The sequence below is a fragment of the Cellulosilyticum sp. genome (assembly GCF_982396655.1).
On record NZ_CEVXFV010000001.1, the window covers coordinates 57,672 to 173,014 of the forward strand.

General features: G+C 34.8%; 92 protein-coding genes, 1 riboswitch and 1 other annotated feature (2 of these 94 cut by a window edge). Of the genes, 18 read left to right on the forward strand and 74 right to left on the reverse strand.

The window, feature by feature from the left end; all coding sequences use genetic code 11:
- The 4 genes from AC1VAQ_RS00280 to AC1VAQ_RS00295 form a co-directional block, all read right to left on the reverse strand.
- A protein-coding gene (locus AC1VAQ_RS00280; RefSeq protein ID WP_302596415.1) for a S8 family serine peptidase crosses the window boundary here: on the reverse strand, nucleotides 1-524 show its 5' end (the start). It extends 1,240 nt beyond the left edge of the window; only the first 524 of its 1,764 coding nucleotides appear in the window; it begins with the start codon at nucleotides 522-524; its stop codon lies beyond the left edge, outside the window.
- 13 nt (nucleotides 525-537) lie between these two features.
- Nucleotides 538-2,895 carry a S8/S53 family peptidase gene (locus AC1VAQ_RS00285; protein ID WP_479903354.1) on the reverse strand — a complete coding sequence of 786 codons (2,358 nt, stop codon included), beginning with the start codon at nucleotides 2,893-2,895 and terminating at the stop codon, nucleotides 538-540.
- Nucleotides 2,896-2,905: 10 nt separating this feature from the next.
- Nucleotides 2,906-4,594, reverse strand: coding sequence for a S8 family peptidase (locus AC1VAQ_RS00290; RefSeq protein ID WP_302596412.1), 1,689 nt, complete (start codon nucleotides 4,592-4,594; stop codon nucleotides 2,906-2,908).
- A gap of 107 nt (nucleotides 4,595-4,701) precedes the next feature.
- Nucleotides 4,702-5,406: a 3'-5' exonuclease gene (locus tag AC1VAQ_RS00295; RefSeq protein WP_302596411.1), complete on the reverse strand. Its 705-nt coding sequence runs from the start codon at nucleotides 5,404-5,406 to the stop codon at nucleotides 4,702-4,704.
- A gap of 266 nt (nucleotides 5,407-5,672) precedes the next feature.
- Here AC1VAQ_RS00295 and nrdD point away from each other — a divergent pair, with 266 nt between their 5' ends.
- Nucleotides 5,673-7,790: an anaerobic ribonucleoside-triphosphate reductase gene (gene nrdD, locus AC1VAQ_RS00300; RefSeq protein WP_302596410.1), complete on the forward strand. Its 2,118-nt coding sequence runs from the start codon at nucleotides 5,673-5,675 to the stop codon at nucleotides 7,788-7,790.
- Nucleotides 7,787-8,305 carry an anaerobic ribonucleoside-triphosphate reductase activating protein gene (gene nrdG / locus AC1VAQ_RS00305; protein ID WP_302596409.1) on the forward strand — a complete coding sequence of 173 codons (519 nt, stop codon included), beginning with the start codon at nucleotides 7,787-7,789 and terminating at the stop codon, nucleotides 8,303-8,305. The genes nrdD and nrdG overlap by 4 nt, the downstream gene beginning before the upstream one ends.
- Nucleotides 8,306-8,406: 101 nt before the next feature.
- Here the strand turns inward: nrdG and AC1VAQ_RS00310 are convergent, their stop codons facing one another.
- The 9 genes from AC1VAQ_RS00310 to AC1VAQ_RS00350 all read right to left on the reverse strand — a co-directional run bounded on the left by AC1VAQ_RS00310 (nucleotide 8,407) and on the right by AC1VAQ_RS00350 (nucleotide 17,699).
- Nucleotides 8,407-9,357, reverse strand: coding sequence for an L-lactate dehydrogenase (locus AC1VAQ_RS00310; protein ID WP_479903355.1), 951 nt, complete (start codon nucleotides 9,355-9,357; stop codon nucleotides 8,407-8,409).
- Nucleotides 9,358-9,370: 13 nt separating this feature from the next.
- On the reverse strand, nucleotides 9,371-9,805 hold the full coding sequence (locus AC1VAQ_RS00315; RefSeq protein WP_302596404.1) for a DMT family transporter: 435 nt from the start codon (nucleotides 9,803-9,805) through the stop codon (nucleotides 9,371-9,373).
- A 73-nt stretch (nucleotides 9,806-9,878) separates the two neighbouring features.
- Complete coding sequence (locus AC1VAQ_RS00320) at nucleotides 9,879-10,979, reverse strand: alpha/beta fold hydrolase (protein WP_479903356.1); 1,101 nt, start codon at nucleotides 10,977-10,979, stop codon at nucleotides 9,879-9,881.
- Between the two features lie 423 nt (nucleotides 10,980-11,402).
- Nucleotides 11,403-12,410 carry an aspartate--ammonia ligase gene (gene asnA, locus AC1VAQ_RS00325; RefSeq protein WP_302596402.1) on the reverse strand — a complete coding sequence of 336 codons (1,008 nt, stop codon included), beginning with the start codon at nucleotides 12,408-12,410 and terminating at the stop codon, nucleotides 11,403-11,405.
- A 53-nt stretch (nucleotides 12,411-12,463) separates the two neighbouring features.
- Nucleotides 12,464-12,712: a binding site (T-box leader), on the reverse strand.
- A 70-nt stretch (nucleotides 12,713-12,782) separates the two neighbouring features.
- Nucleotides 12,783-13,457, reverse strand: coding sequence for a uracil-DNA glycosylase (locus AC1VAQ_RS00330; RefSeq protein ID WP_302596401.1), 675 nt, complete (start codon nucleotides 13,455-13,457; stop codon nucleotides 12,783-12,785).
- A gap of 229 nt (nucleotides 13,458-13,686) precedes the next feature.
- The gene (cysK, locus tag AC1VAQ_RS00335) at nucleotides 13,687-14,616 is read right to left on the reverse strand and encodes a cysteine synthase A (RefSeq protein WP_302596400.1); all 930 of its coding nucleotides are present in this window, start codon (nucleotides 14,614-14,616) and stop codon (nucleotides 13,687-13,689) included.
- Nucleotides 14,617-14,645: 29 nt separating this feature from the next.
- Nucleotides 14,646-15,098, reverse strand: a complete 453-nt coding sequence (locus tag AC1VAQ_RS00340) for an RrF2 family transcriptional regulator (protein ID WP_479903357.1) — start codon at nucleotides 15,096-15,098, stop codon at nucleotides 14,646-14,648.
- Between the two features lie 97 nt (nucleotides 15,099-15,195).
- Nucleotides 15,196-16,047, reverse strand: a complete 852-nt coding sequence (locus AC1VAQ_RS00345) for a YitT family protein (protein WP_303243742.1) — start codon at nucleotides 16,045-16,047, stop codon at nucleotides 15,196-15,198.
- Nucleotides 16,048-16,178: 131 nt separating this feature from the next.
- Entirely contained in the window at nucleotides 16,179-17,699 is a 1,521-nt protein-coding gene (locus tag AC1VAQ_RS00350) for a DUF4340 domain-containing protein (protein ID WP_479903358.1), read from the reverse strand.
- Nucleotides 17,700-17,960: 261 nt separating this feature from the next.
- Between AC1VAQ_RS00350 and AC1VAQ_RS00355 the strand changes: the two genes are divergently transcribed.
- The gene (locus AC1VAQ_RS00355) at nucleotides 17,961-18,986 is read left to right on the forward strand and encodes an HD-GYP domain-containing protein (RefSeq protein ID WP_302596395.1); all 1,026 of its coding nucleotides are present in this window, start codon (nucleotides 17,961-17,963) and stop codon (nucleotides 18,984-18,986) included.
- A gap of 246 nt (nucleotides 18,987-19,232) precedes the next feature.
- Nucleotides 19,233-20,294: a hypothetical protein gene (locus AC1VAQ_RS00360; RefSeq protein WP_479903359.1), complete on the forward strand. Its 1,062-nt coding sequence runs from the start codon at nucleotides 19,233-19,235 to the stop codon at nucleotides 20,292-20,294.
- A gap of 161 nt (nucleotides 20,295-20,455) precedes the next feature.
- On the opposite strand, the gene murI is transcribed toward AC1VAQ_RS00360, so the two are convergent.
- Together murI and AC1VAQ_RS00370 are read right to left on the reverse strand one after the other, a co-directional pair.
- Entirely contained in the window at nucleotides 20,456-21,220 is a 765-nt protein-coding gene (murI, locus tag AC1VAQ_RS00365) for a glutamate racemase (protein WP_302596392.1), read from the reverse strand.
- A 69-nt stretch (nucleotides 21,221-21,289) separates the two neighbouring features.
- Nucleotides 21,290-21,985: a 4'-phosphopantetheinyl transferase family protein gene (locus tag AC1VAQ_RS00370; protein ID WP_302596390.1), complete on the reverse strand. Its 696-nt coding sequence runs from the start codon at nucleotides 21,983-21,985 to the stop codon at nucleotides 21,290-21,292.
- A gap of 225 nt (nucleotides 21,986-22,210) precedes the next feature.
- On the opposite strand from AC1VAQ_RS00370, the gene AC1VAQ_RS00375 reads away from it, so the two are divergent.
- Together AC1VAQ_RS00375 and AC1VAQ_RS00380 are read left to right on the forward strand one after the other, a co-directional pair.
- Nucleotides 22,211-22,777, forward strand: coding sequence for an NfeD family protein (locus AC1VAQ_RS00375; RefSeq protein WP_302596388.1), 567 nt, complete (start codon nucleotides 22,211-22,213; stop codon nucleotides 22,775-22,777).
- Nucleotides 22,778-22,858: 81 nt separating this feature from the next.
- On the forward strand, nucleotides 22,859-24,424 hold the full coding sequence (locus AC1VAQ_RS00380) for a flotillin family protein (protein ID WP_303243744.1): 1,566 nt from the start codon (nucleotides 22,859-22,861) through the stop codon (nucleotides 24,422-24,424).
- 59 nt (nucleotides 24,425-24,483) lie between these two features.
- On the opposite strand, the gene AC1VAQ_RS00385 is transcribed toward AC1VAQ_RS00380, so the two are convergent.
- The 8 genes from AC1VAQ_RS00385 to AC1VAQ_RS00420 all read right to left on the reverse strand — a co-directional run bounded on the left by AC1VAQ_RS00385 (nucleotide 24,484) and on the right by AC1VAQ_RS00420 (nucleotide 34,153).
- On the reverse strand, nucleotides 24,484-25,503 hold the full coding sequence (locus AC1VAQ_RS00385) for a peptidyl-prolyl cis-trans isomerase (RefSeq protein WP_479903360.1): 1,020 nt from the start codon (nucleotides 25,501-25,503) through the stop codon (nucleotides 24,484-24,486).
- Nucleotides 25,504-25,646: 143 nt separating this feature from the next.
- The gene (locus AC1VAQ_RS00390; RefSeq protein WP_479903361.1) at nucleotides 25,647-27,110 is read right to left on the reverse strand and encodes a HAMP domain-containing sensor histidine kinase; all 1,464 of its coding nucleotides are present in this window, start codon (nucleotides 27,108-27,110) and stop codon (nucleotides 25,647-25,649) included.
- Nucleotides 27,097-27,777 carry a response regulator transcription factor gene (locus AC1VAQ_RS00395; protein ID WP_302596382.1) on the reverse strand — a complete coding sequence of 227 codons (681 nt, stop codon included), beginning with the start codon at nucleotides 27,775-27,777 and terminating at the stop codon, nucleotides 27,097-27,099. The genes AC1VAQ_RS00390 and AC1VAQ_RS00395 overlap by 14 nt, the downstream gene beginning before the upstream one ends.
- 165 nt (nucleotides 27,778-27,942) lie before the next feature.
- Nucleotides 27,943-29,187 (reverse strand): S1C family serine protease, encoded by a 1,245-nt coding sequence (locus AC1VAQ_RS00400; protein WP_303243747.1) that lies wholly within the window; start codon nucleotides 29,185-29,187, stop codon nucleotides 27,943-27,945.
- 108 nt (nucleotides 29,188-29,295) lie between these two features.
- Entirely contained in the window at nucleotides 29,296-29,952 is a 657-nt protein-coding gene (locus AC1VAQ_RS00405; protein ID WP_302596380.1) for an SGNH/GDSL hydrolase family protein, read from the reverse strand.
- Nucleotides 29,953-30,130: 178 nt separating this feature from the next.
- Complete coding sequence (locus tag AC1VAQ_RS00410; protein ID WP_303243748.1) at nucleotides 30,131-31,753, reverse strand: sodium/proline symporter; 1,623 nt, start codon at nucleotides 31,751-31,753, stop codon at nucleotides 30,131-30,133.
- 285 nt (nucleotides 31,754-32,038) lie between these two features.
- The gene (locus tag AC1VAQ_RS00415) at nucleotides 32,039-32,563 is read right to left on the reverse strand and encodes a hypothetical protein (protein WP_303243749.1); all 525 of its coding nucleotides are present in this window, start codon (nucleotides 32,561-32,563) and stop codon (nucleotides 32,039-32,041) included.
- A 231-nt stretch (nucleotides 32,564-32,794) separates the two neighbouring features.
- The gene (locus AC1VAQ_RS00420; RefSeq protein WP_302596377.1) at nucleotides 32,795-34,153 is read right to left on the reverse strand and encodes an NCS2 family permease; all 1,359 of its coding nucleotides are present in this window, start codon (nucleotides 34,151-34,153) and stop codon (nucleotides 32,795-32,797) included.
- A 275-nt stretch (nucleotides 34,154-34,428) separates the two neighbouring features.
- Between AC1VAQ_RS00420 and truA the strand changes: the two genes are divergently transcribed.
- The 3 genes from truA (at nucleotide 34,429) to htpG (ending at nucleotide 37,884) form a co-directional block, all read left to right on the forward strand.
- Complete coding sequence (truA, locus tag AC1VAQ_RS00425) at nucleotides 34,429-35,172, forward strand: tRNA pseudouridine(38-40) synthase TruA (protein ID WP_302596376.1); 744 nt, start codon at nucleotides 34,429-34,431, stop codon at nucleotides 35,170-35,172.
- Nucleotides 35,173-35,191: 19 nt separating this feature from the next.
- Nucleotides 35,192-35,644 (forward strand): DUF5721 family protein, encoded by a 453-nt coding sequence (locus AC1VAQ_RS00430; protein WP_303243750.1) that lies wholly within the window; start codon nucleotides 35,192-35,194, stop codon nucleotides 35,642-35,644.
- 338 nt (nucleotides 35,645-35,982) lie between these two features.
- A complete protein-coding gene (htpG, locus tag AC1VAQ_RS00435; RefSeq protein WP_302596911.1) occupies nucleotides 35,983-37,884 on the forward strand; it encodes a molecular chaperone HtpG in 1,902 nt (633 codons plus the stop codon).
- A gap of 138 nt (nucleotides 37,885-38,022) precedes the next feature.
- On the opposite strand, the gene AC1VAQ_RS00440 is transcribed toward htpG, so the two are convergent.
- On the reverse strand, nucleotides 38,023-38,220 hold the full coding sequence (locus tag AC1VAQ_RS00440; RefSeq protein WP_479903362.1) for a hypothetical protein: 198 nt from the start codon (nucleotides 38,218-38,220) through the stop codon (nucleotides 38,023-38,025).
- Between the two features lie 151 nt (nucleotides 38,221-38,371).
- Here AC1VAQ_RS00440 and AC1VAQ_RS00445 point away from each other — a divergent pair, with 151 nt between their 5' ends.
- Nucleotides 38,372-39,937: a glycosyl hydrolase family 18 protein gene (locus AC1VAQ_RS00445; RefSeq protein WP_302596913.1), complete on the forward strand. Its 1,566-nt coding sequence runs from the start codon at nucleotides 38,372-38,374 to the stop codon at nucleotides 39,935-39,937.
- 77 nt (nucleotides 39,938-40,014) lie between these two features.
- On the opposite strand, the gene addA is transcribed toward AC1VAQ_RS00445, so the two are convergent.
- On the reverse strand, nucleotides 40,015-43,833 hold the full coding sequence (gene addA, locus AC1VAQ_RS00450) for a helicase-exonuclease AddAB subunit AddA (protein ID WP_479903363.1): 3,819 nt from the start codon (nucleotides 43,831-43,833) through the stop codon (nucleotides 40,015-40,017).
- Nucleotides 43,834-47,247: a helicase-exonuclease AddAB subunit AddB gene (addB, locus tag AC1VAQ_RS00455; protein ID WP_479903364.1), complete on the reverse strand. Its 3,414-nt coding sequence runs from the start codon at nucleotides 47,245-47,247 to the stop codon at nucleotides 43,834-43,836.
- A 449-nt stretch (nucleotides 47,248-47,696) separates the two neighbouring features.
- Between addB and AC1VAQ_RS00460 the strand changes: the two genes are divergently transcribed.
- Nucleotides 47,697-48,914, forward strand: coding sequence for a cation:proton antiporter (locus AC1VAQ_RS00460; RefSeq protein ID WP_479903365.1), 1,218 nt, complete (start codon nucleotides 47,697-47,699; stop codon nucleotides 48,912-48,914).
- A 56-nt stretch (nucleotides 48,915-48,970) separates the two neighbouring features.
- On the opposite strand, the gene AC1VAQ_RS00465 is transcribed toward AC1VAQ_RS00460, so the two are convergent.
- Nucleotides 48,971-49,399 (reverse strand): hypothetical protein, encoded by a 429-nt coding sequence (locus AC1VAQ_RS00465; protein ID WP_302596917.1) that lies wholly within the window; start codon nucleotides 49,397-49,399, stop codon nucleotides 48,971-48,973.
- A 239-nt stretch (nucleotides 49,400-49,638) separates the two neighbouring features.
- On the opposite strand from AC1VAQ_RS00465, the gene AC1VAQ_RS00470 reads away from it, so the two are divergent.
- Nucleotides 49,639-50,478 carry a DegV family protein gene (locus AC1VAQ_RS00470; protein WP_302596918.1) on the forward strand — a complete coding sequence of 280 codons (840 nt, stop codon included), beginning with the start codon at nucleotides 49,639-49,641 and terminating at the stop codon, nucleotides 50,476-50,478.
- 70 nt (nucleotides 50,479-50,548) lie between these two features.
- Here AC1VAQ_RS00470 and AC1VAQ_RS00475 read toward each other — a convergent pair whose 3' ends face one another.
- From AC1VAQ_RS00475 to uvrC, 11 genes are all read right to left on the reverse strand, one after another.
- Complete coding sequence (locus AC1VAQ_RS00475) at nucleotides 50,549-50,869, reverse strand: hypothetical protein (RefSeq protein ID WP_302596919.1); 321 nt, start codon at nucleotides 50,867-50,869, stop codon at nucleotides 50,549-50,551.
- 60 nt (nucleotides 50,870-50,929) lie between these two features.
- The gene (locus AC1VAQ_RS00480) at nucleotides 50,930-51,568 is read right to left on the reverse strand and encodes an ABC-2 transporter permease (RefSeq protein WP_302596920.1); all 639 of its coding nucleotides are present in this window, start codon (nucleotides 51,566-51,568) and stop codon (nucleotides 50,930-50,932) included.
- Nucleotides 51,569-51,570: 2 nt separating this feature from the next.
- Nucleotides 51,571-52,434, reverse strand: a complete 864-nt coding sequence (locus AC1VAQ_RS00485) for an ABC transporter ATP-binding protein (protein ID WP_302596921.1) — start codon at nucleotides 52,432-52,434, stop codon at nucleotides 51,571-51,573.
- A 2-nt stretch (nucleotides 52,435-52,436) separates the two neighbouring features.
- Nucleotides 52,437-52,811, reverse strand: a complete 375-nt coding sequence (locus AC1VAQ_RS00490; protein ID WP_302596922.1) for a GntR family transcriptional regulator — start codon at nucleotides 52,809-52,811, stop codon at nucleotides 52,437-52,439.
- Nucleotides 52,812-52,985: 174 nt separating this feature from the next.
- Nucleotides 52,986-53,480: a GNAT family N-acetyltransferase gene (locus AC1VAQ_RS00495; protein ID WP_302596923.1), complete on the reverse strand. Its 495-nt coding sequence runs from the start codon at nucleotides 53,478-53,480 to the stop codon at nucleotides 52,986-52,988.
- Between the two features lie 295 nt (nucleotides 53,481-53,775).
- Complete coding sequence (locus AC1VAQ_RS00500) at nucleotides 53,776-54,744, reverse strand: C40 family peptidase (protein WP_302596924.1); 969 nt, start codon at nucleotides 54,742-54,744, stop codon at nucleotides 53,776-53,778.
- Nucleotides 54,745-55,459: 715 nt separating this feature from the next.
- Nucleotides 55,460-56,437 carry an apurinic/apyrimidinic endonuclease family protein gene (locus tag AC1VAQ_RS00505; RefSeq protein ID WP_302596925.1) on the reverse strand — a complete coding sequence of 326 codons (978 nt, stop codon included), beginning with the start codon at nucleotides 56,435-56,437 and terminating at the stop codon, nucleotides 55,460-55,462.
- 19 nt (nucleotides 56,438-56,456) lie between these two features.
- Complete coding sequence (locus AC1VAQ_RS00510; RefSeq protein WP_302596926.1) at nucleotides 56,457-56,993, reverse strand: YcxB family protein; 537 nt, start codon at nucleotides 56,991-56,993, stop codon at nucleotides 56,457-56,459.
- A 181-nt stretch (nucleotides 56,994-57,174) separates the two neighbouring features.
- The gene (locus tag AC1VAQ_RS00515; RefSeq protein WP_302596927.1) at nucleotides 57,175-58,131 is read right to left on the reverse strand and encodes an ROK family protein; all 957 of its coding nucleotides are present in this window, start codon (nucleotides 58,129-58,131) and stop codon (nucleotides 57,175-57,177) included.
- A gap of 28 nt (nucleotides 58,132-58,159) precedes the next feature.
- Nucleotides 58,160-59,101, reverse strand: a complete 942-nt coding sequence (gene hprK, locus AC1VAQ_RS00520; protein ID WP_302596928.1) for an HPr(Ser) kinase/phosphatase — start codon at nucleotides 59,099-59,101, stop codon at nucleotides 58,160-58,162.
- Nucleotides 59,102-59,177: 76 nt separating this feature from the next.
- Complete coding sequence (uvrC, locus tag AC1VAQ_RS00525) at nucleotides 59,178-61,016, reverse strand: excinuclease ABC subunit UvrC (RefSeq protein ID WP_302596929.1); 1,839 nt, start codon at nucleotides 61,014-61,016, stop codon at nucleotides 59,178-59,180.
- A gap of 246 nt (nucleotides 61,017-61,262) precedes the next feature.
- Here uvrC and AC1VAQ_RS00530 point away from each other — a divergent pair, with 246 nt between their 5' ends.
- A complete protein-coding gene (locus AC1VAQ_RS00530) occupies nucleotides 61,263-62,378 on the forward strand; it encodes a copper amine oxidase N-terminal domain-containing protein (protein ID WP_302596930.1) in 1,116 nt (371 codons plus the stop codon).
- Nucleotides 62,379-62,402: 24 nt separating this feature from the next.
- Here the strand turns inward: AC1VAQ_RS00530 and uvrA are convergent, their stop codons facing one another.
- Both uvrA and udk read right to left on the reverse strand, forming a co-directional pair.
- Nucleotides 62,403-65,237 (reverse strand): excinuclease ABC subunit UvrA, encoded by a 2,835-nt coding sequence (uvrA, locus tag AC1VAQ_RS00535; protein ID WP_302596931.1) that lies wholly within the window; start codon nucleotides 65,235-65,237, stop codon nucleotides 62,403-62,405.
- Nucleotides 65,238-65,529: 292 nt separating this feature from the next.
- A complete protein-coding gene (gene udk / locus AC1VAQ_RS00540) occupies nucleotides 65,530-66,147 on the reverse strand; it encodes a uridine kinase (protein WP_302596932.1) in 618 nt (205 codons plus the stop codon).
- Between the two features lie 249 nt (nucleotides 66,148-66,396).
- On the opposite strand from udk, the gene AC1VAQ_RS00545 reads away from it, so the two are divergent.
- Nucleotides 66,397-67,242 (forward strand): DegV family protein, encoded by an 846-nt coding sequence (locus AC1VAQ_RS00545; RefSeq protein ID WP_330697522.1) that lies wholly within the window; start codon nucleotides 66,397-66,399, stop codon nucleotides 67,240-67,242.
- A 120-nt stretch (nucleotides 67,243-67,362) separates the two neighbouring features.
- Here AC1VAQ_RS00545 and uvrB read toward each other — a convergent pair whose 3' ends face one another.
- The 23 genes from uvrB to AC1VAQ_RS00660 form a co-directional block, all read right to left on the reverse strand.
- A complete protein-coding gene (gene uvrB, locus AC1VAQ_RS00550) occupies nucleotides 67,363-69,348 on the reverse strand; it encodes an excinuclease ABC subunit UvrB (RefSeq protein WP_479903366.1) in 1,986 nt (661 codons plus the stop codon).
- Between the two features lie 244 nt (nucleotides 69,349-69,592).
- Nucleotides 69,593-69,910, reverse strand: a complete 318-nt coding sequence (locus tag AC1VAQ_RS00555) for a DUF1540 domain-containing protein (protein ID WP_302596934.1) — start codon at nucleotides 69,908-69,910, stop codon at nucleotides 69,593-69,595.
- Nucleotides 69,911-69,991: 81 nt separating this feature from the next.
- Nucleotides 69,992-70,738 (reverse strand): ZIP family metal transporter, encoded by a 747-nt coding sequence (locus tag AC1VAQ_RS00560; RefSeq protein WP_302596935.1) that lies wholly within the window; start codon nucleotides 70,736-70,738, stop codon nucleotides 69,992-69,994.
- A 638-nt stretch (nucleotides 70,739-71,376) separates the two neighbouring features.
- Nucleotides 71,377-72,450, reverse strand: a complete 1,074-nt coding sequence (gene prfA, locus AC1VAQ_RS00565; protein ID WP_302596936.1) for a peptide chain release factor 1 — start codon at nucleotides 72,448-72,450, stop codon at nucleotides 71,377-71,379.
- 39 nt (nucleotides 72,451-72,489) lie between these two features.
- Nucleotides 72,490-73,371: a peptide chain release factor N(5)-glutamine methyltransferase gene (prmC, locus tag AC1VAQ_RS00570; protein WP_302596937.1), complete on the reverse strand. Its 882-nt coding sequence runs from the start codon at nucleotides 73,369-73,371 to the stop codon at nucleotides 72,490-72,492.
- The gene (locus AC1VAQ_RS00575) at nucleotides 73,355-74,278 is read right to left on the reverse strand and encodes a DUF1385 domain-containing protein (RefSeq protein WP_302596938.1); all 924 of its coding nucleotides are present in this window, start codon (nucleotides 74,276-74,278) and stop codon (nucleotides 73,355-73,357) included. Before AC1VAQ_RS00575 ends, prmC begins: the two co-directional genes overlap by 17 nt.
- 175 nt (nucleotides 74,279-74,453) lie before the next feature.
- The gene (gene rpmE, locus AC1VAQ_RS00580; protein WP_054743502.1) at nucleotides 74,454-74,654 is read right to left on the reverse strand and encodes a 50S ribosomal protein L31; all 201 of its coding nucleotides are present in this window, start codon (nucleotides 74,652-74,654) and stop codon (nucleotides 74,454-74,456) included.
- Nucleotides 74,655-74,766: 112 nt separating this feature from the next.
- Nucleotides 74,767-76,179: a transcription termination factor Rho gene (gene rho, locus AC1VAQ_RS00585; protein WP_302596939.1), complete on the reverse strand. Its 1,413-nt coding sequence runs from the start codon at nucleotides 76,177-76,179 to the stop codon at nucleotides 74,767-74,769.
- Nucleotides 76,180-76,358: 179 nt separating this feature from the next.
- A complete protein-coding gene (locus tag AC1VAQ_RS00590; protein ID WP_479903367.1) occupies nucleotides 76,359-78,059 on the reverse strand; it encodes a putative bifunctional diguanylate cyclase/phosphodiesterase in 1,701 nt (566 codons plus the stop codon).
- Nucleotides 78,060-78,287: 228 nt separating this feature from the next.
- A complete protein-coding gene (locus AC1VAQ_RS00595; RefSeq protein WP_479903368.1) occupies nucleotides 78,288-80,624 on the reverse strand; it encodes an AAA family ATPase in 2,337 nt (778 codons plus the stop codon).
- A 140-nt stretch (nucleotides 80,625-80,764) separates the two neighbouring features.
- Complete coding sequence (locus tag AC1VAQ_RS00600) at nucleotides 80,765-83,011, reverse strand: copper amine oxidase N-terminal domain-containing protein (RefSeq protein WP_479903369.1); 2,247 nt, start codon at nucleotides 83,009-83,011, stop codon at nucleotides 80,765-80,767.
- A 230-nt stretch (nucleotides 83,012-83,241) separates the two neighbouring features.
- Nucleotides 83,242-83,682, reverse strand: coding sequence for a ribosomal protein S18-alanine N-acetyltransferase (rimI, locus tag AC1VAQ_RS00605; RefSeq protein ID WP_302596943.1), 441 nt, complete (start codon nucleotides 83,680-83,682; stop codon nucleotides 83,242-83,244).
- On the reverse strand, nucleotides 83,669-84,394 hold the full coding sequence (tsaB, locus tag AC1VAQ_RS00610; RefSeq protein WP_302596944.1) for a tRNA (adenosine(37)-N6)-threonylcarbamoyltransferase complex dimerization subunit type 1 TsaB: 726 nt from the start codon (nucleotides 84,392-84,394) through the stop codon (nucleotides 83,669-83,671). Before tsaB ends, rimI begins: the two co-directional genes overlap by 14 nt.
- 8 nt (nucleotides 84,395-84,402) lie before the next feature.
- Nucleotides 84,403-84,822 (reverse strand): tRNA (adenosine(37)-N6)-threonylcarbamoyltransferase complex ATPase subunit type 1 TsaE, encoded by a 420-nt coding sequence (gene tsaE / locus AC1VAQ_RS00615; protein ID WP_302596945.1) that lies wholly within the window; start codon nucleotides 84,820-84,822, stop codon nucleotides 84,403-84,405.
- Nucleotides 84,823-85,019: 197 nt separating this feature from the next.
- Complete coding sequence (locus AC1VAQ_RS00620) at nucleotides 85,020-85,616, reverse strand: ECF transporter S component (RefSeq protein WP_479903370.1); 597 nt, start codon at nucleotides 85,614-85,616, stop codon at nucleotides 85,020-85,022.
- Nucleotides 85,617-85,793: 177 nt separating this feature from the next.
- Nucleotides 85,794-85,920: riboswitch (FMN riboswitch) on the reverse strand.
- A gap of 94 nt (nucleotides 85,921-86,014) precedes the next feature.
- The gene (locus AC1VAQ_RS00625; RefSeq protein ID WP_479903371.1) at nucleotides 86,015-88,156 is read right to left on the reverse strand and encodes a Tex family protein; all 2,142 of its coding nucleotides are present in this window, start codon (nucleotides 88,154-88,156) and stop codon (nucleotides 86,015-86,017) included.
- A 300-nt stretch (nucleotides 88,157-88,456) separates the two neighbouring features.
- Nucleotides 88,457-89,977: a sensor histidine kinase gene (locus tag AC1VAQ_RS00630; RefSeq protein WP_479903372.1), complete on the reverse strand. Its 1,521-nt coding sequence runs from the start codon at nucleotides 89,975-89,977 to the stop codon at nucleotides 88,457-88,459.
- Nucleotides 89,978-89,990: 13 nt separating this feature from the next.
- On the reverse strand, nucleotides 89,991-91,547 hold the full coding sequence (locus AC1VAQ_RS00635) for an ATP-binding protein (RefSeq protein WP_302596949.1): 1,557 nt from the start codon (nucleotides 91,545-91,547) through the stop codon (nucleotides 89,991-89,993).
- Between the two features lie 134 nt (nucleotides 91,548-91,681).
- Complete coding sequence (gene thrB, locus AC1VAQ_RS00640; protein WP_302596950.1) at nucleotides 91,682-92,590, reverse strand: homoserine kinase; 909 nt, start codon at nucleotides 92,588-92,590, stop codon at nucleotides 91,682-91,684.
- Nucleotides 92,591-92,748: 158 nt separating this feature from the next.
- Nucleotides 92,749-93,957: an aspartate kinase gene (locus AC1VAQ_RS00645; protein WP_302596952.1), complete on the reverse strand. Its 1,209-nt coding sequence runs from the start codon at nucleotides 93,955-93,957 to the stop codon at nucleotides 92,749-92,751.
- A 224-nt stretch (nucleotides 93,958-94,181) separates the two neighbouring features.
- Nucleotides 94,182-95,393, reverse strand: a complete 1,212-nt coding sequence (locus tag AC1VAQ_RS00650) for a homoserine dehydrogenase (RefSeq protein ID WP_302597746.1) — start codon at nucleotides 95,391-95,393, stop codon at nucleotides 94,182-94,184.
- Between the two features lie 38 nt (nucleotides 95,394-95,431).
- Complete coding sequence (locus AC1VAQ_RS00655; RefSeq protein ID WP_302597744.1) at nucleotides 95,432-95,875, reverse strand: ACT domain-containing protein; 444 nt, start codon at nucleotides 95,873-95,875, stop codon at nucleotides 95,432-95,434.
- Nucleotides 95,876-96,142: 267 nt separating this feature from the next.
- Complete coding sequence (locus AC1VAQ_RS00660; RefSeq protein WP_479903373.1) at nucleotides 96,143-97,636, reverse strand: N-acetylmuramoyl-L-alanine amidase; 1,494 nt, start codon at nucleotides 97,634-97,636, stop codon at nucleotides 96,143-96,145.
- 522 nt (nucleotides 97,637-98,158) lie between these two features.
- Here AC1VAQ_RS00660 and AC1VAQ_RS00665 point away from each other — a divergent pair.
- The 4 genes from AC1VAQ_RS00665 to AC1VAQ_RS00680 all read left to right on the forward strand — a co-directional run bounded on the left by AC1VAQ_RS00665 (nucleotide 98,159) and on the right by AC1VAQ_RS00680 (nucleotide 103,128).
- Nucleotides 98,159-99,286: a BMP family lipoprotein gene (locus AC1VAQ_RS00665; RefSeq protein ID WP_302597742.1), complete on the forward strand. Its 1,128-nt coding sequence runs from the start codon at nucleotides 98,159-98,161 to the stop codon at nucleotides 99,284-99,286.
- Between the two features lie 176 nt (nucleotides 99,287-99,462).
- Entirely contained in the window at nucleotides 99,463-100,989 is a 1,527-nt protein-coding gene (locus AC1VAQ_RS00670; RefSeq protein ID WP_479903374.1) for an ABC transporter ATP-binding protein, read from the forward strand.
- Nucleotides 100,982-102,172, forward strand: coding sequence for an ABC transporter permease (locus AC1VAQ_RS00675; RefSeq protein WP_302597739.1), 1,191 nt, complete (start codon nucleotides 100,982-100,984; stop codon nucleotides 102,170-102,172). Before AC1VAQ_RS00670 ends, AC1VAQ_RS00675 begins: the two co-directional genes overlap by 8 nt.
- Before the next feature lie 2 nt (nucleotides 102,173-102,174).
- Nucleotides 102,175-103,128: an ABC transporter permease gene (locus AC1VAQ_RS00680; protein ID WP_302597738.1), complete on the forward strand. Its 954-nt coding sequence runs from the start codon at nucleotides 102,175-102,177 to the stop codon at nucleotides 103,126-103,128.
- Nucleotides 103,129-103,171: 43 nt separating this feature from the next.
- On the opposite strand, the gene AC1VAQ_RS00685 is transcribed toward AC1VAQ_RS00680, so the two are convergent.
- The 11 genes from AC1VAQ_RS00685 to AC1VAQ_RS00735 form a co-directional block, all read right to left on the reverse strand.
- Entirely contained in the window at nucleotides 103,172-104,224 is a 1,053-nt protein-coding gene (locus AC1VAQ_RS00685; protein WP_303243854.1) for an HD-GYP domain-containing protein, read from the reverse strand.
- A gap of 172 nt (nucleotides 104,225-104,396) precedes the next feature.
- Nucleotides 104,397-106,406: a YgiQ family radical SAM protein gene (locus tag AC1VAQ_RS00690; RefSeq protein WP_334306954.1), complete on the reverse strand. Its 2,010-nt coding sequence runs from the start codon at nucleotides 106,404-106,406 to the stop codon at nucleotides 104,397-104,399.
- A 427-nt stretch (nucleotides 106,407-106,833) separates the two neighbouring features.
- Complete coding sequence (locus AC1VAQ_RS00695) at nucleotides 106,834-107,547, reverse strand: ABC transporter ATP-binding protein (RefSeq protein ID WP_302597732.1); 714 nt, start codon at nucleotides 107,545-107,547, stop codon at nucleotides 106,834-106,836.
- A gap of 11 nt (nucleotides 107,548-107,558) precedes the next feature.
- Entirely contained in the window at nucleotides 107,559-108,320 is a 762-nt protein-coding gene (locus AC1VAQ_RS00700; RefSeq protein ID WP_302597730.1) for an ABC transporter ATP-binding protein, read from the reverse strand.
- Nucleotides 108,304-109,323 (reverse strand): branched-chain amino acid ABC transporter permease, encoded by a 1,020-nt coding sequence (locus AC1VAQ_RS00705; protein ID WP_302597729.1) that lies wholly within the window; start codon nucleotides 109,321-109,323, stop codon nucleotides 108,304-108,306. Before AC1VAQ_RS00705 ends, AC1VAQ_RS00700 begins: the two co-directional genes overlap by 17 nt.
- A gap of 9 nt (nucleotides 109,324-109,332) precedes the next feature.
- Complete coding sequence (locus AC1VAQ_RS00710) at nucleotides 109,333-110,214, reverse strand: branched-chain amino acid ABC transporter permease (protein ID WP_302597728.1); 882 nt, start codon at nucleotides 110,212-110,214, stop codon at nucleotides 109,333-109,335.
- Nucleotides 110,215-110,243: 29 nt separating this feature from the next.
- Nucleotides 110,244-111,395, reverse strand: coding sequence for an ABC transporter substrate-binding protein (locus AC1VAQ_RS00715; protein ID WP_302597726.1), 1,152 nt, complete (start codon nucleotides 111,393-111,395; stop codon nucleotides 110,244-110,246).
- Between the two features lie 131 nt (nucleotides 111,396-111,526).
- The gene (locus AC1VAQ_RS00720) at nucleotides 111,527-112,135 is read right to left on the reverse strand and encodes an NUDIX hydrolase (RefSeq protein ID WP_302597723.1); all 609 of its coding nucleotides are present in this window, start codon (nucleotides 112,133-112,135) and stop codon (nucleotides 111,527-111,529) included.
- A 12-nt stretch (nucleotides 112,136-112,147) separates the two neighbouring features.
- Entirely contained in the window at nucleotides 112,148-113,221 is a 1,074-nt protein-coding gene (locus tag AC1VAQ_RS00725) for a peptidyl-prolyl cis-trans isomerase (RefSeq protein WP_302597722.1), read from the reverse strand.
- Between the two features lie 208 nt (nucleotides 113,222-113,429).
- Nucleotides 113,430-114,290: a carboxylating nicotinate-nucleotide diphosphorylase gene (gene nadC, locus AC1VAQ_RS00730; RefSeq protein WP_302597720.1), complete on the reverse strand. Its 861-nt coding sequence runs from the start codon at nucleotides 114,288-114,290 to the stop codon at nucleotides 113,430-113,432.
- Nucleotides 114,253-115,343, reverse strand: partial view of an L-aspartate oxidase gene (locus AC1VAQ_RS00735; protein ID WP_302597718.1) — the 3' portion only. It continues 229 nt past the right edge of the window; only the last 1,091 of its 1,320 coding nucleotides appear in the window; the start codon falls outside the window, past its right edge — the gene reads right to left on this strand; its stop codon occupies nucleotides 114,253-114,255. The genes nadC and AC1VAQ_RS00735 overlap by 38 nt, the downstream gene beginning before the upstream one ends.

Consider the following 115,343-nt stretch of genomic DNA (forward strand, 5'->3'; position numbering starts at 1 on the left):
TTTATCTGTTCCTGAGTATATTCAGCACCTCGCCTAAATCCTACTGGTATCTTTCCTTCAATAGTTTGGTCCCATATATATCTAATACGTGTTGTATTGTCTTCATTTAAAAAGTCTACATAGCTATAATTAATACCCGTATCAATAATTGCTACAAGTACACCTTTTCCTGTCACATTAAATTGACTTGTGGGTAAGCCAATATTACTTGCACATACACTCCCTAAGCCAATATCAATATAGCTTTGTTCTACTGGTAAACTCAGCCCAATAATCTGTTCAGATGTCGAAAGCGTTCCAATGTTCTCCTTGGGAATAATCGCCATTAAATACTTACTTCCTACTTTAATAACATCCATATTTAGTTCTTCAATAGCTTGTGTTAAATCTCCTGCATAAGTTACAATAATTTGCCATCTATTGGGGTCATTTGGCATCTGAAACAATACTTTAGCCTCTCTTGATAGTAGATCTTCATATCTTAATGCCAACTGTAATTGTGGACTAATTTTATTAATATCCATAATCTCCTCCTATTTATGCATTAAAAGGGGTTAATAAAATCTTACTTAGTGTATCTTCTTCAAAAACACCATAACCTTGATTAGGATTAGGAAATGAAATATTGGTAAACTGCGAACTAAATTCTAAAAGTATACTATTTAGTAAATGACTATTTAAGAGGGGCCTACCACTCTCCGCCCGCCACTTCTCAAAAATTGTAGCTGCTGCACCTAAAATGACACTTGCACTCACTTCCACGCCTTCTACAACAACGGCCTCTCCATTTGTATCAATTGTTTGAATAATGCCATCTGCTGCTAATGTTGGTTTGACACGATTATCCATAGTATATCCTCTACCAGAGTTTCTAAGTGTCGTTAATTCATCTAAGTTATATCCTGCCACACAAGTTACTGCGCCAATATTACCCACGGACCCTATGGTAACATATGGATTTTGAGAAAATAACGTAACATATGGATTAGACTGTTTACCAGAAATCCATAAATCTACGCGATTAGTCGTTTGATTTTGAATTTGAATTTGCATCGTCCATTTTCCCTTACTCATATTGCTAATCCGAAACATAATATCTTTGCTGCTACTGTAGTAATTCAGCTTCTCCCCCTGACTATAAACTGTTGCCGAATCCACTGCATACTCCCCTCGCTGCTTAATTTGCACCTTCTGTCCTTTTGGGCTTATGACTTCTACTTCCCAATCATTTAAATACCGCTGAGTTACAAGCCCTATAATATTTTGCCCATCTTCACTGCATTGTAGCTGAACTACAGGTTCTTCAATACCTTTATCATATAAAGTTTGATGATGCTTTTGGTCTCCCTCTCCTCCTGTAGGGACTATAACGGCATTGCCTCTTTCACTCCCGACTAAAGTAATTAATATATTATAAAAATTAGCCCCATCATGTGTATCTATGTTCGTATAATAAGGCACATAGAAAATCACAGCCTTATTTTGGGATTTTGCCAAATTTTGAAACTTCCATATGGCAATCATTAATTCGGGCATCAGTATATTTTTAGCATTAAACATACCACCATAAATTTTCTGCAAGTTTTCTGGTGCTGTATTTACCTTAGCCACTAAAATTTCTGCTTCTGTTGCGATTCCTTCATAATTTTTATCTTTCCCTGCTGCAATATTTATTAACATGGTATCTTGATTGCTATCTAGAGGAATGGGAACGATTTGCTCAGGATTTTCACTTTGAAGTGCTGTATTAATTTGTTCTTTTGTATAAAAAGTACCTTGTTCCCCCTCTGTCTGATACCATATGCCTGCAATTCGAGTCGTCCCATCTGCATTCCTAAGCGTCGCAAGCCGATAATCTACACCGCTATTACTTATAAGTGCTATATAAACGCCCTTACCACGATATGGTAACTTTCCTTGTAAAACTTTATAACTCTCACTTACTCCTTGAGATGATGTCCGTATAACTTCTTCTCTTTCTAAAACAGGACACTCATATCTGGGAACCACATAGGGCCTAATTTCATTTGCATAACGATTAATTTTATCTTTTCGGTCATAAATCAAACCATAAGCTCCTGTTCCCTTAATCGCTTCAAGCCCAAGGCTTGTTAAATATGCAGCTACACCTGTGCCATCCTCACTAAACGGGACATAGATTTTTTCTTCATCTGGTATCATCTCATAAAACAAATCATCAAAAAGACTTTCATTACGTAGCGGTGTACGATATACCTGTCTTAAATCACCTGTCGGGTCTTTTTCTAAGCAATTTACAACACGCCGCATCATCTCTTCATAGTTACAGCTTAAATAAATTCCTTTTTCTATATAAAACTCAAAAGCCTTTTGGCTAGGCATATAATACAAAGCAATTTCATCTTTTTTACTATGTTTTAAAAGTGCCCCCTGTACTTCTTCAAGCAATTTATTAACTATCTTTCCTGTTAAGCTGCGGTAACGATAGTACTTTTCCTGTGGTGTCACTTGACTATAAATGATAAGGGGTTTTTTATACAACTTAGCCCATTTTACAAGCTGCTTAATACACTTGATATATTCTGAAGCCGTTATGCACGCTTCTGTTTGATAGCAGCTTACCCAATAGGTTTCCTTAAGTGAACGACCTGTCGTTCTTACCTCTAACTTTTCTGCTTTCATATCATAAAAAGCATCCACCCTATCCGCTAGCTGTTTTACCCCTACTGTGGCTAATAACATACTTTGACTTTTCAATAAATCAAGGGCAGGTAACTGCTCCTTATTTTCTATCTCCATCTTAAAATCTAATTCTATATATCTTTCTATTTCACTTAATCGGGTTAATGCTTGTGCTTCTACATCTTTTACCTCAAAAGGATTTCCTCCTTTACTATGCTCTATAATAACCCTCATTTTACGCCCCCTATATATTGGCTATACTCGCTCTTAAATCTAACTTGCCATAACCTTCAATATTATTGGGATATGTGACACCCCGCTGCCGCATAGCGCCCCTCATAAAAATAACTCTTGCAATTCGTGTATTCATTTGTGGCAAATTTTCTCTTATAACCGCCCATTGCATTAGGATAGCAGCTGCACCTGCCGTTACTGCTGCTGCCGTACTCGTACCCACATAAGTTGTCATACCACCACTAATACTGGGTCCTTCTACATTCACACCTGGTGCAATAAAATCAGGTTTTAAAATGGCTGCTGTTGTAGGGCCTCTCCCCGAACCAATATAAATACTTCCATCTACATAATCGTATGCCCCTATTGCAATGGTGTATTCAGCCGTAGCTGGTATTTGAATTGTAGTATCTGGTGCTGCCTTTAAAAACCTTGTTGCTTCTCTAATAAAATCCTTTCTTGGTAACCACATATGAAATATCCCATTTACTACGTCTTCACCAATCATGTTTATAGTCCACAGCCCAGGAGTAGGTGCCTTTAAACGAATCTCAATTTTTTCACCACCTGTTTCTGGATCAGGATATATATACGTAATTGTTAACTCTGTTTGCTCTAGATTAAAGCGATAAACTTGAGATTGATTGGGTAAAATAGGCACCTTTTCTACCACCTGACCTAAGGGACTCTTCACAGATACTGTTAACTTATCGGGCAGTGTCGTCCATAAATAAATGGGAAATCCTGTACTATTTTCCGCCACATTAATTTCTAGTTCTTGTATCTCTCCTGTGGTAATGGTGCCTTCATAATGATGTCCTAAATTACTTTCATTACCTGCCGCAATAATAATGATGATATTTTGTGCTAAGCTCAAAGTTTCTAAGTAACGTTCTAAAATATTTGTTCCATTATGGGCACCATAATTACTTCCTAAACCCAAGCATATTACTAATGGCTTTTGTTGCCTCACTGATTCTTCCACTAAAAAGCTAATTCCTGCTATCACATCATTTTCTGCATATGCCACCACATTAGGTTCTACAAGATAATGCTCCTTTAAACTTACTGTTGCTTCTCGCAGCTTAACAACAAGGATATCCGCATCAGGTGCCCCGCCTACATAGCCTCCTTCTGTCATTTGATCATTTCCTGCTGCTACACCTGCTAAATACGTACCATGCCCATTTTCATCTCGAGAAGGTACTACCGTATAAGGATCTTCTGCTGCTAATGCTTCATTAATTCGATTTTCATTATAATACGTGCCATAATTATACTTTTGAGGTGGTGCCCCACTTGTAATGGTTTGATCCCAAATGCCAACAATTCGCGTTGTATTATTAGCATTTTTAAACAACTCATTTGTGTACTGAATCCCTGTATCTACAAACCCTATAATGATTCCTCTTCCCCGCAATTCACCAAATGCACTGCTATGAAATAATGTAATATTAGAAGCTTCTAGTGCTTGATTTGCATTTAAACCATATAGTATGGGGAGACTTACAAATTCCAGTTTCGCCCGAAATGCATTAAATTCACTTTCAAATTGTGGCTGCACTGTTACCGTATAAAGATTTGACCCTATTTCATTAAATATCAAATTAGGATATTGCGCTTTTATCTGATTCAATAAGATAACTCTTTGTATTTGCATGTTATTAATCAAATAAGTTTGTGCCTCATCTTGCCTCATGCTAATTCTCCCTTTCAAAATAAAATGCTCAAAATCTAACTTACGACTTTGAGCATTTGTTATCTACTATTATGTTTATGCAAAACACCATCCAAATATTATTATTATCATTTGCCATACTGTGAAATAATACGATCAATAAGGCGGCTTGCTTCTGATTTACTCAATTTATTGGTGTCTTCTTCTAATATAATTTGATGACGATTACATAAAGCTTCTAAATAAGATTTTTGCCTTTTTGTCATAGGCACATATTTAGGAACTTCCCACTTTAATACTTCGGGTTTGAAAAGCTTAGGTTCTTTGAATTTAAAATCCCTCTCTAAGTTTCTAAAAAGTTCATAAGTCGCATGCGCATCATCATATGCACGGTGCGCATTTTCAAGTGATATACCATAATATATGCATAAATCCCCTAACTTACGACTTGGCAATTCTTGAAGCATCTTTCTAGAAATAATTAACGTATCCACACATTTTTTTTCGAAAGGCAAATTTAGTAAAGTTGCCTTAGCCTTCAGCATACGATAATCAAATAGGTTAATATTATGACCTATAAGAGGTACATCCCTACAAAATTCAATAAACTGTGGCATAACCACTTCAATAGGTGGTGCATCCACTACCATTTCATTCGTAATACCAGTAATGCCGATAATATAATCTGAAATTTGTTCATTGGGACGTACAAGTTGATTAAAACTTTCTTTTACTTCTCCGTTTTCCACATAAACTGCACCAATCTCTATAATCTCATTGTTTATAGGATGGCCACCTGTGGTTTCAATATCCACTACAACATAGGCATCCATTTTTCTTCTCCTACTAACTTTTAAATTATTACATCCGTATATTTATTTTACAACACCTTTCATATATTGCAAACTTATTATTTATATTTTTTACAATTTACTATTGACAAAATAGTTTTAAAATACTTGCTTGAAAAAAGTCCTTTATCAACTTAGTATGGAAGAGGGCTTTATACGCCATATACAATATATGCATCTTTTTATTTTAATAGCATACACATATTGTATACTTTCAAAAGATGAATAAATATAAAGGGGGGTGTATCATGAATTATTCTGTGATTAAACGTGATGGACGAAAGGTACCATTTGATCTTACAAAAATTTTTAATGCTATTACCCGTTCAGCTAAAAATCTTAATCTTACGGTTAATCCAGCTGAACTCACAGAAGAAGTCAATTCACGACTACACGATCAATATAGTCAAGAAATGACTGTTGAACAAATTCAAGACACCATTGAAGAAACTTTACTAAATCTTGGTCTTATGGAGCTTAAAAACTCTTATTCCAATTATCGTAAAGAACGTACGCGAATTCGCGATTTAAAATCCGAACTTATGGATACTGTGCATAATATAGGTATTGAAACAGACCGCGATAATGCCAATGTCGGCAATAATTTTTCTTCAAAATTACTACGTATCGCCAGTGAAACCAACAAATGGCATAATCTTTCTAAAATGCCTAAAAATCTAGCAAAACTTCATGAACAAGGCGACTTATATTACCACGATTTAGATAGCTATAACCTAACGACAAACTGCTTACATATAGATACAGGTAAAATGTTCGAACACGGTTTTAATACTGGTTATGGTACCATTCGTAAACCAAAACGTATTGAATCTGCCGCAGAACTTAGTTGTATTTTACTCCAATCTTCTCAAAATGATATGTTTGGTGGACAATCTCATGTAAACTTCGATAACGATATGGCACCTTATGTAGAAGCCACACGCCAAGAAATTATTACAGATTATGGTGCGTTAAAAACACTTAAGGGTGAGGAAGGTTTTAAAGAATTTGTAGAAAACAAACTCCTAGAACGTGTTCATCAAGCCATGCAAGGCATTGTCTATAACCTCAATACCATGCATTCAAGAGCCGGTTCACAAGTTCCATTTAGTAGTTTAAACATCGGTTTACCTACATCTCAGGATGCTGCTCTTGTCTGTCAGGTTTTCTTAGAAGAATATGAAAAGGGATTAGGAAAGCATGAACAACCTATTTTCCCAAATATTATTTTCAGACTCAAAAAAGGCGTGAACCGCCTACCTGATGATCCTTATTATTATTTATTTAAAATCGCTTGCCGTGTAGCTGCTTCACGTATGAATCCTACTTTTATGAATATCGATGCCGATTTTAATCTTGCTTATTATAAACGTGGTATTTTACCTGCAACTATGGGTTGTCGTACGTATATCTGTTCTAATGTTAATGGCCCAGAAGGCCCGAATCGACGTGGTAACAATGCACCAACTACAATTAACTTACCACGTATTGGCATTGATGCCCACAAAGACATTAAAACATTTTGGGCACTCTTAGATGAAAAATTAGAAGCTGCTAAAGAATCACTCCTCCACCGCTACTCTATCTTGCAGAAGCTTAAAGTAAAAGATTTACCTTTTGTAGCAGGTGAAGGGTTAATGCTAGGTTCGGAAGGTCTAGGTCCTAATGATAGTATTGATCCTATTTTAAAAAATGGTTCTTGGTGTATTGGCTTTATTGGTCTTGCTGAAACTTTAGTGGCACTTACTGGAAAACATCACGGGGAGTCTGAGGAATCCCGTCAGTTAGGTTATGATATCATTGCGCACATTCGCGATTTCACAGACCGTACTACGTTGGAAACCCATATGAATTGGAGCTGCTATGCCACACCTGCAGAAGGTTTAAGTGGCAAATTTGTTGTACAGGATCGTCAAAAATATGGCCTCATTCCTGGTATTACAGACAAGGATTATTACACTAATAGCTTCCATGTACCTGTCGGTTATAATATTTCCATCCCAGATAAAATTCAAATTGAGGCACCATTCCATAAGATGTGTAATGGTGGACATATTAGCTATATTGAAGTAGATGGATACCCTACACCTCAAACGGTAGAAAAGATTATTACTTATGCTTATGATTATTCTAATATTAGCTATATAGGTATTAATTTCCATTTACGCTACTGTAAAGACTGTGGCACAAGTATTAATGAACAAAGCCTTACTTGTCCTAAATGTGGTAGCATGAATATTCAAGGGATTAGCCGCGTAACAGGTTACCTTAGCTTAGATGAGCGCTTTGGTGCTGGTAAAGCTGCCGAAAGACATGATCGCCTCGCTCATAATGGCAGCCATACAAATACGTATAGCAACCTATGACAAATACTTTACAAGTCGCTGGCTTTCTAGAACACTCTACAGTTAATGGCGAAGGCTTTAGAAGTGTTTTATTCTTATCAGGCTGCCCACATCATTGCCCAGAATGTCACAATCAAGAGATGCAAAGCATAACTTATGGGGAAGAAGTTCCTTACTGGCAACTCCTGAAACGCATTGAAAAAGTCCTACCACTTATTGATGGCTTAACGCTTTCAGGCGGCGAACCTTTCATGCAAGCGGCAGCACTTATTCCCTTTGTCAAATGCGTCAAAGAAAAGTTTAATTTATCTATTTGGTGTTATACAGGCTATACATATGAAGAACTCTGTAAAGATACATTACATCAGCAACTTCTTAAATACATTGATGTACTCGTGGATGGGCCCTTTATTGCAGCTTTAAAAGATACAAATTTAAAATATCGTGGTTCTTCTAATCAACGTATTTTAAAAATTTCACCTGATATGCCACCCACTTTATTAAACTATGATGACGATCTTGAAATAAGGGAATAGCAAAATAAACAATCCAAAAATATAAAGGACGTATTTGAAACAGATTATCTTGATTTCAAATACGTCCTTTTCATTATACGCTTTAATGCATTGATAATGCTTTACACGATTTCAAAGTCTTCCATCGTTCTTCTTAGGCTTGAGGCACTGGATTCTAAGGCCTTTTGCTCTTCACAAGTAAGTGGAATGTCTAATATACTTTCAATACCATGCTGGCCTATAATACAAGGCACACTTAAGGCAACATTATGAATATGATATTCCCCTTGTAATGTTGTCGAAACAGGTAAAACGCTTAGTTCATTTAAAGTAATCGCCTTAACAAGTCTTGCTACCGTTTCTGCTATACCATAATTCGTATATCCCTTTTTCATTAAAATCTCTATGCCTGCTTGAACCACTTCCCTTAATACGTCTTCTTGATTAAGAGGCTCTTTATGAAACTTTTCATTACAATCTTTTAATGGAATACCGCCAATATTACACAAGCTCCAAGTGGCCATTGCCGTACTTCCATGCTCTCCTAATATATAACCATGCACATTTTTAGTATCTACCAGAAAATGTTCTCCTATAATACGGCGCATTCTTGCTGTGTCTAAGAGGGTTCCTGTTCCGATAATCTTGTGCTTTGGATAATCAAACTCATTTTGTGCCACAAAAGTTACAATATCGACTGGATTAGAGACAAAAATAATGATTGCTTCTTTCGTATAAGCCGTAATTTTCTCCATGACACTTCTTGTCACCTTGGCATTTATTTTAGTAAGTGCTCTCCTATCCGTTTTTTCTCCTGGTTTAATACTAGGTCCTGCTGTCATTACAATAATCTGAGCATCCTTACAATCAGCATACGTTCCTTTACGAATACGTACATTAGGCATATATGTAAAAGAGGGGGTATGAAAAGCATCCATCGCCTCTCCTTCTGCCTTCTTTTCATTTTTATCAATCATTACAATTTCAGCCACTAAACCTGTGTTTAAAATTGCAATCATTGTCGCTGAGCCCACCATTCCCGCACCAATAATACATACTTTATTTTTAATCACATGTATCACCTCTTTATTTCTTCCACTGGAATATAACAATACCTATAATCATCACACCAACCCCCACTAGCTTTGACCATATAAAAGGTGTTCTTTCCGTGTGAAATAGTCCAAATAGCTCAATCAAATAAGCAGATACCATCTGTGAAATCAAAATTAACATTACTGCATAGGCAGGACCTAAGTTTCCCATAGCTACAATAACTGTATAAGTAATACATGCACCTATGACACCACCTAATAAATATAATTTATTCACATGCTTAAGGCCGGCTACATCAGAATCTCTTACAAAGAATAAAATAGCAAGACAAAATAAAAAACCTGTAAAGTTCACAATACTATTTGTAAACCATACCCCAGCCTTTTCGGTTACCCTTGTATTAAAAACCCCCTGTACACTCATTAATATTCCTGAAATTAGTGCAGTAATCATACTTTTAAACATTATCTTTCATCCTTTCTCCGAATCTCACCTCCTTATTTTGCATATTTTCCCTATTTTTATACCTATTATCTCTTTACTTTCCTACACTTAAGCTATTGTTTCCCTGCAAAACATCTGTCGCGATAATCTTATCAAAAGCTTCTGCTTCCTCAAAAATAGGGCTATGCGCTGAGTGTTTAAAGAGATAAAAGCCCTTAACAGGTGCCGCTAAATCTCTCAAATAATCCCTTGCCATCATATAGTTCACCGTATAATCATAACCTCCTGAGAAAAAATACGTAGGCACCTCCAACCTTGTAATATACCTTCTTAAATCAGTGGTATGCGCTTCCTGACTTAATCCTGTTTTAGATGAAAAAATCTTACCACGCCATAGATTAATTTTTTCTCCTACTGTATATTCTTTACAGCCTAATGACCTCATGAATATATCTTTTACCACAGACTTCATCTCATGCATCGTTCCAATTCCTGCTTGATGCATGGCACTGTCTCTCATCTTACCATAGCCTTCTGATAAATAATCCCACTTCTTTAACTTAGCTACCATCTTAGTATTACCTTGCTTTGCATAATAGTCTTTCATATATACATAAGCTAAACGTTCTGATTCCTCCTGGTCCGTTATCTGTGCTACTGCCATATAAGCTGCATAGAGCTGTGGCGCTCTGTATGCCGCTTGAATGCCAATAAATGTTCCCCATGAATGTGCCAATAAATAAATCTTATCTTGCTTAAAACGCTCCCTTAAATAATTTGTGACACCTATGGTATCCTCAACAAACTGTGTCACATTCATTTCTGCCTTATCTATGTCCGAGTCAAAAGATAAACCAGCTCCGCGTTGATCCCACCACACTACCGTAAAATAGTCTTCTAAGTTTGTAGGATAATCTTGTGTCAAAAAATATTCCGGCATTCCCGGACCACCATGAATAAATAACAGGACTGGCAATGAAATATCTTTACTTTTAATAATCATCCCCATCTGTCTACCATTTATTTCAGTAAACACCTTTTCAGATAAGCTATTTGCTATAACTTGCCCTTTCTCATCTGTAAATGGTACCATCTTGCCTGGACTTAAAATTACTAAAACGATTGCGCCTATTGCTATACAACTTACAATAATACTTAATATGAATCCCATTACTTTTCTCCCCTTCCTTAACATCTCTATCCCCCTTATTCAAGCTACTTTATAAAATCTTCTATTTTTTCTTCCCATCTTTGGTTATATGAAACATTTTTCATTGTTGCAATCCCTACTAAGCCATGTACCATAATCCACTGCTTAATAATCACAATAAGATCATCTAAATCTTCTGCTTCCTGAATTGCTTTCTCCCTCTCCTTAAAAACTGCTTATATCACATAGCTTCCAACAATGCTTCCTTAAGCTTACCACTGTCAGGATTATAGACCTTAATCTTTACACCGTCAATATATCGTTCAGAATATTTACACACAAAAAAGGAACTGTTTAGAAAAACAATTCCTTTTTTGTGTGTATGCCATTTATTAACTTATTTTTTAGGTCTTATAGATTTCACATTTATAAGGTTTAGTTGTTTTCTCTATAAATCCTTGATTTCTACTAGAGTAAAATTACACCTTGTTTTTCACAGGCATCATGCATTTCATCTGGCCAAATAGATGCTTGCACTTCTCCAATATGCACTTTATGTAAGAAGTACATACAAATACGAGATTGACCGATTCCACCACCAATTGTGTATGGTAATTGTTTGTTTAAGATTTTTTTATGGAAGTCTAATTCACTGCGTTCTGTGCAGCCTGCTTTTTCAAGTTGTGCTTTAAGGCTTTCTTCACTTACACGAATTCCCATAGAAGAAAGTTCGAAAGCACATTCTAAGATTGGATGCCAGAAAAGAATATCGCCATTTAAACTCCAATCATCATAGTCTGGTGCACGCCCATCATGTTTTTCACCATTTGTAAGAAGGTCACCAATTTTCATAATGAACACAGCTTTTTTCTCTTTACAGATTGCATTTTCTCTTTCTTTAGCTGTAAGGTCTGGATATTTATCTAATAACTCTTGTGTTGTAATAAAATAAATATCTTCAGGTAACCATCTTTCAAGTGATGGATATTCTGTTGTAATATACTTTTCTGTTTTTAAGAAAGCATTATAAATCTTTTTAACAGTTGCTTTAAGTGTTTCTTCACTACGCATTTCTTTTGTAATGACTTTTTCCCAATCCCATTGATCTACATAGATTGAATGTAAGTTATCAAGCTCTTCGTCTCTTCTGATAGCATTCATATCTGTGTATAACCCTTCGTCTACACCAAATTTATATCTCCCAAGTGCCATACGTTTCCATTTTGCAAGAGAATGTACAATTTCTACTACCGCACCATTATCATCTAATACATCAAAGCTTACTGGTCTTTCTACCCCATTTAAATTATCATTAAGACCTGTTTCTGGTTTGACAAATAAAGGTGCTGATACACGTGTTAAATAAAGCTCATAAGCTAAAGCATTTTCAAAATAATCTTTAAGCTTTTTAATTGCCACCTCTGTTTCTCTTAAATCTATTCTTGATTCATAGTTTTCTGGTAAAAATAATTTCATGTTTAATCCTCCTTTTAATACTTGAAAAATATAAAAAACCTCCGTCCCCCAAACAAAGGGACGAAGGTTACTCGCGTTGCCACCCTAATTGATTCTTTTTACAAGAATCCTCTTAGCTACGTACAGAAATAAATCGATACGCTCTAGATATAACGGTCTACCCCGTCTAAGTCTACTCAGCCTATGCCTTTCGGTTAGAAACTCCGAGATGTTCTTCAAAACCTGCTTTACTACCGATTTTCAGCTTCCTCGGCTCTCTGAAAGTAAAATCAAATTCCTACTCTTCTCTTCACTGTTTTTGAACTATACTAAAAATATATTTGCTATTATAAATAATTTAAAACTCTTTGTCAACACCTATTTAATGAGTTTTTATATGTTTTCAATCTGAAAATCAATAGGTGTTTTTCCCATAGCCACTAAAAGTTCATTCGCCTTTCTAAAGTGATCGCAGCCAAAGAATCCATTATAAGCTGAAAGTGGACTTGGGTGTGCTGCCTCTAAAATTTTATGCTGAGGATTTGTTATAAGAGCAGCTTTCTTACGTGCTGGTGCACCCCATAAAAGAAAAATAACAGGGTCCTTACGGTCATTTAAGGCCTTAATCACATCATCCGTAAACGTCTCCCATCCTTTACCTTTATGAGATTGAGGCTTGCTAGCGCGTACGCTTAAAACAGTATTTAGAAGAAGTACTCCTTGCTGTGCCCACTTCATCAAATACCCATTATTAGGAATATAGCATCCCATTGTGGCATTTAACTCTTTATATATATTTTTCAAGGAAGGTGGTGTTGGCACGCCTGGTTGCACGGAAAATGCCATGCCATGTGCTTGACCTGCGCCATGGTAAGGGTCTTGCCCTAAAATTACGATTTTTGTATCTTCATAGCTTGTTACACGCATTGCACTAAATAAATCTTGTGCGGGTGGGTAAATAACCTGCGTATTATATTCTTCCTTCAAAAAATCATGTAATGCCTGATAATAAGGTTTATCAAATTCTCCGCGTAGTACCTCATCCCAGCTATTATTAAATTTTACCATTTGTACATTCCTTTCTTAAGCCTAATCGCTTTAAGCACTCTATAACATTATAAAATAAGGCTATATCGTTAATCACTACAGCGAAACAATTTCACATCGTTAAAGTATCATACATAACGACTTTATAAATATGAAACCTATACTATAGCAACCTCTTTCAGATATAACCTTATTATTTTATATATTATTTATTAAAAAATTCAAGTTTGTAAGTTATTTCTCTGTACGCTTATTGAAAAAGTGTCGTTGATAAATAACGTTCTCCTGTGTCTGGTAATAACACAACGATTAATTTTCCTCTATTTTCTTCTTTTTTTGCAAGCTCCGTAGCTGCACTTAGTGCTGCCCCTGATGAAATACCTACTAAAATCCCTTCTGTCTTGGCAAGTTTACGTGCCGCCTCAAAAGACGCTTCATTCGTAACCCTCTTTATTTCATCTACAACATCTTTATCAAAAGTATCTGGTACAAATCCTGCACCTATACCTTGGATTTTATGTGGGCCTGGTTTACCACCTGATAAAACTGGTGAATCTGATGGTTCAATGGCAATAATTTTTACTTCTGGTTTTTTAGCTTTTAAAACTTCACCTACACCAGAAACTGTTCCACCAGTTCCAACACCTGCTAGGAAATAATCCACTTCACCATCTGTATCCTCCCAAATTTCTAAAGCAGTTGTCTCACGATGTGCTTTAGGATTGGCTGGATTACTAAATTGTTGTGGAATGAAGCTATTTTCAATAGAGGCATGGAGTTCTTCTGCCTTCTCTATAGCTCCTTTCATCCCTCTAATGCCTTCTGTAAGTACAACCTCTGCACCTAATGCCTTTAAAATATTGCGACGTTCAATACTCATTGTATCTGGCATTGTTAAAATAAGGCGATAGCCACGTGCTGCACAAATATAAGCAAGTGCAATACCTGTATTGCCACTTGTAGGTTCAATAATCGTTGTACCTTCTTTCACAAGTCCTGCTTTTTCTGCTTCAGTAATCATATAATAACCAATACGGTCTTTCGCACTGCTACCTGGATTAAATGATTCTAACTTCACTACTAATCTCGCAACTGCCCCTTCAGCTTTACTATAATTTGATATTTCTACTAAAGGTGTTTTTCCTATAAGATCTGTAATACTTTTTGCTATTTTTGCCATATGCCTTGCCCTCCTATACCAACCTATTTTTATATATAATACATTCCTGCATTTTCTTGTCCAAGTATCTGATAGTCTCTTACAAGTTGTTCTAGTGTAATGTGATCAATAACCTCACATATACTTTGATTTATAGGTTCCCACACGCGTTCCTTAAGGCACTGCTGAAGATTATCATATAATAAACTATTCCCTATTGGTAAGTCATCTTCAACAATTGAAATTTCTCCTTCTATAGCACGAATGACTTGCCCTACTGTAATCTCGTCAGGTCTTTTTACAAGTATATAGCCGCCCTGAGAACCCTTGACGCTTCGGACAATACCTGCCTTCTTTAAAAGCGAAAAAACTTGTTCTAGATAATTCACTGACAACTCTTGCCTAGCTGCAATATATGCTAATGGTACTTGCTCACCAGTAGTGTGTACGGCTAAATCTATCAATGCCCTTAGTCCATAACGTGCTTTCGTAGATATTTTCATATATGCCCCCTTTCTTATTCCTACTATTTCTATATGCTTTATAGTATATTATTTCTTTAGCTTTTGTCAATAGTTTTAGAAAATTATATGTTTGACTTTATTTTTCAAAACCTTCCCCCACTACTTCATGAAGATTTTGAACTGTCATAAATGCTCTGCTATCAATAGAACCTACATATCTTTTTAGCTCAATAAACTCTTTACGGTCCACTACTGTTGTAAGCACAAGTTTTTGATTTTTACTATAAGCACCTTCTGCATGGTAAACCGTGGCACCTCGTTGCAATGTATGAAGTATATAGGCTCTGATGGCTTCACCAAATTCTTCTGTACTTGGTAAAATCATGACATACTTTTGTATTGTAAAACCTGCAATAATATAATCAATAAGTGAACTTGTAAGCAACACGCCTAAAGCAGCATACAAGCCTTTCTCAATGCCAAAAATAGTGGTAGCTAGTAAAACAACAACTAAGTCTGCAATCATTAAAGAAGCACCGATATTAAGATGAAAATACTTATTGATAATTTTAGCAACAATATCTGTCCCACCTGAAGATGCTTCTAGATTAAATACAATAGCCTGTCCAAAGGCAATAAATAAGGCGCCAAATAAAAGCATAATCAATGTGTCCTCACTAATAATGCCAACGTTAGGCCAAAAATACTCTAAGACGAGCATTAAAAAAGAAACGGTCAGACTACATGTTATGCTTCTTATCCCAAAGCTTTTTCCTAAAACAATAAATCCAATAAAAAACATTAGTATATCTAGGCAAAATATAATAATCCCTATAGGTACACTTGGAATGAGCGCTTTAATCACTATAGATAAGCCACTAATCCCACCTGCTGCCAAATCTGAAGGCATCCAAAAAAAGTAAAGTCCGATTGCAATAAAAAGTGCCCCAAAAATAATTCCTACATATGATATGGCTGTCTTTTTCATAATATTCACCTCATCCATTCTATCTTTATATTATTTTCCTGTTTTATCCTAACTATTCTTAATTGACATTAAAAAACATATAATAAAAGAGACACAAATCTGCCTAAGGCACCTTTGTATCTCTAATTTTACTATTTTGTACTTTTAAGTATTTTTCCAAGCTCACTAAATAAAGTCGTTACTTTTTCCTTATTAGCTGCAAACTCAATATTACCATCTATACGTAAAATATAATAGTTTGTATCATAAGAAATAAGCTCTATATTCTTCTGTGAACCATCTTTCATATAATAAACAATACTAATTTCTGCCTTACGCTCTGTTTTTTGCTCAATCTGTGGGTTCTGAAGAATGGTTTCAATGCATACACTATCTTCAATCAAATTGAGAAGACTCTCTGTCTTAGCTGGATCTAGTACCTTATCATTAAGCACGCCTACTAAATTGCTTGCTAATACATCATTCAGTACATCTGTCTCTTTATTTTCTATTGCTTCTGCTTTATTTTCTTCTTGAATTTGTTCCTGAATTTGTTCCTGAATTTGTTCTTGAGTACTTTCTTTTGATGCTTCTTTAACCTCTTCTGCCGCTAAATTTTCGTCTACTACGTCTTCTTTTTCTTCTTGCGTTTCTTCAGCATCAACTTCTTGTAATTTTAACTTATAAACATTTTGTGGATTCGTCATCACAATGCTTTCAATTTCTTCTGCTTCAGGGCGATAAACACTGCGGTGAATCATTTGTAACGGTTTTAGCTGCTCAAAGCTTTTTAAAAGCTTGTCTTTTACTGTATAGACATAAGGTCCATCATTTTCACTAAAATAATACTCACCATCTTGTTTGCTGCCAAAGTTTAAAGTATATTTTTCATCTAAAGTAATACTTAAGCTTGGTGTATCCATACCATAAGACATTTCTGGTTCAACTTTGCCTACTAATCTCACCTTTTCAAGGCCATTTAAAGCTTCAAGTAATCCTACCATTACTTCTGCTTTTACCTCATATGCATCATTGAAATAATCTTTTAAGAACCACTTATCTTTTTCCTTTTGTAAATTTAAAGTTGTTCCTTGTTGATTAATGACCATGCTGTTTACCTTTTCTAAATTTGGCATCTCGATGTTTTCATCAATCAGCATGTCTGACTCAACTAGTAAAACCTCTGATTTTGTAGGACTTACGCTATATACAAGTTCTGTCTCATCACTATATATATAACGAATTGTCTGCTCCTCATTAATGCTTCCTAAACGAAATGTTTGGCTGTTCCCCTTTTCACTATAGATTACAACCTTCGGCGTTGTTTCATCAATGCCATAAACACTTAAATCCTCTACGTGACGAATGACATTAATGCTTTCTTCGCTTTGGAAATATTTCACCCATTCATTAACTAACTCATTATTATATGTAAGTTCTGGCTCTAAAGGATTTTGCCATACTGTATCTTTCTTTTCTAATGTTAAACTATTTTTGTCTTGTATTTCTATCTTCTCAATTTCTTCTTCTGTTAACAAGCTTAACGGAAGTGCTATTTCTTCAACAAGCACCTCAGTACTCATCGCTTCAATTTGTACTTTATACTGTGCATAAAATACACCACCTACCACGACTGCAAGTGCCGCTAAAATAACACCAAATTTCTTTTTCATTTTCTTTTCCTCCTGCTCCTAATAACCCTACAGTAAAGAAGTTCTCAAAACATATTTCAACATAGTTTAGCACTAAAATGAGATTTTTGCAATTTATAATTTTCTTATTGCTATTGTTCATTGCTTTTTTATAAGCTATCTATTAAAATTAACGTATATTGTTAAACTTTTCAGTATATTATCTTTTAACAGAATATATGTATTATTGTTTTAAGCCGATATATAAAATATACTATTTTATCGTGTAACGGAGGGGTTTTCATGCAAAAAATTATATTACCAATTACCAAATGTATCCCTGGAATGATTACAGCCCAACCCATTGTGGATTTAAAAACAGGTACCACCATTATCGGGCAAAATCAAATACTTACAGAGGACTTTTTAAATAATCTGCCAAATTTCATTTACAATGATATTTGGGTCTATTTAGATTCCTTTACAAAAGTGTGGAATCTTCCTGAAGAAACCATTGAAAACTATAAGAAATACAGTAAGGTGCTAAGTTTAGTCTTAGGCAATTTAGATCATTCTAATGCAACACATTCAGTACTTAATCTAGATGATTTTGAGCAGCTTTGTACACAGCTTACTCTTGATTTCAAACAAAATTATAGCCTGCTTGGATGCACAAATCTCATTGCTCAACTAGATTATACAACTTATACACATAGTCTAAATGTAGCCTTTTTAGGTGTGTTAATTTGCAGATGGTGCAACCTAGGTACGAATATGGAGGACTTAGTCATCAAAACAGGGCTACTTCATGATATTGGTATGATTAATCTCCCTACAAATTCTTATAAGGGCGAGATGACTGCCGATGAAATCAGCGAATATGAAAAGCATCCTATTTATGGCTATAACATTACAAGCAAAATTAAAGAATTAAGTCCCGAAGTGAGTAAGGCCATTCTTGCACATCATGAAAATTGTAATGGTACAGGCTTTCCACTTCGTCTTTCTTCTCCTTATATTTCTAAGCTTGCTAAAGTCATTGCTTTAGCTGATGCGTATGACCGCTTGCATAGTGAACATCATATTTTTGAAACGTTACGTATTCTTTTAGAAGACCAACTTACAGACTTTGACCCTGAACTTTTATTTACCTTCTGCAATACCATTGCGAATTACTATATTGGTGTATTTGTGAAGTTAAATAATGGTGAAATAGGTGAAGTCGTATTTATTAATCCAAAATGTATCTATAAACCTATCATTAAAATTAATAAGCGTTACATTGATTTATATATGGAACATGGATTCTATATTACAGATATTGAATAATTGCTATATTACAAAAAGCCGTATCTTCTTTATAGAACGGCTTTTTTATTGTGCATTTTGACCATTTATTTTTTTATGCGCTCATAAGTTGTAGCATAATCTAAAAAAACACGCTACTTAAAACGATTATGTATTAGAATCAAGGGAAGTCTCATATTTTATAATGTTAACATGTTCAAACTTCTAGCTTAAACCTTTTATTTCATTAAGAAGGTGGAAGGAAACAATGCAATGTTTCTGCAGAATATGAAAAAAAAATATGCTCAATTCAATACATTATCCCATATATTTTTTCTCTGTTGCCTTATAACTACAGCACTCTTCCTACTCTACATTTATGCCACTTCCAAGCATACTCTTGTTGCGCTTAACGACCACATACTCTATCCCTTAAATACAGGTTGGCAATATGCAGATACTTCAACGCCCTTTACAACAGACTCATCCTCTCATATTCTTCTTCAAGCGACCCCTTATACACTTACACTCGAAAGGTCCTTGACAGAAGCTTCTCCTCATGCAAATCACTTACTTTTGCGTAGTTTTGAGCAGTCTATTGATGTGTGGGTTGACAAGCAACTTGTTTATAGTTATCATATTTCATCCCCCACAAACTTTGAAAATTACACAGCTAATGCCTGGCACTTTATTACCCTTCCTTACAACTATAATTATAATACACCTCATACGCTCACACTTAAGCTTTCTTCTTCATTTCCTTCTAATACACGTATCCTAAATAATATCTATCTTGGCTCTCAAATTGCTTGCTTATACAGGCTTTTCCAAACCTATGCCTTAGCTTGGATTTCTAGTTTGTTACTCTTTCTATTAGCCCTTGTGCTTCTAGCTTATAGCTTATTTTCATTTTTAAAGAATCAGCCACATACACAGCTCTTTTACTTAGGTACTTTTATAATGTGTGTAGCAATTTGTTCAGCTAGCGAAGGGCAACTTCTGCAATTTATCATTAGCAACAGGCAATTTGAATATTACCTTAATTATTGCTTATTATTTTTACTTCCTATGCCATTTTTATTTTATCTTAAATTAAGCTACACCTCTCATGTACCTTGGGTTTATGATTTACTCATTTGGCTCTTTAGCCTTAATTTTATGGTATGCATGACACTCGTAATCTTTAATATAAGTGGCTTTATCCACCTAGTCTTTATTTTTCAGATTTTACTTATCGCCGCCTTAATCCTATGCAGCGTTACCTTCTTTCCGCTTATTAGATTTCGAGTGATTAAATTTCAATTGAAGCACAAGCACTTTATAATACAAGAATGCAAAAAACTAAGCTAATTTTCTTATTTAATGGCTCTAACTTTCAATAATAAAAGAGCTATAAAACTATGTTTTCCACACTAGTTTTATAACTCTTTCACTATTTCATCAAGTTAATATTCAGTTTCATATGGAGTTTATGTATCTCACACTACTCCTACTATTAATCTATACGTAATCTATACGACAGCTAAGTAACGCTTTAATAAATCTTGATGCACATTTTTTTCTCCTGAATAATAAAAATCTATCTTAGTTTCATGATGTGCATCTATGACAGCAGCATTTATATTCAGTATTTCTCTTAAGTGTCTAATTGTTCCTTCATTTCCATCATATACTTCTATATGAGATGGTAAAATATCTTTTAATATATTTTTGAAATAAACAAAGTGTGTACACCCTAACACAATGCCACTATACTTTGTTAAATCATAATTCTTTAATTTGCTTTCAAAATATGCCTTCAACTCTTCCCTCTCTCCAAATTGGAAGTTTTCAGCATAATGCACGAGTTCTGGCAAAGCTAAAGAATCTACACGTTCATGTTCATCTATTTTATTAACTAAACGTCTATACTTTTCTTCTTGCAACGTAAGAGGTGTTGCTGTTACTAATACTCTCCCTGTTTGCGTTTGATCTAAAGCTAATTTTACAGCTGGCTCCATGCCAATAATAGGAATGGTCTTATATTTTTCTCTTAATTCCTTTACGGCAATACTTGTCGCTGTATTACATGCTATAACAATGGCATCTACCTGTTCCTGAAGTAAAATTTCTACAACTTCACTCACATAGCCTAATACTTGTTCTTTTGTTTTTGTACCATAAGGTACATGTAGATTATCTGCATAATAAACATAATCAACGTGTGGAAGCTGTTTGAGGGCTTCCTTTAAAACAGTAATGCCACCTACACCTGAATCAAATACTCCAATTTTCATGTCATCACTCTTTCATCTGTTGTAGTCTCTTTTCATTTTAATCTCTTTTTATAGGATTGTCAAAAATAACTATTCCTCTTGTAGCATATTATACAATGTTTCTATCTGAACCTGACAATAGGCACTATGGCAGACTTTTTCCTCATGGCATACAACTAAACTATACCTGTCTTGCTGTAAAGGATAAACGGTAAAATAAGCTTTTTTCTCCTTATAAGCGTCTATTAGCTCTATTTTATGCTGATTATACGCTAATGAAAAGGCCTCTAACGGAATGGTTAATCCTTTCCCAATCATCTTAATGTAGCTTTCTTTACCACTCCATAACATATAAAAAGCTTCATTCTGCGCCTTCTCACATGCAATCTGCATTAAAGCATCATACTCTAATGGTGCAAAAAAGCGTTTTGCAATCCCTAAATCAGCCTTTTTTATTTGTTCCACATCTATTCCTACTAAATAATCACTAATTGCACCTACTACCCATTCGCCTGAATGTGAAATGTTGAAATAAAGTGGATTACCTTCTAAATAAGGTTTCCCATATTCATTCTTCTTAAATACAATTTCTTTTGCACTTAACTTTAAGTGTTTTGCTAGCATTACTTTTACTAAAATTTCTCCCACTAACGTCCGCTGTCCATCCATTTCTTTCCTATACCTTACTATCTTATCTCTTTTTTCTTCTGATACTTGGCTTAAAAACAATTCTTTATATGCTGCTGGTATGGGATGCGCTATATTTAAAGCATATACTTCTAACATAATTTCTCCTTACTTATTTTATCCTTTGATATTCCTATAGATTTCACATTTATAAAGTTTAGTTATTCATAATCTTTAGCAATGTGAAATCTATGTATAAGTTTAAATTTTATAGTTTGTTTTTTGTGGATTATATACTTTATCTATATTATAATTATTTTTAATCAAATAAACTATACTTTATTTTTAAGAATATAGTTTTAAAATTTATAAGGAGGGCGCCCTATGTACAAACTTTATTTATTTACTTTTATCATTAGTCTTTTATTACTCACCATTAGTGTGGTGATTTCTGGTATCTCCGACTTATTTCAAGGGTTAAGCGCACTTGATTTTCATGTTGGCGATGTAGGAAGCGATGCCTTATCTAGTTTTCTACCTTTCAGTCCTCTTGAAATCTGTGGTTTTTGTATTGGTTTCGGCGGTATTGGACTGCTCACTTATAAGGTCACTCATTTACATTTACTTTTTGCCATCATTGCTGGTTTTGTGATTTCCCTACCCATCAAATGGCTTTTACAGGCGCTAAGAAAGGTAGATAGTTCTACACTATCAGATATTGATTTAATTGGACTTACTGGCACTGTCGTAGTGACTATCTTTAAAGATAGTGTTGGGAGTATCTCTTTAAATACCAAAGTTGGCAAAATCACCTACTCTGCTAAAAGTAACAAAGATATTCCTCAAGGTACACCTATTAAAGTGATTGATATTGTTAATCATACACTTATTGTTTCTGATGATATGGATGCACCCCTCCTCACAAAAGACAGTACTTTAAAAATAGATTAATATTTTACATAAATTTATATGCTTTTTATATTATATAATTTGTTGTATAATTAACTTATCTCAAATATAAGGAGTGATTAAATGTTAGAAACTTATCTTGTACCAATCCTTGTTGCTGTAGGTATTATTCTCATCATCGCTATTATTTTAGGCATGTGGAAGAAAATACCTCAAGATAAGGCAGCTGTTATTACAGGTCTTAAAAAACGTGTTATTACAGGTGGCGGTGGACTTGTTGTACCACTTCTAGAGCGTGTAGATACCATTTCTCTTGAAAGTATGAAGCTTGATGTCAAAACAAATGGCGCGATGACAAGTCAAGGTGTCCCTATTAATACAGATGGTGTCGCTGTCATCAAAGTACGTAATGACCGTAATTCTATTCTGGCAGCTATTGAACAATTCAATGCCCCTAAGGAAGCTCAAACAATCCAAACAATCAGTGATGTTTCTCGTGAAGTACTTGAAGGTAAACTTCGTGAAATTATTTCAAAACTTACTGTTGAGGAAATTTATAATGATCGTGAAAGTTTTGGTGCAAAAGTTCATGAAGTAGCTGGAACAGATCTTGCTGAAATGGGACTTGAGCTTAAAACACTTACAATCAAAGACATTTCTGATAATAATGGCTATTTAAAAGCTTTAGGTGAAGCTCGTATTGCAGAAGTTAAGAAAAATGCACAAATTGCTGTCGCTGAAGCTAACAAAGAAACAAAAATCAAAACTTCTGAAGCAACTCGCATAGGAGAAACAGCTGAAATCGAAGCTAAAACAGCTATTTCAGAAGCTAATAAAATCCAAAAGATTAAACAATTAAGTTTCGAACAAGAACAATCTACTGCTAAAGCGGAATCTGATGCAGCATACGATATTCAAAAGAATATTACGCTTAAACGTATTACTGATACAGAAATGGATGCTGAGGTTCTTAAACAACAACGTTTACGTGATGTAGAAGCTGAAAAAATCCAAATTTCTATCGTTGCCGAGCAGAAAAATATTGAACTTGCTCAGAGAAAAGCTGAAAGAAAAGAAAAAGAACTTCAAGAAACAATCATTAAACCTGCTGAAGCACAAAAACAAAAAGAACAACTTAGTGCGGATGCCCTCAAATACAAAGAAATTGCCGATGCTGAAGCTAAAGCTGAAGCCATTCGCTTAAATGCCAGTGTAGAAGCTGAAAAAATCAAACTTCAAGGTCTCGCTGAAGCTGAAGTTATTCGTCAAAAAGGTATCGCTGAAGCTGAAGCTATTCGTCTTCAAGGTCTTGCTGAAGCTGAAGCCATGGAAAAGAAAGCCGAAGCTTATGCGAAATACTCAGATGCTGGTAAACTTGAAATGCTTGTTGGCGTACTTCCTGAAATTGCTAAAAATGTGGCAGAACCTATGTCTCGCATTGAGAAAATCATTGTTATGGATGGTAGTGGAGATGGCGGCGGTGCTACTGCTGTAGCAAAAACTGTTTCTAGTACTATGGCTACTGTTATGGAATCTGTAAAGGAAATGACAGGCTTTGATCTTACTGAAACAATGCGCGCACATACATATGATGCAAAAGTTAATAAGAATGTTAACTTAAACAGCACACCACTTGTAGCAGTCACACAAGAGGATACTTCAAATGCTACAGTAACTTCTGAAGAATAAAATAAAAAGTGGGTATCGCCAAATTGGCGATACCCACTTTTTATTTGTATATTTTAGAATTATAAACGATTCTCAAATGTTTCAATCTTCATTTCTGATTTCCATTTATCTAAGTTATCATTAAATACTTGATAGCTCTTTTCTTCTTTTACTTGTTCTAAAACTTCATCTTTCACTTCTTCAAACGATTTTGTTACTGAATCCTTTTGAACATCTGTTACTTTAATGAGGTGCCATCCAAACTGTGTTTTAACTGGATCTGAAACTTCACCTTCTGCTAATCCTTTTGCACCTGCTAAGAAGTCTGCATCATAATTTGGACTATCATATTCGATGAAACCTAAAGCACCACCTTTATCTTTAGTGTCATCTGTACCATATTGTGCTGCAAGATCTTCAAAGCTTGTACCTGCATCATATTCTGCTTTTACTTTCTTTGCTTCATCTTCTGTTTCTACTAGGATATGTGCCATATTTGCACCAGCACCTGTTGTATAACTATTAATATTTTCATCATAGTAAGCTTTTGCTTCATCTTCTGTAGCTGTTACATCTTTTGTACCTTCTGTTACCATCTTACTAATGATTAGACGTTCTTCAGCTTGTTTTTTCAGTTCATCTAATGTTAAACCACTTTGCTCTAAAGCTTCATTGAATTTATCTTCTGATTCAAATTGTGCTTTAACTGTGTTAATCTCTTCTTCTATTTCTTCATCAGTTGCTTTAATATCAAGCGATTTTGCTTTTTCTAAAAGGACTTGAGACTCAATAAGGTATTGAAGAATATCTTGTTTTTGCTGATTATATGCAGCCATTGCTTCTTCATTGTCTTTGTAATCTTCCCCATATTGGTAAGTCATCATATACTCTACATATGCCATTTCTTCATCAAATGCACTTTTATAGATTGGTGTGCCTTCTACTGTCGCAATAACAGTTGTATCCTTTTCTGAATTTGCTGTTGTACCAGTACTTTCAGTTGTTTGAGCTGTTGTATCTGTATTACTTCCACATGCCACTACGCTTAAACTGATTGCGCTAATCGCTAATACTGCAATTAATTTTTTTACTATTTTCATTTATTTTTCCTCAGTTTCTTTATTTATTAAATGCTAGCTTACTCCAACATTTTCTCTAAAAACTGCCTAACGCCTTAGGCATATCTATATTATTATTATACACGTCTTTGTGATGGTTTTGTGATTTTTTTTCATTTTTTTGCTTAAGATGTAGTATTTTTGTACATTTCGAACCAAAACATACTTCCCTTACCACTTTCACTTTCTACCCCATACGTTGCACCGTGACTATCAAGTATCGATCTTACAATCGACAAACCTAGTCCTGTTCCTATTGCTGCACGTTTATGGGTTTTGTCTACCTTATAATAGCGGTCCCATATATAGGGAATATTTTCCTTTGCAATCCCCTCCCCTGTATCAATCACTTCAATTCTCACTTTATGTTCTGTTACAATTTGTTTTACAACAACCTTCTTATCTTCTCCTGTATAGTTGATTGCATTATTAATGAGATTGTATAAAACTTGTGAAATACGTAATTCATCTGCCTTAACCTCAACTTCTTCTTCACATAGAAAATCAATCTGATATCCTTCCTGCTCAGTTAAGGCATTATATCGTTTTAACATCTGACGAATACTTTCTGTAAGATTAAATGTCGTATAAGTCAATTTAGAAGTACCTGATTGCAGTCTTGATAAATCTAGCATATCATTAACAAGCTGTGATAACCTTTTAGATTCATCAATGATAATCTGATTATTTTCAGGCGTATTCTCACCTGGTAGATCGCGCATCATCTCTGCATAACCTGTAATCAATGTAAGTGGTGTTCTTAAATCATGAGAAACATTTGCTATAAGTTCTTTTCTTAGATTTTCCGTCTTTGTAAGTTCTCTTGCAGCATAATTAAGCGTTGCCGAAAGTTCTGCGATTTCTTTATAACCCTTTCCATTAAAAGCTACTTCCTCTGGATGCGTTGCCAATGATTTTGCCACATTGTTGACATGACTAATTGGTGTTGTCATTTTTTTTGCAATAAAAAATGCAAGGAAGCATGCCATTACAAGCATAATCAATGTCACATACATCAGTTGTTCACGAATAGTCTGTACCGTTGCATCAATAGGTGAAATAAGCCCATTAATAAAAATAGCAATATTGCCCATCTTTTGGTCTTCAAATACCTTTGTGTAAACTACACTCTTTAGCGACTGCACTTTTGAATACAATCTGACATCATGGCGATTATAGCTTCGCTCTACATTAATTGCTTTATAAGGTCTTTTTTCTATAGCCGTACTATTTTTATCTTCCTTTGCCTTATAAATAAGACGCTTATATTCTTCGCGGCTTACATTAGGGTAGATACTACTGGTTCCTAGACTATTTTCCACATAAATGATATAACCTTGCTCATCTGTAATAACGATACAAAGTTCTTTATCTTCTGCCACTTGACTAATAAGCCTTACAATCTGGCTATTATTAATATTGTTACCGATTTGATTTCCAATCTTCTTAATCTCTTTTACCTTAATATTTTCATAAAAATCATTTAAAAAAATAACTTGAAATAACCACAAAATAATAAGTAATGCACCTACAAAAGCTGCCAAATAACTTAGGAGCTGCCATTTCATACTCCATTTATTTTTCTTCAAAGCGATATCCCACCCCTCTTAGGGTTACAATTAAGTCCGCATATTTACCAAGTGTCTTACGAAGCAACTTAATATGCGTATCTAACGTACGGTCATCACCATAATAATCATACCCCCATACGTTGCTGATAAGCATTTCTCTTGTTAATGCAATGCCTCTATTTTTTACCATATAAAAGAAAAGTTCATACTCTTTAGGCGTCATATCTACTATCTTGCCATCTATAGTCACCATACGTCCATCAAAGTCTACTACAATCCCTTGTATCTTCACTTCATTTTTAGATGCCACCTCTGCTTCTTGCGGCTTACTTCTTTTAATAATGGCAGATATACGCATCATAAGCTCCTTTGGTGAAAAAGGTTTCACCACGTAATCATCTACGCCAATCTCAAAGCCATGAATGCGGTCATATTCTTCACCTCTTGCAGAAAGCATAATAACAGGTGTCTGACAAAACTTCTTAATCTCCTTGCAAGCTGAAAATCCATCTAGCTCTGGCATCATAACATCCATAATAATAATGTCAAACTTTTCTTTCTTACAAATTTCTATAGCACTCATACCATCTGCAGCTTCTGTTACTGTGTGTCCTTCAAAAACAGCATACTTTTTAATGATTTCACGAATCATCTGTTCATCATCTACAATTAATATATTATACATTCCTTAGCTCCTTACATCATCATTCAGTAGGTCACCTCTCCCTACTCTATTTAGTTTTATTGTAGCATATTTTTATTTTTTTGGACAACACAGCTACTTTTCTAGTTTATAAATAAAGCACTACAATGCCAGCTTATAGCAGGAATCATAGTGCCTGACTTTGTCCTAATTTGATTGTGGCTTACTTTCTGATAATACAAGATCCTTAGTTAACATTTGACCCTCTCTAGATACTGTTACTTTTACGGTATCCCCTACTTTTTTATCCTGTAAAATTGAGCTGATATCAGATGTCGTTGCAACTTCTTGATCATCAATAGCTACAATACAGTCTCCCACTTGAAGTCCAGATTTTTCAGAGTTTGTACCTGGTGTGAGTTCTTGAATGTACACACCCATGCGATTTAAACGATACTGCATAGCTGTTTGAATAGAATCTACTGCTAAAACTGATACGCCTAGAACAGGTCTGCCTGTTACATAACCATTACTCATTAGTTCATTTGTGATTGTTTTTACTTCATTTACTGGAATAGCAAATCCTAAGCCTTCCACATCACTACCTGCTGATTTTGCTACAACAAGCCCTACGAGTTGCCCTTGGTCATTAAATAAACCGCCTCCAGAATTTCCTGGGTTAATAGCTGCATTTGTTTGAAGTAAATTCATGGTTTGCCCATCTAATGTAATTTCACGATCTAAGGCACTAATAATACCATTTGTTACAGTGCCACCTAATTGTCCTAATGGATTACCAATAGCTACTGCAAGTTCACCTACTTGTAACTTATCAGAATCACCAAGTGTAGCTGGTGTAAGTGTTACACCTTCTACCTTAATTAATGCAATATCTGTTTTAGAATCTGTTCCAACAAGTGTTGCTTCATAGCTCTCACCATTTCTAAGACGTACAGTAATTTTACTTGCGCCATCTATAACATGATTGTTTGTAACGATATAACCGTCTTTAGAGATAGCTACACCACTTCCTGCACCTTCGGCGATATATTGCTGCATTCTTACACCTGTTGTCATAACTTCAGTTGTAATCTCTACTACGGAATCAGCTGCTACACTGGCTACTTCCGCTACAGATAAACTCCCACCTACACTGTTGTTAGTTGCTGTTGTCTGCACCATATTATTATTACTTGCTACGCTCGCTACGGTCTCACTTGTTGTAACATCCTGTCCCCCAAATTGGCTAAGCGCATACCCACCAAGTCCAAATGAACCTACTGTCAGTGTACAAATTCCAATAACAGATGCCACTTTTTTACGTGTATTTTTAGCTTTTTCTTTTTTAAGTAGTTCTTTCTCTGCTTCTAATTTAGCCTTTTCTTCTTCTTGTTCTGCTTTCATTCTATTTTCAATTAAATTTCTCATTGCTTCATCATCTTCATAATACATAATTGATTCCTCCCTTAAGAACCTTGGTTGTCTTTTATGTATTTAGAATAATCGTATTATGTGATGACTTTTTGAACATCATCTGAAAATGAATTGAAAGTACTGTTTTTATTCTTCTTCCTCATAAATTTCGTCTCTATCTTTTAAGACACCCTGGTAATTTATAAGTTTCGTCATCTCTACAAATACTAAATCATATAATAAGTCTTGCCCATTTTGATTAAGTCCTAAACCTTTTTCACTTAAGTATTCTTTACAATTTACTTTCTTATTTAAATGCTCAAACAAATCAATCAGTATACCATTCCAGTCTAAAACAACATCACAAATAGCATCTCGATAAGCTAAAAGTATCTTATTATTAAGCACTTCATTTTCCATTTCTTCTCTCATAGGGGGTGGCGTAATCACAATAGGAATAGGCTTACAGCCATTTAAACCTGTGCGATTATTATGATGACAAATTTTCTCTAGCAAACTACTTAATACTTCTTTGTACTGTGTTATTGCCATATTATGTATGTCTTCTAGTTTCATATCGTTGGATGAAAGGTTTATAAAAACAATATTCGGATGGTGTACTAACACTTTCTCTTCTACCTGTTCTAAAAGTAGCTTAACTGTTGCCCCTTTTACGTTTTCATGAACTACACTCCAAAAGATGCCAGGATAATACCCATCTAAATGTGAATCTAAACGTTCTATGTAGGTCATTAAATTTTTACTATGTAATTCTCCATACCCTACAAGCGTTGTTTTAATCATATGACTTCCTCCATTTTCGATTTTATTCCCCCTAGAATAAGCCATTCCCTTCAAATGGTTATCCATTTCAAAACATATAATTCATTATAATATATTTATTCTAAATTATCCAATATTTAAAACAAAAAAAGAATTACTAAACAAAACAATTTTTAGTTTAGTAATTCTTTTTTATTGATTACATATTCATACTCTCTAATTTTTTAAGCATCGCTTTCTGCCCTTGCGTATCAAGATTGCTTACTAAGTAAATAACACTTAAAGCAAGCAAGAACCCTGGTATAATTTCATATAAGCCAAATATTGCAATGTTTGCAAATTTTCCCGCTAACATCTTCCAAATAATAGTGGTTACTCCCCCTGTTACCATGCCACAGAAAGCTGCCTTCCCCGTTGTTTTACGATAAAATAGCGACATGAGTACAACAGGTCCAAATGTTGCACCAAAACCAGCCCAGGCATAGGCTACAAGCGCAAGTACCGAAGAATTATTAGGGTCCATTGCAATAAAATAGGCACATACAGCCACTGCCACAATCGTCAAACGACTTACCCATACTAATTCTTTTTCTGAAGCTTTTTTACGGAAAATTCCACGATAAAGGTCTTCTGAAATAGAAGATGCTGTAACAAGAAGCTGCGAATCTGCAGTGCTCATAACAGCTGCCAAAATAGCTGATAAAAGCACACCGGAGATAAATAATGGTGCATAACGCATTACAAGTTCCATAAATACATATTCTCCATCTAGATTTTGAATATAACTCATTTGATTTGCTATATTTATGGCTTCTGCAGAACCAGCTTCAATACCTTGAAGTGTATTTTGCAAGTTCGCCATGGTACCATCTAATACTGATCTTCCTAATATACCAATGCATACAGCACCTGCTAAAGAAATAACAACCCAAATCATAGCGATAAGACGTGAACGCTTGATTTCTTCAGGATCTTTGACAGCCATAAATCTTACTAAAATATGTGGTTGCCCAAAATAGCCAAGTCCCCATGCTAATGAAGAGATAATACTAATAATAGCGGCACTCATGCTCCCACCATGACCAGCTAATGCATCTATACTCCACAAACTTAAAAATCCTGTATCTGCAATCACTTCACGACTACTATTAATAATAGGTAAATCAAAACTTAAACTCCCTAATTCTTGAACACCACCTACAATCACCATTATAGGTAAGGCTATAATAGCAAAGAACATTAAAATACCTTGAATAAGGTCCGTCCAACAAACTGCTAAAAATCCACCTAAGAATGTATATGTAATGATAATGACCGTTCCTATAAGAACGGCTATACGATACTCAATATTAAATACACTGTTTAAAAGTTTACCCCCTGCTACAAAACTAGATGCTGTGTAAAACAAGAAGAAAATTAAAATAAACACTGAAGATGCTACCCTTAAAATACGGCTATGGTCTTCAAAGCGATTTTCAAAATAGCTTGAGAGTGTAATTGAATCATTGAATTTTTCTGTATACGTACGAAGCTTTTTAGCAACAATTTTCCAGTTAAAGTATGTGCCTACAGCAAGTCCTATAGCAATCCAGGCTGCATTACTTACACCACCTAAAAAAGCTGCTCCAGGAAGCCCCATAAGAAGCCATCCACTCATATCTGATGCCTGTGCACTAAGTGAGGTCACCCACTTTCCAAGTCCTCTTCCGCCCAGAATATAATCTGATAAATTCTTAGTTTTAAAATAGAAATAAGCTCCTATTCCCAACATCATCAATAAATACAAACAAAACGTGACAAGAATAACAATATTTTTATCCATTTTTCCTCCTTTTTGATTTCTTCAAATATTATTTATATTCTTAGTATATTATATTTTATTTTCTTATAACAATCAAATTTTATTTAATTCTTAATGTTTTATATTTTTAGTTTTATAGGTGGTTAGTGTCGTGTTATCACCCAAATTCTGAATTTGAAGCCGTCAAGTTAAAACCCAAAATTTTCTACTCAAAAAAAAAAGACTGCCCTACTGTTGAAGTATGGCAGTCCTCACTTTATATTAAGTTACTTTGAAGTTTTCCTTCATTTTATATTAAACACCCTATTAGTCTAATAGTATACGGCTTACTGTTTTTAAAATCTGATCTTTATCCGTTGCTACATCATAAAAACCCTTAGATGGATATAAACGCTGAATATCTACTGTACGCATATCCCCTATCTGAAGTCTTGTAATAAAATGATTTGAGAAATCCTTAACTTCAATATCCATTTGAAATTCCTTATCTGGCGGTAAAGAATCTGGTTTTACAGATGTTGTTGGAATGATGACAAACTTAGTTTTAAAATATTTAAATACATAGCACCAATGTCCACCATAGAGCTCTTTTGGAAAACCTCTTGTTAAGTTAAAATATGCAATCTGATGAACCTTAGGTAGCTGCTTTGGTCTATAAAATGTTGTAGACGGGTCCCCAGTTTGATTAGGCGTTAGCTCATCATAGAAATATTTAATTTGCCCTACTTGATAGTTAAGGTCTTCTAGAAAACCTCTTTTCTGCTCGTAATTCTTAATATTCCTAAAGTCTTGCATAATCTTCTGCATAAACTCCTCGTTATCCACATACATCCCCCTTCTCTTTTACTATTTAATAAAATAAAATACCTATTTATATTTGGACTTATGTATATAATAGTTTCATTTATTTTACCATATTTTTCTTTAAAAACAAAGTATTTTCATAAATTTATACCACCTGTCCTTTTAATAGGCATTCATTTTTATAAAAAAAGTGATACGACTAATATATATTTATATCGTATCACTTCTAATTTTTATTTAGGGTTTTATCATATAATATTACATTAGTGATGAAAGTATAAGCTTAATCGTAAATAATACAGCTAAAACATACATCATCACACTGATTTCTTTACGTTTGCCTGAAAACAGTTTTACAAGTACATAAGTAATCCCACCAAAAATAATACCTTCTGAAATACTTGCTGTAAATGTCATCATTGCAACTGTTAAAAAGGCAGGAAGTGCTTCTGTCATATCTGAGAAATCTACTTTTACAATACTATCAAGCATCAGTACACCTACTACAATAAGTGCTGGTGCTGTAGCAAATGATGGAATTGCCATGAAAATCGGTGCAAAGAATAATGCAAGTAAGAAACATGCACCTGTTGAAATTGCTGTCAGCCCTGTACGTCCACCTTCCATAACACCTGCTGAACTTTCTACGAATGTTGTAACCGTTGAAGTTCCAAGAAGTGCACCTGCTGTCGTCCCGATAGCATCTGCAAAGAACGCTTGTTTAATACGAGGAAGTTGTCCTTTTTCATCAAGGTAACCTGCTTTTTCTGCTACCCCCATAAGTGTTCCTAATGTATCAAATAAATCTACAAATAAGAATGAGAAGATTACTATTATAAATGTAAAGATACTTTCTGCACTACCAAAAATTTCTGATGCCTCTGGGAATTTGAAAGCAACTTCTTTAAATCCGTCAAATAAAGAGGTATGACTTCCAAAGTTCGGTAATAGTGAATATACTCCTGCTGCTACATCTACTTGGTACCATCCTATAAGCTGTGCACCTATTCCTAAAAGCCAAGTTGCTAAAATACCCACTAAAATTGCACCTTTAAACCCACGTTTCATCAGTACTACAGTAAGTACTACACCTACCATACAGAGGACTGCTTGTGGTGTAAGCATATTTCCTAAACCAACTAAGTTGCTTTGATTATCTACTACGATGCCTGCTCCTTTAAAACCAATAAATGCGATAAATAAGCCAATACCTGCGCTTACTGAAGCTTTCATACAGCCTGGAATGGCATTGAATAATGCTTCACGTATATTACATGCTGTTAATAAAATAAAGATTAAACCTTCTACAAATACTGCTGCTAATGCAAATTTCCAAGAATAGCCCCAGTTTAAAACAACTGTATAGGTAAAGAACGCATTAAGCCCCATACCTGGTGCCAAAGCAAATGGATAGTTTGCGCAAAGTCCCATAACAACACATCCTACGATTGCTGATAGAACTGTGGCAACGAATACCCCATGTTGATTCATGCCTGCTTCACTTAAAATATTAGGATTAACTGCTAAAATATATGCCATTGTCATAAACGTTGTAATACCTGCAGCAATCTCTTGTTTTACTGTTGTGTGATTTTCTTTTAGTTTAAAAAAGTTCATCTTACCCTCCATAAAATTTAAACGACCTTAACTACTTTTTTATGATAACCTAATGCATTTTCTAGGTCAAGTATTTTTCCGAACTTTTTTATTCACTTCCTTTAAAATGTTCGTTTTTACACCTTCTGTATACTTTTCCAACTTTATGTTTATGCTTTTACTAATACTTATTTTAAGGTCTCGTGCTTATTTAGGTAAATTATGCTATACTAAATATGTATTAATATTTTATTTTAAGCAATTAATTCTTAGTAATTAAATAGAAAGGTTTACACATGATTAATTATAAATTAGTACTTGCCTATGACGGCTCTAAATATAATGGCTTTCAACGCCAAAGTAAACATCCCGAAAAAACAATTCAAGGTAAGGTTGAAGCGGTTCTTTCAAGGCTTTTTGAAGAAGATATTCAAATCATCGGTTCAGGACGTACTGATGCTGGCGTCCATTCACACGGACAAACTTGTAATTTTTTTAGCGAACGTTCTATTTCTCTAGAAGAGATATCAGATTATTTAGCTACTTACTTACCTAATGATATTGCTATTACAGGACTTAGCATTGCTTCACCACGTTTCCACTCTCGTTATAATGTGGTAAAAAAGTGTTATGTCTACACCATTGATAATAATAAATTTGCAGATCCTTTTACACTCAAATATGCTTATCATGTAAAAACTCCCCTCAATATTGAGGCGATGAAAACTGCCAGTACGTATCTTTTAGGAAAACATGACTTTAAAAGTTTTACTTCTCTTAAATCTAAAACTAAATCTACAGTGCGTACAATCTACAGTATAGACTTTCATGTAGTGGATTCTAAAATTAAAATCACTTATGAAGGGGATGGCTTCTTACAACATATGGTACGTATTTTAACAGGTACACTTATAGAAGTTGGCCTTGGTGAAAAGTCACCAGAGGAAATACCACATATACTAAATGCCTTAGAACGTGCAAAAGCAGGGGCTACTGCGCCTGCCAATGGCCTTTGTATGGAAAAAGTATACTACGATTAATTAAAAGAAGGAGGAATCTATGCAAACTTATCCTATTTCTAACCGTAAAGAATTTATGGCAAAGCTTTTGAAATCTGATTTATTTGATACATTTGAAGTTAAAGAAGTCATCATTCATGCTGCCTTTAAACTTGTGATTGATGGCGGACGTAATATGGATTACTTTGATACCTTAAATGGTGAAACTTATTCAAAGCTGCTCACTTGGGGAGAACTTCGCAAAAATGTATACGAGCTGATGCAAGGTAGTAAAATGCCAACTTACTTTAAAATCGTATTAGGTACGAATGCAGCTAAAACTGCTACTTTAGCCCCAGAAGCCTCTGCCTTCTACCTTAATATTCACTTTAAAGATAATCAAATCAGTTGCAGCACTGGTACTTCTTATAAAACCTTTACATTAGACCAAAGTGCTGATAAACTATGGGATGAAAAAATGAAACAATTCTTGTTTAAATATAATTTTATGTAACATATAAGTGACCTATAGCATGGCCTACCCTTATGCAGTAGGTCACTTTCATTTTATTTATTTAAGGAGAGATGTATTATGAATTACGAAAAGCTTCATACTAGTTTTATCTGCCTCATAATCATGACAATCATTCAATTTTTAACAGGATGTTTTTTACTCCATCACCTGCTTATTACTATTCTTTCTATCTTAGCCTTTCTTTTATGTTTAGGGGGTCTTATTTATACTAATAAAAAATTAGAATCAAAAAAATAGTTTAATATTCATTATATTTTCTTCAAATTTGTATTTTATACTTGTTGCATTAAAAGATAAATATCTAAGGAGGTACCTTTATGTCTAAACAAGGTAATTTATCAATTAATAGTGAAAATATTTTCCCTATTATCAAAAAATGGCTCTACTCAGACCATGATATTTTTACACGTGAAGTAATTTCAAATGCCTGTGATGCCATTTTAAAATTTAAGAAACTCTGTGATATGGGTGAAGCTACAGATACCCTCGGCGAAGATTTTAAGGTTGTTGTTACTTTAGATAAAGAAGCTAAGACACTTACTTTTGCTGACAATGGTATCGGTATGACAGAAGCAGAAATCGAAAAATATATTACGCAGATTGCTTTTTCTGGTGCTGAAGATTTCTTGGCTAAATACAAAGATAAAATGAACGAAGACCAAATCATTGGACATTTCGGACTTGGTTTCTATTCTGTCTTTATGGTAGCTGATACAGTGGATATCGATACAGTTTCTTATCAAACGGGAACTGCTGTAAAATGGACATGTGATGGCGGGACAACTTATGAACTTTCTGAAGGTAGCCGTACATCTCGTGGTACAACCATTACGCTCCATATCAATGAAGAAAGTGAAATGTTCTTAGATTACTATACACTTTCTGAAACAATTGAAAAATACTGTTCTTTCATGCCAGTACCTATTTATGTCATTGACGCGCAAAAAGAAGCTGAAAGAAAAGCTGAAGCAGAGAAAAAGGCTCAAGAACCTGTTGATGTAGATGAAAACGGTGAAGTGAAAGAAGCACCTATTTCTGATGAACCTAAACCAATCAATGATTCACACCCTTTATATGTAAAACAACCTTCAGAATGTACAGATGAAGAGTATAAAGATTTTTATCGTAAAACATTCTCAGATTTCAACGAACCACTCTTTTGGATTCATTTAAATATGGATTATCCTTTTAGATTAAAAGGTATCCTTTACTTCCCTAAACTTTCACATGAACTCGAAACTGTTGAAGGACGTATTAAACTTTATAACAATCAAGTCTTCGTAGCTGAGAATATTAAAGAAGTTATTCCTGAATTCTTACTTTTATTAAAAGGTGTTATTGATTGCCCTGATTTACCACTTAACGTTTCAAGAAGCTTACTTCAAAATGATGGCTTCGTTACTAAAATTGCAGACTACATTACTAAAAAAGTGGCTGATAAACTTATTTCACTTTCTAAGAAAGAAAATGAAACTTATAAAAAATTCTGGGATGATATTGCACCATTTATCAAATATGGCTGCCTAAAAGAAAGCAAGTTCTTTGATAAAATGAAAGACTATATCTTATTTAAAACAACCAATGAAGACTATGTCACACTTAATGAATATCTTGAAAAAGTAAAAGATACAAATGAAAATACTGTCTTCTATATTTCAAATAAGGAACAACAATCTCAGTACATCAAGATGTTTAAAGATAATGAACTCTTAGCAGTTTATCTTGAACATTCTATTGATGCACCATTTATCTCTCATCTTGAGTACAGCAATCATGAAGTAAAATTCAAACGTATTGACTCTAACATTTCAGATGCTTTAAAAGGTGAAGCAGCAGATAAAACTTATGAAGAAAATCTCACAACACTTTTCAAAGAAAAAGTTGGTAATGACAAACTTAAAGTGAGCGTAGAAAACTTAAAATCAAATCATGTAGCTTCTATGATTTTAATCTCAGAAGAAAGCAGACGTATGCAAGAAATGATGAAAATGTACAATATGATGGGTATGGGTGCTCCAGAAACAGAAATGACACTTGTCCTTAATCAAAATCATCCACTTGTAGACGCCCTTGCTCATAAAGATTTAAATGATGAAACTAAAACTTTAGTTTGCAAACAGCTTTATGACCTTGCGCTTCTTGCTAATCAAAGCTTAAGTGCAGAAGCTATGTATGATTTCGTAGAACGTAGCAATAAACTACTTGGTATGATTTTATAAAACTTTTTTATACCGATAATACCAAAAAGGAACTGTATGAATTTCATACAGTTCCTTTTTGCTTATAGCCCAGATACCTAGTGGGCCTATATTCACGCTCTTCTCTTTCTCCTATATATAACTACTTAATATAAGTATTTAGCAAAGTCCACCTGCTGTGACTAACATTTGACCAATTGTAAGCACAATATTTCCCACATCTTCCAATCCTTCTTTATCGAGTACATCAACTAGCAAAAGCCCTATAATGACTGAAAATATAATGGCACCTTGTGGCGAGTTAAGGCAACTGCATCCCCCACAAAAACGACTAAAACCTGGTTGAAAACAGCTCATCATATCACCTATTTCTTTAAAGCTATTTTTATCATATGTTTTTTCTCTTTATTTGGTGCTAGGACCTTCTTTATTATAAATCGCCTATCATAGGACAACTTTTACTTGAATAGTATAAGATTGAATACTTATGCTTTTAAGGAGTGATTAGATGGGTTTATTACAAGTTGGCTCTAAAGTCCCCTCTTTTACCGCCTCTAGCACACAAGGCCTTGTGGATCTTAATAGCTATAAAGGACAATGGGTACTATTGGTTTGTAGTCCTACTGCATTCAATACTGCACGTAAAAACGAAATTATTACACTGATGAAACATGCATCTACCTTAAAAAAGCTTTCACTTCAAGTCTTACCTGTATGTATGGACCAAAATGCTGCGCATTTATCTTGGTTTTATTCTACTGTACATTTAGGAAATTACAAGATGCCATTTCCTATTGTAGATGACCGTGAAGGTAGAATTGGTAAAATCATCGGTCTTGCACATACCAATATGCGACAAGCAAATACAGAAGTTTTACTCATTTCACCAGAGCAAACTTTAGTCGAACAATTCTCTGTTCCTGTACTTAATAATGTAGAACTTCAAAATATCGTTAGTACTTTCGAAGGGGTAAAGAATTCTTATAGACCACAGCCTATTCAAAGTACAGAAAACCAACCCATTGGTACAAACCCATACTGTCAAGTTACATCCCCTATCGTTGGTGAGTATGTTTTAGGTAATCCCAGTAACGTGGATGCCAATCTCTTGGACTTTGCCATCTATGCTTTTGCCCTCATTAATCCAGATGGTACATTTACCGTCTATTCCACCCGCTACTTAGAAGAACTCGTTAACTTAAAATCAGAAAATCCTAGCATTAAAATTATACTTGCCATTGGTGGCTGGGGTGCAGATGGTTTCTCAGATGCTGCGCTTACGCCTACTTCCCGCTATGCTTTTGCTAGAGAAGCCAAACGCTGGGTAGATGAATATGGTCTTGATGGTATTGATATTGACTGGGAATATCCTGGTTCTAGTGCTGCTGGTATTAAATCTAGACCACAAGATACAGAAAACTTCACCTTGCTCCTTACAGCTCTGCGTGATGTTTTAGGCGCAGATGCTTGGATTAGTGTGGCGGGTACTGGTGAAACCTCCTATATCAATAGCGTAGAGATTGCTAACATCGCACCTATTATTAATTACTTTAACCTAATGGCCTATGACTTTACTGCTGGTGAAACAGGTCCAGGTGCCGCTAAACATCAAGCAAACCTCTATCCTTCTGAGCTTGCCCTTAATAATACAAGTATTGATGGTCAGGTTAATAATTTAATTGCTGCTGGCATGCCATCTTATCAGATTTTATTAGGTATCCCATTCTATGGCCGCTATGGTGCGACAGATACAAAAACTTTTGATGATTTACGTAAAAACTTCTTAAATCAAGATGGCTATCAAATCCGATGGGACAATACAGCTAAGGCAGCTTATGTCGTTGATTCCCGTGGTAACTTCGTTTACTCCTACGACAATCTTCTTTCTATCTATTTCAAAGGGCTTTATGTTGTTGAGAAATGCTTAGGCGGTATGTTTTCTTGGCAATCTAGCATGGATAAGGCCAATATCCTTACAAGTGGTATGTCTCAGGCTATCAGAAACATGGCTGGACTTGAAAAGCTTTTAGCCGAAGCCTATTATACTTCTATCGGTGGATCAAATAACCAGTAAGGCCTACCATTATAAAACTATAAAAATAGGTTGGCATTCAACTTGAATGTCAACCTATTTTTATAGCTTTCATCAGCCTAACAATTAATCCACTGATTAATATTATACAAATAAATAACTTTTTCTTTAACCGGTATTCCGGTAATCTGATGTAGTGCTTCTTCATATAAATCAAGTTGCTTTGTATAGCGCGCTTTAATACGCTTGATACTTTCTTCTTGGTTTTCTGGTGCTACATAATCTGTTTTATAATCAATAATTACAAGACCATCTTCCTCTAAGAAAAATGTATCGACAATCCCTTGAATCAAAATCTCTTCATCTTCTGGATAGTTTTCAGATACTTCATTTGCTTTAGCCAAATAAATAAATTGTTTTTCTTTCCATACATGTTTGGCAGTCTTCATACGCTGCACCATCTTAGAATTTGCCATTTCTACAAGACGTTTTATTGAAACCACTTGTAGCACTTCTTCTTGCAGCTGCTTTTCACCAATCAACCTTATAAGCTCTTCTTTAATGGCTTCATAGGTATTGAATTTCAAGAAATCTAAGTGTTCAAAAATACTGTGAATAAGCGTTCCGCGTTTTGCACCTGCAATAACTTCTTCATTTTTAATAAAATGTGGGACAGGCATTTCATCTGCCACTTTAAGAGGTGCTATAAGACTTTCTTCTACTTGACCTATTTCACTAACTTGCTTTTGTGCTTCTCTTTTTATTTCTGAAACAGATAACTTAGTAGGCAGATATATGGCTGCTTCATGTGGATAGGTGAAACTCAACCTTCTATCAATTTCCTCTTTATAGTCCCCATATACCTTTTCAGCATCCCAATTTTCTAGCAGCTCTCTTTCATCTTTTTGATGCAACTCCTGCATCTTATTTTCCATGCCAAGACTTGCTTTATCCCAAACAGTCAACTGCCATTTGGATTTTCCTTTAAAACAAATACTATTTTCATCACCTATCAAACTTCTTACAGCACTTATTTCACTATGGGCGTATAAACTCATTCCAATCCAGTTTAAATAGGAACCTGCTTTTTTAACCCCCAGTGGTAAAATGCTATTATTTTCACGGCGTGCAAACATGCTCCATTTTTTTGCTGCCTTTTCCATATCTGAAACTGTTCCTGTAATGAAAAGCTTCTCTTTAGGCCTTGTTAAAGCCACATATAAAACACGCATTTCTTCTGAAATATTCTCAGAAATAATTTTGTTTTTAATTGCAATCTTAGGTATTGTTGGGTATCTTACATACATCTCTGTATCCATATAGTCTGGTGCAATCCCTAAATCATTGTGTAATAATACATTTTTCATAATGTCACTATGGTTAAACTTTTTACCCGTGTCACATAAGAAAACGACACTAAACTCTAACCCTTTACTTTTATGAATACTCATAATGCGCACAAGATTTTCACTTTCTCCTACTAACTTGGCTTCTTGTAAGCCATCTGTTGTTTGCTGCAATTTAGTCACATATTGAAGGAACCCGAAGAGCTTTCCGTTATTCATGTTTTCATATTGAGCTGCATACTTTTTAAGGAGACTTAAGTTTGCCTTTTTCTTAGCACCTGTTGGCAACATAGAAACATAGCGATAGTAGCCTGTTTCTACATATAACTTAGCAATTAATTCTTCTATCGGTAAATCGGCGCTTGCTTCGCGATATAGTTCTAACTGCTTGCGGAAAACTCTCACACTTTCCTTAGCATCTTCTCTTTGTAAGTAAGCTTCTAAAGCTTCAAAGAAGCAGCCTTCTTCTTGCGTCTTGCGGATATGAACAAGATCATCTAACTTAAGTCCTACAATAGGTGAACGCAGTACGGTTAAAAGTGGAATATCTTGAAGCGGATTATCGATAATCTGTAAGTAACTAATAATAGTTTGAATCTCTATGGCTTCAAAGAAATTATCACTTACATCTGCATAAGCACCTATTCCTCTATTAATCAGTGCCGTTTCAAAAATAGAAGCTTTTTCTTTCGTTGCACGTAATAAGATAACAATGTCTCTTGGCTCCACCTTGCGATAATCACCAATTTCCTTATCAAATATATGCGTTGGATTACCTTCTCCTTTTAAGAGTTTATCAATTAGGCCTGCTACCATTAGAGCTTCACATTCCACTTTTTTAAGGTCCTCAAGACTATTTTCTTCCCCTTCAGTGCTTACCTCTGGCTCTTTCGTCTCTAAAACATGTACTTCTATACTTTCAGCTAAACTATGAGGACTTAAACCTTCACTATTCCCTTCATTATAAAGATTTCCTACATATAACTTTGCATAATCATCATATTCTAGCTCGCCTACTTCTGTACTCATTACCTGTTCAAAAATATCATTAACACCTTGTAAAATGTTATCTCGGCTTCTAAAGTTCTGAGATAAGTCGATACAAATATCTTGAATAGGACTTTTTCCCTCTGAGGTAGCTTCTTGCATGCATTGTGCTTCACTCTCCTCTAACTGATGCTTATCAAACTTCTGATACTTCTCAGCAAAGATTAATGGATTTGCAAGACGGAAACGATAAATACTCTGTTTCATATCTCCTACCATAAACCTTGTCGTATGTGCTTCCTTATTGGCATTTGCCACAGCACCTAAAATCGTTTCCTGCACTGTATTACTGTCTTGGTATTCATCAATATATACTTCCTTATAAAAGGCACCTAACTCTTTTGCCACATCTGTATAATGAAGTGTATACTCTCCTTTTTCGTCAAACTCAGGTTCTACCAAAAGTTTCATACACAAATGCTCAAGGTCACTATAATCTACTACACCTGCTTTTTGCTTGGCTTCACTATAACGCTGTTCAAATTCTTTAATAAGCGCTACCAACTTTTCCATCAGTTCACCTACTTTAGGAAGCTGTGCGCTCAATTTAGGGTCTTCTACAAATGCTAAATCACTTTGTATATCTTTTACAACTTCTTTTGCTAAATCACGATAAGCTTTAACCTTTTCCTTGAGCGCTTCATCACATTCTTGTTTTTTACGTGGAAGTGCTGCAAAACTTATCTGCTTTACAGCTTCCATTAATGTATCTAAATCAGTATGTGCGTCAATGTTTTCTAAAGGTTTAACATCATTTTCTAAAGTTGGTCCATAAAGCATAGGGCCATTTGGCAAATTACAAAGGGCTAAGGCATCTTTATAAATGATTTTAATATCTTTTATCTGATCATAAATCATTTGTTTAATTGCATCCGCCCAAGGCATCTCTGACACTGTCTGATAGGGTGTCTTTAAATGTCTTACTTGTAATTTAAGCCACTCCTCTGGAAAAGGTGTACTTTTTGAAAAGGTATACACATCCAAAATAAGCCTTATTAACGTAGCCATTCCCTGCACATTGCCATATACATCAGCAAGTGCTAAAAAGTCTTCATCTTCTTCCTCAAAACATTCTTCTAGAAGCTCTTCTAATATTTCCATCTTCATAATCTCAAGTTCTGCTTGATTACCTACTTTAATATTAGGGTCAATATCTAAACGGTTAAAGTACGCTTTGATAGTCTTTAGACAAAAAGAGTGAATCGTTGAAATAGAGGCTTTGTGTACCAGTGCCATCTGACGCTCTAAATAATTTACTTTTACCATTACCTTAGGGTCTTCCATATTTTCTTCAAGCTGAAGCTTTTGCATCTGTTCACCTAGTTTGGCTGTAATACGCTCTTTCATTTCCCCCGCTGCTGCACTTGTAAAGGTTACAATGAGGAAGCGGTCTATTTCAATGGGTGCTTCTGTGTCACTCCCCATAATACGCTTTAATACACGCTCTGTTAAAACGGCAGTTTTTCCTGAACCTGCTGCAGCTGAAACTAAAATATTGGCCCCACGTTTATCAATGGCGGCTTGTTGCGCTGGTGTCCATGCCATTTAAAATCCCTCCTCTTTGCTCTCAATACGTCGCCATATTTCTTCTTTACTTAAGTTTTCCAGCTTATCAAAGCAGTTATCTGGCTGACTTTCGTTAAATTGACAAATTGTGCTGTAAATACAGTATACACAAGGATTTTTATCTCCTAACTTAAATGGTTTAGCACTTACTTTACCCTCTAGTATTTGTGTTCCCAAGTCTCTTACTGCATCTATAATATGTTCTTCTAAAAGTTCAAACTGCTCTGTTGTTGCTGTAGAAGAACCTTTTCTGACACTTTCATCTTTATTAAGTGTGACTGGAATAGTTGAACCTGTTCCAGTTTTATCTAATGCCTTAATAACTTCCATCTGCTCTAATACAAGACCTGAAAGTTTAAACTGTTTCATATGATTTGCTTCAATCTCATCCTCTTCCATCCCTACTTTGTAGGTGACATACGGATTATTAATATGGAAGTAGAATACCCCTCCTGGTTCATAGGCATGATTAAGTTTTAAATAGGCATCTAAATATAACAGGAGCTGTAATTGTAGTCCATAATAAACTTCTAATAAATTAAAGTTTTTGTTACCTGTTTTATAATCTAATATTTTCACATAGCTTGTTTCAGGATCTTTGTAATATATATCTACACGGTCAATTTGCCCCGTAATATAAACCTTGCGGCTTTCATCAATATCAATTTGAATTGGCGGGAAACCTTGGCCTTCCCCAAAATTAATTTCATAACCTACAGGCCTAAATTCTCCATTTTTAAGATGTGTAGTTAAAGCCTTAATAGCACGTCTTGCCATTTTCTCCACTTTAGAAGCCGTATATTTAAAGCGACCTGAATCCCTTTGTAGACGTTTAAGCTGCTCCATGGCCGAATCCGTAGCTTTTTTAACAGCTACCTGCATTTCCTGTGGCTGTGCCTCCGTCCAGGTAGTCCCCATGAGAGCTAGTTCCTTAGGATATTGCTCTAATGTCGCATGGAAAAGCGTTCCCACTTCTGCACTATTCCACTCAAAGACCTTACGCTCTTCTGCTTTAATACCATATTTCATAAAGTAACAACATGCACAGTTTCTAAAGTTCTCAAGACGTGAAATACTTGTTTTTAAAACGGGCTCATTATAAAGTAACTTTGTTGTTTCAGGATTTAAATAATGTTGCTGATTGCTATAGAATAAATAGTCGCCTAAACCTTTTAATCGCTCCTTCCAAGCAGGTGAAGTAGCATACCAGCTCACCACATCCTTCCAGTCCTCTCCCTGCTCACGGCCTTCAATATATTCTCTAAGACGGCTACCTATATAACCAAATGTAGGCAATGGGCGATACACCTCATCTAATAAACTCATATGTTTATCCTCAGCTGGCTGTCTAAACATTTTCCCTAAGCGATAAAAAATTAAAGAAGGTCTTAATGGCTTACCATTTTCATCACTTAAAGCCGCACTTAAATAAAGCTTCTTAGTGGCACGTGTCAAGGTAGTATAAACCATAAAGGCCGCACCATATAGGGGCTGATTAATAATCAAATCACTGAAGCGCCCTTTTGCTTCACTACCTGTTTCACAGAGCTGGCCTAATGTAACCTTATCCATATCTGAAAAAATAGGGGTTGCTTCATCTGTCTTTGGAATCAGCCCTTCATTGGTTCCTAATATAAAGAGTGCCTTAAGACGTGGCAACCTTGTACGCTCAATTTCTCCAATTAATACCTCATCACTAGCAGGCGGAATAACACCCATCTTGAGATAAGAAAAGCTGGTTTCCAAAATACGCTTATACGTATTGACATCTAATCGTTCATCACCTAAAAGGTCTACAAGACGCTCAAATACTTCTATAATCTGCCCCCAAATTTGCGTATTTTCAAGTTCAAGTAAGCGGTTATCTTCTTCTTTATTCTTGGCAATCATTTTTTGCAGTGTTTCATAAGCACCTATTTCCTGCAAGAAATAAAATAGTGCACTTGTAAGATCTACTACTTTGATTTGCCCCTCTACCTTTCCTTCTTTAATACGTTTTTCAAATGCCATAATAGGTTCTAATATTTGAAGGCGTACTGCGTTAATATGTGCTTGCAGTTCACTTTCTTCCGTATCATATTGCCATTCTTGTTGCCATTTTTTCTTTCCTTTGATGCCATAAGCTAAAATATAGTTCTCTAAAATATCAATATCTTCTCTTGAAATAGGCAGCATATACGTTCTTAAAAATGCCATCATGCTTTTATAGCTGTAGCTTCCTGTCACCACATCCAGTACACCTTCTATGGCAGCCACTAAACTATTTGTGTGAATATTACGCTTAATATCCAGGAAATATGGAATCTCATATTCTTTAAAGCTACTTTGAATAAGTGATTTGTATTCCGCTACATCACCTACAATAAGGGCAATATCATGATAACGATAACCTTCGTCACGCACTAAACTCACAATACGCTTTGCCACTGCTTCTACTTCTTCCATACGGCAGCTATAGGTATTTAGACGAATGGCATTGCTTTCTTCTTTAAAAGGTTGCTGATAAGGCTTTAAGTAATTTTCTTCTAAATGAATAAACTCTGGTGCCAATAAACCTTCTTCATATACTGGTGTTAAAAATTTGGTTTTATAAGTAAGCTTCTCTCCTTCACATATTCCCATTAACCGTTGATACATTTGAATACTCTCATAAAATGGATGGCTTGTGCGTACCTTTTCCGTCAAACCATACACACGATCCATAGGTAAGGTAATGCTGACCTTCTTTGCCTTCTTCATCAATTCCCTAATGATATTTAACTGCGTCATTGTAAAGCCATAAAAGCCATCAATCCATATTTGTGCCTGACTGAGTGTCTTACTCTTATGAATAGATTGTGCCAAAAGGCTCATGTTCTTTTCAATCGTTAAAAATTGTGTGCTGATATATTCTTCAAAATAACCATAAATCTTTTGAAGGTCTACAAGTTTACTTTGAAATAAGGACGTTACAGCCTCACTTCCTATCATTTCTTCTAACTCTGCTTGTCCTAAACCGGATTGTTCAAACATCGTAATAAGACGATTAACAGATTCTATAAATCCTGTATTATTGATATTCTTTTTATAAAATACTAATTCTTTTTTATGTTCTTCAATGACCTTTTTTAAAATAATCATACGTTCCAAGTCTTCGATAACAGGGATATTTTCTTTACCGACTTCCTGAAAAACGCTACGTGCTAGCGTATTAAAACTTAAGACTTCTGCACGCAATAGCCCTGGATAAAGCTTCTTCGCTAAGTCCTTCTGTGTCTGTAGGTTGAACTGCTCTGGTACTAAGACAATCAGACTCCCATATGCCTCTTCTTCAAGTTCCTTAGCAACTGCTTCATAGCAATAGTTAGTTTTACCTGCTCCAGATCTCCCTAGTATAAATTCGATTGGTTGCATAACTTCACCGCCCTCTCTTTAGTTCTCTGTTTCTATTTTAACATATTTTATGCATGGCATATAGTTTATGGATTTCTCTTTTAATAATGCCCTGTATATTATTTATTAAACATTTATGCACGATGTCATTTTTATCTTTCTATCCCTTTATTTCTTTGATTTTATTGAATATTTGAAATTTAAATACTATAATTATAGAGAAACCAACTAAAACCTTGAAATATACATGTAGGTAAATTGGTTTCTCCCAATGCTTTCACATTGCTAAAGATTATGAATAACTAAATTTTATAAATGTGAAATCTATATAGAGAAACCAACTAAAAACTTAAAATATACATGTGCGTAAGTTGTTTTCTCTCAATGATTTCACATTGCTAAAGATCATGAATAACTAAAATTTATAAATGTGAAATCTATAGTTATATCAAAATATATCTTATAATAGAATGGGTGATAAAATGCTTTCTTATGAATGTTTTCTAGACCTCGCGGTAATTCTTATTGCAGCCAAATTATTCGGAATCCTATTTAGGAAACTGCACTTACCACAAGTTGTAGGGGTTCTTGTGGCTGGTCTTATAATCGGCCCGAATGTTTTAGGCATTGTAAGTGAAAGTGATTTCTTGGTAACTATGGCTGAACTCGGCGTTATTATGCTTATGTTTACTGCTGGTCTTGAAACAGATTTAAAAGAATTGATGCATACCGGTCCTGCTGCTTTATGTATTGCCAGTTTTGGTGTTTTAGTACCACTAATCGGTGGCTATTTATTACATGCTACCATCTACGGCTTTGCACCAATTGGCTCTGAAGCTTTCTTTCAGTCACTTTTTATCGGTGTTATTATTACTGCTACATCTGTTAGCATTACGGTCGAAACACTCCGTGAAATGGGTAAATTAAAAGGCAAAGTTGGGACAACCATCTTAAGTGCCGCCATCATTGATGATGTCATCGGTATTGTTATCTTAACTTTTGTTATTGGTCTTAAAAAACCAAATAGCGCGCCCTTTACTGTTATCTTTAATACGATTTCATTCTTTATTGTCTCTGGTCTTCTTGGTTTCCTTATTAATGCACTCTTTAGAAGATTTGATGCTAAATATGGCAAAAAGCGCAGAATTCCTATTTATGGCTTTGCACTTTGCTTACTCTTCGCTTATATTGCAGAGGAATATTTCGGTATTGCAGATATTACAGGCGCCTATGTGGCTGGTATTGTACTTTGTAATATTCGTTCATCTGAATATATCGTTCAAAAAATTGATACGAATTCCTACATGATTTTTAGCCCAATTTTCTTTACTAGCATTGGCATTAAAACGAAAATAGCCGGTGTCACACCTACAGTACTCCTTTTTGTTATTAGCTTTATATTAGTTGCACTTCTTTCTAAAGCACTTGGCTGTTTCTTAGGTGCTAAACTCTTTAAATTTCAAACAAAAGATGCACTACGTATCGGTGCCGGCATGATGGCTAGAGGAGAAGTTGCCTTAATTATTGCGCAAAAAGGACTAGCTGCCAATCTTCTTGATCCTGTTCTTTTCACCGCCGTTATTTTCTTAGTCCTTGCTTCCTCCATTACAACACCAATTGTTCTTAAACTACTTTACAAAGGTAACACCGATGAAACCATTAATCACATATCCCCCACACACGTTTAAACGCTAAAAACTGCCACGAAGCTTCATGGCAGTTTTTTTCATAGTAATAAATTCATTTATAAACTATTAAAAAGTAATTTAACATAATTCTTTTTTGTCTGTTTAACCTTTTTTATATCAATATACGGTGCTACACTTTCTTCACCGTCTAATAAATTCAGTGCCTCATCAATATACGCAATACTCATCTTCAAGTCTTGCGTTACCTCTAGATTAAGTGCCGCCAATCTTTCTAAAAACTCAACCTTATCTTCTACATAGTCTTCATAAAGCCCATAAGCCCCTTTATCATATTTAAATAAATCCTTTTCATAAACTTCTTTTAGGATGCTAAAGGCCTCTTCCTTTTTGCCTAGATGTACTAGCTGTTTTGCAATGTATAAACTTACATACAAATCTTCCACAGATTCTATCATGCAGCTTGGAAGACTTTGACCACACTCTTCTAGATAAGTCCTTATATCTTTTAGACTTTCTCCTAGCATATGAAGTCCTCCTCTATATTTTATAATTACTAGCATAGTATGTAACATCATCTTAAGATGTGACTATTTTCTTTTATAAAAATACGCTTAAATGGACAAAATACAGTTAACTACTTTAATTATCAAAATATATATTGACTTTTTTCCTTCTAACGGTTATATTTTATAATATATATAACATACTATGTAGTCTTAAAAACTACTTATCATAATAACAACAAAACATAACGGAGGTTCTTATGAATTGGAGAATCGTTGCAGATAGTTCATGTGATTTACCAGAATCACTTTTTAAATCAAAAGCCGCTAGCTTTTCAAATATTCCTTTAAGTTTCATGATTGGCGGTAAAGAATATATTGATAATGAAGACTTAAATGTGAACGAAATGTTAGATGCCATGAGTAACTGTAAAGAATCATCATCTAGTGCTTGTCCTTCACCAGATGCCTTTGCTGCGGCTTATAAGGAAGCAGATAATGTCATCGTTTTTACTATTTCTCATAACTTAAGTGGTTGCTATAACAGCGCCGTTCTGGCTAAAGATATGGTCCTTGAACAGCATCCAGAGAAAAACATTCATGTCATAGATACATTAGCTACAGCAGGATCTATGGTCCTTTGTATTCAAAAAGCAAATGAGCTTATTGAAGCCGGCAAAAGCTTCGAAGAAGTAACCACAGCTCTTGATACTTACGTAAAAAACATTTACTTACTTTTCACTTTAAGCTCTTATGAAAATCTTGTTAAAGCCGGTCGTGTTTCTAAATTCTCTGGTTACCTTGCCACCCAATTAGGTATACGTACACTTGCAGGCGCAAGTCCTGAAGGCACTATTCAAATCTTACAAAAGATTCGTGGTGAGAAAAAGGTTTATAAAGCCATTGTTGAAAAAATGACCGAAAAGGTTAACCTATCAGAACGTACTGTTTATATTCACCACTGCAATAATCTAGAAGGGGCAACTAAAATCAAAGAACTTTTATTAGAACTTTGTCCAAGTTGTGAAATTCATATTTTACCAACTAGAGGCCTTACTTCTTATTACGCTGAACGTGGTGGTTTAATTATTTCCTATTAATAAATTAAAAGTCTAGGTTATTTCTCACCTAGACTTTTTTATGTTTTATAATATATTGTTCGCATATGCATTAACCACAAATGTAATGTGCAACTACTCGTGTTTCATAAGAATCACCTTCGCTACCAATAATAACAAATTCAAACTCACGGCTTACATTTGTCAGGCCGCCATTACACCCTCTCCCTGAAGTAACAGATTGAGAACTTGTAGCATAAGTTCTTCCATTTTGGAGTAATACAACCCCTATTGCAATCGTTCGATTGGGCTCTACGCCACGGATTGTTACCTTAACGCGTAAAAAGCCATCATCATTGCTTAAGGTTGTTTCTATATTTTCACTACGTATTGTATTATTAGAACGTACAACCATGCGATTTATTTCACTCATCCTAGGAATCTCCATCAATGCCTCTATTACAATATATGATAAAAACTTCCTATGTTTCCATTATTTAAAATCTTTATTTTGGAAAATCTTTAGACTTATAAAATAAGAAATAACGCCAATAAGTAATGCAATAAGAAGAATAATACTACCATTTATACCGCTTCCTATTCTTTGAAGATATAAGGTCAGGTTACTTTTTTCAGCCATATTGAATGCTGTTGCACCTCCAAATGTCACACCATAAGTAATCATTAAAATATATCTTGATTTAGCTGTCCCAAAATAAAATACGCAAGGCAAAATAATACTGACATAGATTATCCCAAAGCTAAACATAACACTTATGCTAGCTAATACCGATAAATCCACATTATCTATTAAACGCTTAATCCCTAGACCTATACTACTACAAATAATACCCGCTATAATATAAATGAATATTTCTACGTATTGTGCATTGCACATAGCTTCTCTAGTCACTGGTAATGCACTTGTTAATAAGCTCCCCTTATTTTTCTCTTCATAGCTCATCATGCTATAAAAAGCTAAATAAGCCCCTAATGCTGGCATAGCTAATGCAACCCCTAAATTAACTAATGGTAACAATGTACATAACACTAACCAACTTAAAATTAAACTTTTAAGCGAATAGCCTAAATGCATAAAATCTTTTTTAACTAACTTCATTGTCATTCTCATCACTAAAACCTTCTTTCCTCTGCTAAAAACACCATAATCTCTTCAATAGTCGGCTTACTGTATTTCACTTCGTCGCCAAAAAGTTCTTCTGCAATCTTACGATTTTTAACAAGTGCTTCTCCGCCTAAACTTGTTTGTCTCACCCCTAAGAGTTCTTTTTTTATTTCCTCATCATTAAAAAGCTCCTTAGCACCTCTCACAATACAATACTGGCTTAGCAATTCATCTTTTTCTACATTCATTATAATCTTTCCCTTTTGAATATACACAAGATAATCACAAGCTTTTTCTAAATCAGACGTAATATGTGTTGAATAAAAAATAGTTACCTTTTCATCTTGCATATGCAGCATCAATAACTCTAGAATTTCATTTCTTACAACAGGGTCTAACCCAGCTGTTGGTTCATCTAGTAAAATAAGCTCCGGTTTGTGGCTTAATGCCATGACCAAATCAAACTGCTTCTTTTGCCCTGTAGAAAGCTCGCCATATTTCTTATCTAAATTAAGACTAAAATATGCAATGTATTTTTTAAACAAATTCTCATCCCATGCCTCATAAAAAGGTGCGACCATCTTTTTAATATGTTTCAATCTACTTTCTTCAGGATACCCTGTAGGCTCTCCCACATAGCCAATCTTTGCCTTAATCTTTTCTGGTGCTACCTTTATATTTAATCCTTCTATTTCAATATCCCCTGTATCCATGCGAATCATATCTAACATTAACTTCATAGTCGTTGTCTTCCCTGCACCATTTTGACCAATAAATCCTGTAATATAACCTTTTTGAATACCTAATGAAGGAATATTTAACTCAAAATCTCCCAGCTGTTTTTTTACATTATTAAATTTTACTGCTAACATATTTAGACCTCCTCATAAATCAGTTCAACACGTTCTTTAATTTCTTCTAAGCTCATATTGATGCCTTTAGCTACAATAATGGCTTGCTCCAGTTGCTCCTCAATTTGACTGATTTGTATTTCCTTTAAACGTTCCTTATTGGCTAAGGACACATAGGTTCCCTTTCCAGGTGTAGTTTGTACAAATCCCTCTTTCTCTAATTCCTCATAAGCACGCTTCACTGTAATAATGCTTACCCTAAGTTCTTTTGCCATCATCCGAATAGATGGTAAAAGCTCACCTTGTGCCAGTTCTCCTTTTAGAATCAATGCCTTAATTTGGCTTGTCATCTGCTCATATAAGGGGGTGGCACTATCATTTACAATAATAATATCCATAGTTCTACTCCTTTTAATGCCTAGACTTTTTGTTGTCTTACTGTCTATCTATCCGTTATAACTGTGTATATCTTATATACACAGTTATAACCTATCTACGCCTTAATGTCAATATAAAAAAATAAAGATGCACATCTGCATTAATCATACATGATGCCCATCTTCATATCATCCTTAATATATTTTACTGCTACGACGTTCCATTAAAATCATATTACGCCATATCCCATCCTTGTCCTTAGCAATCTTTTCACGGTAACCAATTTCTCGGAATCCCCATTTTTTATGAAGCGCAATACTCGCTTTATTTTCTGCAATAATTGCAGCATACAATGTCCAAAAGCCTGCCTCTTCCGATTCCTCACATAGACGTGACATCAACCTACTGCCTATACCCTTTCCTCGGTAGGCCTCATCAACATAAATGCTTAACTCCACAACGCCCTTATAAACCGCGCGCTTAGATGTTGGACTAATCGCAACAAATCCTACGACTTTCTCACCCTCTAACGCCACATAACGGCACTGTACTAGGTGATTTGCATCCCATTCTTCATAGCTAGGACATTCTCTTTGAAATGTAGCTTGTCCTGATGCAATACCTTGCCTATAGATACAGCTTACCTCCTCCCAATGTTCTTCCTTCATGTTTTCAATTCGTATTGTCATACTTGCTCCTCCTTCTATTAAGCCTATTACTAAAGTAATTTTATGAAACGCCATTTTTAGTTGTAATATAGATTTCACATTTATAAGATTTAATTATTCATCGTTTGAGTCATGTGAAATCATTGAGAGAAAACTATTTATGTACATGTATATTTCAAGGGTTTAGTTGGTTTCTCTATATTATCTGTATTTTATCATAATATTGTTTATATTTTAATGTTTTTTTAATTTCTATCCGTACAAAATAAAAAGACGTTATATTAATAGTTAAAGCCATTAATATAACGTCTTTTTATTAAATTACACGTTTAATACCAATTACAGGTTTTCCTGTATTTGAAAAGGCACTACTAATGCAAATACCTGTTCGCTCGTCATTTGCATGAATAATTTGTCCGCCGCCGATATAGATTGCTACGTGAGAAACATTACCATTATAACCATAGAAAATTAAGTCACCTGGTTGTTCATTACCACGTTCAACACTATAACCATTATTTGAGAATTGTGCACTTGAGCTTCTTTGTAAGCTAATACCAAAGTTTTTCATAACTTGTGAAGTAAAGCCTGAACAGTCTACTCCATTTGTTAAACTATTCCCACCATAAGCATATGGGTTCCCTAAGAATTGTTTTGCATAGCTTACGATTGCTTCACCTGTTACATTTGTGTTTACTGTTACACTACTTGAAGTTGTTGATGTACTTGTACTAGGCTTTGTTGTAGATGTATTTGCATTTTCTACTTGTGCTTGTGTAAGTTTTACACGTTCTACTTGTGAAAGTGTTCGAGTTGGTAGGTATTTTAAGAAATCTGCTGTTACATAATCTTTATGTACAAAACCTTCAAATCCTTCTTGATTAATTTTATACCAATCGCCTACTGCGTATTGTACTGAAATCTCATCACCTGATGCTAATTTACCGATTACTTTACCTGTAGATGTTGATGGATAATCTCTTACATTTAAACCACCATTTACTTCAACAGTTGCTACTGCACGGTGTACTGTAATATATTCGCCTTTTACATAAGCTCTTTCGTCATCTTCTAAAATAATTTTAAACCAGTCACCTTGCTCCGCAATAATCTCTACCACATCGCCTAATTGAACTTGTTCTACAATTCTTGCTGTTGTTTTTGCCCCTTCTCTTACATTAAGTGTTGATGTTGCTACTGTTCCGTATGCTTGTCCATATGCTAAGCTAGGCATTATTGCTGCTACTGCAATAAGTGCACCCATAATCGCTTTCTTTAATTGCATATACAAGTCCTCCCTTTATCTTTTGATATTTTATATTTCATCCTTAATGTTCTAAGCACCTAATAGATAGCGCCTTTAGCAAAAAGTTTTTTATCTACCACATGCTTAAAACATTAATATACTCTTCATCATTTAGTTGTTAAGTAATTATTACAAATTTATTATATAAAAAATCAAGCTTTCTGTCAAGTTTATGGTAATTTTTTTACCAAAATATGTCTTTTTATATTTAACTTTTGTTACATTTTATTTTCACTTTTATTTTTCACAGCACTATGAACGACTATTACCCAAAATCAACTACTATTTTTTCCACCTTTACATAAAAAGAGCCCCCTTCCAGATTAATAAGCTTTGATCACTTATCCATCCAAAAGAGAGCACATATCCTTCTCAAAGTAACTCATTCTCTTTTTAAAATAACTCATTAACTTTTTCTTTTCCCAGACTTATGTGAGCAAAAAGATAGCTAGGCACTTGAGTACTGCGGATTGCCTTCGGAGTACTCTGTTCTTGTACCATAAATGTAGATACTTAATCTCATTTGTTAAGTACTTAGCAAAGATAATAAAAGGGGTTTTAGGTGTGTGTTTGAACGCAGCGTAGCATAATGAGTTCACACCATTTCTTTTATTATCGAGCTTAGCGCATCACAGATTACAGAGAGTGTAGCGCCTCAAGTGCCCAAGTACCCAGCGGCCATTTTTACGCCCCCCTATAACCCCAGCGCTTTATTTTGCTTATTAATAAAATGGGCCAATTCATATCTCGATTCTGGTGCCGTTTCATAAACACAGTAATCTGGCTTTATAAGGTTCACAATTTTTTGAGCGACCTCATGATCAAACGGCTTATGTCCATCTAACATATTAATATGTTGTTTCAAAATATTACGTTTTCGTACAGGATCTTTCTCACGTTGATATTTTTCTAAGAGATACTGATGATCTCTTTGCATATAAAACTTTGGCAATGCTTTATTTAAGTGCATCCCCTTAATCCATTTTGCTGTATCCCCTAGATTTGTAATCACTTCTTTTATATAATTGTAGGCTTGTTCTTCTCTTCCTATTTTACTGTTTGTCAAAGTTAGATGAGATACATCTACAAGATATCCTTTATTCTTATACTTTACCCTTTCAATAAAACTTTTAGTTAGCTCTGAATCTAAATAAGTAAGGCCTGGCCACCATAAATTTTCAAATAATAATAGTGGTCCTTCTTCATTTTCTTCAAAAACTGCGTTAACTAATTCTAATGTTGCTTCAAGTATTTCCTCATCACTATAATCAAATTGCCATGTAAATGAATCCTCAGGTAAAATGTGACTTACGTGAAATACCATATATTCAGCTTCCAGCTCTTTAGCACGAGCATATTGCTTTTTATAATTTTCAATAAGTATATCGGGTGTCAAACCACCATAATACTTTTTAATTTCTTCTTCATTCTTAAAAAGCTTCTTTAGTTTTTCCTGGTCCTGACGCCAGAAATCTAACCACATCGGATAAAAGGATAAATGTACACCTGTAATGATTTCTTTAGGAATTTGTGCTAAATCATAATCCATTGTAAGACCTAGCTCTACTCCTTCAATATTATTTTTTTTGACAAACTCATCAATATTTGTCCAGTCATTTTGAAACCACTCTAACTGTCTCAAAGTGGTGGATAAATGAAATAATCGCTTCATATTAGCCTACTTTCTAAGTTTACTGTTTTAATTGGTATGTTCCTGACGCCTTTGCTGCTTTGATAATTTCACGGAATGCTTGTATTTGATCACTAGTCAAATTATGTTTTGGAATGATTTGTGCACTTACTGCATTCATATAAAGTCTAAAATCATGCTTTGTCTCTACAATCTTTACAAACACATCCCAACTTACTGTATCTTGATCTTCACCAAGATCTAAATGGACGCTATCCTTTGTAAACTCATAAGTAACACCATAAGCAAACTGCTTCATTTGCATCTGAGAAAGCGTTACCTGCCATACACGCCATGGAATAAGTGCAAAAATTAATATAGGCACTAATAAAATAATAATGTGCTGTGAAAGGTATACATCCCATCCCACATTTGTTGTACACATCTGATAGATAAAGTAAATAGTTACAAGTACTCCTATAATCATAAGAATCTTATTTAATAAATTTTTCCAAGCTACTGACATATTATATCGCAGTACATCTTTGACCTTAAACTTCACATCAAGCTTTAGCCCTTGTGCTTCACTATTACTCATTATTTGTTTCCTCCTCTTATGTCTCTCTTCTCTTGTCCTCGTTACAAGATGCTTTGCTTTTGTATTATAGCATAGGCATTCTTACCAATCAAAAGATTTAACTTAAATAAAGCCAACTAGGTTTTTAAATTTTTCCCTAGTTGGCTTTATTGTATACGAGTGATATAAAGTTATTAAGTAATTATTTAAGCGTTGTCCCTAAAAGTGCAGCACCGATAATACCCGCAGCATTACCAAGCTCTGCAGCTCTAATTTTAGTTTTTAATGATAAGCCACCATACATTTCTTCTTGTACAAACTCTTTAATTGGTCTTACTAAATAATCTTTTTGTGCACTCATACCACCACCTAATACAATCATATTAGGTTCTAATATATTAATTATATTTGTAATTCCCATAGCAACATATTTAAAGTACTGTCCTAAGACCTCAGCTGCTATTGGGTCCCCAGCTTGGGCTGCATCAAATACATTTTTCGCTGTAATATTAGTGATTTGTCCGCCTTTAGCAAATGATACCATTTTACTATTGATATGTTCTTTAGCAGCTTCCTGTGCTTCACGGATCAGTGCCGTAGCTGATGCATATTGTTCAAAACAACCTTTTCTGCCACACCCACATTGAATACCATCTTTCACAATGACTTGATGACCTACTTCACCTGCACCACAGAAACCACCACGATAAATTTTACCTTCTGTAATAATTCCACCACCTACACCTGTACCCAAGGTAACAACAACTACATTTTTTTCCCCTTTTGCTGCACCGGCTACAGCTTCTCCAAGTGCTGCACAGTTCGCATCATTTTCTACATAAACGTCACAATTTAAATACTTTTGCATTTCTGTACGTACATCGACATGGTTGAAATTCAAGTTACTAGATGATAAAATCACACCTTCTTCTGGTGAAGCGATTCCTGGGCTTCCAATACCAATAGAATGAATATCCTTTTCTGTAAGGTTTGCTTCATTAAGTACATCTTTGCACAAAATTGCCATATCTTTTAAAACCGCTGCTGCTGGTCTTTCTCTTAGTGTTGGCACACTCTTTGTTGCAATAATCTCATACTTTTCATTTACTAAACCTGCTTTGATTGACATACCGCCTAAATCTACACCTAAATAATACATTTGAATCCCCCTTTTGGTCATTACAATTCTAATCTAAATTATTTTTTTGTAAATTGTTCATTACACGGTTATTAAGCGCTTCTGCTGCATTATAACCCATCTTCTTCTGTCTAAAGTTAATTGCTGCTGTTTCACAAATAATTGCTACATTTCTACCTGGTCTAATAGGAATTGCATTTGTGACAACTTTAATGCCCATGATATCAGTATATTCATTAGTTAAACCTAAGCGGTCATATTGTTTTGTTTGGTCCCATCCCTCTAAGCGAATAATGAGGTCGATATTTTTCATTTCTTTAACTGCACCTACACCGAAGATTTGCTTGATATCCACAATACCGATACCTCTCACTTCAATAAAGTGTCTAATCACTTCTGGTGCTGTCCCTAAAAGTGTTGTAGCGGATACTTTCTTAATTTCTACTGCATCATCTGCTACAAGTCTGTGTCCACGTTTTACAAGTTCTAGTGCGGTCTCACTTTTACCAATCCCACTTTCACCTGTAATTAAAACACCTTCCCCGAAAATATCTACAAGTACACCATGCATTGATAAACGTGGTGCTAATTCTACATGAAGCCAGCGATTGGCTTCTGCAATAAAGCTTGAGGTTGGTAAGTCTGTTTTAAAGATTGGAATGCCATTTTGTTCTGCACATTGTAATAAGTATGGAAATGGTTCAATTTCTTCGCGACAAATAACGATACAAGGAATATCTGCAAAGTCCATGAGTTTCTTAATCTTACGATTACGTTCTGCTTCATCATCAATCTTTTCAAGGTAAGTATGTTCTACTTTCCCAATGACTTGAAGTCTTGTTGGATCAAAGTAATCAAAGAATCCTGCAAGTTGTAATGCTGGTCGATTCACGTCACATTGTGTAATTTTTCTATCTTTATAGTCTATATTTGGTGTTAAAATATCTAACTTAAAATGTTCTCTTAGCTGTGCTACGGTTACAAAATACATTTTTTTCCTCCTTGTCCTCTTATCAGACAAAATTATTATAACATTTATTTCCTATATTTAGTAGAAGTCATATTTACTAATTCTTGTGAAAATAATTATATATATTATATGCCACAGATTCAGGAATGCCTTCAACTTCACTAATTTCTGCTTGGCTTGCTTGGCGTAATTGCTCAATACCTTTAAAGTGCATAATGAGTTTCTTCTTTCTTTCCTTTCCAACGCCTGGAATATCATCTAAAACAGATTGCACCTGTGCTTTGCTACGTAGTTTCTTATGATATTCAATGGAAAATCTATGCACTTCATCTTGCACTCTTGTAATCAGCTTAAAACCTTCAGAATTACTTGGTAAAAGTACTTCTTCTCCCTTATAAAGTAGTCCCCTTGTTCGGTGATAATCATCTTTTACCATGCCACATACTTCTAGATTTAAATTAAATCTTGCAAGCACTTTTTCAGCAATATGCACTTGGCCTTTTCCACCATCCATCAGTAATAAATCTGGTAGTTTAGTAAAACTATTTTCTGCTTGTTCATTTTTATAGCGCTCAAAGCGTCTTGTTAAAACTTCTTCTAAGCTGCCATAATCATTAGGTCCTTCAATACTTTTTATTTTAAACTTACGGTAATCACTTTTTTTGGGCTTCCCACCCTCAAAAACAACCATCCCTCCTACAGATTGTATGCCTTGTGTATTGGAAATATCATAAGCTTCCATACGCTGTGGTATTTTACTAAGGCCTAATGCATTTTGAATTTCTTCAAGAGCCCCATAAGTACGTTGTTGTTCCTTTTTGATTTGATCTCCAAATTGCCCTAATGTCACCTCGGCGTTTTTACTTGCCAGCTGCATCAGCCCCTGTTTATTACCCTTTTGAGGTGTAATGAGCTGTACCTTACTTCCCCTCTTTGTAGTAAGATAACTTTCTAGTACATCAAGCTCTGCTGGAACGCGCTCAATCATAATTTCCTTAGGTACAAAAGTAGCATCTGCATAAAACTGTACTACGAAATCCCTAAATATATTTTCTATTGTTTCATCTTCAGTCCCTTGTAAAAAGAAGTGTTCACGTCCTACTAGCTTGCCTTGTCTTACAAAATAAACTTGAATAAGGGTATCCTCTGGACTTTTGGCAAAGGCAATAACATCTTGATCGGCCATACTACTTGCTACAGCATTTTGTTTTTGTTCAACCTTTTGAATAGCGCCTATTTGATCTCTAAACATAGCAGCTTTTTCAAATTGCAATTCTTCTGCTGCAGCCTCCATCTTTTCCCTTAGCTTTTTAATAACTTCTGTATATTTGCCCATTAAGAAATTTTGTACTTCTTGAATCATTTTGTTATATTCTTCCTGACTCATGCCTGCGCTGATGCAAGGGGCACCACATTTGCCAATATGATAATTTAAACATGCACGTTCTTTATCAATATCTTTAGGCAAATTTCTTGTACATGTTCGTAATTTCCATGTTTGCTTTACAACATCTGCTATCTCCCACATTGCCTTAGCATCTGTATAAGGGCCAAAATATTTAGCACCATCTTTCTTCATCTGCCTTACAATAAGCATACGTGGAAAAGGTTCTTGCACAGTAAGCTTAATATATGGATATTGCTTATCATCTTTTAAGCGAATATTATATTTGGGGTTATATTTTTTAATAAGATTACATTCTAGAACAAGTGCTTCTACTTCTGAACGGGTAATAATATATTCAAAGCTTACAATATGCTGTACCATTTTTATAACTTTAATAGAATGATTTTTGGAGGCTCTAAAGTATTGGCTCACACGATTCTTCAAATTGATTGCTTTGCCTACATAAATGATCTGTCCATTTACATCTTTCATTAAATAGACACCTGGCTGCTCAGGTAACCTTTTTAGTTCTTCTTTGATATCAAACATACTTGCCTCCTTCTTTCCCTATTATTCTCTACCTGTCCACATATTATTATAGCATACTCCTTAGTATTACCATATTATTTCATTTTAATTAAAATAACATTTTTAGACTACCATTTATGAGTTTTTTAAGTTATAGTTATATACAGGTTACATCTATAAGCCTTACAAATGTAAGATTTATATTACATATAACCTATTAAATTATTTGCAACCTATTTATAACAATATCTTAAGGGGGAAATTAAAATGAAAATGAGCAAAAAATATAAACGCCTTTGCCTTGCATTCGGACTTGGTACTGCACTTTGTGCAACTGTAGTTAATGCAGCAAACTATACAAAAACATTAAATGCAACTTATAGAAATATTGGTGTTACATATAATGGTGTATCTAAAACATTAAGTGCAGAGCCTTTCCTTGTAGATGGTTCTACTTATGTACCACTTCGTGCTGTAAGTGAAGTTATGGGTGCTGATGTAAGCTGGAATGGTTCAACAAACACAGTAACAATTACAAATAATAGTGCCGATACAACAAGCTTACAACAACAACTTGCTTCTGCAAATTATCAAGTAACAACACTTCAACGCGAACTTGAAACAGTAAAAGCAGAACTTGAAACTTATAAGAACTCAAATAATTCAAATTCATCAGGTGCAACAAGTGGTACTGATATCACAAGTGCAGAACTTACAGCTACAGAAAAATATTTATCAGACACTTACTCAACTCACTTTGATGATATTTACTTTGACTTTGACCTTGTTAAAAAAGGCTCACGTCTTCAACTTACAATTTCTTACTCAGATCGTGAAGATGAAAAAGCTTTCAATAACTTAAGAGAATCTAAAGTAACAGATATGTTACAAGATATCTGTGATGATATTTCTGCACGTCATGCAGACATCGATATCCAAGGTACAATCACTTATACAAAATCTAGCACAGATAAAGCTTCTTTCACTTATGCAAATAAAACTAGCCGTCTTAAAGTAAGCTATGGGCTTGATGAAGATGATATTAAAGAAATCGTAGAAAATACACGTACAAAACTTTCTGTACAAGGTTTCAGCGATCTTTCAATTAAAAATGTTGAGGTAAGTGTTAATAATTCTAACTCTACAGTGACTTTCATGCTTTATATTGATGCAAGTGACTCTAACTTCAATGATACATGGGATGCTAACCTCGACACAAATAAAAGCTATATTAAAAACCAATTAAAGAAAATTGCTGATAATATTTACGAAGAAACAGATTACACAATCACTGGTGAAGTATATAAATACAACTCATCAACTCTTCTTGCAAACTATGACTACAAATATGATGACATTTCTTTAATTAAACTTTCAAAATAAAAAATAAGGGCTGGAATCCAGCCCTTATTTTTTTTCTAATACTTTCTTTAAGAATTGTCCTGTATAAGAACTTTCATTTTTAGCCACTTGCTCTGGTGTGCCTTGTGCAATGATTGTCCCACCGCGTGTACCGCCTTCTGGGCCTAAATCTACAATATGATCTGCTACTTTAATCACATCTAAATTATGTTCAATCACGACCACTGTATTGCCACCTTCAACAAGCCTATCTAATATACCTACTAACTTATGCACATCAGCAAAATGTAATCCTGTCGTTGGTTCATCTAAAATATAAATTGTTTTTCCTGTACTACGTTTACTAAGCTCTGTTGCTAATTTGACACGTTGCGCTTCTCCACCTGATAAGGTTGTAGAAGGTTGGCCTAAACGAATATAAGAAAGTCCTACATCTACTAGTGTCTGTAATTTACGTGCGATGCTTGGTATATTTTCAAAGAACTTAAGTGCTTCTTCAATAGTCATATCTAATACATCGGCAATAGATTTATCTTTGTACTTCACCTCTAATGTCTCGCGATTATAACGTTTTCCTTTACATGAATCACACGCCACATACACATCAGGTAAAAAGTGCATTTCAATCTTAATCATCCCATCACCTTGACACGCTTCACAACGACCACCTTTTACATTAAAGCTAAAGCGCCCTTTTTGATAGCCTTTCATTTTAGCTTCTTGTGTCTGTGCAAATAAGTCACGAATTTGATCAAATACTCCTGTGTAAGTTGCTGGATTTGAACGTGGTGTACGTCCAATAGGTGATTGGTCAATATTAATAACCTTATCTAAGTTTTCCATGCCTGTTAAATCTTTATGTGTCCCTGGTTTCACCTTCGCACGATTTAAATCTCTTGCTAAACGTTTCAATAAGATTTCATTAATAAGCGAACTTTTTCCAGAACCAGAAACACCTGTAATACAGGTTAATGTCCCTAAAGGAATGCGTAATGTCACATTTTTAAGGTTGTTGGCTTTAGCCCCTGTTAATGTTAATACATTGCCATTGCCCTTACGTCTTACTGCCGGTATTTCAATCTTTTTACGACCACTTAAATATGCACCCGTTTCAGACTTCTCACAGGCAAGTATCGTATCAATAGGCCCTGAAGCAATAATTTCACCGCCATGCTCTCCTGCACCTGGACCAATATCTACAATCCAATCTGCAGCATACATTGTATCTTCATCATGCTCAACAACAATTAATGTATTGCCTAAATCCCTTAATCTGATTAACGTCTGAATCAGCTTGTCATTATCTCTTTGATGAAGACCTATACTTGGTTCATCTAAAATGTAAAGTACTCCTACGAGTCCTGAACCAATTTGCGTTGCTAAACGAATACGTTGCGCTTCTCCACCTGAAAGTGTTCCTGAAGAACGGGCCAAACTTAGGTAATCAAGCCCTACATCTACTAAGAAGCCAAGTCGTGCTTGAATTTCTTTAAAAATTAGTTCACCAATTTGTTTTTGTCTATCTGTAATTTCTATCTCATCAAAGAATTTTTTAAGTTCTCCAATGGACATATGGGTCAAATCATCAATATTTTTTTCGCCAACTGTAACTGCTAATACTTCTGGCTTCAACCTTGCTCCCTTACAGCTACTACATGGAATACTCGTCATTAATGATTCATATTCTTGCTTTGTACTTTCAGAGCTTGTTTCTAAGTAACGACGATAAGTATTTTCAAGTACGCCCTCAAAGGCATATTCATAATGTTTTGTACCATATTCACCTGTAAATGTAAATGAAACAGTCTCACTGCCTGTGCCATATAAAATAATATGTTGAATTTTTTCAGGTAGCTGATTAAATGGTGTATCTAAATCAAAATGATATTTTTCCATTAAAGCATTCATTAAGGCATAAGCATAACTTTCAGGCTTAGCAATAGACCCCCACCCTAGTACAGCAATAGCACCTTCTCGAAGGGTTAAACTTGGTACTGGAACAACCAATTCTGGGTCTACCTCTAAATGCTCCCCAAGTCCTGTACATACGGGACATGCACCTTGTGGATTATTGAATGAAAATGAACGTGGTTCAATCTCATCAATGCTAATATTACAATCTGGGCAAGAAAAGCTTTGACTAAAACGTATTTCTTCTCCTCCAATCACATCAACGACCATTAACCCGCCCGAAAGCTTCATAACCGTTTCAATAGAGTCTGTTAGACGTTTTTCAATGCCTTGTTTAATTGCTACACGGTCTACAACAATTTCAATGGTATGCTTCTTATTTTTGTCTAATTTTACTTCTTCTTCACTTAAGTCATAAACTTCCCCATCAATACGTGCTCGTACATAACCTTGCTTGCGTGCATTTTCTAATATCTTCTCATGCATACCTTTACGCCCTCTTACTATAGGCGCTAAAAGTTGAAGCTTTGTACGCTCTGGTAAAATCATTAGTGCATCTACCATTTGGTCAATTGTTTGCTTTTTAATTTCTTTACCACACTTTGGACAATGTGGTACACCTACTCTTGCAAAAAGAAGTCTTAAGTAATCGTAAATTTCTGTCACTGTTCCTACAGTAGAACGTGGGTTCTTACTTGTCGTCTTTTGATCAATAGATATCGCAGGTGAAAGCCCACTAATGCTCTCTACATCTGGCTTTTCCATCTGTCCTAAAAACTGTCTTGCATAGGCTGAAAGAGATTCTACATATCTACGCTGCCCTTCTGCATAAATTGTATCAAAAGCTAATGACGACTTCCCTGAACCACTTAACCCAGTAAAAACAATAAACTGGTCTCTATTAAGTTCCAAGTCTACATTCTTTAAGTTGTGCTCCTTAGCACCCTTTATGACAATTTTATTCTTCATATTTTCCCCGTTACACAAAACCTAGTATACTACTGTTTTTCAGCATATAAGTCTCATGTCCTTTCTTTTTCTATATAAATGTTGTCTTTTATAGGTATACTCAATAAATATTTGTACTTATTATAACACACCTCTATTTATTTTCAAACATTTGTTCGAGATTATTTCCCCTTCACCTATTTTTTGCTCTTTATTTTTCGTTTTTTTGCCTCTTTCACTTTTTTCCTTAAGTAGTCTATCCATTTTTTCCATAAAAAAAACACATGCTACATCTCGCATGTGTTTTGAGTTATTATTTTGCTATAAAATTGCCTACTTGATCCATTAACATATTAAGGGCAACTGAGTTAAATCCACCCTCTGGAATAATAATATCCGCACGTTTTTTGCTTGGATCTACAAATTGCTCATGCATTGGTTTTACTGTGCCTAAATATTGGTCAATAACTGAATCAATATCTCTACCACGCTCTTTTACATCACGAAGTAAACGTCTTACAATGCGTACATCAGCATCTGTATCCACAAATACTTTAATATCCATTAAATCACATAATTCTTTGTTTTCAAAGATTAAAATCCCTTCTACAATCACAACCTTTGCTGGTTGTACCTCTACTACCTCATCAAGTCTTGTATGTTCCACAAATGAATATACTGGATGATTAATAGCTTGTCCGTTTTTAAGGGCTCTTACATGTTCTATTAAAAGGTCTGTGTCAAAGGCATTTGGATGATCATAATTTAATTTGGTACGTTCCTCGTAAGAAAGTTCTGAGTTCGCTTTGTAATAGTAATCATGAGATAATACAACCACCTTATCTTCAAATGCTTCTTTAATCTTATATGTTAAAGTGGTTTTACCAGAACCAGACCCTCCCGCAATACCGATTATCATGATGTCTTCCATAGTATCCTCCAATTATTTCTACTGTTTTTAAGCTTCTAGCCATTACTAAGTATGATATCATATTTCCGTCAGATTATCTACCTATTTCCATATAAAATACATCATATTTTGTGGAAAATTTTTCCTTGTTGTTGTCATTTTTTGTCTTATTTATTGTTTCTTTATCAGTTTTTTATATTGAAGTATATAATAGTAATAATATGGTTATTATTATTTTAACTAGAAAGAGATTTTTAAAGGAGTATTATTATGATTAAAATAGTTACGGATAGCACCTCATATCTTCCTGAAAAATATATTAAGGAATATGATATCTCTATCGTTTCACTAGGAGTAACTTGGTCTACTAAAACCGAGCGTGAGTTAGATGTCAACCTTTCTAACTTTTATGAGGAACTTGAAAAATCCGGTGAGATTCCAAAGTCTTCTCAACCTTCTCCTGATGAACTCTATATGACATTTGAAAATATCATTAAAGAAGGCAATAGCATTGTTGCAATCTTTTTATCTTCTGAAATGAGCGGGGCTTATACAAGTGCTCATCTCGTTAAAGAAATGATTCTTGAAAAATATCCAGAAGCTGAAATTGAACTTATTGATTCACGCACAAATTGCATGCAACTAGGCTATATTGCCCTCACTGCCGCTAAGGCTGCCGCTGAAGGTCAATCTATTAAGGAAGTCGTAGATGCTGCTAAATTTACTATTTCACACAGCCGCTTCTTATTTACACCTGAAACGCTCACTTATCTCAAAAAAGGCGGTCGCATCGGCAGTGCCTCAGCGCTTCTTGGTACATTACTTCAAATCAAGCCAATCTTAACAGTTAACAATGGCAAAACAGATGTCTATACCAAAGTCCGCACAAAGAAAAAAGCAGTAGAAGCCCTTATAGACGGCCTAATGAAAGATTTAGAAAGTCACAAGCTTCTAGGTGTAACAGTTCACCATATCAATGCGCAGGCAGAAGGCGAGGCCTTAGCTCAAAAGCTCTCTGAACGCTTAGACATTCATGTAGATGTGCAGTCAATAGGGCCTGTTATCGGTCTTCATGTAGGGCCTGGCAGCATTGGTTTAGCTTATCATTATGCCTAATTTCAATTAGACTTAAACAAACTTTCCTACTCTAAAATAAATAGGGAAGGCCTTGAAACTGTCAAGATAGTTTCAAGGTCTTCCCTTTATACTGTCAATGCTACTATTTTTATTGCGATTTTAATGGGCTAAATATACCTTTTTAAGTTCAATCAGTGTATCACGAAGCTGTGCTGCCTTCTCGAATTGAAGTTCTGTGGCAGCCTTTTTCATATCTTTTTCTACTTTTTTCATTGCTTTCTCTAGTTCTTCACGAGACATAGATTCTGGATCTTTTTCCATAGTCTTAGACTTATCTTCTGATACAGTTTTAGTTGCAGCAATGAGTTCTCTTATTTTCTTTTTAATAGTCTTTGGTACAATACCATGTGCCTCATTATACTCTTCTTGAATCTGACGACGTCTAGCTGTTTCTGACATGGCATTTGCCATTGAACGTGTTACTGTATCGCCATACATAATAACACGCCCCTCTGCATTTCTAGCAGCACGTCCTATTGTTTGAATAAGGGCTGTTTCAGAACGTAAGAAACCTTCCTTATCTGCATCTAAAATAGCAACCAATGAAACCTCTGGAATATCTAATCCTTCCCTTAGCAAGTTGATCCCTACTAAGACATCAAATACCCCCATTCGGAGGTCACGAATAATTTCTATACGCTCTAGGGTGTCGATGTCAGAGTGTAAGTATTTTACCTTTACCCCTACCTCTTGTAAGTAAGTTGTTAAATCTTCTGCCATACGTTTTGTAAGGGTTGTCACCATTACTTTGTCCCCTTTAGCTGTTACCTTATTGATTTCACCTAATAAATCATCAATTTGCCCCTTAACTGGTCTTAGTTCAATAACTGGATCTAAGAGTCCTGTTGGACGAATAAGCTGCTCTGCAATCTGTACTGAATGTTCTAATTCATACTGTGCTGGTGTGGCAGACACAAATAATAACTGATTAATCTTTTTCTCAAACTCCTCAAATTTAAGCGGTCTATTATCTAATGCTGACGGCAATCTAAAACCATAGTCTACTAAAACTGTCTTTCTTGCGCGGTCACCATTATACATAGCACGTACTTGAGGAATCGTCATGTGGGATTCATCAATCATCATTAAGAAATCATCTGGGAAGTAATCTAATAGCGTAAAAGGCGTCTCACCTTCTTCTCTTCCCGATAAATGTCTTGAATAATTTTCTACCCCTGAACAATACCCCATCTCCTTAAGCATTTCAATATCAAAGTTAGTTCTTTGAGTAAGACGCTGTATTTCCAAAAGCTTATCTTCTGCCTTTAATTCTGCAACTCTTTCTACAAGTTCTGCTTCAATACGCTTAATTGCTTCCTCCATTTTATCTGCTGAAATCGCATAAAATGAAGCTGGGAAAATTACCACATGCTCACGATAGCCTAAAACAGCTCCTGTTAAAGCATCTATCTCAGCAATACGGTCAATTTCATCTCCAAAAAATTCAATACGAATAGCTTTCTCAGACATACCCGCCGGAATAATCTCTACCGTATCGCCCCTTACCCTAAACGTAGCACGTGCAAAATCCATATCATTACGTACATACTGAATAGCTACAAGCCTTCTTAAAACTTCATCTCGGTCCATCTCCATTCCTACACGTACAGATAAAACCTGCTCTGCATAATCAATAGGGTCTCCTAAACCATATATACATGATACACTGGCAATTACTATAACATCATCACGTTCACAAAGTGCCGCTGTTGCCGAGTGTCGTAATTTATCAATTTCTTCATTGACACTAGAATCTTTTTCAATATAGGTATCACTTTGTGGGACATAAGCTTCTGGCTGATAGTAATCATAATAAGATACAAAATATTCTACTGCATTATTAGGGAAAAATTCTTTAAATTCACTGTAAAGCTGTGCCGCTAATGTCTTATTATGGGCCAAAATCAAAGTTGGCTTTTGTACCTTCTCAATGATATTTGCCATTGTAAATGTTTTTCCTGATCCCGTTACCCCTAATAAAGTTTGAAATTTCTCCCCCTCCATGAAGCCCTTTGCTAACTTCTCAATAGCTTCTGGTTGGTCTCCTGTAGGTTTAAACTCAGAAACGATTTCAAATCGACTCATCTTTCATCCTCCTTTGTCCTCGTTTTATCAAACAAATGTTCATTCCTATATTGTATATAAGTTTCCCATTAATTTCAAACCTTAATCTTATTTTTAAAAGAAAATAACTTTTATTTAAACAAAGATACGACTTTTACTGCAAAAAAATAGGAGCTGCTATTTTACAACTCCTGCATATAAGGACTTACCAACTTGCCAACATTGGTTATGCCTCACCCTATTATTATCTCAAAATAACTTAAAACTAACTTTGTGGACAAAAACTAGAGCATGCTGTTTCACCAGCACTATTTGCCCCATAGCCATTTACATCCACATAATCTGCATGGCACTTACAACTTTGATTATGCACACAGTTTTGTGCTTCACAATCAATATCAATATTTTCCATAGGTTCTTGACTTACAGCATCTCTTGCATTTCCTGCATCTTCAAAGAAGTTATCACAACATGTTTCATTTGAAGTTGAAGCTGCCTCTCCTGCTACATTAATCTTTCCTCTGCAGCAACATTCCTCTTGGTTATGTGCACAACTACTGGCACTACATCTTAATTTTGGCATAGCTTATTCTCCTTTCATAAATTATCGACTCCATTATTATTTGCACAAAAAGAAAAACTATACCTTGTTATATAGTCAATTTTAATGACTTTGTAAAAGCAATAATCCCAATAGTAGTCCAACAATTGTTGCAATAGTTGTCATACGTCCATTCCAGACCTTTTTTGCCTCTGGCATGAGCTCTTCACAAACAACATAAATAATTACACCTGAAGCAATACCCAATGTAGTAATAATATAGCCTTCATTAATACCACTAAGTATGAAGCATAATGCACCTACACCTGCCTCTAAAAATCCCAGTATAATAGGCATAATAGCTACATATCTCAGCTTCGTTCCACCTTGCTTAAAAGCCATAGCCAGTGCCATCCCCTCTGGGACACTATGTAATGCTAAAATTGTCATAAACTGCATCACAGCTTCTATTCCTGTATGTCCTAAAGCACCAAGCGTTACCCCTTCCGGTAAAACGTCCAATACCATGCCAATGGATAAAGCAAGCCCCGCCTTACTCACCTTTGTCCCAGTATGGTTCAAGCATTTCTGAATGCTTGGTACTGCATCATCCATTAAAAGCCCAATACATCCACCAATAATGACGCCTACACAAACAAGTCCAATTCTCCCTTTCCCTAACGCCTCTGGTAGCACATCAAAACAAATCATCGCCAGCATAAGTCCTGATGTGCCACCAAACATCATTCCCATCACTCGCTTATTTTTCATTTGCCACATATAAAGCAAAAAAACACCAACCATGGTTCCCAAGGCCTTTCCAATAAAGCCAAGCCCCATAAGCTGCTGTACCGTAGTAGCCGTAGCCATCCTCGCCACTCCCCTCTTTTCATATCCTCGCAAAATACTGCTCCTTATATAAATATGGACTTGCCCCTCATTTAAGAACTTGTTTTATAACTTATTTATAAAATGCCCTTTACATCTGTCATTTTAAGACATTAAAAAGATTTAGGGTTCCTTACTTCTTATATATTCCTTTAAAACAAAGCTTTCCTTTGCTCATTCCCTTAAAGCTGTTTTCCGCCATTTCAAGATATACATTTTCTTCTCCATAAATAGGCTACAGATATTTCATCTCAATCACTTTAGGGTCTAAGGTCTTACAGAGCTCTTTTAAAATAAATAACCCTTGTACAATAGGTTTTGGGTTAAATGGATAGAATTTTTATCTTCTGATCTTCCTTTTCTTCTACCTGATGGCTATTTTTAGCTCGACTTCGACCACAGAGAGCAACCAAACAAAACGCTCCTGGCCTTTCCACCCAGTTGAGGGTTGTCATAAAATGTTGCAACCACCAAAACTCATTGGTGTGGGTAAGTGGGGGTATCTCATTTTATCTAAGCTTCGACCGTAGGGAGGCTTAAGGAAAATGAGATACCCCCACTTATCCACGCCTCCACGCAAAAAAGGGCTGCGGCATTTTATGCCACAACCCTTCTAAATTTTATTGATTTGAAATTTCTTTTAATTTTTCTGTTTGGTCCACAGTTGTTAATGTAGAAATGATTTCTTCTAAATCACCATCTAAGATTTGATCTAAACGGTGAAGCGTTAATCCTACACGGTGGTCAGTTACGCGCCCTTGTGGATAGTTGTAAGTTCTAATACGTTCACTACGGTCACCAGAACCAATTAAGCTTTTCTTCTCAGCTGCATGCTCAGCATGTGCTTTGGCTTGTTCCATATCATAAAGTCTTGTACGAAGAATTCTAAGTGCTTTTTCTTTATTTTTAAGCTGAGACTTTTCATCTTGACAGTAAACCATGATACCTGTTGGTACGTGAAGTGCACGTACAGCAGAGTCAGTAGTATTGACACATTGTCCACCATTACCAGATGCACGACATACGTCAATACGTACATCATTCATATCTAATTGTACGTCTAATTCTTCAGCTTCTGGCATAACCGCTACTGTTACTGTTGATGTATGGATACGTCCACTTGATTCTGTAGCTGGAATACGTTGTACACGGTGTACACCACTTTCATATTTAAGTTTAGAGTAAGCACCTTGTCCTTTTACCATGAAAATAACTTCTTTAAATCCACCGATTCCATTTTCATTAACTGACATAAGTTCAGTTTTCCATTTGTTTTTCTCTGCATAGTAAGAGTACATACGGTAAAGATTAGCTGCAAATAGTGCTGCTTCATCTCCACCAGCACCTCCACGAATCTCAATGATAACGTTTTTATCATCGTTAGGGTCTTTTGGTAAAAGTAATAACTTAAGTTCATTTTCTAAAGGTTCAACACGCTTTTTATTTTCTGCAAGTTCTTCCTTTACAAGTTCTCTGAAATCATCATCTAAGTTATCTTCTAACATTACTAATGCTTCGTCAATTGATTCAAGTACTTGTTTGTATTCAAGATATTTTTCAACGATTTCTTTTAAATCACTATGTTCTTTCATAAGTTTTTGCCATCTATCTTGATCAGCAATAACTTCTGGATTACTAATTTGCTCACCAATGATCTCATATTTGTCGACTAAATCTTGTATTTGCTCAAACATTTGGTTCACCTCTCTATGTGTTACATATTACGCTTTATTTTAAACTGGATTTCGTGCAATGACAACTCTATCTTTGCCCGCTAAATCCTGATGAGTTTCTATTTCAATGTAGCCCGCTTCTTCTAACATAGTTGTTACCGCTTTTGCTTGATTATATCCGATTTCATATGCGATTATGCCACCTGGCTTTAAGATTTCTTTCGTATCTTTCGTAATTCGTTTATAAAAGCTTAAGCCATCTCCTTCGTCAGTTAAAGCCATACGTGGTTCATGTCCAATTACTTCTATCATAAGTTCCCTACAATCCTTTTCAGAAATATAAGGCGGATTAGATACCACAAGGTCTACTTTTTCTTCTTTATTATATGCTTCAAGTACATCACTTTGCAAAAACTTAATACGTTCTTCAAGTCCATGTTCCTTCACATTTTTCTTTGTTACATCTAAAGCTCCTTCTGAAAGGTCAATAGCTGTCATATTTAATCCTTCAATGTATGTGGCAAGTGAAATACTAATGCAACCCGAACCTGCTCCAATATCCACTCCTTTTTCAAAATGCTCAGTTTTAGACTTTTCAATTAAAAGCTCAATCAAAGTTTCTGTATCTTGTCTCGGGATAAGTACACGGTCATCTACATAAAATGTGAGTCCCATGAAATCTTGATTCTTTGTAATGTATTGTAATGGAATGCCTTGGGCACGCTTTGCAATAACATAAGTATAAGATTCCTTTAAATGGGTAGCTAACTTCTGTTCACGCTCAAGTAAAAGCTTTGTTTCGTCAAATCCCAACAAATGTTTCATTAGAAGTTTCGCATCAATGGCTGCATCTGGGCGCTTATAATTTTCAAGTATAGCTTCCCCCCATTTCATCACTTCATAAATGGTTTCTTTATCTTCTATTTTACTGCATCGGTTCATGCTTAAGTACTCCTTTAACAGCTGCAATAGCTACTTCAATTTGCATATCATCTGGCTCTCGTGTTGTAAATTCCTTTTGTAACCACATACCTGGTTTACTTAAAAAATTCGCCAGTTTATTCTCTGGGCACAACCTTGCCCAACGAATGAATTCATATGAAATACCTGATACAACAGGTACTAATAATATACGTACAAGTGTTCTTTGCCACAATACCTGCGTTGTGAATACACTAAACACTAAAATACTTACAATCATTACTACAAATAAGAAACTCGTTCCACAACTTTTATGTAGACGTGTGCAACCTCTTACATTTTCTACAGTCAGTTCCATATCTTGTTCCATGCAGTTGATTGTTTTATGTTCAGCACCATGATATTCAAAGGTGCGTTCAATATCTTTCATTTTTGTAATAAGTTTCATGTAAGCAAGGAAAATAATAATACGAATTGCACCTTCAATTAGGTTTTGTACAAAAGAACTTGGTATTACTTTTTTAAATAAGGTACTTAAAAACATTGGTAAAATCATAAATATGCCAATTGCTAGTACAAATGATAAGCACATTGTCAGTCCCATAATTATTTTTTCACCTTTGTCTCCTAGTTTATTTTCAAGCCAAACTTCAAATTTACTAGGTTCATAATCAGGCTCTTCTTCACCATAAAGGTCTGCAGAAAAGCTTAATGTTTTTACACCTAAAATAAGTGACTCCACAAAAACGGCCATTCCTCTTAAAATAGGCCATCGGAAAATCTTCATACGGTCCATAATGCTTACAGATTCTTTACTATCTGTTACAATCGTTCCATCCGATTTTCGAACAGCCACGGCATAATATTTTCTGCCTTTCATCATAACGCCCTCAATAACGGCTTGACCACCGATATTTACTTTTGCCATCTTGCCGCCTCCTTTTTTAAAAAGCAAGTGATTTACACCACATTTCTAGAATATACAAGGCAAATCCCCATATTCTATATAAAAAAAAGGTTGAGACCATCCTCTCAACCCATTTTCATGATTTGCCTCAAGGCAATTATCACATATTAATGTAACTAAAGTATGAAGCTTGTAATTACATACCAAATTTTTTGTTGAATTTATCAATTCTACCTTTAGCAGATGCTGCTCTTTGTTTACCTGTGTAGAATGGATGACATTTTGAGCATACCTCTACATTGATAGATTCTTTTGTTGAACGAGTTTCAATAACTGTTCCACATCCGTTACATACAACTGTTACTGCTTCGTATTTTGGTTGGATTTCTTTATTCATTACCTTCACCTCTTTCATGACACTTTTCTATGTTAATTTTAACTCTAGCAATTTTGTGACAACGTCAGTATTATAACATGTCTTAATCGCTATTGCAAGTACATAGCATAAATTAATTATTACCACCTGTGTTTTTTCTTATTTTTTCTACAAATTCTTTATTGGTAGGATAAACAAGCATGGTGTTAATAAGATTTTCCATGATTTCTGAAGTATTATTACGACTTAAGTCTTTTCTAATACTATATGCAGCACTAGCTTCACTTGGTGATAACAATAAATCATCACGTCTAGTACCTGATTTATAAATATCAATAGCTGGATAAATTCTCTTCTCAGATAAAGAACGATCAAGTACAAGTTCCATATTTCCTGTTCCTTTAAACTCTTCAAAAATTACATCATCCATCTTACTTCCTGTATCCACAAGGGCTGTCCCTAAAATCGTCAAACTACCACCATTTTCAATTTTTCTAGCGGCACCAAAGAATTTCTTTGGCATATGAAGTGCTGCTGGATCAAGCCCACCTGATAAAGTTCTTCCACTTGGTGGAATCGTTAAGTTATATGCTCTTGCCATACGTGTAATGCTATCTAATAAAATTACAAGATCTTTTCCTTGTTCTACCATACGCTTTGCACGTTCAAGTACCATCTCCACCACTTGTTTGTGATGTTCTGGTGGCTCGTCAAATGTAGAGGCAATAACTTCTACATCTTTTCCATTAATCGAACGACGAATATCTGTTACTTCTTCTGGTCTTTCATCTATAAGAAGTACAATCAGCGATACGTCTGGATGATTAAAGGTAATGGCATTTGCAATTTGTTTTAAGAGAATCGTTTTACCTGCTTTAGGCGGTGCTACAATTAATCCTCTTTGACCTTTTCCAATAGGCGCAATTAAATCAATGATTCGTGTCGAAAGTACATCTTTTTCATACTCAAGGTGAAGTTTTTCTGTAGGAAATACAGGCGTTAATGTTTCAAAATTAGGACGATATTTGGCCTTTTCTGGTCGGTCCCCATTTACTTTATGTACATAAAGTAGGGCACCTGCCTTTTCTCCTTCTTTTGGTCTACGCATATCTCCTTCTATCCAGTCACCTGTTTTTAAATTGAAACGGCGTATTTGTGAGATAGAAAGATAGATATCATTTTCACCTCTCATAAAGTTTTGAGAACGTAAGAAACCATAGCCATCGGCCATAATCTCTAAAATGCCTGCACCAGTCATACGATCGCTGCGCGAATCATCTTCTACCTGGATGTCTACCTCTTCATTTTCTTCTTTTGAAGTGGCTACTGGTACTACTTTTTCTTCATCAAAGTTTTTTTGTGCGCCTTGTGTCTGCATCTCTTTTGATTGCTCTTGTGCTGACACTTCTTCTACCAAGCAGGAGTTATTATTATCTTGTAGACTAGCTATTAACTCACTTTTACGCATTTTATTTATATTTTTCATGCCTAGCGCCTTAGCTCTTTGCTTTAGTTCTGCTAAAGTCAACCTGTCTAAATCATTCATTCGTTAATAACTCCTTTAAATAACTTAATTTTTTACTCTACAAATAAAAATAACAAGGCGTACCTTGTTATCCTGATTACAAAGTAAGACACGCGTTAAGTTTCACGTGTCTTATCTTCACATAGTTTAACATACTTTCCATTCACATTTCAAGCCATGTTTACAAAAAGAACATCTACCTAACAAATTTTAAAATATTTATCTTCTATTTCAGTCCCGCTCACAGGATGACCCCAGAAAAACCCTTGTCCCATTTCACATCCTAATGCACTCATGATATAAAGCTGCTCTTCATTTTCAATACCTTCTGCAATAGTCTTTAAGTTGAGCGTCTTAGCAATAGAAATAATTGCTTCTACAAGAGACCTATCTTGCATATTTTTCCCAATTTCTCTAATAAAAGAGATATCTATTTTAAGATGATCAAACATAAACTTTTTAAGATAACCAATAGACGCATATCCCGTGCCAAAATCATCAATGGCGATTGCAAAACCATACTCTTTAAGTTCATCAATTATAATTTGCGCACTTCTCACATCTTCCATTACAGCTGACTCTGTAATCTCTAATACAATATATTTAGGAGGGACTTCATAGTGCTCTAAAACCTGTTTAATCTGCTGTGCTAAATTAATATTTTTAAATTGGACTGCTGATAAATTAACAGAAACAGGAACTACCTTATAACCATGGTCTATCCAATACCTAATCTGCTCGCAAACTATTTCTAGCACTCTCATACTTACCTTATCAATCAAATTCATTCTTTCTAAAGTACTAATAAATGTTCCTGGCCCCATAAGTTCGCCACTTTTTTTTCTTCTTCTTAAGAGTGCTTCCATCCCTACAATGCCTTCACTCCCTAATTCTATAAAAGGTTGATAATAGACAATAAATTCATCATTTTCTACTGCCTCTAGCATTTCTAATTCCACTTGCAGGGTACTTACTGCCTCTTCCCTTATTGCATTGCTATAAAATATGTAGGGCTTATGTCGTTTCTCCTTTTTGGCTTTAGCAAGTGCAATCTGTGCCATTTCTATAATTTCCTCAGATATTGCCCCATTTTCAGGATAAGTAACACACCCACCTCTATAGGAAGCTGATATATAAATGCCATGTACTACAATTGGTTCTTCCATAATATATTGCATTTTATCAAGGAAGTTTCTAACAACCACTTCTTTGGACATTGCCTTATGAATGATTGCAAAAACACTATCACTATACCTAAAGATTTCTTGATTGCAATTTAACTGTGTTTTTATACGGTTGCTAATCTCTTTAATAATATAATCTCTCACTCTTACACCATATAAATTATTAATTTGCCCCATTTTCTTAATATCTAAAAGCGTTACCGTAAATGTCTCTTCCTTCTTTTGAGCCCATTTAATAGCTCTGCCTAAACTCTCTAAAAATATTTTTTCATTAGGTAAATGTGTTAACTTATCAAAATAATTAATATGATAAATTTCTTCTTGTAATTTCGTTGTGCTTGTTATATCTTTTGAAATACAGGTGTAATACATCACATCATTAAGCCCATAAATAGGACTTACCGTATTCATCAAATAAATGCGCCTATTATCCACTACAATGCGACTGCTTATAAATTCTATGCGCTCCCCTTGACGAATAGTCTTTTGAACCTTTTCTAGCACTTCATCATCCGACAAATCCATTCCTACAAACATACACATATCTTTTCCTAATATGTCTATATCATTTTGGCTGCACATTTTATAAACCATTTCATTAGCATATATAATTTTTCCATAGGCGTCACCAATAATAAGCCACTCTTCTAAACTACTCACTATTTTCCCCAGTAAGTCATTTAACGTCGGCTGATCAATTTCGCATACACCCTCCATACATTTCCCTCCTCATTTTCTTCCTGCCTTTCCCCAAACACTATAATGATGACATTTTATAAAATTAGAATTTTTTAACTATTTAAATTATATCATATTATTTTATATTCTGTCATTATAGATTTCATATCTCTCACTTTTAGTTATTCATTTTTCTTTGTTAAAGTTGGTTCATTAAAAGACACAATAAAACCTGCTAATGCGATTTTCATTAGCAGGTTTTTGTCTTTAATGATTAAATGCCTCTAATTTTGCACTAACCTTTTGCTTTACTTCTGCCACTTCAGCACCAGTTATAATCTCTATACCTTCCCAAATATTCCTGATGGTATAAATATGAAACCTTCCCGCCTTGACAGCTTCTATAACTTCTTCGCTTAGCATTAGGTCTTGTTTATTCTGGTAAGGAATCATAACTCCCTCATCACCTTTTAATCCTTTCATACTGCAAACCTTATAGAAACCTTCAATCTTTTCATTGACCCCGCCAATTGGCTGTATTTCACCAAATTGGTTTACAGAGCCCGTCGTTGCAATATTTTGCTTAATAGGGATTTCTGATAAACTTGATAAAATGCCATAAAGTTCTGCACTCGAAGCACTATCACCATCAATCTGACCATAGCTTTGTTCAAAGCAGATATTGCAACTTAAAGAAAGCGGCATCTTTTGTGCAAACTCATAACCTAAAAAGCCTGTAATAATATGAATACCTTTTGTATGAATTGCACCGCTTAGTTCAGCAGCCTTTTCAATATCCACAATGCCTTGTTTTCCTTTATAGGTAGTTACAGTAATCTTAACAGGTCTACCAAACATATAATCATCGATGGTATATACCGCTAGACCATTTACTTGACCTATCTTTTCTCCTGCTGTCTGAATCAGCATAATTTCCTGTACAATATGATTATCTATTTCCCGTTCAAGCTTTTGATAAAATCTTTTTCTCCGATTAATCGTTTTTTGAATAGCTTCTGCATCAATTGGTACCTTACCATAAATGCTTGCTTCTCTTACAACATCTGTAAATCGCTCAATATTAGCTGGTAATTTCTTGACATCCCCCACACGCCTAATGCCATATTCCACAAGTTTTATTAAGCCGTCAATCGTAACATCAGGTAAACCTTCTTCCTTGCACAAATGAGCAATATGACTTGCCAATGCTTCTATATTCGCTTTAGTATTTTCTATTTCATCCTCAAAAATCACCTTTATCTTAAAGAGTTTCTTGAAATCCTCATCGTGGGCTGCTAATACTTCATAAAGTTCTCTGCTCCCCATTAAAATAACTTTAATATCAGCCTTTATGGGTTGTGGTTTCATACTATTTGTAAGTGCTATACCTGCCTCTTCAGCATCATTTATATGAATATATCCTGTTTTTAAAAGCTGCTTAATAGCTAGCCAACTATTCGGACTTTCTAAAAGACGCTGCATATGAAGTAATAAATATCCCCCATTTGCCTTATGAAAAATGCCTGGACGAATATGCGTGAAATCTGTATGCATTGTATTTAACTCTGCATCTAACAAAATCTTTCCTGTTAAACAAATTTCACCTAAACTACTATCGTCTATGACTGGTGCACCTGTATCAGGCGTGTGGGCAACAAGTAAATTGACACGGTACTTGTTGGCCATCTTTTGCAACTGATTGCCACCTGCCCAAGGAAATATATCTTTAAGTTTATTATCTTCTTCTTTTTCTCCTTCGAAAAGTTCCAGATGTTCCAGTATATCTTCTGCAATATCATTAAAATATCTACGCAAAAAAGTATAGCTTATATACTTTTCCTTTAAGGTTTTAATCATACTGCCTACATAATCTAATACAACTTCTTCCTCTAAGTCACGTAAATATTCTGCACACTTCTTTTCTTCTGCTTCTATTCTTTCTGTCAATTGATCTGCATATGCATATAATTCAGCTAACTTCTCTTCAACTTGCTTCTTTTGCACTTTCGTAAGTGCATTATATTCTTCTTTTGAATAAATTTCTCCATTTGAATTAAGTGGTGCAAAACCTAGTGTACCTCCTGTATTTTTCACAAGAATATCCATACTTTCAGCTTTTTCACTAAGGTCCATAATGAGCTGCTCTTTTAATTTATCCAACTCATCTACTATATTTTGCTTCCTTTGATTGACATCTTGACTTTGGAGTAGTAGGGGTAGTTCCGTTAATATACACTGTATAAACTCTGTCATATCGGCTTCAAACACCTTACCTTCTCCAGCTTTTAATGAAATACACCGTGGTGCTTCTGGATTTTTAAAATTATATATATAACAAATATCTTCTGGCGTTTGTCTTGTCTGGGCTTTTTGCTGTATTAAGTTTTTTATTGTTTGATCTCTTTCTTTATTACTTTCTCCTACAATATAAACATTATAGCCTTCAGCCTGAATTAACATGCCTAGTTCAAGTGCTTCAATGGCACTATCTTGCCCAATTATCCCTTCGCTTCCACTATGCTCTAATATTGTGGTAAAGGAAAAATCAGAAGGTTGATATGAAGTTTTAAGCTCTTGAAAGTTTAGCTCTTTTAATGTGTTCATATAATTCCCCCCTTAATACTACTATATTCTAGAAGGCCTTTATTATTTCTTGAAAAACGACATTTTTTTATATTTTTTTATAATTTTTTCAAGATAGCAAAAAACGACCGAAATATTTTCAGTCGTTTTTTTCTTATGTATTAGTTATTCCAATATGCTCTTGGTATAAATCCGATTAAAATAGGTGCTGCTGAACCATTTGGCAACATGTATTCAAATGTCCTTGTTTCACCTGCTTTAATAATTCCTAAAACTGCTGCTTTAGAAGTATCTGCAGTAAATGAGCCTGATTCTGGAATGTTATATACTTTAGAGGAATCGCCATCCCACTTGATAGCCCCTCTAAAATTAGTAGCTCTTGGATTTAAAATCACACCTGTATCTACTGTTGCCGTTACAGTCACACGGTATGTCACCCCAAAGTTTCCACGATTTTGAACAACGGCGCCTGTGATTGCATCATGTCCATTTACCCACTCTTCTGTTCCTGTACCAATAAGTAATTTCGTTGGTTCATTGCCATTTAAATTAAGCTTATATGTAATTTCCGTTGTATCAAATGTACCTCTTGGATGTACATCCTGTTGTAAAAGTTCCATACCTACCATATCATTAACAGTTACCCCATGTTTGACAACTGCTGATGTGAAAGTAACCTCACCTGTTGTTTCAATATCCATAAGTCCAGAAATACATTGTCCATATGTCCATTTACTTGCCTTTGAATCATAAATGAATTTACGTTCTCCTGGCTCTAATGTATAAACTTCTTTTTCACTTCCCACCAAGTAATCATATAACACCTTTTGACCTATACGTAATACATCTGTAGCCGGTCCTTTAACCGATTTATTAGTTACAATAACTTTTACTGGCTTAGTCGATGTATTTTCTGCTACAAGTACAAGGCGTCTATTATCTCCTGAGAAACCATTTGGATCATATCCATTTAAATGGTGTAATAAGATTCTACCCTTTCCATTAATCACATCACGATATAAAAGGCCATCTCTAGAAACTACCTCTGGTGAATCACTCATAATCATTGTTCCTGCTACACTGCCCCTTTGGCTAATAAAAGCATCTGCATAATCACGATAATTAATCTTTTCGAAGTTATCAATGACTTCTCCTATCGTTCCTTCTGTGAAACGGTACATAAGTTCACTTTTTAATACCTGACTCGTAATATGTACTGTTGTTTCAAACTTCTCACTACGATTGCCTGCCGCATCATCAATTTCTAGTGTTACAATGTAATCACCTTCTGTAAACATTGCTTTAGGCTTTCCTAAAATTGCTTTATTCACTGGATCTTCCGCATGACGATAAGTCCATTTTTCATTTACAATCTCTTCCCAGCTCTCATTATCATAAGAATAAGTTAATTTTATATTTTCCCCTTGTGCATAGCTTGTTTTAAGTGGTTCTAAAAAAGTAATAACTGGTGCCTTATTAGGCTCTATTGTAATTTCTCTTTCATACCACTCACTCCATAGGCCTCTTTTATCTTTTACCTGTAATGCTATCGTATAAATACCTACTTTAGGTGTCTTAAAAATATTTTTAATATCATGGGCTGTGGCATTCATATCACCCGATACCTTCCAATTATGTTCTACAATTTTATCACCCTCTGGGTCAGTGCTTTCTTCATAAATATTAACGACTTGACCTTCTGTATAGGTTGATTGACCAAAGTAAAAGTATGCGTTTGGCGGTGTATTGGGTCTATCATCTTTACCTGTTAGTGTAATTTGTTTTGTCTTACTATCATAAACCGTTTCAATACCAAAATTCTCACTTATAAAACGTACAGGCAACATTGTTGTCCCATTTTTCACAAAAGGTGCAGCTTCTAAAACCGTCGTTACACCATCAACTTTTGCCACATTACTTCCTATGGTTACAATAATTTCTTTACTACCCTTTGTAACTGTTACAGTTTGTGTTTCTTGATTCCAATCCACTTGTGCACCTACTATTTCATCTACTACAAATCGTAGTGGTAAAAATGTACGGTCATTTACTACGGTAGGTGGATTTAAAAGTTGTTCTTTGCTACCGTTTACAACAGCAACTTTCGAATTTAAGGTTAGCACTACTTGCGTTGTTGTCCCTGTTATCACGCTGCTCTCTGTACTAGTTATATTCTCTTCTTCTAAGATACTATCTAATGCTTCTTTTGTATCTTCTCTACCGCCTTCCACCGTTTCACTTGTAACTTCTTCACTCACTTCCACTGTTTCACTTATAACTTCTTCTTTACTTTCTTCTTGTTCAACTACTTGTTGGCCTTCTATCACCTGAAGATCTTCGGCAAACGTATAGGAACTACTAAAAGCAATTGTACTAAGTAGTAATATACTAGTTACTTTTCTTTTCATAGTTTACTCCTTTTTACTTAAAGCGCCTATTATTATACACACTTTTTACTTTTTTTAACTTTTTCAACCGAATTATTATAACATATTCAAGGTCTTAGACCTTTCTTATTCATATTCTGTTTTCAAATTGTAATCTTCCTGTAATAAACTTAAGGAGGTGCACTATAAATTCTAGAACTCATGCTCCAAAATTTATAGTGCACCTCCTTAAATCTTTTCATTATGAATTCTTACCTATTCTCCAGTGCCATAATAATAGCATCCTCTGTGGGCTTTTGGTAATAATTTTTTCGAACAGCTATTTTATGGAAGCCATTTTTCTCATAAAGCTTTTGTGCCACTTCATTGCTACTTCTTACTTCTAGCGTTAATCTTTCAAATTCTTCCGCTTTACTATAGTCCACTAAACTTTTTACAATAAGATGGCCATATCCCTTACCGCGATAATCACTATCTACAGCAATATTAGTAATCTCACCTTCTCCTAATATGCCCCATAAGCCACCGTAACCTATAATCTTTTCTTCACACTCTAAAACAATGTAATACGCAAGCTGGTTTTCTATTTCTTTCTTTAAAGAATCTAATGACCAAGGGATACTAAAACTGCGACATTCTAAATCATATACGCCTTCAATATCTTCCTGTGTCATTCTTCTAACAGTTACCATTACCTTGTTCCTTTGCTAGGCGCTCTTCACGTTCTCTTTCAGCTTGTGATTTACGAAGATAAATAGGTACAAATGTATCTGCATCGCAAGCTTCTCCTCTTTCATAAGCCTTGCATGCTGCTTCTGCTAAAGTGCCAGCACGTTGAAGATTTAAGAAACCTGGTGCAAATAACGCCTTTTCTCCTAACTTAGCTATAACTTTTTCACGATAAATCTCTACACCATCACCAAGGAATAGGATGTCTTCATTTCTATTTGCAAGCATTTCTAAGTGTTCATCCATGTCACATGCCAAATGGTCTGTTAAACGCATAAGTTCACTGCCTTCCCATTTGTAAACAGCTGTATACACTTGATTTCTACGTGCATCCATAATTGGACATATCGTTGCTGTAGTATGTGTCATATTATGTGCTAAAGCATCTAACGTCGGAATCCCTACAACAGGTATGTTTAAAGCTAATGCCAACGCCTTAGCCGTAGTTACACCAATACGAAGACCTGTAAATGATCCTGGCCCACTTGTTACAGCTATTGCATCTAATTTCTCTAAATCTATCCCTATTAAATCTCTCATATGCTCTAACATAGGCATAATTGTTTCAGAATGCGTTAACTTATGACAAATATAATATTCACCTGCTAACTTTCCATCTCTAATATATGCTACACTTCCAGCAATCCCAGAAGCATCAATTGCTAATATGTTCATTTTTCCACCTACTTTATAGTTATTTTACGATAGTCAAAACCTTTTTCTAAATCTTTCTCAATATAAATCCATTTAGCTTCTTCAGGAATAACATCTTCTACATTATTTGCCCACTCTATAAGACAAACACCTTGCCCATAGAAATAATCTTCATAACCAATCATCTCAAGTTCATCTGGATCTTCAATACGGTACATATCAAAATGATAAAGTGGTTTTTCACCTTCATATTCCTGTACAATTGTAAAAGTTGGACTTGTAATAGGCTCTGTAATGCCAAGACCTTCTGCAAATCCTTTAGAAAATACAGTTTTCCCTACACCTAAATCACCTATTAAACAATAAATATCCCCTTTTAAACTATTCTTTGCTATTTCATATCCGATCTCAAAGGTTTCCTTTTCATTAGTCGTTTCATAAACGGTCATTATTAATTATCCTCTCTCATACATCATTACTTTTTCATTCTAATACGCACTTTATAAAGTTGCAACTCTTTCCTTTTAAATATTGACAGCATTCTATAAATTATACACTGTCTGCTTTTAAAAAGAAAGACAAGGCCTACTACGAAGCTATCCCTCCTGCTCCGTAATATGCCTTGTCTTTAAATGCTTTAAAGTACTTAAGCTCTACTTATTCTTAAATGTTTAAGTGCTGGTTCTATTGCCTTTACAAAAATTGTACTTACAATTGAAACAAGCACACCTTTTATTAAGTTAAATGGCGCGATTACATATAGTAAAAATGTCCATTTGTCTACAATGTTTGGATTAATAGCTGCACCCATTCCTATACATGCTTCTTCACCATAAAGTGGCATTGTAATGAGGGCATTTGTGATCATCCCCGCACCCATCATAAGAATAACACTGATTACACTACCTATAATAATATTTTTGATACTAGCATTTTTTCTAGTCATAAATGCAATAGGAACAATATAAGCAATTCCTACGATTACATTGGCAATTTCACCTACACCACCAGTGCTTGAGTTAAATAATGCAAGTAGGTTCTTGATGATTACAACAATGACCCCTCCTAGTGGATGAATAACAAGTGTTGCAATAACCGCTGGCACATCACCAAAATCTATCTTTAAGAAGCTTGGAAAAATAGGCAATGGAATCTCAAAGGTTCTCATAAGTACAATTGCTAATGCACCTAAAATCCCGATTTTCACCATATTAGCTGTTGTAAGTAATTTTTTATCTTTCATAATCTGAATCCTCCCTTAAACTTATGATTTCCTAAACCATAATAAATAAAACAACTACTATCTTTTATTCAATCAAAAAAAGCAACCTATTCTTTCAACAGGTTGCTTGTAATGGTCTAAGTTTAAAAAGAAATGTATTTCTTGAAAAATACTTTCTCCGAATTCATCTTATACATTCTAGCTCTTCTACCATCCAGACTTTACTGTCGGTTTTGGAATTTCACCAAATCAGTGCATTACCTATGTAATGCAGTCGCGGACTATCACCGCCGGTCGGGAATTTCACCCTGCCCTGAAGAATTAAATTGCTTTATTTGATTTGCCTAGATTATACGCCAATCTCAATATTTTTTCAAGTACTTTAATCTATTTTTTATTATTAATTTTATTCTATACTTCTATTTAGCGTTTTTCATACTTAAAGATATTTTATTTTTCTCTACATCTACAGATAAAATACTAACATCCACAATATCGCCTACTTTAACCACTTCTAACGGATGCTTAATAAACTTATTACTCATTTGTGATAGGTGTACAAGTCCATCTTGATGTACACCAATATCTACAAAGGCACCAAAGTCCACAATATTTCTAACTGTACCCTTAAGCTTCATGCCTTCTTTTAAGTCTTTAATCTCTAACACTTCACTGTGTAAGATAGGTTGTGGCATATCTTCACGAGGGTCTCTACCTGGTTTCTCTAACTCTTTAATAATATCTTCTAGTGTTGCTACCCCTGTTTCTAACTTTTGAGCTAAAGCTTCAATATCTGTAATTTTACTGCATAAACCATGTAATTGCCCTTTTCCTAAATCAGCTTCACTAAGGCCTAACTCTTTAAGTAGCGCCTTAGCAATATGATAGGATTCTGGATGTATACCTGTGCTGTCTAAGAAATTATCCCCATCAAGAATTCGTAAGAACCCTGCACATTGCTCAAATACTTTTGGCCCTAATCCTTTCACCTTTTTAATCATTGTACGATTTTTAAAACTACCTACCTCTTCACGATAAGCAATAATATTTTGAGACACAGTCTTTTTAATTCCTGCTACATATTGTAGTAAGGAAGCTGAAGCTGTATTAATATCTACACCCACCTCATTTACTGCACCTTCTACAACACCGCTTAAAGACTCTTCCAAACGTTTTTGATTCATATCATGTTGATATTGTCCTACTCCAATTGCCTTAGGTTCAATTTTTACAAGTTCAGCAAGGGGATCTTGAAGGCGTCTTGCAATTGAAACTGCACTTCTTACCCCTACATCATCATTTGGAAACTCCTCTGTACCCAATTTAGAGGCTGAATAAACAGAAGCCCCTGCTTCATTGACAATAACATAATGCAGTTTCTTATCAATTTCTTTTAACATATCTGCTACGAATTTTTCCGTTTCACGAGAAGCTGTCCCATTTCCTATCGAAAGTAAATCTACATCATATTTTTCAATAAGTGCTTTAAGCACTTCTTTAGACTCTTCAATTTTATTTTGTGGTGGTGTTGGGAAAACTACCGTTTTATCAAGTTTCTTGCCCGTTTCATCTACAACTGCAATCTTACAGCCTGTACGATATGCTGGATCAATTCCCATGACAGTATGTCCTTTGATAGGTGCTTGCATTAAAAGCTGATAAAGATTTTTCTTAAAGACTTCAAGTGCACCCTCTTGTGCTTTTTCAGTGAGTTCATTACGAATATCACGTTCAACAGCTGGTGCAATAAGTCTCTTATAAGCATCTTGAAGCATTTCTTGTAATAAAACGCTTGTTGTACTTTCTTTTTGAATAACATTACGTTCTAAATAAGCAGCAATCTCTTCTATGGGTGCTTCAATTTTAACCCCTAAAGCCTTTTCATTTTCTCCACGATTAATGGCTAAAATACGATGGCCTGGTATAGAACTTACTTTTTCACTATAGTCATAGTACATTTCAAAAACTGTTTTTTCTTTTTCATCTTTAGCCTTTGTAACGATTAGTCCTTTATTAAAGGTCAGCTTTCTAATATAACCTCTATACTTCGCATCATCTGAAATCTCTTCTGCTAATATGTCTTTTGCCCCATCAATTGCTGCTTGAAGAGTAGCTACACCCTTTTCTTCATTTACAAACTGCATAGCGCGCTCTTCTATGTTATTTGCCCTTTGCTCCTTAATTATTGCTGCTAGTGGCTCTAATCCTCTTTCCTTGGCAATAGTCGCACGCGTACGTTTTTTAGGACGATAAGGCATATATAAATCTTCAACTTCTGTAGCTGTCGCTGCTGACCAAATAGCTGCTTTTAATTCTTCTGTAAGTTTACCCTGTTCTTCAATACTTTTGATAACTTGCTCCTTACGAGCCATTAAATTTTGCAGATAAGTATAACGTTCCCCAAATTGACGTAATACCTCATCATTTAAACCGCCTGTGAGTTCCTTTCTATATCTTGCAATAAAAGGAATAGTATTTCCTTCATCAATCAGCTTAATTGTATTTTCTACTTGTCCCTTTTTAATACCTAATTCCTGTTGTAAAATCTGTACAATATCCATGGTATTCTCCTTATCTACTTGATTTATAATTCCTTATTTTAGCATATTTAATACTTTTATTATAGATTTCACATTTATAAAATTTAGTTATTCACAGTTTTTAGTCATGTGAAATCATTGAGAGAAACCTATTTACCTACATGTATATTTCAAGGTTTTAGTTGGTTTCTCTATAGATTTCACATTTATAAATTTTAGTTATTCATGATTTTTAGTCATGTGAAATCATCGGAAGAAACCTATTTACCTACATGTATATTTCAAGGTTTTACTTGGTTTCTCTATCCCACTTCTACCTTTTTAAGTTATATGATAACAACTTCTAATCTGATCCTTTAAATACCCAATATTATCTTCTAAAAAAACGGGTTCTTCATCTGATTCTATCATGCCTATAAAATTAATGCGGAGGCATCCACTTGCTTCATGTATAACTTCTGCCTCATGTAATGCTAAAATACGTCTTATAAATTCTAACGCCAGTATATCGCCCACTTGCTCCGTCTTACATTTTGCCACATCATTATTATGTTCTGAAATAAACTGACATATATCTGTTGCATAAATTCTTATACTAAGTTGCCTATTAATGGTACTATAGTACATATCTATATAAATATCTTTTCGCCCGTGATTAAGCATCATTCCTATAATATACATACCTGCTTTTTGTAGCAAGTCAATATCCATCTTTAAATTAACCTCTTCTTCATTTGTATTGAAGATAAGGTTTGCATCCTCATACTCTGTCGCAAAAGCATCTATTATATTTTCCATGCCTTCAACAGCATTATATACCTCAAATTTCGGTTTCAAATAGCCTCCCCTAAGCTTATTTATATCAATCATACTTGTAATAAGCTTCATCGCTTCATTACATTGATAACGAATATTTTGAAGTTCCTTCACGGCACTCTTATCTAATTTATCATCTAATCTTAGTATTTGTGTTGCACTTTGAATCACATTAATTGGTGTTTTTAGTTCATGAGATAAGTTGACAATTGTATCCCTGTCTTGATTATTACTATAAAGTTTTTCCTTTGTACTTCTAACGTTTTCTACTAACTGATTCCATGTCAGTTCTAAGCAATTATAATATATACTTATCCCCAAAAAGTACATTGTTATAACGCGAATATCCATAAGAATCCAACGCATATATATGGCGCCTGGCGCTTCTCTATGTAAAGATTGATAAATACCCAAAGCATAATATATACACCTTGCTATAAAATAAGCATTTAAATATATGTACCCCTTTTTAGATAACTTCCAACTATAATCTCTCGTCAGCTTCATTCCAATAAAATTAGAGAAGAATAATAAGCCTGCGATTATAATCATGAGTATTTCATATACACCTATGCCACAGTAATGATACACCTTCTTACTAATTAAAGTAGAAACAAAAAAACTCACTGCAACAAATACTACTATTCTTTCCTTTTCTACTTGCTTTCCAACATACTTAATAATAAACGGTATGCAGAAGAGTTCTAATAAATTGCATTCAAATAGTACCATAATATAAGTAATAGGTGCTATATGATTCGTCATATTCATTAATAACCCTAATAACATATTAATACTCTGAAAGTTAAGCATTGTAGCTATCATGCGATATGCTGTATACTCTGCTACATTAACCCCCTTATACAATACTACATGCATACAAGACATCATAATACTTGCAATAATCATAAGCATGATATATAAAAACTGATGAATTTCATTAATCTCCAAAATTTTAGCAATAGCATAAAGTGTGCCTATTACCCCTACTAGAACTATTATATCTCTCTTTATGTTATTAACCACGTTTTTCTCCCCTTTATCTCTTTAGGTCTGCAAACTCCACTTCAATTTTGCGCTTAAGTGTCGCCTTAGATCTTATATCCAACTGTCTATTTTTCTGCCCCTGATAAATAGGTAAATTTAAGCTCACCAATGTTCCTTGATTTTCTTTACTACAAATATTAATTTTCCCTTGATGTGCCTCTATAATATTTTTGACTATAGCAAGTCCTAACCCACTACCTTCTTGCGTCCTTGCAAAGCCAGTTTCAACACGCTCAAAGCGTTCAAATATATTTTTTAATTTTTCTTCTGGGATTCCTATACCCGTATCCTCTACACATATATAGGCACGTTCTTGTTTTTCATTAATGTAAATGCTAATTTTTCCATTAGGTTTACTATACTTAATAGCATTGGAAATAAGATTTAAAAGCACCCTCTCTATATCATCAGCATCTACATAACAATAAATAGGCTTACTGGTCTGCTTAATTTCAATCTGTAACCCCCTGCTTTCAACATAAGGTAAAATAGACTCTACAAGTACTTCTATGAGCTGATTCATATTTGTCGACTTATAGTGATGTGCCACATTTCCAATATCCATTCGGCCCAAATCTAATATATTATTGCTAAGTTTCATCAGCCTCATACAATTTTTCTTTATTTTCTCTAAATGTGCTAAACTTCTCGTGCCACAATTTCGTTCCATTTTCTTTTTTAACAGTGTGGCTTCATGATTAATTGTATTTACATACTGTTTCAAAGCATAAGAAGCAAATACTAAATTATGCTTTTCCAGCTCTTCTTTTTCTAATTCACTTTGTGTATTATTGAGGCAATTTCCTGCCGGCCCCCAAAACTGCTTTTTTATTGTCGCATAAATAAATTCATAAATATAAATATAATGTATCGTATCAATAATATGTAGCACTAACATCCATGTACTATTAAATTCCATTTTTGCACTAATTGCCCCCAGTAAGTACATCCCCTTAAAGACCATTGCTACTTCTATCTTCTCAAAATCCACCTCATAAACCTGGTGCTTATAGCACCTATACCTTGCTAAAACGATAAGTGCAATTACCATAAGATATATTATTTTATATGAACTCTCTATTTTAAAATAAAATAGAGAATCTCCCTTTATGACAAATCCAAACCCAATCAATGATATGGCCCCTAATATGCCCATCCATACTTTTATCCGCTGCTTCTGATTCACCATATTTAATACAATACATATATATATACCTTCTAATACCTGCATTAATAAACGATTCTTATAATAATTAATTGAAATCGGTTCCCCTCGATTAGCCCCTATATATACGTATATATTTAATACTGCTAAAAAGCCCATTAAAAAATACCCATATGCGAGCAAAATTACAGGATTATCTTCTTCATAATTAATATTAATCATCGTCATCATAAATCCTGCAACGCCTAAAATCACATTTATAAATTGACATATTAATATACTTATAGATTTTATATTATGCTCTATTAATGACGGGTTATTTAAAATAATACATCCCAACAAAGCACTTATTACTACCCCATGTCTAAAAACCTGTCTATTCAATTTTATTACCCCATTCTAATTTTATATGCGTCTTTATATTATCATATATTTTATTTTTTTTCAAATATTAACTATAATTCAACAAAAAAGCAACCTATAAGTTTTGTCACCTTTAGGTTGCTTCTTATTGCTAATTAATAACGTAATTCTTCATTAATCCAAACTCTTGCCCCTTCATTGTCAGCTTGAATCATTTGGACTTGCCATTTATTCTCTAGACCTTCTAGAAAACTTACCATTTCTTTTCTAAAAGCAACTACATTTTTTACAACAGCCATAAGTGTTGGTCCTGCCCCACTTAAAAATGTCCCCTTTGCACCATACTCACGTGCCTGTTCTAAAATTTCATTCATATGTGGAATAAGTTTTGCACGATATGGTTCATGCAATCGATCTTGCATAGCAAGCTCTAGATTATCCATATCACCTGTCAACATAGAAGCTGTTAAAAGTGCTGCTCTAGATGCATTAAATACCGCATCTTTTAATGGTACAGTTTGAGGCAATACCCCACGCGCAAGTTCTGTAGATAATGTAAAATCTGGAATCATCACTGCAAAGTGTAAATTTTCTGCCACATGTACCTTTACATATTTCATATCATCTGAGTTCATTGCCCCTATTGTCATTCCACCAAGTAAAGCTGGTGTCGTATTATCCGGATGTCCTTCTAACTGCGCTGCCATCTGTACAAGTTCTTCTTTAGAAAAGAAGCTTTGACTCATAGCATTGGCAATATGTAATCCTGCAACAATACATGCCGCACTGCTCCCAAGACCTCTTGTATGTGGAATGCTATCTTGTTGAATAATTCTAAGACCTGGTACTGGCTGATTGATATTTTTATAAAAAGCACAGATTGTTTTATAAATAAGATTTGTCTCATCCGTTGGAATATCTGGATTACCATCTTGAATAATAATCTCTAATCCTTCTTTGATTTCTTCTGCATAAACAATATTGTATATGCCAAGTGCCATCCCAATACTATCAAACCCCGGTCCCATATTAGCTGTCGTTGCCGGTACTTTTACTTTAATCATTTGTTTCACTCCTGTCTTCTGCAATGAGTTGTCATTATTGACTTCTCCTATTAACGTCAAATTTAAGTTGCATTTTCCTAATCAGCAAAAGGAGGTGAGGAACCTTGTCCTTCACCTCCGACTCGCCTCAAACTATTAAAATGAATCTTCTAATAAAATTAGTCTTCTAATTTGAAAATATCATGAATAGCATTCATCGCTTTATTCATATCTTTTTTATCAATTAAAATTGAAATTTTGATTTCTGAAGTTGAAATCATATGTATATTGATATTTGAGTCATACATTGCTTCAAACATCTTAGAAGCAACACCTGTATTGGATACCATCCCAGCACCTACAACAGAAACTTTTGCTAAGTTTTCATTGTAATCTACTTCTGCTACCCCCCAACGCTCTTTGTTATCTTCAATAACATGTTTTGCATCTTCTAAACTTGTTTCTGGCACTGTGAACGAAATATCTTTTGTTTTGTCACGACCAATTGATTGTAAAATAATATCTACATTAATTCCTTTTTTTGCAAGTGTTGCAAATATATCAAACGCCTTTCCTGGTGTGTCTTTAAGACCAATTAATGAGATACGTGCAATTTCGTCATCTCCAGCTACACCACTTACTAACATTCTTTCCATCTTACAAGCCTCCTTAACGACTGTTCCTTCTGCTTTTGTTAAACTTGAACGAACAACTAATTCTACATTATATTTTTTTGCCATTTCCACTGAACGATTGTGTAATACTTTTGCACCTAATGAAGCAAGCTCCAACATTTCATCATAAGAAATTTCATTAAGCTTTCTTGCATTTTTTACAACCCTTGGGTCTGCTGTATAAACACCATCTACATCAGTATAAATTTCACATTTATCTGCATGAAGTGCTGCTGCAATCGCTACAGCCGTTGTATCAGAACCGCCTCTACCGAGGGTAGTTACATCATCAAAACGATTGATTCCTTGGAATCCTGTTACAATAACAATGTTTCTACGGTCTAATTCTCTTCTTAAACGTTCAGGTTTTACACGTTTAAATCTTGCATTCCCATAAGCAGATGTGGTTGACATGCCTACTTGATGTGCATTTAAAGAAATACATGGATAGCCTAGTTCTTTAAGTGCCATCGCCATAAGCGCAACAGATTGTTGTTCTCCTGTTGATAGAAGCATATCAAGTTCTCTTTTTTCAGGGTTTTTACTAATTTCTTTAGCTTTTGCAATGAGATCATCAGTTGTATCCCCTTGTGCAGAAAGAACAACTACAACGTCATTCCCTGCTTTGTAAGTCTCTCCAATTCTGTTTGCTACATTAAAAACTCTTTCCACATTAGCCACAGAACTACCGCCAAATTTTTGTACGATTAACACGTTAGCTTCCTCCTTAATTGATGAACCAAGTGGTTTATCTTTAATATCTATTTTCCCAACCTATCCATTTATAAACTTATAGCAAATATAAGTTTATAAATGGATAGGTTAAATAAAAATGTACATAAACAAAGTTATTTCTTCTTTAGTGCGTCATTAAATTATTGCATGAGCTTAGTATGTACATTATTAGTTACACTTTCTACCTCAGTAGATGCCAGCCCTTATTTTTCTATGCGAATCTTACTTAATACATTTGTATCTTGAAGGATTTCCATCTTTTCTGCAAAGATTCCTTCTGTATAATATCCTGTAATAAAGGCATACTCACCTGGCATTGCTTCAATCACTTCAGCATCTTTAAAGTTTTCTTTTACCTTATTTATAACTTCTTCATTATCTTTAACTCTTACAAAATATCTAACTCTTACATCACTTTGATCTTTGAGTTCAATTTTCTTACGGCTCCAGAATGAAATAATGTTAGTTCCCTTATGTTTAGCCGCATCTACAATATCTGCAACAACAGCACTAGCTGTAGGCAACTTACCTGCACCTCGGCCATAGAACATCACATCGCCAATCACATTACCATTTACGAAAATTGCATTAAATACATCATTTACCATTGCAAGTGGGTGATTTTTTGAGATAAGCATTGGAGAAACACGTGCAAAGACTGCATCATCTTGTTTTTTACAAGTTGCAAGTAATTTAATGACATAACCCATTTTTTCTGCATAAGCCATATCTTCTGCTGTGATTTTTGTAATGCCTTCTGTAGGAATTTCTTCGAAACTGACATGCTCTCCTAAAGCAAGTGATGCTAAAATTGCTATTTTGCGACATGCATCATAACCTTCTACATCAGCTGCAGGATTTTTTTCTGCATAACCTAATGCTTGTGCTTCTTTTAAAACATCTTCAAAGCTACGTCCTTCATTTTTCATCTTTGTTAAAATGAAATTTGTTGTCCCATTTAAAATACCTGTGATTTCACAAATCTCATCAGCAGTTAAACATTGATTAAGTGGTCTAATAATAGGAATGCCACCACCTACGCTTGCTTCAAATAAGAAGTTTACATTGTTTTTTCTTGCGAGTTCTAAAAGTTCTGCACCATGAAGTGCTACTAACTCCTTATTAGAAGTTACATAACTTTTACCACTTGTAAGACATGTTTTTGCAAATGTATAAGCAGGTTCTACACCGCCCATAGCTTCTGCCACAATCTCAACTTCATCATCTTCTGCAATTTGCTTAAAATCATGAACGATAAGATCATTTACTGGATCTCCGGGAAATTCTCTTAGGTCAAGAACATATTTAATCTCAATAGGTACTCCTGCCTTCTTATCAATACTTTCTTTATTGGCACCTATAACTTCTACAACCCCACTACCAACTGTGCCATAACCCAATAATGCAACTTTCATTTTACACCCTCCATTTTCCTATTTTTACCTCGTACTAGCTACTCCCTAGCTAAAATCTTAATCTCCTGTACGCCACTTAAAGCCCCAAGTCTTGTAATAAGGTCTTCAATTGGCATAACCATATGAGATGTCTCCATACAAAGGTTAATAATTGCAATGCCGTTAATCGGCATCATTTGATTGATGGTGAGGACATTGCCTCCTGCCTGAGCAATTCCATTAAGCACATCTGATAATCTTCCTGTCTCATCTTGTAAGCTAATGAGCATAGTAATTGCTTTTCCTTTTTCCTTGTCATAGAAAGGAAAAATGGCATCTCTATACTTATAAAAAGAGCTGCGGCTAATTCCAATCTGTTCCGTAGCTTCTTGTACAGTAAGCATTTTATTTTTTTCAAGTATTTCTTTAACCGCCACTACCTTTAAAAATACATCAGGTAGGACATGTTGACTTATTACATAGTAAGGATACTTTTGTTCCATTATATTCTCCTTGTTCGTTTCTGGTGAACATTTGTTTATTTGTTACATACTATATCATAGTCATTTTGGATTTTCAAGTCAACTTTTTATTATTTCATTGTTTTGTATAATTTTTTATAAATTTTAAACTTTTATTAACTATTTTTTATTATATTTTCATACACTATTTATTGTACTTTTTGGTAGTCACAGTAGTTTTGCGTCTCATACTGCAGCAAAAAAATAGGACAATTTGGCTTTTATAAAGCTAAACTGTCCTATTTTTCATTAATTAAGACCTTGCATATAGTAACTTAAAATGCAGTCATAAACTACTTGTGCAAAACGATTTGGGTAATCAGCAGCAGTTAAAATTTCATAATCTGTAGGATTGCTGATAAATCCTGCTTCGATTAAAACGGCAGGGTCATTTGTTTCTCTAATCACCTTTAAATCCCCATGTTTCGCCTTACGATTCGTCATATTAAATTCATTAACCAATGCCTCTTGTACCATATTAGCAAAAATTTGACCTCTGCTATCTGAAGATGCATAGTAATATGTTTCAATACCATTTGGCGAGATGTTAGAATATGAATTAATATGTATACTAATATATAAATCAGGTACGATTTCATTGGCTAAATTAACACGCATATCTAATGTAGGATATTGTTTGCCGACTATTCCATCCCCTTCTGTAGCATATAAGTCTACCGCTCTTGTAGCATATACTTTTATATTATCATTTCCCTCTAATAAGGTGCATAAGGCATTCCCGTAAGCTAGCGTTAAGTCTTTTTCATTTACCCCATTTGCGCTTGTCCCATTATCACTGCCACCATGTCCTGCATCAATTACAACAATCTTATCATACTTTTCTCTTGGTTTCATAAATTGAATCATCAATTGACCATTTTGCTGACTTAGTGTTGTAGCGCACACTGTATTGGTCTCAATAGCTATTTGTATGCCAGTGCCTGTCTTTGTAACAGTCACCCCCTTTAAATAACCTAAATGACCTTGCCAACTACTTTCTGTAATATCTAATGGTTTATTGATATGCAATACTATTTTACGCTTTGTGTAAATATCTTCAACTTCTACATCACTTACAGCGATATCTTCTGCTATAGCCATAGTCTGTGTCACATTATCATATGTAAGTATCGGAAATACCTTGCTTAAACTATCCCATTGTGTGTCTATAACTTCCTCACTTATGTTATCCTCTGGCAATTCTTCTATGCCAATGTCTTGCCCACCTTCAGGTGTATTATCATTCGTTCCTCCCTGATTGATTACACTATTTTTTTCTGTAATATAAACAGCTCTTTCAACACCTAGCCAGTCCACATGAAATCCTAATGTTTCACTAATAAAGCGAATGGGCACCATTACTTTATCATTGATTACTTTTGGGGCCATATCCATCACTTTTATCTCACCATTTACCCAAGCTTCATGACTATCTAGCTCTAAGACAATTAATGAATTCTGGTCTTCTATATATACCTTTCGTTCTTCACTTCGCCACTGTACTGTAGCACCCATAGCATTAAAAACTTCCCGTGTAGGCACCAATACATAGCCATCTATTTGTACTGGTGGCATAATAGATGATTCCACCACTTCATTATTTACATATAATGCTATAGGTTCCTTATCATAAATATGGGCTGTTCCATCATATTTTAATGTCATCGCTGCACCATAAGTCGTCATACGGGACGTACATATTAAACCTATGAGTACAGTTAAATTTTTTAGCTTTAATCTCATTTTTGCTCTCCTTCTTATTCGCCTATTCATTATAGACTTCACCACTATAAACTTTAGCTAATTATTATATTCTGATGGTATAAATCTATAGAGAAATCAACTATACAGTTAAAATATACATATTACAAATTGCTTCCTCTTAATGATTTCACATTATTGGCACATCATTAATAGCCAAATCTTATAAATATGAAATCTATATTATCAGTATAACAAATAATATTTAAAATAATATATTCTTACGATTTTTGTCATATTAATGTAAACAAAACTTAATTATATCTATTTTGTCAATTTTAAAGTGTAAATCTCTGCTTTTTTAATGCAAATTTAATCATTATTTATACCCGTATACTGCTTTTTCGTAACTTTTCACCATTTTTCTAAATAGTTTTAATAAAAGAATTTATACAGTTTGCATTGAAATAACTGCCAAAATTTAATATCATATATAAGATGTATCAAGGAATTCTCTACTTAGGAAATTTCGTACATATAAAAACTTAACGGTGGTGGAATATTATGAAAAAGAAGTTTTTAGCAGTAGCACTTTGTAGTGCTTTATCTATGGGAGCGTTAGTTGGTTGTGGTAACGCTGGTAGTGGTGCAGGAAATGCAGAAGCTACAAATTCAAAATTTACACAAATTGATACAGACTTTAAAGTTGGTATGGTAACAGATGCTGGTACTATTGATGACCGTTCTTTCAACCAAGGTTCTTGGGAAGGGATTACAGGTACAGTAGCTAAAGATAACTGTAAATACCTTAAACCAGCTGGAACAACAGAAGGTGATTACTTAAAAGAAATCGCTAATCTCTATGATGGTGGTTACAAATTTATCGTGACACCAGGTTTCAAATTCGAAACAGCTATCTTCAAAGCACAAGATACTTATGCTGATGCTAAGTTTGTTCTTTTAGATGGTGCACCAAATGATGGCCAAGGTAACTATAAAGTTGGTGAAAATTCTGTAGCTATTTCTTTTGCTGAGCATGAATCAGGTTTCTTAGCAGGTATTGCTGCTGCTGTAGAAATGAAAGAATCTAACTTCGGTTTCATCGGTGGTATGGAAATTCCTGCAGTTCAAAGATTTAACTGGGGATTCCAACAAGGTGTTAACTATGCAAACGAAAACTTAGGTACAAACATTACACTAGATGAGGCAAACATTGTATACCAAGGCTCATTCGATGACAAAGCTGCTGGTCAACAAATTGCAGCTCAAATGTATGATAAAGGTGTAAATGTAATCTTCACAGCTGCTGGTGGTACTGGTTTCGGTGCAATCACAGAAGCTAAACAACGCGCAACAAATGGCGACACAAACGCTTGGGTTATTGGTGTAGACGTTGACCAATATAATGATGGTCTTTATGACGAAGCAAATAATAAATCTGTTATTCTTACGTCTGCTATGAAGTACATTGATCAAGCAACTCATGATATGATTGCTGCTGAAGCAAATGGTACTTTCCCAGGTGGCGAATCTTTAGTATTTGATGTTGCTAATGACGGTGTAGGTATTCCAGCTGAAAATCCTAACTTAAGTGAAGAAACTATCAACACTGTAAATGATGTATATAGCAAAATTAAATCTGGTGAAGTTACTGTTGCTGACAATAATGACAACGGTGCATTCATTAAATAATTAGTGCGTTATTTTATTAAACTTGTTTGTATTTTGAAATTTTTATAACGCATTTTAAAGAGATTCTTTAAAGTGCAACTTGTTTGAATAAAAAAAGGCGGATTATCCGTCTTTTTTTAATATATACCTTATAAATAACTTATAATGTTATATAATATAGTAAAGGAGGCGAAAATATGGATTATGTAGTAGAGATGTTAAATATTAGAAAAGAATTCCCTGGAATCGTGGCGAATGACAATATCACACTTCAGCTTAAACGCGGTGAAGTACATGCCCTCCTTGGAGAAAATGGTGCTGGTAAATCAACTCTTATGGGAATGCTTTTTGGTATGTATCAACCAACTAGTGGTATAATCAAAGTAAATGGCTCAGAGGTGAAAATTACAAATCCTAATGTAGCAAATGATTTAGGAATTGGGATGGTACATCAACACTTTAAGCTTGTACACAATTTTACAACTACAGAAAATATTATTTTAGGGATTGAACCTAAAAAAGGCTTAACTGTAGATATAAAATCCGCAGCCAAACGTGTAGAGGAGCTTTCTAAACGTTATGGTTTAAATATTGATCCATATGCAAAAATTGAAGATATTTCTGTAGGTATGCAACAACGTGTAGAAATTTTAAAAATGCTCTATCGTAATGCAGATATTCTTATTTTTGATGAACCTACAGCCGTACTTACCCCTCAAGAAATCTCAGATTTACTTGAGATTATGAGAAACCTTATTAAACAAGGTAAATCTATTATCTTAATCACGCATAAACTTAAAGAGATTAAGGCTATTGCAAACCGCTGTAGTGTTATCCGCCGTGGTAAATACATCGGTACAGTAGATGTAGCTGATACATCTGAAGCAGACATGGCGCAAATGATGGTTGGTCGCCCTGTTACTTTCAAAGTCCCTAAAAAACCAAGTAATCCTAAAGATGCTATTTTAAAAGTAGATCACTTATCTGCTTTAAATAATAAGAAGACACTTGGACTTAAAGACTTCTCCCTTGAAGTTAGAGCTGGTGAAATCGTTGGGATTGCTGGTGTAGAAGGTAATGGCCAAACAGAACTTGTAGAAGCTATTACAGGTCTTCGTAAAATTGAATCTGGTACTGTAAAAATTGGTGATACTGATATTACAAACTACTCAATTCGCAAGCGTACTTTAACTGGTATCGGACACATTCCTGAAGACCGCCATAAACACGGTCTTGTTCTTGACTATACAGTTGAAGATAATATGATTTTACAAGTTTATAATAAAGAGCCTTTTTCTAAAGGTGGTTTCCTCAATCGTAGAGCAATTCATGAATATGCTGAAAAAATCATCAAAGCTTTTGATGTACGTTCTGGTGAAGGTGGTGCTTCTATGGCCCGCTCTCTTTCAGGTGGTAACCAACAAAAAGCTGTTATCGGTCGTGAAATGGAACGTGAACCTCAATTACTTATTGCAGTTCAACCAACACGTGGTCTTGACGTAGGATCTATTGAATACATTCATAGAAGACTTATTGAACACCGTGATGCAGGACATGCTGTACTTCTTGTTTCTCTTGAACTTGATGAAGTAATGAATGTATCTGACCGTATTGCTGTTGTAAACAATGGTGAACTTATTGGCATTGTAAATGCTAGTGAAACGAATGAAAATGAAATTGGCCTTATGATGGCAGGTGTGAAAGGAGATTCTAACCATGAATAAAAAAGGGCTCATATCTATTATTGCTGTCTTTTTAGGCCTTATTGCCGGTGCTCTTTTAATGCTTGTAACAGGCCATAATCCAATTGAAGGATTTATCTACCTCGTACAAGGTGGTACACTTTCCCTAGAACGTATTGGGAATACAATTGCAACAGCCACACCTCTTATTTTAACTGGTCTTTCTGTTGCCTTTGCTTTTAGAACTGGTCTCTTCAACATTGGGACCCCTGGACAAATGTTATTTGGTGGTCTTTGTGCCACTGTTTTTGGTCTTACAGTAAACCTTCCTCGTCCAGCTATGCTTGTTCTTATGATTTTAATTGCTTTCATAGGTGGTGCACTTTGGGCATTCATTCCAGGTCTTTTAAAAGCAATCTTTAATGTACATGAAGTAGTTTCTTGTATTATGATGAACTGGATTGCTTACTGGATTGTTTACTATGTTATAAAAGATTATTTCCCTAATGGTACAGTTGCTACTGAATCACGTGCGATTTTAGATACTAATACACTTCGTGCACCTTGGATTTCAGGACTCTTTGGAAATTCTTATATTAACTTAGGTATTTTCGTAGCCATCATTGCTGTTATCGTTATTGCAATTATCTTAAATAAAACAAGCTTCGGTTACGAACTTAAAGCAGTAGGTTTCAACAAACATGCTGCACAATATGCTGGTATTTCAGTTAATAAAAGCATCATCATCTCTCTTATGATTGCTGGTGGTCTTGCTGGCCTTGCTGGTCTTACACAATATGCTGGTAATGCAACAAACATGCAAATCGGTGTTATGCCATCTCAAGGCTTCGATGGTATCGCAGTTTCATTATTAGGTAATAATACACCTATTGGGGCCCTTCTTTCAGCTTTATTCTTCGGTTTACTTTATGCAGGCCGTGGATTCATGAGCGTTATGACAGATGTCCCACCTGAAATTGCAGATACAATCATTGCAACAATTATTTATTTTGCAGCTACAAGTATCCTTGTAGAACGTTTCTTAAATAAAATTGCAGCTAAAAAGAAAGCTAAACAAGCTGCTAACGGTGAAAAAGTAGATCCTATTACACCAGTAGCACCAATTATTGATACAAATGTAAAAAATACAGAAGCACAAAATCAAGATAGTGTGGGACTTTTACCACCTCAAGATGCTTCAGATGATACGAAAGGAGATGAATAATCATGTGGGATATTATCCAGCAAATCTTCCCTTATGCGATTGCCTATACAATTCCACTTTTAATCGTTGCGCTTGGTGGCCTTTACTGTGAACGTAGTGGTATTGTTAATATCGGGCTTGAAGGTCTTATGATTATGGGTTCTTTTGCAAGTGGTATTACTATTTACTTCTTACAATTAAGCTTCCCTGGTCAAACATGGACAATCTTCGTTGGTTTACTTGTAGCCCTTATTGTGGGTGCATTATTCTCACTCCTTCATGCTTTTGCAAGTATTAACTTACAAGCAGATCAAACAATCAGTGGTACTGCTATCAATCTTATTGCTGTAGCACTTACAGTTTTCTTAGCAAGAAATATCACAGGTAGCGGTAATATCGTTCTTAGAACAACTCTTGCTAAAAAGAATATTGCTGTCCTTAAAGATATTCCAGTAATTGGACCATTATTCTTTACGAATACTTATTCAACAACTTGGATTGTACTTGCAATTCTCATTGTATTTACATTCCTTCTTTATAAAACTGCTTTTGGCCTACGTCTTCGTGCTTGTGGTGAACATCCTCATGCAGCTGATGCCGCTGGTATCAATGTAGGTCGTATGCGTTATATCGGTGTTCTTTTATCAGGAGCATTTGCAGGTCTTGGTGGCGGTATCTTCCTTGTTACTTTCTCTGGTGAATTTAACGGAAGTGTATCTGGTTTCGGATTCTTAGCCTTAGCTGCACTTATCTTTGGACAATGGAAACCACTTGGTATCCTTGGTTCAACATTATTCTTCGGATTTGCAAGTACAATTTCAAACGTTTCACAAGTTATTCCAGAGCTTGCAAAAATTCCACCTGTATACTTAAAAGTATTCCCTTATGTTGTAACACTTTTAGCGCTTGTTATTTTCTCTAAATCATCACAAGCACCAAAAGCTTCTGGGGAACCATTTGATCCAGGTAAAAGATAAAAAAATAGAGCTTACATATGTAAGCTCTATTTTTTTATCTTTGTTAAAATGGTAATTCATAAATACGTCTTTGAACATGAATATCTTCTTCTTGTAGATTGATTTTATATTTTACAGCTTGTTTAACTTTTTCATCATAAATAACCTTTATAAGTGGTTTACTCACATCTTCTATAAAGTTTCTTTCTACAATGCCTATTAATCCATTACTTAATAAGACTGTACTACCTACTGGATAAAATGCTAAAGTATCTTCTATTGCTCGCCTTACTTCTTTATTAATCTTCTCTCTACCAGCAATCATAAGCGCTTCATTTAAAGGCATTCCTTTACGATATGTACGATCTGAGATTAGTGCATGATACAAATCACATGCTGCTACTATTTTAGGTCCTATATGTAATTCTTCACCCTTTCCTAAAGGATATCCTGAACCATCTTCTCGTTCATGGTGACACAACACTGTAAGTTTTGTAACACTGCTTACAGATGTCATATCCTTTAACATTTCATATCCTAGTCTTGAATGTTCCTTAATAATTTCATATTCTTCTTGTGTTAAACGCCCTTCTTTATTAAGTACATCTTTAGGTATACTCATCTTTCCTAAATCATGCATAAGTCCACCCATAATAATTTGCTTACTTAATTCTTGCTCTAAGCCTAATTTTCTACATACAATTCCAGCTAAAATAGCTACAGCTACACAATGTTGATATGTATAATCATCATTTTTTTGTAAATCTTGAATCTCCCATATCAACGCCTTATCTTCCAATTCACTATATATCATATCACTAATATCTGAAATATTATCTACATTTATTTTAAACTTATCTCTTAGATTTTCAAATTCTACTGCTAAATCATGTTCAATCTTACGTCTGTTTTCTTCACTAATTAAAACAGTAGGTTCTATCCCTTCTGACCATTCATCCCTTATATAGATTTCATAAATATGACGCTCTAGGAGTTGTTTACGAAATACCTCACGAAATCGTGTATCTTTTCTTAATAATAAGCCACCTCCGTATCCTATCACGTCTTTTCCTATAATATCGCCAACTTGTAATTGGACTGTACGTACAAGGCGCATTTTTTCTTCCTCCTTTAAGCTTAACACTTAAGAGTATATCATAATATACAAATTCCTGTTGTCATTTCATTATAATAATCTACAATTTTTTTAGATTGCATAATTAAAGGGGATTTCAACAAACTAAGTAAGTAGTTTATGAAATCCCCTTGCTAAATATTAATGGTTAGTCTTACCCATTTTTTCTTTTACTTGTTTTGTGCACTTGCACTTGATTGCGGCCACCAAATTGTTTTCCTTGAGACTTTCCAGACTTACTTGATGGACCTTTCTTAAATTGAGCATTATGACCTGAGTCTTTTTGTTTTTTTACTTTACTCTCTTTAAATTTATGATTCTTCTTAAAGCCATCTTTTTGACCTTGCATACTACGTTTATAACGGTCTTCTTTTGGGCGAATTAAACATTTAGGGCCATAACCAATAAGGTCTTCACGGCCAGCTTGTACTAATGCATCATATACAATCTCATATTTCTTAGGATTACGATATTGTAGAAGGGCACGTTGCATTGCTTTTTCTTGCTTTGTCTTTGGTACATACACTGGTTCCATTGTTCTAGGATCTAACCCTGTATAGAACATAGCCGTTGATAATGTCCCTGGTGTAGGATAAAAATCTTGCACCTGTTCTGGTTGATAATGAATATCTCTTAAATATTCAGCAAGCATAATCGCATCCTTTAATGTACTTCCTGGATGGCTTGACATTAAGTATGGAATGATATACTGCTTTTTACCAAGCTGTTCATTGATTTTATAGAACTTATCACAGAATTCATCAAATGTCTTCCCTGATGGTTTTCCCATATATTTTAAAACATTAGGTGAAATGTGTTCTGGTGCAATTTTAAGCTGACCACTTACGTGATGTTCGATAAGCTCTTTAAAGAAGTCATCTTTATTCTTATCTGCCATTACATAATCATAACGAATCCCTGAACGAATAAAGGCTTTTTTTACACCAGGAATATTTCTAACTTTACGTAAAAGCTGTAAATATTCACTGTGATCCACATGCATTGCTTTACATGGACTTGGTGTTAAACATTCTTTATGCTTACATGCACCATGTTCAAATTGTTTCTTACATGCAGGACCTCTAAAGTTAGCGGTCGGCCCGCCTACGTCATGAATGTACCCTTTGAAGTCTGGCATATGTGTGATTTCTTCTGCTTCTTCTACAATAGATTCCTGACTTCTACTTGTTACAACTCTTCCTTGGTGCATTGTAATTGCACAGAAATTACAGTGTCCAAAGCATCCTCTTGAGCTTACTAAGCTAAATTTAACTTCTTCAATAGCTGGAATGCCACCTGCTTTTTCATAAATCGGATGGTAGTTTTTCATATATGGAAGCCCATATACCTCATCTAATTCTTCACGATTTAATGGCACCTCTGGTTTATTTTGAACCACATATTTACCATTATGTTCTTGAACAAGTGTCTCTCCTCTTGCATGATCCTGTTCATTTTCTTGAATCGCATAAGCTTGCGCATATTTTACTTTATCTTCACATACTTCTTTATAAGAAGGAAGGAGTCTATAATCATATACTTCTTCCAAGCTATCTGCCACATAACATGTTCCATCTAAATAACGAATGTATTTTGCATTTAAACCATCATTTAGGGCACTAGCTACATTAACAATTTGTTTTTCACCCATACCATAAATAAGAAGGTCCGCACCACTATCAATTAAAATTGATTTACGTACTTTATCTGACCAGTAATCATAATGTGCAAAACGACGTAAACTTGCTTCAATACCGCCAATAACAATATCTACATCTTTATAGGCTTCTCTAATTTTATTACAATATACAATTGTTGCACGGTCTGGACGATGTCCCATTTCTCCACCTGGAGAATACATATCTCTATCTCTAAGACGTTTACTTACTGTATAATGGTTAACCATAGGGTCCATATTTCCGCCATTTACGAGGAAGGCCAGCCTAGGACGCCCTAGTTTCATAAAGTCATCAGTTGTTTTCCAATTGGGTTGTGCAATAATCCCTACTTTATACCCTGCATGCTCAAGTACTCTAGAAATAATAGCTGTTCCGAAACTGTGGTGATCTACATACGCATCTGCTGTTACAAGTACGAAGTCACACTGTTCCCAACCTCTTTTTTCCATATCCTCTCTGCAAATAGGTAAAAAATCTTTTTCTATCATTAAGTCACCTGCTTGTCATCTTAATTTAACATTACGTTATCGATTATAACACTTTCTATACACTTTTTGATAGTATCTATTTAGTTTTTACAATAATTACTTTATTCTTACACATATTTTATATTTTTAATCACTTTTATATAGATTTTACATTTATAAATTTTAGTTATTCATAATCTTTAGCAATGTGAAAGCATTGGGAGAAAACAATTTACCTACATGTATATTTCAAGTTTTTAGTTGGATTCTTTATTTTTTCTCCTTCAAATTTTAAATCTATAGACTTTAACTATTCATACTGTTTATATCCTAAAAAAAGCCTGTCATAAAAATAAAATGCCTTTTACAAAGGATATTTTTTATTTTCATGACAGACTTCTCTATAATACTAGCTTCATGCCCTTTTCTCATTACGAAACATTCTTTAACCCAAATATGCCTTTTTGACACCTTCATTCTTCAAGAGTTCTTTTGCTTTACCTGTAAGTACAACCTTGCCAGTTTCTAAAACATATGCACGGTCTGCAATATTTAATGCTTTGCTTGCATTTTGTTCTACTAATAAAATTGTGGTGCCACTTTTATTAATAGCTTTTATAATCTGAAATACCTCATCTACTAATATAGGTGAAAGTCCCATTGATGGCTCATCTAGTAAAATCATTCTAGGTTTGCTCATAAGCGCCCTTGCAATGGCTAGCATCTGCTGCTCACCGCCACTCATTGTTCCTGCTAATTGTTTGCTTCTTTCCCTAAGGCGCGGAAAACGTTGAAACGCCATTTCAAATTCTGGCCTTAAATCTGCTGCATTATTTCTAATATATGCCCCCATCTCTAAATTCTCTTGTACACTCATCTTTGTAAAAACATGTCGTCCTTCTGGCACTTGTACAACGCCCTTTTCCACAATATAATGAGGGGTCCTGCCTGTTATATCTTCGCCATCTAATTTAATTGTACCACTCTTAGGTTTAATAAGTGCTGACAAGGTATGCATAATTGTTGTTTTTCCTGCACCATTGGCACCAATTAATGAAACAATTTCTCCACGTTCTACATTAAAGCTTACGCCTTTAATGGCATGGATGGCACCATAATAAACATCTAAATCATTTACCTCTAATATATAATCTGCCATTGTTTCATCTCCTAACTTCCTAAATAAGCCCCTATTACTTTAGGATTTGTCTTAATTTCATCTGGTGTTCCTCTTGCAATGACCTTGCCATAGTCAATTACAACAATACGCTGACAAATACCCATAACTAGCTTCATATCATGTTCAATAAGTAATATTGCTACTTTAAAATGTTCTTTTATAAAAGCTATTGTATTCATTAAATCATTGGTTTCTTGTGGATTCATCCCTGCTGCTGGTTCATCCAAAAGTAATACTTTAGGTTCTGTTGCTAAAGCTCTTGCGATTTCTAATTTTCTTTGCTGACCATAAGACAAATTTTTTGCACATTCATCTTCTAAATGTTCCATTTTAAAGAGCTTTAAAAGTTCTTTTGCCTTCTCATCTGTTTCTTTCTCTTCTTTCCAGTATTTAGTTCCTGGTAATCTAATAATGGCATGCGCTACGCTATATGTCATCTTATGATGAAATGCCATTTTTACATTATCAAGCACACTCAGTTCTTTAAAAAGACGTATATTCTGAAAGGTACGGGTAATCCCTTTTTCAACTAACTGATGTGGACTTTTCCCTACTACATTTTCGCCTTCTATTAAAATTTCTCCCTCTGTAGGTAAATACACACCAGTTAATAAATTAAAAATTGTCGTTTTACCAGCACCATTAGGTCCTATAAGCCCTACAAGTTCGCCATAATCTATTTGTATTTCTACGCCTTCCACAGCTTTTAATCCTTCAAAGGTAATCCCTAGATTCTTAGTTTCTAGCAACATGTGTCTCCACCTCCTCACATGCCTTATCTTCTTTTTTATGATGATATAGAGATTTAATCAATCCTGCTAAAGAAAATTCCTTACTTCCTAGTAAGCCTTTTGGTCTAAAAATCATCATGATAATTAGCAGCACTGAATAAATTACTAATCGCCACTCATCAATCACATGTAAAAAGTCATTTAATATGCCAAGTATGATTGCTGCGATAATCGTTCCTGTCAAACTTCCCATGCCGCCTAAAACAACTATAATAAATATTTCTACAGAATACATAAAGGTAAATTTCTTAGGATCAATCATCATCTGATAAAAAGCTAATGTTCCCCCTGCAATTCCTGCAAAAAAGGCGGATACTGTAAAGCCAAAAACCTTATACTTAGTGGTTGGTATTCCCACTGCTTCTGCTGCAATTTCATCTTCCCTAATTGCCAATATAGCCCTGCCGTGCCTTGAGCGAATTAGTAAAAATAAAATACTTACGACTACGACAACAATCCAAAACATCATATGTACATTAATGCTACCTGGGTATTTTCGAAAACCCTTTGCTCCCCCTGTAAAATCCAAATTATAAATCGCAATACGAATAATTTCTCCAAATCCCAGCGTAACAATACCTAAATAATCTCCTTTAAGCCTTAAGGCTGGTCCCCCAATGATAAATCCAAATAGCGCTGCAACTAGTCCGCCTATTATAAGGGCAATCATCATCCAAAGATTTGTCAGACTACCACCTGTCATCTCCATGCTTTTCATAAATCGCATAAATAGTGCACTACTATAAGCACCTATTGCCATAAATCCAGCATGCCCTAGTGCAAGCTGGCCCATGTAACCTGTCACTAGGTTCAAGCTGGATGCTGCAATAATGTTGATTCCTATTAAAACCACAACGCCTGCTACATAATCATTCATAAGCCCCATCCACAGGCTTAATTCTAATATGCCAAATAAACATATAATCCCTAAAAAGGTGATCCCATATTCCTGCCACTTTTTCATCCCCGTCACCTACACTTTCTCTTTAACTGCTTTACCCAGTATACCTGCTGGTTTTAACAGTAAAATCACAATCAGCATTGCAAAAGAAATAGCATTTGCCCAGCTAGATGAAATCCATGCCTTTGCAATATTTTCTATAAGTCCTAATGCAAAGCCTCCCAGCATAGCACCTGGAAGTATACCTATACCGCCAAGTACTGCTGCTACGAAAGCTTTCAGTCCTGGCATCATTCCCATATAAGGTTCTGCTTGATAATAAGAAATGCTATAAAGTACACCGCCCAGGCCAGCTAATGCTGAGCCTATAGCAAAAGTAATGGAGATTGTTTTATCTACATTAACCCCCATAAGTTGTGCCGCTTCTAAGTCTTCTGAAACTGCACGCATAGCCTTGCCGGTCTTTGTTTTCTTTACCATCCATTGCAAAAAAATCATACAGATTAAGCTTAAGGTAACTGTTAATATCATGACATAAGAAATACTAACACTTCCTATTGTGATGGTATGATTCAAAAATTCAGGTGTAGGCATTTTCCTTGGTTCTGCTCCAAAGATGACACGGAAGATATTTTCAAGAAACATACTTACTCCTAAAGCTGTAATTAAAACAGAAATTTTAGGTGCTTTTCTTAGTGGCTTATAAGCCACACGGTCAATTATAATACCGGATACACCACATACTACCATAGCAACGACAATCGTTACACTAAAGGGTAAATCCCATACTGTATAACTTAAAAGACCAAAGTAAGCCCCCATCATCAGTACATCCCCATGAGCGAAATTAATCAGCTGGACAATACCGTAGACCATTGTATAACCTAATGCTATAAGTGCATAAATACTCCCTGCATTAACGCCATTGATAATTTGTTCCATCATATGTGTCATGCCATCACCCCCATCCAATCATTCTTTCTCTATGGCTGTACTTTTGTTTCAAATACTAATTTGCCATCTTTAATCGTAAGTATTGTAACTGCTTTTTGAGGATCACCATTTTCATCAAAAGTTACATGCCCTGCTACGCAGTCCATATCGGTTCCACTTAATGCTTTCACAATTGCCTCACCATCTGTGCTATCTGCTTCATCAATGGCATGACACATAATTTTAGTGGCATCATAGCCAAGTGCCCCTAGTGCATTAGGTGTATTTCCTTCATAAGTATCTTGATAACTTGTTACAAATTTCTGTACAATCTCATCCGTATCATCTGCTGCATAGTGGTTTGTGAAATAATAGCCCTCTGTCACACTGCCATAATCCTTTTGTACATCATCCCAGCCATCTGCACCAAGCATCGTTACCTCTAAACCAACTTGTTTTACTTGTTCGGCAATAAGGCCTACTGTATTATAGTAGTCTGGTACATATAAGACATCTGGGCTATTTGCTTTCATGTTCGTCAATACTGCTTTAAAGTCCTTCTCATCTTCTGTATAGGCCTCATAATCAGTAATGATACCACCTGCTGCTTCAAAATTCTCTTTAAACGCTTCTGCTAACCCTGTAGAATAATCATCTCCTGAATTGTATAAAATAGCAGCCGTCTGTGCTTTCAGATTCTCTGTAGCAAACTTACTCATAATACCCCCTTGATAAGGATCTGTGAAACAAGCCCTAAACATATAGTCACTATCTAAGGTCACATCCACATTAGTTGCTGTTGGCGTAATAACTGGAATACCTTTCTCCTCAGCTAAAGGTGCTACAGCAAGAGCAGTAGATGAAATAACAGGTCCCACAACTGCTACAACTTTATCATTGTCAACAAGACGTTTAAATAAGTTGATACTTTCTGTGGCATCTCCTTTGTTATCATAGGCAATGAGTTCTACTTGTTTGCCATTAATACCACCTGCGGCATTAACTTCATCAATGGCAAGCTTCGCTGCATTTTCAACATTAATGCCATATTGCGCAACCTTACCTGTTTTAGGTGTCAAAAGTCCAATCTTAATTGTATCACTGTTATTATCAGTAGAAGTTACTTCCCTCGTTCCACAACCTACAACACTCATACTCATCATAAATCCCAATACAATAGCTACCATATTTTTCATCTTCATACAAACCCCTCCTTTGTTAACTACCTTTTTAACTTTCCTAATCTGCAAAAAAAGGGCATGAACGATTATCGTTCATGCCCCTTTGCATCTTAGGTACATTTTAACATTATTTACAAAATTGTCAATGCAATTTATTTTAAGATATCCATTCCTAATTTAGCAAAGCTTTGAAGCACTAAGAATGCTTTAATATCCATCTTACTATCACTTTCTAAAAGTGCCTGTGCTTCTTGTTTTGTAAGTAATAAAGCCTCAATATCTTCATCGTCTTCTAAACCATCTTTAGAAATAGTGCCTGTACACGTACAGTAAACAAGTGCACCTGATTCCTCTGTCATACCGGCTGAGAAGTATGCTTTTTGATTGCTTTTGTTCTCATAGATTTGTACTAAATCTAATCCAGTTTCTTCTTTAAGTTCCCTCTTTGCGGCAACGTCAATGCCTTCCTCACCATCAATAAGCCCTGCTGGTAATTCATAAACATAATCATTAAGTGGGACACGGAATTGTTTAATTACTACAAGTTTTTCTTCTGCTTCATGTAATGCTACTAGCACAACAGCATCTACCTTTTCATCTTTTTGATTAAAATATTGGCCACTTAATGTTGCTTCATCTTTACGTGATGCAATAATCCAGGTCTTATCTTGACCTAACTTATTTTTATAAGCTGCTTTATAAAGATTTAAAAATTTTGTTGCCTTTAATAACTCTAAAGTTTTAATTCTACCTTTTCCCATTATTTTTCCTTCCTATTCTACAGTTGCAATGACGTCCTCATAAGTTTCAACGCCTAATTCATCTCTCCATTTATTTAACTGATCCGTAATTAATTTATTTTGTTTTTCTTTTAAAAGTGCTGCTGATGCTTCTTCTTTAACATCCTCAAACGCCTTTACAACATCTTCTTTTTGAATGCCTTCCACTTTAATAAGATGCCAACCGAATTGTGTTTTAACTGGATCTGATACTTCGCCTTCACCTAGTTTTTTAGCTGCTGCCATAAAGTCTGCATCATAATTCTGACTGCTATATGGAATGAAACCTAATGAACCACCTGTTGACTTTGTGCCATCTGTACCATATTTAGCCGCAAGGTCTGCAAAGCTTGTTCCTGCATCATATTCAGCTTTTACTTTCTTTGCTTCTTCTTCTGTCGCTACTAAGATATGTGAAATTGTAGCACCAGCTTTATCTGTATAAGTATCCACATTATCAAGATAATACTGTTTAGCTTCATCATCTGTTACAGTTGCATCTTTACCTAAGTAGATATTCATATTTTGTGCGATTAGAGATGTTTTTATTTCTTCTTTTAGATCTTCTTCTGTCATTTGACTTTCTTCTAAAGCTGCTTTAAACTCTTCTTCTGTTCCATAATTTGCTTTTTGCTGTTCAAAAGCTTTCTGTACCTCATCATCACTAGGAACTTGTCCTACTTCATCCGCCTTAATTGCTGCAATCTTCATATTCACTAAGTTTTCAACGAGATAATTTTTAAGTTCTTTAATATATTCTTTTCCATTATCAGTTGTTAAGAAATCTTCACCATAACTCATCATTAAATACATCTTTTGATAATTTAGTTGTACTTCTAAATCACTTTTTAAGATTTCTTGATCTCCAACTTTTGCAATAGGTACGTCTTCACCTGTTGTATCAGCTGCCGCTTCTTTAGAATCTTCTGTTGTAGCGGTTTCAGTTGCTGTACCTTCCGTTGTAGTATTTTCTGCCACGGTATCAGTAGCCTTTCCATTACATGCTACCATACTTGCACTTAATAAACAAACTAATCCACATACTGTTATTTTTTTTACTAAACTCATTTTTTCAGCCCCTCTTTAAGATCAATTATGTACTTAATTATTTTACTCACATTTTAACATGAATTTTACTTAATAGCCATATCTGTAGGCGCAATTGCTATAATATTAAGACTTATGTTGTAATTATCTATATTTTAACATCTGAATAAGTAGAATATATAAACAAAAGGCTAACCATTGTATTTAATATGGCTAGCCTCTTATCATATTATTTTTCCGTAATAGGATGTAAATTTTTAAGTGAAAAATCTAAAATAGGTGCTGAATGTGTTAAAGCGCCACATGAAACATAGTCTACGCCAATTTCACCTATTGCTTTTAAGCGTTCTTTATTAACATTTCCTGAACACTCCGTTTCTGCTCTGCCATCTATAAGCTTCACTGCTTCTGACATCATTTCAAGATTCATATTATCTAACATAATAATATCAGCTTTGGCATCTATGGCTTCTAACACTTGCTCTAAAGTTTCTACTTCTACCTCTACTTTTCTCACAAATGGTGCATATTCCCTGCAAAGCCTTACAGCTTCTTTAATGCTTCCTGCTGCTCCAATATGATTGTCTTTAATTAAAATGCCATCGGTTAAATTATATCGGTGATTTGTCCCACCACCTACTTTAACCGCATATTTTTCAAATAAACGCATACCAGGTGTTGTTTTTCTCGTATCTAAAAGCTTTGTCTTTGACCCTTCTAATTCTTTCACTAAATTATTCGTAAAGCTTGCAATACCACTCATGCGCTGTAAATAATTAAGGGCCGTACGTTCACCTGTTAAAAGGACACGAATATCCCCTTTAAGGGTGGCTATCTGATCGCCGCATTTTACTTTATCCCCATCTTGATATGTACTTGTAATTTCCACATCCCCTAACAGTTCAAAAGTACGCTTAAATACACCAAACCCCGCAAGGATACCATCTTCCTTGCAAATGAGCTGTGCTTGCCCTAACTGAGGTTTTCTCATAATAGCCTGTGTTGTAACATCTTCACTTGTTACATCTTCCTTAATTGCTAAAAGTATATGCTCATCCACATTTATATTCTTCATGACACCATCTAGCATAAAAATCTTCATCCTCTCTTTTAATTGTCTCAAGTAGTAAGTGTTTATGTTCTTCTTCTACTATGTCTACATCTAAAACTTCTTTATATTCAATCCTTTCTTCAGTTACAACTTGCTTTAATTTATTTTGACGTACAATTTCTTCTGCAGCTCTTTTTGCAAATACAAGGCCTTCTAACAAAGAATTACTGGCTAGACGATTAGCACCGTGTACACCGGTGCAGCTCGTTTCACCAACTGCATATAAATTATTTAAAGAAGTATGTCCATTTAAGTCTACAGCAATGCCACCCATAAAGTAGTGCTGTGCTGGTGTAACAGGTACAAGGTCTTTGGCAAGGTCATAACCTTCCTCTTCACACGCCTGACTAATATTAGGAAATCTTTGTTTGATATATTCACCATCTAAATGCTTAAGGCTCAAATACACATGATCAGTGCCTTCTCTTTGCATCTCTTGGCTAATGATTCCTGTCACCACATCACGAGGTAAAAGTTCATCTACAAAACGTTCTCCTTTGTCATTCACTAAATATGCGCCTTCTCCTCTTACAGCTTCTGAAATTAAAAAACGTCTACCATCCTTTTGACTATACAATGTCGTTGGATGAATTTGAATATAGTGAATATCTTTCACATCTATATTATTTTTAATTGCAATAGCTACGCCATCACCTGTAATATGTCTAAAGTTGGTACTATGTGTAAATAGCCCACCAATACCGCCTGTAGCCAATACGACATGTTCCGCTTTAATAACCTTTTGCATGCCTTCATGGTTAACAACAACGCCCTTTACCTTCTTACTATCTTTTACAATATCTAAAAGTGTACAAAATGGCACTAGTTCTACATTTTTCTTTTCAAGTACTGCGGCTAGGAGCTTGCTTGTAATTTCTTTACCTGTAATATCCTTATGATGTAAAATACGATTTGTACTATGCGCAGCTTCTTTCGTATAAACAAGCTTGCCATCTTCCTCATCAAAGTCTACATGATAATGAATCAGTTCATTAATAACTTCTCTAGATGAACTAATCATTGTTTCAACTG

Coding starts and splice junctions, on each gene's coding strand:
- AC1VAQ_RS00285 (WP_479903354.1), bottom strand. CDS start 2,895: ATGAGGGTTATTATAGAGCATAGTAAAGGAGGAAATCCTTTTGAGGTA.
- AC1VAQ_RS00290 (WP_302596412.1), bottom strand. CDS start 4,594: ATGAGGCAAGATGAGGCACAAACTTATTTGATTAATAACATGCAAATA.
- AC1VAQ_RS00295 (WP_302596411.1), bottom strand. CDS start 5,406: ATGGATGCCTATGTTGTAGTGGATATTGAAACCACAGGTGGCCATCCT.
- nrdD (WP_302596410.1), top strand. CDS start 5,673: ATGAATTATTCTGTGATTAAACGTGATGGACGAAAGGTACCATTTGAT.
- nrdG (WP_302596409.1), top strand. CDS start 7,787: ATGACAAATACTTTACAAGTCGCTGGCTTTCTAGAACACTCTACAGTT.
- AC1VAQ_RS00315 (WP_302596404.1), bottom strand. CDS start 9,805: ATGTTTAAAAGTATGATTACTGCACTAATTTCAGGAATATTAATGAGT.
- AC1VAQ_RS00320 (WP_479903356.1), bottom strand. CDS start 10,979: ATGTTAAGGAAGGGGAGAAAAGTAATGGGATTCATATTAAGTATTATT.
- asnA (WP_302596402.1), bottom strand. CDS start 12,410: ATGAAATTATTTTTACCAGAAAACTATGAATCAAGAATAGATTTAAGA.
- AC1VAQ_RS00330 (WP_302596401.1), bottom strand. CDS start 13,457: ATGGTAAAATTTAATAATAGCTGGGATGAGGTACTACGCGGAGAATTT.
- cysK (WP_302596400.1), bottom strand. CDS start 14,616: ATGGCAAAAATAGCAAAAAGTATTACAGATCTTATAGGAAAAACACCT.
- AC1VAQ_RS00340 (WP_479903357.1), bottom strand. CDS start 15,098: ATGAAAATATCTACGAAAGCACGTTATGGACTAAGGGCATTGATAGAT.
- AC1VAQ_RS00345 (WP_303243742.1), bottom strand. CDS start 16,047: ATGAAAAAGACAGCCATATCATATGTAGGAATTATTTTTGGGGCACTT.
- AC1VAQ_RS00350 (WP_479903358.1), bottom strand. CDS start 17,699: ATGAAAAAGAAATTTGGTGTTATTTTAGCGGCACTTGCAGTCGTGGTA.
- AC1VAQ_RS00355 (WP_302596395.1), top strand. CDS start 17,961: ATGCAAAAAATTATATTACCAATTACCAAATGTATCCCTGGAATGATT.
- AC1VAQ_RS00360 (WP_479903359.1), top strand. CDS start 19,233: ATGAAAAAAAAATATGCTCAATTCAATACATTATCCCATATATTTTTT.
- murI (WP_302596392.1), bottom strand. CDS start 21,220: ATGAAAATTGGAGTATTTGATTCAGGTGTAGGTGGCATTACTGTTTTA.
- AC1VAQ_RS00370 (WP_302596390.1), bottom strand. CDS start 21,985: ATGTTAGAAGTATATGCTTTAAATATAGCGCATCCCATACCAGCAGCA.
- AC1VAQ_RS00375 (WP_302596388.1), top strand. CDS start 22,211: ATGTACAAACTTTATTTATTTACTTTTATCATTAGTCTTTTATTACTC.
- AC1VAQ_RS00380 (WP_303243744.1), top strand. CDS start 22,859: ATGTTAGAAACTTATCTTGTACCAATCCTTGTTGCTGTAGGTATTATT.
- AC1VAQ_RS00385 (WP_479903360.1), bottom strand. CDS start 25,503: ATGAAAATAGTAAAAAAATTAATTGCAGTATTAGCGATTAGCGCAATC.
- AC1VAQ_RS00395 (WP_302596382.1), bottom strand. CDS start 27,777: ATGTATAATATATTAATTGTAGATGATGAACAGATGATTCGTGAAATC.
- AC1VAQ_RS00400 (WP_303243747.1), bottom strand. CDS start 29,187: ATGTATTATGAAGATGATGAAGCAATGAGAAATTTAATTGAAAATAGA.
- AC1VAQ_RS00405 (WP_302596380.1), bottom strand. CDS start 29,952: ATGATTAAAACAACGCTTGTAGGGTATGGAGAATTACATAGTAAAAAT.
- AC1VAQ_RS00410 (WP_303243748.1), bottom strand. CDS start 31,753: ATGGATAAAAATATTGTTATTCTTGTCACGTTTTGTTTGTATTTATTG.
- AC1VAQ_RS00415 (WP_303243749.1), bottom strand. CDS start 32,563: ATGTATGTGGATAACGAGGAGTTTATGCAGAAGATTATGCAAGACTTT.
- AC1VAQ_RS00420 (WP_302596377.1), bottom strand. CDS start 34,153: ATGAACTTTTTTAAACTAAAAGAAAATCACACAACAGTAAAACAAGAG.
- truA (WP_302596376.1), top strand. CDS start 34,429: ATGATTAATTATAAATTAGTACTTGCCTATGACGGCTCTAAATATAAT.
- AC1VAQ_RS00430 (WP_303243750.1), top strand. CDS start 35,192: ATGCAAACTTATCCTATTTCTAACCGTAAAGAATTTATGGCAAAGCTT.
- htpG (WP_302596911.1), top strand. CDS start 35,983: ATGTCTAAACAAGGTAATTTATCAATTAATAGTGAAAATATTTTCCCT.
- AC1VAQ_RS00440 (WP_479903362.1), bottom strand. CDS start 38,220: ATGAGCTGTTTTCAACCAGGTTTTAGTCGTTTTTGTGGGGGATGCAGT.
- AC1VAQ_RS00445 (WP_302596913.1), top strand. CDS start 38,372: ATGGGTTTATTACAAGTTGGCTCTAAAGTCCCCTCTTTTACCGCCTCT.
- addA (WP_479903363.1), bottom strand. CDS start 43,833: ATGGCATGGACACCAGCGCAACAAGCCGCCATTGATAAACGTGGGGCC.
- addB (WP_479903364.1), bottom strand. CDS start 47,247: ATGCAACCAATCGAATTTATACTAGGGAGATCTGGAGCAGGTAAAACT.
- AC1VAQ_RS00460 (WP_479903365.1), top strand. CDS start 47,697: ATGGGTGATAAAATGCTTTCTTATGAATGTTTTCTAGACCTCGCGGTA.
- AC1VAQ_RS00465 (WP_302596917.1), bottom strand. CDS start 49,399: ATGCTAGGAGAAAGTCTAAAAGATATAAGGACTTATCTAGAAGAGTGT.
- AC1VAQ_RS00470 (WP_302596918.1), top strand. CDS start 49,639: ATGAATTGGAGAATCGTTGCAGATAGTTCATGTGATTTACCAGAATCA.
- AC1VAQ_RS00475 (WP_302596919.1), bottom strand. CDS start 50,869: ATGAGTGAAATAAATCGCATGGTTGTACGTTCTAATAATACAATACGT.
- AC1VAQ_RS00480 (WP_302596920.1), bottom strand. CDS start 51,568: ATGAGAATGACAATGAAGTTAGTTAAAAAAGATTTTATGCATTTAGGC.
- AC1VAQ_RS00485 (WP_302596921.1), bottom strand. CDS start 52,434: ATGTTAGCAGTAAAATTTAATAATGTAAAAAAACAGCTGGGAGATTTT.
- AC1VAQ_RS00490 (WP_302596922.1), bottom strand. CDS start 52,811: ATGGATATTATTATTGTAAATGATAGTGCCACCCCCTTATATGAGCAG.
- AC1VAQ_RS00495 (WP_302596923.1), bottom strand. CDS start 53,480: ATGACAATACGAATTGAAAACATGAAGGAAGAACATTGGGAGGAGGTA.
- AC1VAQ_RS00500 (WP_302596924.1), bottom strand. CDS start 54,744: ATGCAATTAAAGAAAGCGATTATGGGTGCACTTATTGCAGTAGCAGCA.
- AC1VAQ_RS00505 (WP_302596925.1), bottom strand. CDS start 56,437: ATGAAGCGATTATTTCATTTATCCACCACTTTGAGACAGTTAGAGTGG.
- AC1VAQ_RS00510 (WP_302596926.1), bottom strand. CDS start 56,993: ATGAGTAATAGTGAAGCACAAGGGCTAAAGCTTGATGTGAAGTTTAAG.
- AC1VAQ_RS00515 (WP_302596927.1), bottom strand. CDS start 58,131: ATGTATTATTTAGGTGTAGATTTAGGCGGTATGTCAATCAAAGCAGGT.
- hprK (WP_302596928.1), bottom strand. CDS start 59,101: ATGTATTTTGTAACCGTAGCACAGCTAAGAGAACATTTTAAGTTAGAT.
- uvrC (WP_302596929.1), bottom strand. CDS start 61,016: ATGTTTGATATCAAAGAAGAACTAAAAAGGTTACCTGAGCAGCCAGGT.
- AC1VAQ_RS00530 (WP_302596930.1), top strand. CDS start 61,263: ATGAAAATGAGCAAAAAATATAAACGCCTTTGCCTTGCATTCGGACTT.
- uvrA (WP_302596931.1), bottom strand. CDS start 65,237: ATGAAGAATAAAATTGTCATAAAGGGTGCTAAGGAGCACAACTTAAAG.
- udk (WP_302596932.1), bottom strand. CDS start 66,147: ATGGAAGACATCATGATAATCGGTATTGCGGGAGGGTCTGGTTCTGGT.
- AC1VAQ_RS00545 (WP_330697522.1), top strand. CDS start 66,397: ATGATTAAAATAGTTACGGATAGCACCTCATATCTTCCTGAAAAATAT.
- uvrB (WP_479903366.1), bottom strand. CDS start 69,348: ATGAGTCGATTTGAAATCGTTTCTGAGTTTAAACCTACAGGAGACCAA.
- AC1VAQ_RS00555 (WP_302596934.1), bottom strand. CDS start 69,910: ATGCCAAAATTAAGATGTAGTGCCAGTAGTTGTGCACATAACCAAGAG.
- AC1VAQ_RS00560 (WP_302596935.1), bottom strand. CDS start 70,738: ATGGCTACGGCTACTACGGTACAGCAGCTTATGGGGCTTGGCTTTATT.
- prfA (WP_302596936.1), bottom strand. CDS start 72,450: ATGTTTGAGCAAATACAAGATTTAGTCGACAAATATGAGATCATTGGT.
- prmC (WP_302596937.1), bottom strand. CDS start 73,371: ATGAACCGATGCAGTAAAATAGAAGATAAAGAAACCATTTATGAAGTG.
- AC1VAQ_RS00575 (WP_302596938.1), bottom strand. CDS start 74,278: ATGGCAAAAGTAAATATCGGTGGTCAAGCCGTTATTGAGGGCGTTATG.
- rpmE (WP_054743502.1), bottom strand. CDS start 74,654: ATGAATAAAGAAATCCAACCAAAATACGAAGCAGTAACAGTTGTATGT.
- rho (WP_302596939.1), bottom strand. CDS start 76,179: ATGAATGATTTAGACAGGTTGACTTTAGCAGAACTAAAGCAAAGAGCT.
- AC1VAQ_RS00590 (WP_479903367.1), bottom strand. CDS start 78,059: ATGGAGGGTGTATGCGAAATTGATCAGCCGACGTTAAATGACTTACTG.
- AC1VAQ_RS00595 (WP_479903368.1), bottom strand. CDS start 80,624: ATGAACACATTAAAAGAGCTAAACTTTCAAGAGCTTAAAACTTCATAT.
- AC1VAQ_RS00600 (WP_479903369.1), bottom strand. CDS start 83,011: ATGAAAAGAAAAGTAACTAGTATATTACTACTTAGTACAATTGCTTTT.
- rimI (WP_302596943.1), bottom strand. CDS start 83,682: ATGGTAACTGTTAGAAGAATGACACAGGAAGATATTGAAGGCGTATAT.
- tsaB (WP_302596944.1), bottom strand. CDS start 84,394: ATGAACATATTAGCAATTGATGCTTCTGGGATTGCTGGAAGTGTAGCA.
- tsaE (WP_302596945.1), bottom strand. CDS start 84,822: ATGACCGTTTATGAAACGACTAATGAAAAGGAAACCTTTGAGATCGGA.
- AC1VAQ_RS00620 (WP_479903370.1), bottom strand. CDS start 85,616: ATGAAAGATAAAAAATTACTTACAACAGCTAATATGGTGAAAATCGGG.
- AC1VAQ_RS00625 (WP_479903371.1), bottom strand. CDS start 88,156: ATGGATATTGTACAGATTTTACAACAGGAATTAGGTATTAAAAAGGGA.
- thrB (WP_302596950.1), bottom strand. CDS start 92,590: ATGATTAAAGTAAAAGTACCGGCAACGACAGCTAATATGGGACCGGGG.
- AC1VAQ_RS00650 (WP_302597746.1), bottom strand. CDS start 95,393: ATGAAAGTTGCATTATTGGGTTATGGCACAGTTGGTAGTGGGGTTGTA.
- AC1VAQ_RS00655 (WP_302597744.1), bottom strand. CDS start 95,875: ATGGAACAAAAGTATCCTTACTATGTAATAAGTCAACATGTCCTACCT.
- AC1VAQ_RS00660 (WP_479903373.1), bottom strand. CDS start 97,636: ATGAGATTAAAGCTAAAAAATTTAACTGTACTCATAGGTTTAATATGT.
- AC1VAQ_RS00665 (WP_302597742.1), top strand. CDS start 98,159: ATGAAAAAGAAGTTTTTAGCAGTAGCACTTTGTAGTGCTTTATCTATG.
- AC1VAQ_RS00670 (WP_479903374.1), top strand. CDS start 99,463: ATGGATTATGTAGTAGAGATGTTAAATATTAGAAAAGAATTCCCTGGA.
- AC1VAQ_RS00675 (WP_302597739.1), top strand. CDS start 100,982: ATGAATAAAAAAGGGCTCATATCTATTATTGCTGTCTTTTTAGGCCTT.
- AC1VAQ_RS00680 (WP_302597738.1), top strand. CDS start 102,175: ATGTGGGATATTATCCAGCAAATCTTCCCTTATGCGATTGCCTATACA.
- AC1VAQ_RS00685 (WP_303243854.1), bottom strand. CDS start 104,224: ATGCGCCTTGTACGTACAGTCCAATTACAAGTTGGCGATATTATAGGA.
- AC1VAQ_RS00695 (WP_302597732.1), bottom strand. CDS start 107,547: ATGGCAGATTATATATTAGAGGTAAATGATTTAGATGTTTATTATGGT.
- AC1VAQ_RS00700 (WP_302597730.1), bottom strand. CDS start 108,320: ATGTTGCTAGAAACTAAGAATCTAGGGATTACCTTTGAAGGATTAAAA.
- AC1VAQ_RS00705 (WP_302597729.1), bottom strand. CDS start 109,323: ATGAAAAAGTGGCAGGAATATGGGATCACCTTTTTAGGGATTATATGT.
- AC1VAQ_RS00710 (WP_302597728.1), bottom strand. CDS start 110,214: ATGACACATATGATGGAACAAATTATCAATGGCGTTAATGCAGGGAGT.
- AC1VAQ_RS00715 (WP_302597726.1), bottom strand. CDS start 111,395: ATGAAGATGAAAAATATGGTAGCTATTGTATTGGGATTTATGATGAGT.
- AC1VAQ_RS00720 (WP_302597723.1), bottom strand. CDS start 112,135: ATGGGAAAAGGTAGAATTAAAACTTTAGAGTTATTAAAGGCAACAAAA.
- AC1VAQ_RS00725 (WP_302597722.1), bottom strand. CDS start 113,221: ATGAGTTTAGTAAAAAAAATAACAGTATGTGGATTAGTTTGTTTATTA.
- nadC (WP_302597720.1), bottom strand. CDS start 114,290: ATGCTAGATGGTGTCATGAAGAATATAAATGTGGATGAGCATATACTT.